The sequence below is a fragment of the Lysinibacillus sp. EB106-09-02-XG168 genome (genome assembly GCF_058791475.1).
The window spans coordinates 3978111-4093453 of sequence record NZ_JBYTDN010000003.1 but is presented as its reverse complement, the minus strand read 5'-3'; the positions used below and the strand labels follow the sequence as shown (position 1 = coordinate 4093453).

The window sequence follows — 115343 nt, the reverse complement described above, 5'->3', positions numbered from 1 at the left end:
GCATGTGAAAATAGTAAGCTCGCTATGAACTTCATCGGAATAGGACTCATCCCTGATGGTGGCGGCCATTTCTTTATGAAGGAACGTGTGGGTACTGTCAAAGCTAAACAAATGATTTGGGAAGGTAAAGTATTAACAGCAGCGGAAGCACATGATGAAGGGTTAATTGACTACGTTGCGCCAGATGGGACTGTTTTTGCGATTACTGACCAACTAGTAGGAAAAATGCTTGCTTCTCCAATTGCATCGATGATTACGACTAAAAAAATTCTACATGCTCAAAATTTACCGCAATTAGAGAGTATTTTATCTATGGAAGCAGCGGGGCAAGAAGCGATGCGTAAAACGACTGATCATTTAGAGGGAATTCATGCGTTTGTAGAGAAAAGAGCACCGGCTTTTGTAGGAAAATAAATCTAACTTATTTCATTGGGTGTCCAAACACCCTTTGAAATAGAGGAACTCAGTCTAAGAACGCCACGTCCTGTGGCAACGACTGAGTGATCAACATCATGCTGCTGACGCTTTGCTTTCGCGCAAAAAACATCTGTTGGCCAAAAAGGCGCGTAGTAAAGTGTACTACGTGCCTTTTACTAGCCGTTTTTAGACATGAAACAAAATTAATTTACCCGAAGAGTTAACAAGACGATGAGTTTTGTTGGCAACACCTTTTTCTTCGATCTGCTGTAAACCGCTGATTTTTGCAGCCTCATCGTTTTCAAAAGTCCAAGTTTCATCAAATAATGTTTCCCCAGTTTTTTCAAAAGCCGTAAAGCGATAATTCTCCATACAAACCCCACCCTTTACTTAAATATATATCTATTATACATAGAAGATTTATAAACATCACGGTAAAACTAGCGAATATTTCGATAAATTATGAAAGTTGTGGAAAGTTTAAGGCAATACTAATAATGAATATTTGTTGAATACATTTCTCATCTAGTGGGAATTATGATAAAATAGAACAAATATTCGGTTTCGGCGTGATTCACGAATGTCTCATTATAAAATGAGATATGTAAAAATTGATAAATTATAAAATCGGCGTTTCCGTTGCACTCAATAATTTACTGCGTTGCGAGTGAAGAAGAATGAAGTTAAGGTATAGATTATTTAATACTTGAGGTGGTTGGATGTCAGCAATTCGTTTTTTCCATATGGCGGATTTACATTTAGATAGTCCATTTAAGGGCTTATTTGGTTTACCCGAACAAAATTTCAAAAAGATTCGAACAAGTACTTTCGAAGCTTTTGATAAAATTATTCAGAAAGCTATTCAGGAGAAACCAGATTTCTTACTGATTGTCGGTGATATATATGATGGTGAAAATCGAAGCTTACAGGCACAAAGACGATTTCAAGAGGCTATGGAAAAACTCTTTCAGCATAATATCCCTGTCATTTTAAGTTATGGGAATCATGATCACTTAAATGGTGCTTGGACGCGTTTTGCTTTGCCAAGCAATGTTTATGAGTTACCAGCTGAAACTAGTGTTGTGCAATTAAACATACGTGGTCAACAAGTCAATATTTATGGCTTCAGCTATAGCGATCGGCATATAACGAAATCCATGATTGATAGTTATCCTGTTGCACAGGACCAGCATGTTATTCATATTGGTATGCTTCACGGTAGTGAGGCTAGCGACACTTCACATGCTGTTTACGCTCCTTTCGCAAAAGATCAACTTCTTGAAAAAAACTATCATTACTGGGCATTAGGGCATATTCATAAACGACAATTTTTACATCAAAATCCACCGATTGTTTATCCAGGCAATATTCAAAGCAGACATCGGAAAGAGCAGGGGATAAAGGGCTTCTATGACGTAACTTTGTCACAAACCTCTACTGATTTTGAATTTGTACCGACATCTGCTGTTGTTTATAACACGGTAGAGGTGGATTGTACGAATGTGTTTCATGCAAATGAGCTACTTAAAAAATGTGAAGAAGCGTTGATGCTTAATCGTCAAGAGTTTGGGGCGTCTGTTGTTGAACTTCATTTGAAAAATATAGATGAACAATCACAATCTTTATTTGAACATGCTACAGTTGACGCATGGCTAGAAACTGTTCGAGAAGCCGAGGATGGAATTGAACCAATGAGCTGGGTGCAAAAGCTCGTGTTACATCAATCGTCCGTATTGTATGAGCATACTGCTGCGACTGAGTCCGTGATGAATTTAATGGAAGAATGGGATATTTCTGAATGGAAAGATATTTTAAAGGAACTATACCAACATGCTGGCGGTGCAAGGCTGATTGAACCTTTAACAGAGCAGGACATTAAAAGTTTAATACACGACGCACAAGAATTATTAGCAGAAGAAATTCAAAGGGCGTGAATAACATGCTAACGATACAAAAAATCCAAATTTATGGCTTTGGCAAGCATGAAAATATCACCATTACTTTACGCGAAGGAGTTACCATTTTTTATGGTATGAATGAAGCGGGGAAAACGACCATTCAACAGTTTATTTTACAAATGTTTTTTGGATTTCCTACGAGGCAGCAGGCACAACGTAAATATGAGCCGAAAGCATCGACTAAATTCGGTGGTCAGCTGACGATTTGGCATCCAACGTATGGGCAATGTACGATTGAGCGTATGAAAGGAAAGGCAGCTGGAGATGTTACGGTTTATTTAGAAGACGGAACAATGGGGCATGAAGAGCTTTTAGCAAAGCTATTATATGGTTATTCAAAAGCCTCCTTTGAGTCTATTTTCTCCTTTTCATTACACGAGCTACAGGGCATTGAAAAAATGTCAGAGGAAGAGCTAACACAATTGTTACTTGCCTCGGGAACAACTGGGATTCAACAACTATCGTCTCTAGAAAAGAAGTTGGACAAAGATGCCAGTGAGCTTTTTAAAAAAGCAGGCAAAGTGCCACTCATTAATCAAAAATTGGAGCATTTAAAAAAGCTAGAACGTACGATTAAGCAAGAGCAAGGTAATATTCAGACCTTTGAGGATAAGTTATTACAATTACAGCAGCTCGATTTAAGGCTAGAGGGCTTATACAGTCAGCAAAAAACACAGCAGCAAAATTGGCAGCAACTCACAATTCTGAAGCAGGCTATGCCACTTCTAAAACAGCAAAAGTCTTTCGAACAGACGCAAAAAAGCTTTGAACATGTGCAGTTTCCTCCAGAAGGGATCCGACGCTATGAGCAATTAAAGGATCGACTTATGCATGAAACACTGCAAATGGAGCAGCTGAAGGAGCAGTATCAGGGACTGCAACTTAAGCTACAATTAACATTGGACGAGCAAGTTATTACTGAGATGTCTCGTCTTGTGAACAAGGAAGCAACATGGAATCAGTTAGTTGTAAAGGAACAGAACTTAATGGATGAACTGTATTTAATCGAGCAAGAAATAGAAGCTCAGTTCCGTTTATTAGGTGTTCAGGAAAAAACAGCGCAGGATATTTTGCTTGAAGAAACCGTATCATTACAGCAAGAGGAACAATTTCAACAACAGTTAAGCCTATTGGAAGAAGCAGAAGGAGAGCTGAAATTTCATTTACGTTCGTTAGAGCAACTACATGCAGAATTAGATACAAATGCTCAACTACAACAACAGCTTCAACAGGAGTCATTAACTACGGAGGAAGAACATATTTTAGCACAGTGGCCACAGCGTAAGAGAAAGCTTGAACAATTGCGTTATGGAAGGTCACAACGCTCGAAACAGCAACAACCAAGTATTTTTATATTTATTGTATTAGCCATAAGTGTACTGTCATGTATCTATGGTGTTATGGAAAAAAATATGGCTGTTATCGTTTTAGGAGCGGTTATGTCACTCATCATTATTGTATATTTAAAATTTGCTAGACAAGCTCATGAAGCGCCGAGTAAACAACAGAGTCAGCAAATGCGTGAGTTAGAGCAGGAGGAAAATATTGCTCAGACTATCCTGCTAAAAAAACAAAAATTTGAGGATCGCTTGTTGCATGCAAATGAGCAACAGCAAGAAAAAGAACGTCAATATGTGAAACTTGAACATAAAATTCAACGGGCTGAGCAGGTAAGTATAGAGGCTACTCAGTTGCTCCACCATTTTTTAGGGCGCTATCGGTTAGAGGGAAATATACCGAAAACACTATTACCAGAACTTTTTATGCGCATTCGTGGTGCTCAAGAGTTGGCAGCAAAAAAGAAGAGTACATTTACGCTTTTGCAAATGGTGCAAGCGGAGAAAGACGAGTTACTAGAACAGATACAGCGAGTTTTAAAGATAGAGTATAGTGAGCAAGAAATTTTTATGCATTTACGTACTACATTCCTTACTTTACAGCAGGAGCAACAAATATCCCAACAAGCAAGAGAGCAGTTGACTAGTCTTCAGACTAAAATGCAAGGAATGCAATCACATATAGACAGCTATGAGTCTGAAATTACTCAGTTATTTAATGCTGCGAATGTGCAAACAGAGAAGGGCTATTATGAAGCACATGAACAATTTGAGCAACAACAACAAATAAAAACAGAACTTCAAGCAATCCAGACTCAGCTAGCCTCGCTAAATGTAGAAAACAAACAATCACTGCTAGAAGAGGAACAGCTAAATGAAAAACTGCTTACTTTAGAAGAAGGGCGAGGAACAATGCAGATAGCGATCGATCATTGCTTAGAACAACGAGCGACACTGCAAATCCAAAAGGAGAATCTTCTAAATGACGAGAAATATGGCCAGTTGCTTCAACAGTTTGAGGAAGAGAAATCAGTGTTGCAACAGCTGATAGGACAATGGGCTTCAAAAAAAGCATTGGCTACTGCTATCCATGAAACATTGTTCAGCCTAAGAGAAGAAAAACTACCTCATGTTTTGACAGAAGTTAATGCAATATTTAATTCGTTTACAGGTGGGCGTTACGATAAGCTATTAATTAACGATGAAGGCTATTTTGTTGCACAGGATGTTTCTGGCTTACGTTATCAAATGGCAGAATTATCACAGGCTACAAAGGAGCAAGCTTATATTTCGTTGCGTATGGCACTAGCAAAAACGCTAATAACCTCTGCTCCATTTCCGTTTATTATGGACGATCCTTTTGTCCATTTTGATCGAAACCGTACAGACAAAATGGTACAATTAATGAAAGAAGTAGGATATGAACGTCAAATTTTATATTTTACTTGCCATGACGCGATGCTCGAACATTGGCAGAAAGACCAAATTGTCGATGTAGGAGCACTAGCAAATGAAAGGGGAGTGGCGTCAACATGAAGGGTATTACGACGCTCCAGGTTGGAGAATCAGTCGATCAATTTTTATTAATTAAACAGGCGACAAAAGGGGTTACCACAGTCGGAAAGCCATTTATGTCACTGTTATTACAAGATAAAAGTGGAGATATTGAAGCAAAGCTATGGGATACAAATGAAGATCATGAAAAAATGTATCACGCTGAAGCGATTGTCCGAGTAGGTGGAGAAATTCATGACTATCGTGGCAAAAATCAATTACGTATCAAGGCAATTCGTGTTGCAAAACCAGAGGAGGGAATTGCTATTAATGATTTAGTTCCTTCCTCGGCAACTCCAAAAGAAGAACTATATGAAGAATTGACGCAATTTTTCTTTGATATTAAAAATCCGAATATATCACGAATTACACGTGCAGCTATTAAAAAACATCAGGATGCTATTTTAGTCTATCCAGCCGCTACGAAAAATCATCATGATTATGCATCTGGTCTATTAGATCATATGGTGTCCATGTTGAGACTAGGAAAAGCAATTGCTGATTTATATCCTACATTAAATCGAGATCTTTTATATGCAGGGATTATTCTACATGATATTGGTAAAGTAGTTGAATTATCAGGACCTGTTGCAACAATGTATACGGTTGAAGGAAATTTACTTGGTCATATTACTATTATGGTTAATGAAATAGCCAAGATTGCTAGTGAACTAGAAATCGAGGGCGAGGAAGTCATGTTATTGCAACATATGGTACTATCTCACCACGGTAAAGAAGAATGGGGTAGCCCGAAAAAACCGATGATTCAAGAAGCGGAAATCTTACATTATATTGATAATATTGATGCGAAGATGAACATGCTAACACGAGCATTAGGCAAAACAGCGCCAGGCGAATTTACAGAAAGACTATTTCCACTTGATAATCGATCGTTTTATAAACCGACTATATAATAAATTCAAAGGTTGGGGATTACATTTTTCTTCATTTAGCAGACATTTTTGTATAAAAAGGGTTACGCCTGTATCGGCGTAACCCTTTTTCATATAGTAAAGTAACAACTAGTAAGATTATTTTTCAGAATCTTTTTCTTTGTCGTCTTTACTTTCTTTTTTAGCTTTTTCTTCAGCTTTTTTAGCTGCTTCTTCAGCAGCTTTAGCTTGCTCCTCACTTGTTGTAGTAAGGGCTTCAATAGCAGATTTTAATTCTTTATCAGATGTTTTTACATCAGCATCTTTTGCCAATTTTGCAACGACATCTTTAAGAATTTGTTTATCTTCACCTGATTGCTGTAATTTATCTAGCATTTGTGTGCGGATGTTTTTTTCTTCATCTTTGAATGAGCCAACACCTTTTACATCACGCTTTTCCGTAACTTCAATAACGTGGAAACCATAGCTTGTTTGAACTGGTTCACTTAATGTTTTTAAAGGGAGGGCATAAGCAGCGTCATTAAATTCTTTTACCATTGCACCAACAGAGAACCAACCTAGCTCTCCACCCTTTTGAGCAGAGCCAGTATCAGTTGAGTATTCTTTAGCTACATCTGCAAATTTAGCGCCGCCTTTAATTTTGGCAATCACTTCTTTAGCTGTTTTCTCATCTGCTACTAAAATATGGCGAGCATTTAACTCGGTTTTCATTTGCTCATAATGTTTTTTTACATCTTCTTCTTTAAACGCTTTATCTTCTAGAGCCTTATCTGAAAGAAGCTCAAGACGTAAAGCTTCTTTATAGCCTTCCTCAGTTAAACCGCTCTGAGCAAGCGCATCGGCAAAGCTATCACCAAATTGTGAAGCAGTTGCGTCATAGGCCTCTTTGATTTCTTTATCTGATACTTTGTATTTATCAGATAATACTTTTTCAGTTATCATCTGTTGAATTATAGAAGAGCCTGCCAAAGTTTTTGATGTTTTGTTAAAGTCAGCAACTGTAATGTCGCCTACTTTCGAAGTTGCAATTGTTTTGTTGTCGTCTCCGCTACAAGCACCAAGTGCTAATACCGAAGCAGCTAATGTTAAAGATAAAACTGTCTTTTTCATAGTGGATATTCTCTCCTTATATGGTTTCGTCCCATTTTTTACTATAACATAAACGTTTTAAAAACAAAATGGTTCCCCCTTGAGTATAGCCTATATTTCAGATTTACAAGCGCATAGGATATAGAAAAGAAAGGGGGTGAAGTTATGGGCAGCGGAGGATACGGTGGCGGCGGTGGCTACGGCTCAGGCTCTGGCTTTGCTTTATTAGTTGTGTTATTTATTTTATTAATTATTGTTGGTGCAGCGTTCCTATACTAATTAATAAAAATGACGAAAAGCTAAGGGTTTAATATCCTTAGCTTTTTTTACAATGTAAAGGCATTCGCGCAGCCCGCTTGAAGTTACGTTCCGTTGATCAGATCGCGTGGTCACATAATGTGTTCAATTTACCTATGAACGTTGACTGGCGCTTCTCACTTTCTTTTTAACTATACTGCATATAAAACTTCAATATAAAATGAGACAAGTAAAATTGTAATAAGTATATTTATAGTTCGGAATACTTTTGGTTGGTTTTCTTCGGGAATTTCACGTCGCATGCACAGCGCATAAGTCATGCGGTTTATTTGAAATAAATAGAATACCGAGAATAGAACTACAATCATTAACAGCAAGTCTATTCCTCCCCTCTTTCAATATTAATAGCATAACAAAAAACGTTCATAAAACACAAGTACAAGCAATTTAGTGAATAGTAGGTGGCACTAAAATTTCATAGCCTTTAGGCGTCTCCTCAATCTGGGAGTCTTTAGGTGAATTCAATAAATATTTTACATATAGAATATCTATTACACATAGACTACAGTGGTAAGCTAAAAGTAATGTACCATAATGGGTATACGCAGGGAATAGTAGTGTACCCAATAAAATGCTTGTATTTAGTACAACAAATGGTGTAAGTAAAGCTAAAATATAACGGTTTTTCGATAAAGGTTCACGTATACGCATGTGAAGAACAGGAATAACATAAAATTGGGTACGCATACGTAATTTTAAATGTTGGCGTAAATCATATAATGCTAGAAAGTGTAAACATTTATGAATTGGGTAGATTGCAAAAATAGCAATAACAAAAAGCCAAAACAAACGATCGGTATAGTGCTCATCATTAAATAAATTAAATGTCACATAGGAAAGCGAAAAGACAGTAAAAAAAACAAGTACAGACATGATCATAATACGCGTTGTTCCGTAATGATGTTCCAGATTTAATATTTTCCAACAATGCATGATTATCAACTCCGTAATATGAATGGTCTATTTAATTTAAATTGATTTATATTAGAATGCAAGAAAAAGGAGGTATCTCAGAAATATTTCTGAAATACCTCTTTAATTATAAGCTTTTACGACCATTAGGTTTAGATTACGAACAACTAACGCTAAAAGCCTAATAGTTTCACTTTCATCCTTTTACAGTTGAACGTTCTTCGATCGTGTCAAAGGATTCACGGAAATGCTGGAAGGAACGCTCAAAAATGTCGATGAAGTCCTCTCCATATATATTGCGAATAACAGCCATAACATCTAAAAATTCTGGGAAGCGACCGTATAAGTCTTTTAAAGCTAATGAACCTTCTAACACAGAATGATACGTATTATGATAATTGCTATTCATTTCAACAATAAGTTCTGTACCTGCTTCTGTTAACTCAACATACGTATTACGCTTGTCGTCATCACGCTTTGAAAACTTAAGGAATCCACGCTCTTCTAATTTTTTTGAAAAATTAAATGCAGTGGAAACGTGCATTACCCCAAATTTCGCCACATCAGAAATTGAAGCCCCTTTTAAATGATACGAAATCCATAAAATATGATGTTCATTAATATTTAAATCGTAGGGTTTAATCCATTGCTGCCAATCTTTTTCAACTGCTTTCCATAAGGCTTTTGATATTTGCGCAATTCTTTGACTATAAAGCATCGCTTCTTTTTGAGTGTACAATTCCTCTGACAAAGCCATCACCTACTGCTTTCTTTAACATTTTAAAAATATTATAGCAATAAAGGAAAAAAGTTTAAAGTTAGAAAAATTAAAAAATTGAAAAGTGGTTTAAAAATAACATTTTACCAATATAAACTAATAAAAATATATAGTTTTTATTAGTTGTAAAGGACTTTAGTCGCTAACTTTTTCTTGCGGTTTTTTCTTTTTTTCTGTAAATTGTGCAACGTTTTTCTCGATTTCGCTTATTGAATTCTGTAATGCTTCTATTTCTTGTTGTAAGTTATTTTTTGAAGGTTCTATTTCTTCGGTGAATGTAGTAATAGTTTGTTTTAAATCATTTATTATTAGTGGTATATTATTTTTTATTTCATTAGTAAGCGAATGAACAGATTGTTTCACTGTGCCTGCTTGCTGTTTTACATCTAAAAGTTTGTCCTTTGTGCTTTCAGCATTTGCTCGCAAATTAGCACGTAATTGTTGCCCTGATTGAGGAGTTGAAAGAAGTACAGCGATTGTACCACCGACGATCCCAGCTCCAAGTCCAAATAAAAATGGTTTTGCTTTCATATCGATTACCTCATTCCTGTAATTATCATGTGTTACCTACTATTAAACCATGAAATGCACATATACAAAAATAAAAAAGAAACTAAACGAGTGATTTTGAATCCCGGTTTAGTTTCTTTGGAAGATAAAGGTGTGTTCTCTAATTGTATGCACCTTTTATTAAATTGAAATAGCTGTTTGGAATTTAGAGCGTTTCACTAATTTTGCAACTATAGGATAAATAATTGCAAAAGCAATGACATTAAATGCTACAGCAGGTAATACAACCCCTACAAACAGTACAGCGAATGTTGCACCAACATTTGCGTTGAATACAAAAAGTGCTACTGCTAAAAAGACAGTTCCAGATAAAATTGTTCCTATGCCAACTAAGCTAGCAGATACTATAAAGTTGCTTGCCAATTTTTTTAGCACAATTAAGATCGCTAAAAAGACAAAACCCGTTACTGCTTTATCGATAATGTTTGGAACAAGACCAGCTGGAAACGTTGTAAATAAACCTGACAGTACACCAGTTGCTAAAGAAAGTAAGAACGTTTCTTTAACAGTAGGGAACAAGAAAATGCCGATAAACATCATTGTTAACATGAAATCAGGCTTCATGCCGTTTACCATACCTGGTGTGACCACATAAAGTGTAGCACCAACACCGACTAAAAGGGCCATTAATACTAAATTCTTTGTATTCATTTCTAATCTCTCCTCGACTATGCTAATCTTTTTTGTCTCCTAACGTGTCCTCATGACCGTTAGCGAAACTTAATTGTGAGTGTACGATATAAATCTTTAAATTGCAATAAGAAATTCTGACAATTCGAGTGAGTCAGAATTTACTTAAGGTTAGCTTTAATGCTTTCCGCAACGTCAGATAATTGCTCTGGGGTATATTTTTGTGTTTGCCAATTTAAGCCCAAGCCTTCTTTTTCATCGTAACGAGGAATAAAATGTAAGTGGTAGTGGAAAACAGTTTGTCCAGCTGCAGCACCATTATTATTAATCGTATTAAGTCCAATTGGGTTAAAAGCAGCTTTTATAGCATTCGCAATTCTGGGTGCAGCTGCATATAAATTACGAGCTACTTCCTCAGGCATCTCAAATAGGTCCTTACAGTGATGCTTTGGAATTAATAGGGTATGCCCCTTCGCTACAGGTGAAATGTCAGTAAATGCATAGACATGTTCATCTTCATAAATTTTAGTACTTGGGATGGATCCATCAATGATTTTGCAAAATAGGCAATCGCTCATTCGAAAATTCCTCCTTATTTTATATGTACATACATTCTATCATACTCATAACTGTATCATTTGCTAATTTTTGATAAAATATAAACGAGAAGAGGAGTGATGGCATGACGGTATTAGAGGTACAACATGTGACAGGTGGTTATACAAGAAAGCCGGTTATTAAAGATTTATCATTTTCGATTGAAAAAGGGGAGCTTGTTGGCTTAATTGGCTTAAATGGAGCTGGTAAAAGTACAACGATTAAGCATATCATCGGAACGATGCTTCCAAAAGAAGGAGACATACGTTTAAATGGTGTGACGTTAAAGGAAAATACGGACAAGTATCGTACAGCATTTTCTTATATCCCTGAAACACCTGTGTTATATGATGAGCTAACATTACGTGAACATTTAGAATTAACGGCTATGGCTTATGGTCTAGATGAAGCAACACTTGCAGCTCGTTCACAATTATTATTAAAGGAATTTCGAATGGAAAAACGATTGAATTGGTTCCCGTCGCATTTCTCAAAGGGGATGCGTCAAAAGGTTATGATTATGTGCGCCTTTTTAGTTAATCCAAGTCTTTACATTATTGATGAACCTTTTGTGGGACTCGATCCGCTGGGGATTCAATCCTTGCTTGATCAGATGGATGAAAAGAAAAAAGAAGGCGCTTCTATCTTAATGTCTACGCACATTTTATCAACCGCTGAAAAACATTGTGACCGTATCATTTTATTGCATGAAGGACGCGTGCGAGCACAAGGATCAATGGAGGATTTACGTAAGGCATTTGCGATGCCACATGCGACATTGGATGATTTATATATTGCAATGACAAAGGAGCGCGACCATGAAGAACTTGCGTGATGTATGGTCCTCTCGCTTTATGCACTATATAGGTGAAGTGCAAAAATATATGCGATTTATTTTTACGGGGCATATAGCGATTGTACTAGTATTTCTTATTGGAGCAGGGGGCTATCAATATAGTGAATGGCTGAAAATTGTACAGCCTGATTTTCCAGCAGAGGTTTTAATTGCAGTGGCAGTGGGGATTTTACTAGCATTTAGTCGTCCAACTTCCCTATTGAGAGAGCCAGACCAAGTGTATTTATTACCTTTAGAATCGAAAATGTCACAGTATTTTAAAAAGGCGTTAGCGTGGACGTTTTGGTCACAGGTTTGGATTGTGGCAATTGTTTATATTGTAAGCATCCCTTTACTAAAGGCTGTTACTGAATTAACAACATCTGAAATTTGGTCAGTATTTCTACTTATTATTATATTGAAGTATTTGAGCGTTCAAGGTGAATTTAGCTATCGTTATAGTGAACGTGGTCAAATGATTTGGGTGGACAGGCTCATTCGAGCTGTTATTTTTGGTGTTACTGTGTACATGGCGCTTCAAATGCTGCTTATTTTAGCAATTGTTGCTGCTGCAGTTGGATGTGTGTATATTGTAATATTTAGAAAAAAATGTGCAGGTGAGCCTATTCCGTACGAGCATTTTGTAAAGCTGGAACAAAATCGCATGATGAGTTTCTATCGCTTTGCTAATTATTTCACGGACGTTCCACATTTACGAGGTAGTATCCGTCGTCGTGGTTGGCTTGATTGGCTTTATAAATTTGTGGCATACAAGAAAGACAATGCCCAAAAGTACTTAGTGTTTCGTACATTCGTCCGAACAGATGATCATTTTTATTTATGGCTCCGATTAACAGTAATTTCAGCTGTTATTGCAGCCTTTGTAGATATCCCAGTTGTTACATGGGTTATCGCAGGTGCATTGAGCTTCGCTACAACTATTCAATTAAAATCAGCTTTATTATCAAGCGGTGAATTTCGTATGGACATGCTTTATCCTTTACCGGATGAAGCACGTAAGGTAGCAGTCAATCAAATTGTTCGTCTTGCAATGATAACGCAAGCAATTCTAGTGGGTCTATGTGGTATCACACAGCCAATGTTTTATGTTACTTTTATAATCATTTTGGTTGTTAGTGAATTGACTTCTAAAGCCTCAAAATCTTGAATTTAGTTAATTTTAGCTTATCGCCAAAGGTTAGAGGCGTTTTGTTAAAACGTATGCCATGGGAATAAGTTGATCTTCATTACGACTAGGGGGGATTAGCGATATAGAGGAACGAAGGCTAAAAGCATCACGTCCTGTGATAACACCTTCGTGACCAACATCGTGTTGTTGTTGCTGCCGCTTCGCTTTCGCACAGTCCAAAACCTTTTGCTGTCGCTGCGCTTTCGCACAAACAAAACCCTCTGCTGACGCTTCGTTAGCACCACGCTTTCGCGCAAAAAACATCTGTTGACCCGAGACCCTGCAGCGAAGCGGCTCATCGGACGCCACCAGGAAAGAGCCTGGCCAGAGCGGAAATCAACCAACGTCATGGTGTTCAGCAAATTATAAAAGCTCATTTTTCCAATAATAGAATTGGAGAAATGAGCTTATTTTGTTAAAGATAGTTGTAAGTGGTGGAGTGCTTACTTTTGCTTCGAGCTCACCAGTGCATTTGTCTACTATTCTACTAATTGATAATCTAGTGCTGCTGATACTAATACCTTTGCAGCAATGAGCATCCCTTTTTCATCTATATCGAATTTAGGATGATGATGTGGTGCATATTTAGCTGGGCGGGCTCCCGTGAAGAAGAATGTACCTGGCTTTTCTTCTAAGTAATAAGCGAAATCTTCAGCCCCCATAGTTGCTTCAATCTCTGTAACATCGCAAATATCTTGAGCGATATTACGCACAAAGAGTGTTTCCTTCTCATGATTTACAACCGCAGGGTAGCCATGACGATAATTCAGTTCTATTGTACAATCATGGGCAATTTCTGTACCTTGGATAACCCGTTTAAATTCACGTTCCATCGTTTCACGAACATCTTTATTAAACGTTCGAATTGTGCCATTTAAGTAGGCTGTATCGGCAATAATATTGTCGGCATTAGATGCCACGAATGAACCAACCGACAAAACAGCCGATTCGGTTGGGGCAACACGACGTGCGACAAGCTGTTGTAAATTTATAACAAGCTGAGAGCCAATAACAATCGCATCCTTTGTTTGGTCCGGATGAGCGCCATGACCGCCTTGACCTTGAATTTTTATTTCAAAACTATCAACAGCGGCCATCGTCGGTCCTACGCGGTAGCCAATTATTCCTGTTGGATGGTTAGAAGATAGATGCGTACCAAAAATAGCATCAACGCCATCCAAGGCCCCAGCCTGTACCATCCCAATTGCTCCACCTGGATCAACCTCTTCTGCATGTTGATGAATTAGTACATATTCTCCTACTAACTCATCGCGCATTTCCCACAATAGCTTACCGATAATTAACAAAGTAGCTGTATGACCATCATGCCCGCAAGCATGCATAACACCAGACACAGTTGATTTGTATGGTACATCTTTTTCATCTTGTATAGGAAGAGCATCAAAGTCTGCCCGTAAGGCAATCGTTTTGCCAGGCTTGCTTCCCTTAATCCGCGCAATTAAACCGTGACCACTGACGTTAGCTTCAACCGGTACACCGAGTTTCTTATAATATTGAATAATATAATTAGCGGTTTCTTGCTCCTGAAAGCTTAATTCCGGGTGCATATGCAGATGACGGCGAATTGCCACCATTTTATCAAAATGAGCATCGATTTTTTCAAGTAGATGTTGGTTCATAGTAAACCTCCTTAAACGGATTATCCTAGATTTTTATTAATAACATAATAGTTTTACAAACTGGATAAATAGGGGTAAACGTTTCTCATAAAGAATATCGAAAAAGTAATGAATACCCGCGCTTCCGGTGGAAATCCCTGTGGAAGAGTAGAGAATACCCGCGCTTCCGGGTGAGATACCCGCGAAGAACAGAAAATACCCGCGCTTCGGGGTGAGATACCCGCGGAAGAACAGAAAATATCCGCGCTTCCAGGGCAAATACCTGCGGAAGAGCAGCAAACACTCGCTCCCCTCAACTAATCTTCGTTGTCTTCTTTTGGAGCGGCACTATAGGTTGTGACATAGGAAGCTGCTGAGAAAATGTTTTGTTGATTCACGCCTGTTGGTTCTTTGCGTTCAGCATGTGCTGATGCAAAGGCCTTTGAGCTTTTCCATGCTTCGAATGAATGAGGACCGTTCCATTGTGACATGACAATGTATGTTTCACTATTTAATGGACGAAGTAGTCGAAATGCTACAAAGCCTGGTTCGTCTTCTATAGCACGTGCTCGATTTAAAAAGCGATGTTCAAAAACTGGTCGACCTTCATCTGTCACAGGAATATTGTTGAAAACAAAGAAGCCTCGTTCTTCTAAAGCGTTTATTGAATCTAGCACTTCAAACTTACGAGGTGTGGCAAATATAGATTTTCTATTGGTTTCATGTATAAGCACAGAGTTTCCCTCTCCGTGTATTAAAATCAACGCCTCGTTTGGATGTTTATTCTTTAACAGCTCTAAAAAATCACCTGTACCAGAAGTTAAATAAATATACATAACTATTGCCCTCCTTATGAATGTTCTTCTTTTAAAAGGAATGAATTGTGCTTGTACACCGCACTACTTAGACCCACTATTATCTACGTGAAAGCAACTAGTACGCTAAGGCGGAAATGATAACATAGCGTGATTATCTCCATTTAAATGGAAGTATATAGCTTTGTCAAAAAAGAAACCCTATAGAAAGAACAATTTTATGACATTTCCCTATGAAAACTATACAATAATAGAGGAAGCGTTTACTATTGAAAACGGATATCAATAATAATGAAATAAATCAGAGAATTTTACTATATGAATTTGATTGAGGGGAAGGAACTATTCATGACAACTTTTAATGATACTCTTCTACGTGCTGCACGGGGAGAAAGAACGGAACATACACCAGTGTGGTATATGCGACAAGCAGGACGCTCTCAGCCAGAATATCGTGCGATTAAAGAAAAGTATTCTTTAGAGGAAATTACACTTCAACCTGAGCTTTGTGCATATGTAACGCGATTACCAGTAGAAAATTACAATGTTGATGCAGCGATTTTATACAAAGACATAGTAACACCACTCCCTGGTATTGGAGTAGATGTAAAAATCAAAGCAGGCGTAGGTCCTGTAATTTCAAATCCTATTCGCTCAATCGCTGATATAGAAAAACTAGGCGAATTTAATGCGAAAGAACATACACCATACGTTTTAGAAACGATCAAAATGTTATCAGAGGAACAACTGAATGTACCTCTTATCGGCTTTGCAGGTGCACCATTTACTCTCGCAAGCTATATGATTGAAGGGGGTCCTTCAAGAAACTATAATAAAACAAAGTCATTTATGGTATCAGAGCCTCAAGCTTGGTTTGCATTAATGGATAAATTAGCTGACATGATTATTTCTGATATTTCAGCCCAAGTAGAAGCGGGAGCAAAAGCTATCCAAATATTTGACTCTTGGGTTGGTGCTTTAAATGTTGAAGACTATCGTGTGTTCATTAAACCAATTATGACACGTATTTTTGCAGAGCTGCAAAAAGAGAATGTGCCACTTATTCAGTTTGGTGTCGGTGCAAGTCATTTAGCGAAAGAATGGAATGATTTACCGATCGATGTTGTTGGCTTAGATTGGCGTTTACCAATTAGAGAAGCTCGTGCAAACGGTATAACTAAGCCAGTACAAGGGAATTTAGATCCATCACTATTACTTGCTGATTGGTCAATTATTGAAAAACGCACGAAAGATATTATCGATCAAGGCTTAGAAATGCCAGGGCACATCTTTAACTTAGGTCATGGTGTATTCCCAGAGGTAGATCCAGAAGTGTTAAAACGTTTAACAGCTCTTATTCATGAGTATAGTGCTCAACAAATTCAAGCACGCTCTTAATATAGATATGAACAAGATATTAACTTTCATATTTCTTTTCTATGAATGATCTCGATTTCATCGTAGAAAGGGTGCTGTCCAACCTAATGAATTGGACAGCTTCTTTTTGTCACATACTGTACGATAAAGATATATTTAACTATTATTTAGAGGTGAAAAGGTAATGAAAGAAGTTAAAGGCTTATTAGTTATGGCATACGGAACACCCTATAAAGAAGAAGACATCGAACCTTACTATACGCATATTCGCCATGGTCGCAAACCATCAGAAGAGCATTTAGAAGATTTACGCGGCCGTTATGAGGCAATCGGTGGTTTATCACCACTTGCTGCTGCTACAAAGGCGCAGGCTGAAGCTTTATGTGCACGTTTAAATAAAGTGCAGAATGATGTGGAATATAAATTATTTATTGGTTTAAAGCATATCCACCCATTCATTGAAGATGCGGTAGAAGGAATGATAGCAGAGGGTATTAAAGAAGCGATTTCTATCGTATTAGCTCCTCACTTCTCAACGTTCTCTATTAAGTCATATAATGGTCGTGCAGCAGAAACAGCTGGAGATCGATTAACAATTACTTCTGTTGAATCTTGGTATGATGAACCTAAATTCATTGAGTATTGGAAAAACAAAGTGAATGAAACATTTAATGCAATGTCTGATGAAGAACGTGAAAAAGCATGTCTAATCGTGTCTGCGCATTCACTTCCAGAGAAAATTAAAGAGTTGGGCGATCCATATGAAGATCAATTAATTGAGACGGCTCGACTAATTAAAGAAGCAACGGGTGTCAATAATGTAGAAGTTGGCTGGCAATCAGCAGGACAAACACCTGAGCCATGGATTGGTCCAGATGTTCAGGACTTAACACGTGAGCTTTACGAGCAAAAGGGCTTCCGTTCATTCGTTTATACGCCGGTTGGCTTTGTAACAGAACATTTAGAAGTTTTATATGACAACGATTATGAATGTAAAGTTGTTTGTGATGAACTTGGCGCGAAATATTATCGTCCAGCCATGCCAAATACACACCCATTATTTATTGATGCAATGGTTGATGCCATTCATAAAAAATTAAGCTAAGCGAAAAGAAAGTGATGATGTTGGTGACTCAGAAAAGACGAAAGGTAGTTGTTGTAGGCGGTGGCATTACTGGCCTCACAGCTGCGTTCTATTTGCAAAAAGAAGCAAGCGCAAAAGATTTGCCGTTAGATATCGTACTTGTCGAGTCGTCATTACGTCTTGGCGGAAAAATACAAACCCTGAGAAAAGATGGCTTTATTATCGAGCGCGGGCCAGAATCTTTTTTTGATCGTGAGAACTATGTATATGCTTTGGCAAAGGATTTAGGCATTGAACAGGAAATGATTACAAGCAATACAGGGCCGACTTACATTGCTGTTGGTAGTCAATTGTATCCAATCCCTAGTAATCTTTTGTCTGGGGCAACACCACATGTTTCGTCATTTATTACATCAGGTTTGTTTTCACTTAGCGGGAAAGTTCGTGCAGCGGGGGATTTTTTCATCCCGCGCTCTGCACAGGATGATGACCAACCATTAGGGCAATTTTTTAGAAGAAGATTCGGTGCTGAAATTGTAGAAAATTTAGTAGAGCCATTACTTGCTGGAACGTTTGCTGGTGATATTGAGCAGTTAAGTATGCGTTCAACATTTCCGCAGCTCTATGGATTAGAGCAAAAACATCGTAGCTTACTTATTGGTATGAAAAAGTCTGGTACAAATTTTTTAAATAACGATCTTACTACGAAAGATAAGGGCATTTTTCAATCATTTAATAATGGTCTTGAGACACTTATCGAAAAACTTGAAGAATCACTACTACCTGGTACAGTTATGAAGGGTGTTAAAGTCGAGGAAATTGAGCATGGTAAGGATGGTACTGTCCAAGTTGTGTTAAACAATTTTACACAATTAAAAGCAGATGCTGTTATTATTGCTACACCTTTTAATGTAGCAAGAAAAATGTTCAGCAAACACCAGTTATTAAATGAATTGAGTACGATGAAGGCGGCAACTATTGCTACTGTGACAATGGCATTTAAAAAAGAACAGTTAGGTGATCTAGATGCGTTATCATTTTATGTTTCTCGAAATAGTGATTTTTCAATAACTTCTTGTACTTGGATTAATCGAAAGTGGCCTGGCACAACACCAGATGATTACGTGCTGTTACGTAGTTATATTGGCCGAGTGGGCGATGAGGCAATTGTAGCGTTATCCGATACTGAAATTGAAAAGACCGTTTTGCAGGATTTAATGAAAACAATTGGCGTAGATGGAGAACCGTTAATGACTGTAGTTTCCCGCTGGAAAAATGCCATGCCACAATATACCGTAGGACATGAAGCGAAGATAGAGCGAGTAAAACAAGAATTACGTGAACATTTTCCCGCTGTAAAGCTCTCGGGGAGTTCCTTCGAAGGAATATCAATACCTGAGTGCGTTGAGCAAGGTAAAAATGTTGCTGATGAAGTACTAACGGAAATGTTTGTGGATTAAATAGTTATTAGAAGTAGTACAAACTTGAACGATGTTTGTACTACTTTTTTATTGCTTTTAAGAGATTCCGCGATACATTATTTGTAAAGTATGAAATATGAGCGTTTAAAAGTAAAAATTGCACAAGTTACATACATCGAAATAGAAAACTGGGAAAGTAAGCTTCTACTTTCCCAGTAAAGATCTTATGAAAATGTTGCTGTTCGATCAGTAAAAATTTTTGTTATAACTATGAAATTCGGTGACATGACCATACAATACCGCCAGAGTTAGCTCCTCCAAGAGTAAGCCCTATCGTTAGACCGCTAGCATTGTAGAATAAATCAATTGTATCACCTGCATTTAACTCTACTTCTCCAGCCAAAGTTACTGTTCCATTACCAAGAACAGCGCGCAAAGTTAACACCACAGGTATTGCTACGTTTAATACAGGGAATAACCCACTTATTAAATTTGTTGATGCGTTTCTGCGAATTGCAAATGACGGATTGACAGTAGGACCTAAACTTAGAGTAAGTGCTGCAGTTGTAGAGTAGTTGATTGTAGCCTCAAAAGCATATCTTCCAGTTGTTGGGACTGTGAAAATACCAGTCGTTGGATTGAATGCTGGTGTTGTGAAATATGGAGATGCAACACTCCAGTTAGTTATTGTAGTAGAAGCACTTACTGTTATAGCATTATTAAATGCTGAGAAACCTTCTGTAAATGCTGGTCCAGTAAAGCCAGTCAAACCAGTAGCCCCAGTAAAGCCAGTAGCGCCAGTAGCGCCAGTAGCCCCGGTAGCCCCGGTAGCTCCAGCAGAACCCGCAGCCCCGGTAGCGCCAGTAGGCCCAGTGTCACCAGTAGAGCCAGTAACGCCAGTAGCGCCAGTCACACCAGTAGCTCCAGCAGAACCCGTAGCCCCGGTAGCCCCAGTAGGTCCAGTGTCACCAGTAGAGCCAGTAACGCCAGTAGAGCCAGTAACCCCGGTAGCGCCAGTAGCTCCAGCAGAACCCGTAGCCCCAGTAGGTCCAGTGTCACCAGTAGGCCCAGTAACGCCAGTCACACCAGTAGAACCGGTAGCGCCAGTAGGCCCGGTAGCGCCAGTAGGCCCAGTGTCACCAGTAGAGCCAGTAACGCCAGTAGAGCCGGTAGCCCCAGTAGCGCCAGTAGCTCCAGCAGAACCCGCAGCCCCGGTAGCGCCAGTAGGTCCAGTGTCACCAGTAGAGCCAGTCACCCCAGTAGAGCCAGTAACCCCAGTAGAGCCAGTAACCCCGGTAGCTCCAGCAGAACCAGTAGCACCAGTAGGCCCAGTGTCACCAGTAGCCCCAGTAACGCCAGTAGAGCCAGTCACCCCAGTAGAGCCGGTAACGCCAGTAGAGCCAGTAGCTCCAGCAGAACCAGTAGCCCCAGTAACGCCAGTAGAGCCAGTAACGCCAGTAGAGCCAGTCACACCAGTAGAGCCGGTAACCCCGGTAGCTCCGGTAGCCCCGGTAGCGCCAGCAGAACCCGCAGCCCCAGTAGAGCCGGTAGCGCCAGTAGAGCCAGTAGCCCCAGTCGTTCCTGTAGAACCAGTAGAGCCAGTAACGCCAGTAGAGCCAGTCACACCAGTAGAGCCGGTAACCCCGGTAGCTCCGGTAGCGCCAGCAGAACCCGCAGCCCCAGTAGAGCCGGTAGCGCCAGTAACGCCAGTAGCCCCAGTAGCCCCAGTAGAACCGGTAACGCCAGTAGAGCCAGTCGTTCCTGTAGAACCAGTAGAGCCAGTCACACCCGCAGCCCCAGTAACGCCAGTAGCGCCAGTAGAGCCAGTAGGCCCAGTGTCACCAGTAGAGCCAGTAACGCCAGTAGCCCCAGTCACACCAGTAGAGCCAGTAACCCCGGTAGCGCCAGTAGAGCCAGTAACGCCAGTAGAGCCAGTCGTTCCTGTAGAACCAGTAGAGCCAGTCACACCCGCAGCCCCAGTGTCACCAGTAGAGCCGGTAGCGCCAGTAGAGCCAGCAGAACCCGCAGCCCCAGTAGAGCCGGTAACCCCAGTAGAGCCGGTAGCCCCAGTAGAGCCAGTAGAGCCAGTAACGCCAGTCACACCAGTAGCCCCGGTAGCCCCGGTAGCGCCAGTAGGCCCAGTAGAACCCGAAGCCCCGGTAGCGCCAGTAGTTCCAGTAACGCCAGTCACACCAGTAGTCCCGGTAGCCCCAGTAGGCCCAGTAGAGCCAGTAACGCCAGTAGCCCCAGTCACACCAGTAGAGCCGGTAACCCCGGTAGCTCCGGTAGCGCCAGCAGAACCCGCAGCCCCAGTAGAGCCGGTAGCGCCAGTAACGCCAGTAACGCCAGTAACGCCAGTAACGCCAGTAACGCCAGTAACGCCAGTAACGCCAGTAGAGCCAGTAACCCCAGTAACCCCAGTCACACCAGTAGCCCCGGTAGTCCCGGTAGCCCCGGTAGCCCCGGTAGCCCCGGTAGCCCCGGTAGCCCCGGTAACCCCAGTAGGCCCAGTGTCACCAGTAGAGCCAGTAACGCCAGTAGAGCCGGTAGCCCCAGTAGCCCCAGTAGCCCCAGTAGCCCCAGTAGCGCCAGTAGCGCCAGTAACGCCAGTAGAGCCAGTAACCCCAGTAACCCCAGTAACGCCAGTAACGCCAGTAACGCCAGTAACGCCAGTCACACCAGTAGCCCCAGTAGAACCCGAAGTCCCGGTAGCGCCAGTAGCGCCAGTAGCGCCAGTAGAGCCAGTAGAGCCAGTAGCGCCAGTAGCGCCAGTAGCGCCAGTAGCGCCAGTAAAGCCGGTAGCGCCAGTAACGCCAGTAGCCCCAGTAGAGCCAGTAACCCCGGTAGCGCCAGTAGTTCCAGTAACGCCAGAAGCCCCGGTAGCGCCAGTAGAGCCAGTAGCGCCAGTAACACCAGTAGTTCCAGTAACGCCAGTAGCCCCGGTAGCCCCGGTAGCGCCAGTGGCTCCCGTAGGACCAGTTATTCCACGTTTAATAGGAATAACAGGACAGCTTGGAGCACAAGGATTACAACAACACGGGAATGTATTACATTTACTGCAAATTCTATTATTAAATTTTCCAAAATGCATTGTTTCACCTCCTCTCTCAAATATCGTATTCATAGAGGGAAAAGATGAAATAGACAGTTAACTACTTGGTTTATCAAAAATATCAATAGCTTTAAAAGTATTTTCTAAACACTGTTCACTAACAACCCATTACTATAATAGATATTTAGGTTGTTTCATTTTCCTTAATTAAAATGCGGTCAAAATATTTTTTATTGTGCAGTATTTTTTCTTCATTTGGTAAGTAGGTTCTTGCTAATTCATTATGTGCGTTGGCGAGTTCATATTGTTGTAACCGATCAAAGAGGACACAAAGTTGTAAGTGGGGTAACCAGGTTGTAAAGGTTTTATTTTGAAAAGGAGTGTTAGGTTTTTGCTTGATGACAAGCGCTTGTTCATACCAAAATATTGCTTCATAATTTTTGGCTTGTTCCATAAAGTGAAAGCCAAGTCTACAACACGCTTCCGGGCGTGGAATATCATATTCAAAGCTTCTTAAAATGGAACTCAAATTATTTTCTTTATCATTTAAATGAGAGTAACAATCTGCTAATTTAAAACAGGCTCGGATATTATCTTCTACCCAGCCCAATTTAGAAGCTAAAAACGTTTCATAGTAAAATAGTGCATCCTCAAATTGTTCATGATCTAGTAATTCATTTGCATAATAAAATGTATCTCGTGGAGAGAGAGGTTCTCCTGATTCAACTAATTGCTTATAGATGTTAATATTCCGATTATGATCATGACTAAGTGGTAAATGGCTGACAGCGATATCACTATCCAAAAGATTCCCGCCGACTTCTAAATATTCATGGACAGCACCTATCCATTGGAACTGTTTATCTCTTCTGACTAAACGATATCTTCTTAATAGAGAACTTACATTTCCTTCAAGATCAAAGCTTAAATGATAATTCATCGAAACGGCATCTATATCAGGGCTTAAGGATTCTTTTAGTGCTTTAAATTTTTCTTGATCTTCCTCTAATAATACGTCGTCTGCATCAAGCCAAAAAATGTACTCCTTTGTTGCTTGCTGAAAGGAAAAATTTCTTGCAGCTGCAAAATGCTGAATCCATTCGAAATCATAAATACGATCTGTGAATTGTTTAACGATTTGCTTTGTATTGTCGGTAGAGCCTGTATCGATGATATTAATCTCGTCGACTAACCCTTTTACAGATGCTAAACATCTACCGATGACATCTTCTTCATTTTTCACTATCATACATAAGCTAATGGACACCATAAAGTGGATTCCTCCTTACCGTAATCTATGTAGTATATGAGCTACAATATTTTTTGGTTAGGATAAATGCTCGTAGATGTAGTATTAATCGTGAAATTGGCTTGTTTTGTTTGTCATAAAATTACCATTCAAGTTTCACTCGAATTTCACAATTGTGAAGTATAGTTAAGAAACAGAGGTGTTGTGATAATGTTGAAAAAATGGGTATTCTTCATTTTTTCTTTAGTACAGCTTATATGGCTAGCAGGGTGTACGGAGAAATCGTTTGCTCCTATAGAACGCGACCAGGATTTTATTGCATCCTTAAATATACAGGAGCCTTCGCTAGATTTTATAGATGGGCAAGGGAATGTGATGGCAACGTGGTTATTTGACAAAGCATACTCGGGGGCAATACTGCTTGAAAATGATCGTGTGTTATTGTACGGTCATCAATTAAATGAAATAGACGTCTATACATTATCAACTGGAAAGAAGCTCTATTCCAAAAAAGTAAAGCTTGGTACAACAAATGTGTATTATGCTGAAAATAAAAAACAGTTTTTTATTGCGAATAGCAAAACAAATACAGTGACAAGCTTTGATGAGAAGGGCAACGAACTGGCAACACAGAAGCTAGGTAACTATCCTATGTCCATGGCAGCCTATAAAGATAAGCTATATGTGATTAATTATAAAGATACGAAATTATCGGTGTTAAATATAGAAAATCTAAAGATTGAGCAAGAGTGGCCGATTCAAAAATCATCACATGGAATAGCTATTCTCGAAGAGAAAAATGAACTATGGATGGGTGGTCATGGAGAAGGAAGCAAACCGAATAGCTCTGTTAAAAAATATGATCTTACGACAGGAATCAAAAAAGGGGAGATAAAAATGCCTTTAATGCCTGTTGGATTAACCAAAACAAAGGATGCTATCCTTGTTGTTAGTCATGGTCATAATGAATTATATGTTGCTGACTTTGATGGAAATGTGAAATGGGAGCAAGTGGTAGGCGCTAATCCATTTGCCGTAAATCAGTTTAAAGATAATATTGTTGTCGCTGGCTATGATGACCATACTTTATATTTCATAAAAGAAGGTCAGGTGGAAAAAACAGTTGATGTGGGGAAAGGTTCATTTCAACTGTTAGTGAGGGAGGAAAAAATGTGACAACGGTGTTAATTGTTGATGATGAGAAAGATATGCGTAATTTAATAGAAATGATGCTCAATAATTCTAAAATTGAGACTTTAACAGCAGCAAGTGGTACAGAAGCCTATGATATTATTGTACGCGAAAAAATTGATTTAGTTCTACTTGATGTGATGATGCCGCATGAAGACGGCTTCGCGGTTTGTCAAAGTATACGTGCGATGTCGAATATACCAATTATTTTCCTGACAGCACGCGATGCAAATGAGGATAAAGTTAAAGGCCTAACAATTGGCGGAGATGATTATATTGTAAAACCGTTTACAAACGATGAGCTAGTTGCACGAATTCATGCTGTGTTAAGAAGAAGCGGTGCTAATATAGAAGAATTACAGCAAAAATATGTGATACTTGGACCTATTAAAATAGATGAGACTGCACGCAAAGTATCTGTGGATGGAAAGAGTGTTCCGCTTACTTTAAAGGAGTTTGAACTATTACATTTATTTATGAACAACCCTGGGAATGCTTATACAAGGGAGCAATTACTAGAACGCATTTGGGATATTGATTATGTAGGGGGTACAAGAACTGTTGACACGCATATAAAAACCTTACGTATAAAGCTTGGAAAGGAAGCAGCGGGACATATTCAGACCGTTTGGGGAGTGGGCTACCGCTTTGATCCTGGCGAATGAAAAAGATTTCAACACGTATTTGGCTATTAATCTTTGCATTTTTAATTATTACCGTTGTCTTCATGTATGTCCTGACTGATTATTTATATGAACGGCTTTATGTAGAAGACACGGAAGAGATGATGGTAGAGGTAGGGTCAAAGCTACAAACGATGTATACCGGTAGTAAAGTAACGGATCAATTTATTGCAGATATTGAACAGTATACTAATTATTCTAATTTGAATATTTTTGCAGTAAGAAATCCGCGTGAACTAAGTGCTTGTGTGCCATTTGATATTGATTTCGAAACATTGATTGGTCCAGAAGAGCGACAGCAATTACTGGCAGGTGAATATGTACAGAAAATTGGGTATGAGCCTCGGTTTGATAGACAGTTAATTTCTGTAGTACTTCCGCTAGTAGACCAAAATAGGCTTGAAGGAATTATATATATTTATTTCCCTTTAGCAAAAATTAGTGAGTTAGCGAATAAAGAAGTCATTTCCTTATTTGTCAGTGCCTTTATATTTTTAATTGTCATCAGCTATTTAATTTATAAAGGAATCCGTCATATTATGCGACCACTAAGTAATTTGCAAAGAGCTGTTGAGCAAATGTCAGACGGAAACTATGGAACACGTGTGACAGTTCATTCCAAAGATGAAATAGGAAGATTATCTAGCACCTTTAATAAAATGGCAGAGTCGATTCAACAAGAGGATGAGGCTCAAAAAACATTTTTAGCTACAGTTTCACATGAGCTAAGGACACCTATTAGCTATGTAAAAGGATATAGTGAGGCGATGCAAAAAGGCATTATTCCAGAAAGTCAAAAAGAGGAAACGATCCAGCTAATTGTACGTGAGGCAAATCGGATGGAACGTTTAACAAATGAATTACTTCTACTTGCTCGTATGGAAAATGAACAGGCGGAAATTACTTTATATCCAATTCCGCTTGCTGAAACATTACGCGAGGTTCAAAAAATATTAACTCATCAAGCAGAGAAGAAGACCATTGCACTCCATTTGGATGCTGATGATGCATTGATTATCAAAGCTGATGAAGTAAAGCTGAAACAAGTTTTTATTAATATTATTGAAAATGCTATTAATTACTCGTATGATCAGTCGAAGGTTGAAATTACTGCTTTTGAGGATAATGGAAGTGCACAAATTACGATAAAGGATTATGGGATTGGGATTCCAAAAGAGGATTTATCACATGTAACGGAGCGCTTTTATCGTGTTAACAAAGCACGGAGTCGAGCAGATGGTGGCAGTGGACTCGGATTGTCGATTGTTGAACAACTGTTGAAGCAGTTACAGGGCAAGATAGAGATTGAAAGTGAAGTTGAAAAGGGCACAATTGTAAAAATTACATTGCCGTTAATGGAGGAATAAAACATGAAAAAATGGTTATTGGCATTAGTTGCAGTACCTGTATTATTAGTTGGATGTGGAGAAAAGAAAGAGCAAACAACTTTGAAAGAGCCAGAAGTGCCTCAAATTCCAGAGGTTCAAATTTTAACACCAAAAGAAGTAGCAATAAATGAAACAGTTGAGCTTGCTGCGCAAGTTGAACAAGGTGGCAAAAATATTGATGATGCAGATGTGAAATTTGAAGTGTGGGAATCTGGTAAACGAGATGAAGGGCAAATGATTGAGGGTAAATTAGAGAAAGACGGCGTTTATAAAGCAGAGACTAAGTTTGACCACGATGGAGTCTATTATATGTATGCCCATACGACGACAGCTAATGGTGTTCATAATATGCCGAAGCAACAAATTACTGCTGGAAGCCCTGATATGACGCAAGTTTTACCAGAGGATGAAAAAGCAAATAACAATAGCATGGATCATAACATGATGGATCATGGTAATGATAAATCAGAGGGTGCTGAGCATAGTGATCAAGAAAAAAGTGAAAAAAATCACAATTAAATGCTTGCATTATTTTTAAAATAGGAATATGATAATGACCAGATGACCGAAATGGTTTTCTGGTCATTGACATTTTCGTGTACAAAGGCATGTACATAATAGAACAGGAAAGGATGTTACTAATGGATCGTAGGCAGGAAATTCTTGAAGCAGCTACAAAATCCTTTACATTGTTTGGATACAAGGCGACAACAATGGAGCAAGTAGCTAAAATTGCGAATGTCGGTAAAGGGACGATTTACACATTCTTTGCAAATAAAGAAATTTTATTTCAAGAGATAGCTATGTCACTTGTACGAGAGATGCAAGCAGAAGCGGATGCAGTGTTGGATGCATCAGCTAGCTTTATGGACAATGCGCACAATGCTTTAATGAAAATGCTACAGTTCCGCGAAAAACATCTTTTATTTGTGAAGTTATTAGAGGAGGAAAAGGAACTACGAACGCCAGCAGTTAAACAAGCTCTAGTTCGCATTGAGACTGAAATTTTATCCTACGTTACTGAATTAATTCAAAGACGTATCGTAAAAGGAGAAATTAGAGACTGTGATGCAGAATTAGTAAGCTTTCTTTTGCTAAAGGCGTATCTAGCATTTGTCGTTGATTGGCATGAGCTACATGGTGAAATTATTCCAGAAGAAAAGATACTACATCTTTTCAAGGAAACAATCTTCCGCGGACTAATTTTAACTTGATTTGGCCGAACTAAAAAGTGAATCAATGACAATCTAGTGGTTTTACCCACCTGAAATTTTGTTTTTTTTGAATAAAAATGACCGACTGACGTTTTCGGTCAATATTATAGGAGTGAAGAAAACGTATGATTAAAGCTGAGTGGCTGAAAATCTTAAAAACAAGAAAAATGCTTGTTTCAATAATCGCTGTATTATTTATTCCAGTGATGTACGCAGGTATGTTTTTATGGGCATTCTGGGATCCATATAAAGGCCTTCCGAATTTGCCAGTAGCTGTTGTCAATGAAGATAAGGGCGCTGAAATGGAAGGAGTTAAATTAGATTTAGGGAACGATTTAGTCGATAAGCTTGTCGATAGTAACGAGTTTAAGTTTATTGACGTTTCCAAAGAAGAAGCTGAAAAAGGCTTACATGGCCGTGATTACTATATGATTCTAGAAATTCCAACAAATTTCTCTGAGCACGCGACTACTTTATTAGATGACAAACCTTCTAAATTAGTCATGAATTATATTCCGAACGAAGGATTGAACTTCCTTGGTGCACAAATTGGTGAAACAGCAATGGATCGTGTACGTGCGGAAGTGAATTCAAAAGTTTCTGCTACTTATGCAGAAAAATTATTTGATTCTATTACAACACTAGGAGATGGCTTTACAGAGGCTGCTGATGGCTCAAGTAAGCTAGATGAAGGTGCTAAAACTTTAGCAAATGGTGCAAAAGATTTAAAAGGTTATCTTGAGAAACTAGCATCAAGTACAGTTGAATTGTCAAATGGTGCAGATAAAATTACTAAAGGTGCCGGAGATGCTGCAAAAGGTGCAAATGACTTATCTACTGGTCTAGTAAAAATACAAGACGGTACAGGACAGTTACAACAAGGTGCACAACAAGCAGCATCTGGAGCAACAACTCTTTCGCAAGGTGTATCACAATATACACAGGGTGTAGCAAAGGTTCAATCAGGTTTAGCTACAATTAATGATAAACAACAACAAATTAGTGCAGGCGCAGCTTCGATTGCTGATAATGCAGGTGCATTAAATGGTGCAGCAGGCCAATTAACAGCGGGTTCTGCAAAAGTAGCAGAAGGCATCACTGCTTTATCTCAACAATTACAAGGCATGATGGCATCATTGCCTGAAGAGCAAGCGGCAGTATTAAAACAAACATTAGCAGAGCTACAAGCAGGAAGTGCAAGCGTGCATAATGGCTTAGGTTCTTTAACTGCTGGTACAGAAAAATTACAAGCTGGTGCTAAACAAGTAAGTTCTGGTGCATCACAAATTGCAGCAGGTCAATCCCAAGTGTTAGCAGGTGCTAATGAGTTAACATCAAAAAGTGGTGCGTTAGTCCAAGGGGCAAAAGGTCTTCAAGCTGGTAATGCAACACTTGCTCAAAAATTAGGTGAATTAAATGCTGGTGTTAAGACAGCTGTAACAGGTTCTAAAACATTGGCTTCAGGTTTAAATGAACTAGCAAGTGGTTCAACAACATTGAATCAAGGTACGTCAACACTTGCATCTAAATCAGGTGAATTAGCAGAAGGTTCTAAAACGCTTGCTGATGGTACTACTGAACTTGTAGATGGTACATCAACTTTATCTAGCAAACTAGGTGAAGCGAGTGAAAAAGCAAAAGAAGTTCATGCAAGCAAAGACACATATGATATGGTAGGTAGCCCAGTTGAGGTTGATAAAGAATCTGTTAACCATGTACCTAACTATGGAACAGGTTTCTCACCATACTTTATTTCTCTTGGCTTATTCGTTGGTGCGTTATTAATCTCTATCGTTTTCCCACTTGTGGAACCAGCGATTCGTCCAAAAAATGGAGCAGCTTGGTTTACAAGTAAAGCTTCAGTTTTAGCAATAGTCGGCTTAATTCAAACTATATTAACAGTGGTTATTGTAAAATGGGGCTTAGGCCTTGAAGTAAACAATTTCGGATACTTCTGTCTAACAGCATTATTAACAAGTTATGTTTTCTTAGCTTTAATTCAAATGTTAGTATCTATTTTCGGTGATCCAGGACGCTTCATGGCGATTGTTGTATTAATTTTACAACTTACAACAAGTGCGGGTACATTCCCACTTGAGTTAATCCCATCACCATTACAAGTATTTAATAAACTGTTGCCAATGACATATACTGTTTCAGCATTTAAAGCAAGTATCTCAACTGGTGATACATCATTCTTAATGCAAAACTACGGAATTCTAGCAGGCTTCCTAGTAGCATTCTTAGCTATTACTTTCGGTTATTTCATGTTACTACACACAAAACGTTACTCAAAAGTAGCCGAAGAAAACTAAAAAGGAATTTTTTACACCCACCGATATTGGTGGGTGTTTTTTTATGGTTGAATGATTGTCTGGCAAAGGAAGAGATACTCGGGTGTTAGGAAAAACTAATCAGCGTCAAAAAAGCTCATTCATATCAGGCGTGTTGATAAGGAAATTATAGGTTTGTTATTGGCTGATAAAAGTTTTTTTGTTGATATTTTGCTAGTGTATATTTTTTTTACTGATTGTAGCGTAGACTCCCGCAAGAAGCGTTGCTCTGCGCGAAAGCGAAGCGGCAGAAAGAAAGCGAGTAGCCCGTAGCGAAATTCAGAGCCTTCTAAACAATTGGGTTGGATAAAAATGGTTAATTGACACGCTTGAAGTCATACAAAAAACAGCAGCTGATATGAGCGTATCGGCTGCCGTTTTTAAGTGTAAGAGATTTAATTAAGGGTTCATCAATTAATATGATGAGAGGTGTCATTTTTAGTACGTGTGGGGCACGTATATGACTATTACAGAATAGGCAAATGCTTATAGGTGGTTACATTTTTCACAAGTGTTGCTGTAGCATTCACTTTGTTCTTCAATCTTTTCACCGCATTCTGTACATTGCTTTGCAGGTAGGTTCTTGAAAAATTCAACTACATTTTCTAACATTGTGGACTCCTCCTTTAAGTTCATCTGTACTATTACTGTTTTGATATTTTATAGTGTATTATAACAGAAGCTTTTCGTCAACACAAAATGCCTAATTTACGTTAAAATAAATATGGATATATTGTGAAGGAGGAAACGTAAATTATGATATTCGTTGATAATAAAGGGATTCATGATCCACGTATTAATCTTGCTATTGAAGAGTATTTATTGAAAAAGATGGATGTTGAAAAGGAGCCAGTGCTACTTTTTTACATAAACCAGCCTTCAATCATCATCGGTAAAAATCAAAATACTATCGAAGAGATTAATACAGATTACGTGGAGGATAATGGCATAATCGTTGTACGACGCCTTTCTGGTGGCGGCGCAGTGTATCATGATTTAGGGAACCTCAACTACAGTTTTATTACTAAAGACGATGGCGATAGCTTTATGAATTATAAAAAATTCACGCAGCCTGTTGTAGATGCACTTGCAAAAATGGGCGTTCATGCGGAGCTTTCAGGACGCAACGACATTTTAGCAGAAGGACGTAAAGTTTCCGGGAACGCGCAGTTTTCTACAAAGGGCCGTATGTTTAGCCACGGCACATTACTGTTTGATACAGAAATTGATGCTGTAGTATCTGCATTAAAGGTGAAGAAAGATAAAATTGAATCAAAGGGTATTAAATCGATTCGTTCAAGAGTAGCTAATATTTCTGAGTTCTTAAAGGATAAGATGACTGTCGAAGAATTCCGCCTAGAAATTTTAAAATCCATTTTCGGTGGGGAAGAAAATATTCGCTATTATGAGCTAACAGAGGAAGACTGGGCAAATATCCATAAGCTATCTGAAGAGCGTTATCAAACGTGGGAATGGAACTATGGGAAATCGCCACGCTTTAATATTCAAAAAACACATCGCTTCCCAACAGGAGGCATTGATATTCGCTTAGAGGTGAATAAAGGAATTATTGAAGAAGCTCATATTTTTGGTGATTTCTTTGGTGTAGGCGACATGACAGATGTTGAACAACGATTAGCTGGGACAAACTATGATCGAACTGCAATTGCTAATGCGTTAGCGGATATTGATATTCCAACATACTTTGGTGGAATTACGACAGAAGAGTTTTTACAATTAATTTATTAAGAGAAGCTTGTGTAGAAATTGGCAAATGTTCTTATTGAGACATATGAGGACACAATTAAAAATCTAATGGAACATCCCACATAACGAGTGGTTGATTTCCATTCCGACTGGGCGCTTTCCTGGGGGCGTCTGATGAGCCGCTTCGCTTCGCTGCAGGGTCTCATCTCCCAAGGAGTCGCCCAGTCTACACTCCAATCAACTAATAAATAACATTGTGTATGTTTAACAAATGCCATCCTCTACTTTTGATGATGAGTCCCCAAAAATCTGTAGCTAACGATACATGTTAACTTTTGCTACAAAAGGTTCGCTGACAGTTATGTCAGTGGGCTTTTTTTTGATACAATACAAGATAGAAAGGAGTGTTGGTATGGAGAAGCATCGAATATTTATTGTCGAAGATGATGTAAAGATTGCTTCATTGCTCGCAGAAACGCTTAGAAAATATCAATACGAAGTTGAAACGATCAAAGAATTTGATCATCTTATTGAAGAATTCACAGCATTTAACCCACATATGGTGTTGCTTGATATAAATCTACCTTCGTACGATGGCTACTATTGGTGTCGCCAACTACGTCAACATACAACTTGTCCAATTATTTTTATTTCCGCCCGTTCTGGGGAAATGGATCAAATTTTTGCACTAGAAAATGGGGGCGACGATTTCATTACGAAGCCATTCAATTATGAGATTGTGCTAGCTAAAATCCGTAGTCACTTGCGTCGTACATATGGCGAATATGCAACAAGACAAGAAGAACGGACAATTAAACAAGGACAGCTCGTTCTTCATTTAGAAAGAATGGAGCTTCATAAAAATGATTTAGAGATCCCGCTTCAGAAAAAAGAATGTATCATTTTAGAACTGTTAATGGGAAATGCTCCAAAAGTAGTGGCGCGTGAGCAACTGTTAGAAGAGCTTTGGGACGATCAGGCATTTGTCGATGAGAATACATTGAATGTCAATATGACACGAGTGCGCAAAAAGCTAGCTGATTATCAAATTATGTCTTCTATAGAAACGGTGCGCGGAGCAGGTTATCGCTTTATTTTAAGTGCAGGTGAGTTATAGTGGGCTGGAAATTATTTTTGCGTGATTACGCATCGTTCATTGTATTCCAGTTCTTACTAGTCGGTTTTATTATGATCTTATATTGGTTGGACGGCTTTCGAAATGTTGATACTGCTATATATTCCTTCTGTATTAGTTTAGTGTTACTAGCTTCGTTTTTAATTATCCGTTATTTAATGCGTCAACGTTATTTGATCAAAATATCGCAGCTACCTAAAACGATGGAGGATGTATTGCAAAAAAATGCTAAAACAGCTGAGGCGATACAAGCTGAAAAATATATGCATGAATTATATCGATTATATAAGCATGAGCTTCAATCGTTATATGCTGGCCAAAAACGACATGATCAGTTTATGAATCAATGGGTGCATCAGATGAAAACACCAATTTCTGTTATTGAGCTCTTATTACAGGATGAGCGTCCTCTTGATAAAAAGAATGTACAGGAGGAAATTGACCGCCTGCGTAGAGGCTTGGATATGGTGTTAGTGAACGCTCGATTAGAAAATTTTGAAGAAGATATGCAAGTAGAACAGATTGCTTTAAAAACGATTGTTACGGCAACTGTAAATGAAAATAAACGTTTATTTATTACGAAGCGTGTCTTCCCAGAAATTCATATTGAGGACGATATTATCGTAGCAAGTGATTCAAAATGGCTTCGCTTTATTATCGGGCAATTCGTCACAAATGCGGTTAAATATACGTTTGAGGCAAATAAAAAAATAGTGATTTCTGCCGTTAAAAAGGATGACCACGTACAATTAGCCATTTGTGATGAAGGTATCGGTATTCCTGCTTCCGATCTTTCTCGTGTCACTAAAGCTTTCTTTACTGGTGAGAATGGGCGTAAAACTGGGGAATCCACAGGGATGGGCTTATATTTAGCGAAAGAGATCTGTGAAAAACTCGGTCACGAATTAAACATTACATCAGAGGTAGAGAAAGGAACAGTTGTTACAGTGACATTTATGAATTAGGGGGATCGGAAATGACAGAGGTATGTTTGGCTGAATGGGTTTTACATGTAGAGACAGAGAAAACAGGAGCATTATACGAATCACTTAACGAAGTTTGTGAGTGTTTATCCTGCAAAAATTTCCGTAAGGCTAGTCTTTTGCTAAATGAAGAAGTCATACATTTTTCGAATAAGCTTGGGCTAGACTTATATAAACCAACTTTACTTAACGCTTTTCCTGTAGAAGGTGAACAAGTGATGTACAGTGGACATTATACGATTTGTGGTGAAGTAATTGAAGGTGAAATAGATGCCTGGGATATAATTGTTGGTTCGCATTGCTTTAGTCTAGTGGAGGAGGATGGTGATACGCCAGCTGGGTGTTTAACAGGGCCGCATTTTCAAATTGGCTTTGAAGTAGTATTGCAGTGGCTTTTACCAGAATCTATGGAATTAATGAAGAAATAAGGTGAAGAAGATATGCCTATTTTACAAATAAAAGACGTGACGAAGGTGTATGAAGGTAAAGTAACCCATCGTGCGCTAAATCAACTAAGCTTTGAGGTGGAGGAAGGCGAGTTTTTAGCAGTCATGGGTCCTTCAGGAAGTGGAAAAACAACATTATTAAATCTCATTTCTACGATAGATGAACCAACGAGCGGAGAAATCATTTTAGATGGCATGAATCCTCATATGCTGAAAGCAACTGAACTAGCCTACTTTAGAAGAAGGCAGCTTGGTTTTGTTTTTCAGGATTTTAATCTTTTGCATATGCTCACAGTGGAAGAGAATATTGTGCTGCCACTGACTTTAGACCAACAACCATTAGAAGTAATGGAGGAGCGTCTTGCAAGTATTGTGGAGAAGCTCGATTTAACTTCATTTTTGCATAAACGCCCAAATGAAATATCAGGTGGACAAGCGCAAAGAACAGCTATTGGTCGGGCACTTATTCATAATCCAAGTCTCATTTTAGCAGATGAGCCGACCGGGAATTTGGATTCGAATTCTTCGCGTGATGTACTAGAGCTTTTAACAAAAATCAATCAGGAAAGACGAACAACGATTGTCATGGTAACACATGATCCAATTGCAGCTAGCTACTGTGACCGCGTGTTATTTATTAAAGATGGGGAATTCTTTAATGAAATTTACAAAGATGATCGTCGACAAATGTTTTTCCAGCGAATATTAAATGTGTTGAGCTTACTAGGAGGAGGACAAGTAGGTGACCTTTCGACAATTCGCTTACCGTAATGTCGTACGGAACAGCCGTATATACGGCGCCTTTTTCATGGCAAGCTTTTTTTCTGTGGCTGTGTTTTTTATCTATTCAATGCTCATGTTTCATCCGGATATTGAAAGTGGGATTTTAGGAGAGGCATCGTTAATTGGGATGGTTGGTGCGGAAGTCGTACTCGTCCTTTTTACATTATTCTTTTTATATTATTCGATGAGTGCTTTTTTAGAGGCAAGATCACATGAATTTGCAATTTTACTACATTTAGGAATGGAAAAACGCCAGATGAATAAGCTTGTCTTTTTGGAGACAATGATTATTGGATCGGGTTCTATTTTTGTTGGGATTGTATTTGGTTTCTCGTTTTCGAAATTCTTTTTCATGATTGTGCGGGAAATTTTACATTTAGATAGTTTGCCCTTATATGTTTCATGGGAGCCTTTTTTACTAACGATTGGTGTTTTTACAAGTGCTTTTGTAGTCATTTCTTTTATTAGTGTATATTTTACACGTGAAAGAAAATTGCGCGATCTCCTTAAGGGAAATGACTATTTAAATAGTGTTTCAACTTATTCAAAAATTCGTGCTGTAATTGGTATTACCCTTATTTTATCATCATACGTATTATCAATTATCGTAGGTAACACATCTTTAATTGATTTAACATTAGTAATTCCGTTTTTAGCAACCTTTGGAACATACTATTTTTTCAGAGATTCTTTACCTTGCTTTTTAGATAAAGCACGGGGGAAACGGAAATTTCATTGGCAACGTTATCGTCTTCTTTCGTTAGCTGAGCAAACACATATTATGATGGACAATGTGAAAATGTTTTTTGTAGTAACGATGGTGTCGACAATGGCCTTTTTATCGGTCGGTGTTTTAGCAACGATGTCATCATATACCATACAATATGATCGTTTAAATCCACTAGGACTTGTCTATAAGGGAGACGTCGACAATCCATATGAGCGAAATCATATCGCCTCTTTACGTATGGAATTAGAGGAAATGGGCTTGTCCTATCATTTATCTCGCTTTGTTGTTATCAAGCAAACCTCTTCCTATACTCAGAATGAGGTTGAGGTGTTTAGGGAATCAGATATGAATGTATTGCTTTCTTCCTATAGTTATCCATTACTTGATATGGCTAAAGGAGAGGCAGTGTTTATTCCATATTCGGAAGAGTCTCTTAACAAACTAAAAAATAAAGTGGTGCATACAGTTTTAGAGGAAAATTCTATCCCGATCACCATTGATAGTGTATATCCTAAAATAGTATTTCCGGGTTCTATTGTTAGTGTTAATTCTATCGTGATTAGCGATGAGGATTTTGTAAAGCTCATAAAGCCGATTGCCGATAAAAACGTTGCGCAGCCAACCTATCATTTATTTACCTTCTATATTCCTCAGTGGATGGAAACAAAAAATATTGGCAAGGACATAAATGAGTTACAAGCGTCTCTATATTTTTATAAGAAAAATAAATTTAGCCCATTTTACTTTGAAAATGCAGGATTAAATTATTCTTATATATTAGCTACTTATTCTTTATTCACATTAGTAGGGGTTTTAGTAGCAACGGTATTTTTATTAGCAGCAGGTAGCTTCGTTTACTTCAAACTGCACACTTCTCTTGAAAGAGAAAAGCGTAAATTCGATGTCTTAAAGCGAATGGGCTTAACAGATACGGAGCTTAAAAAGCTTGTGAATCGTCATTTATTCCCGCAATTTTTCTTACCATGGGGTGTTGCAATGATGCACAGCCTCTTTGCTTTTCTTATGGTTCAAGGTGTTTTGAAGGATATTGCTAATATTTCCATTGTAAAAGAAGTTGTCTTATCATTTAGCTTTTTTGTTTTAATACAAGTAGTCTATTTTTACTTGATTCGTTGGCGATACATCTCGCATATACGTTCGTAGAAAAAACGTAAAAAAGAGAAAAAAATGAGTTATTTGACGTAATTCATGACATGAGATAAAAAGTTTCGTTGTTTTTTTAATATATTTCTTATATAATGTTACTGAATGATGATTCATTTTGTCTTTATTTAGTAGATTTCGGTGATGAGATGGATGGGGTGTGATTCCTTTTCAAGGGAAGTCCAAACATCTACTGAATGGAGATAAGCCTCCGGCGGATGTCACGGATTGTTTATCTACACGAAAGAGAAGCGTCAGCGTCAATGCGCCAAGGCGAAATTGATACGATAAGGGGATGGGGTAATTGAATTTAGTTTCAAGTGTTCGTCAGCAAGCATTAGAGCAACCGGATAAAATTGCGTATCATTTTATGGGGAAAGATACGACGTACGGTGAGTTTGAACACACTGTTGGTCGTTTTGCAAAGGGGTTACAACAATTAGGGGTAGAAAAAGGGGACCATGTGGCGTTTTTACTCGGCAATACACCACATTATTTAATTTCGTTATATGCGACTATGAGTATTGGAGCAACAGCAATTCCGATTAATCCAATCTATACACCGGATGAAATTTCGTATATTTTGCATAATGGGGATGTGAAAGCTGTTATTGCACTTGATGCACTTCTTCCATTAGTAGAAATGGGTGTACATGCTTTTCCAAAAGTAAAAACATTTGTTGTTTGTGAAACAACAGCAGATGTTGCTGAAAAAGTAACTACTTTATCTGATGAGGCAAAAACAAAAATTCATTTATTTTCACAAGTGATTGCTAGTGTATCAGAATCTTGCCAACCAGTAGAAGTAGCTGACGAAGATAATGCAATTATTTTATATACTTCAGGAACGACAGGTACTCCAAAGGGTGCAATGCTGACGCATGGCAATGTCTTTTCAAATGCACGAGATGTTGCGCATTATTTAGGCTATAGAGCAGAGGATCGTATTATTGCAACTTTACCAGTTTTCCATGTCTTTGCGTTAACGGTCGTCGTCAATGCACCTTTATTGAGTGGAGCAACAGTTTTACTTGTACCACGCTTTAGTCCAACTGAAATCTTTAAAATTACGAAGGAACAAAAAGCAACAGTCTTCGCTGGTGTGCCAACTATGTATAATTTCTTGTATCAATTACCTGAAGGCAATCCGGAAGATTTCTCAACAGTTCGCTTAGCAATTTCAGGGGGGTCATCTTTACCTGTAGCACTCTTACATAATTTCGAGAAGAAATTTAATGTGCGTGTTTCAGAAGGGTATGGCTTATCAGAAGCTTCACCGGTAACGTGCTTCAATCCATTGAATCGTGAACGTAAGGCGGGTTCTATTGGGGCATCCATATCCAATGTTGAAAATAAAGTGGTAGATGTTAATGGACAAGAAGTGCCCGTTGGCGAAGTAGGGGAGCTTATTGTACGAGGGCCTAACGTTATGAAGGGCTATTATAAATTACCTGAAGAAACGGCTATGGCTATACGTGATGGCTGGTTATACACAGGGGATTTAGCTAAAGTAGACGAAGAAGGGTACTTCTACATCGTTGACCGTAAAAAAGATATGATTATTGTAGGCGGATTTAACGTATATCCAAGAGAGGTTGAAGAAGTACTCTTTGCACATAATAATATCGTTGAAGCGGCAGTTGTAGGTTTCCCAGATCCTAACTTAGGTGAGGCAGTTCATGCATATGTTGTCTTAAAAGATGAAGATGCAACTTCAACAGAAGATCTTTTCGCATACTGTGCAAAACATATGGTGAAATACAAGGTTCCTAAAGTAATTGAGATTATAGATGAATTACCGAAAAATACGACAGGCAAAATTTTACGCCGTTCATTAAAAGAAAAAGTGTAAGATAAAAATACGCATCATCATAACGTGTGGTTGATTTCCGTTCCGACTGGGCGCTTTGTTGCTGCCGCTACGCTTTCGCACAGTTAAAACAATTTGTTGCTGTCGCTACGCTTTCGCACAGAGCTTCCTGGGGGGCGTCCGATGATCCGCTTTGTTGTTGCTGTCGCTATGCTTTCGAAAACATGCGCTTCGCTGCAGGGTCTCGGGCCAACACGATGTTGGTCACGAAGGCGTTATCATAGGATGTGATGCTTTTAGCCTTCGTTCCTATATTGCTAATCCCCAAAGAGTCGCCCAATCTCCATGCCAATCAACTTTTATACAAGTAATGCATTTTAACAAATGTTATCTCAAACTTTTGGTGATGAATCTAATTAAGAAGCTACTATTTGGTAGCTTTTTTTATTGAAAAAAATTATGTGGAGCTAAGATAATTCCTTCAGGCATGTTGATTAGGGGAAATAGGTTTATTATTAAGCGATAAACCTATTTTTTTGTGCTGTTTTGCTAATATATCTTCATTTTAATTATTGTAGCCCGTAGTGGAAATCATCCTCTTCGAATTATTTAGAATGTAAAAATTGAAAATTAATACACCCTAATTCTTTATTATTACATTATTACAGCAATGTAAAAAAAGTATGGCCACTTATTTAAATAGTTGAGTGTATATATCTGTAAGTGATAAAATCAAACTTATGAAATCTACATACTTTTTAAAGGCTTGTCATATAGTGTTGAAGAAGTAACACCACAGCCCGTCAAGAAGAATGGAACCCTTTGGTGTCTAGCTGCGTCAAAGCCTTTAGAAAATTAAATTGAAAGAGAGCATATGGAAAAATGATAGAACTCATCAAAGAGTTAATTAGCTTTATTATGCATATTGATGTGCATTTAGAAGAGATCATTCGTGAGTTTGGTAATTTGAGTTATTTCGTTTTATTTGCAATTGTTTTTGTTGAAACTGGTGTCGTTATTTTCCCATTCCTGCCAGGTGATTCATTACTTTTTGCAAGTGGTACATTAGCAGCAGCAATGGGCGCATTTGACATGTGGATATTAATCCCTGTGTTTTTAGCAGCTGCAATTTTAGGGGATACGATGAATTATCATATTGGTCATAAAGTGGGAACATCTATACCACCAAATAGCTTCCTTGGAAGAGTCGTAAAAAAAGAACGTATGGAAGCAGCAGAAAAGTTCTTTAATACACACGGTGGAAAAACGATTGTCATCGCACGTTTTATGCCCTTCATCCGTACATTCATACCTTTTGTTGCAGGGGCTAGTAAAATGAAGTATAGCTACTTCATCATGTATAATATTGTAGGTGCAGTGTTATGGGTATTCAGCTGTACATTACTAGGTTATTACTTTGGTAATATTCCTATTATTAAAGACAACTTCTCAACGGTTTTAATATTAATTATCTTAATTTCAGTAATACCAGCCGTAATTGGTGTTATTAAATCAAAAGTAAGTGGAAAATAAAAAAGAGACAGTCTAAATGTGATCAAAAAACACATAGGACTGTCTTATTTTTTGCTCTCATCTATAGATGATGAGCCGTTTTTTCTATTCTATATATTGCATAAGGCCTTGGGAATCTTTTAGGTCTGTACTTCTTGGTATGTCGATAACTAAGACATTTGAATAGGAATAGTCCATATTGAATCGTTCTCGTTCTTCCTCTCGGTTAAAATCTAAGATCCCTAATGTTGCTTTTATACGATAATAATTTACTTGTTGTTTAGAAAGAGATTCAATGAATAGCTGGTTCTGTGTCACGAAAACGCTAGGTAAAGGTACTTCATCTGAAAGATTGATACCATTTATTATGATAGGAAATTGATAATACGTAATAAGAGCTTTCCCAGCTTCAATATTGTCATTATAACGGTGTCGAATTTGCAAGCTTAAATTATTGTCATCATTTATAACAACAGGTAATGTATCTCCTTCAAAGTTAATTGCCCATGTTTTCTTTTTATAATCCTCAGTTAAATACGAAGAATCGTATTCTTGATCATACTTTCGGATCTGATCCATTTCTTTCTCAAGTTGTTTCATTTCTGAAGGAGAAAGCACTGGTATGTTTGATTCTGAAAATAAGCTAATATAAATGAAGGCAGTGAGTCCAAGTGCGATATAGCAGGTAATGCAAATCATAATTCGCTTTGGTGTCCAAAATTTCTTAGTTTTTTTACCTAATTTACTTAGTAGAAAAAATGCCACTACGAGCAGTAGTGGAATAAAAACCAAGGAAAATGTTGCTATCATTTACGAGACACCTCCGATTTATTAGCAATCCAAATAGTGAGGCTAAAGCACAATGTAGCCACAAGCAAATAAAGAACACTAATCATAATATTTGGTAACATTATTAGCGAACCAAGGTTAATAGAATTGGGTGCCATAAAAATGTATATAAAGCTAAACAAAATAAAAGTTGATAGAAATAACTTTATAACTAAGGGCCCCTTGAGGCTGGTGCCAAATAGTAAGCCGATTGCGCCAAATAAACAGATGCTACTGAAACATAATATGAATACTGATGGTGAAATAAATAGATGGTCTATTACAAAAGATTTCTTTTCTACTAGCAAAATCCCTAATACTTGTAAATAGTAAGTCGAAATCATAAGGATAACTGCGATAAAACTGTATATAATCATGACTAATATATTTGCAATAGTGCTAGATGTCCGACTAGAAACAACGGATAAATCATCAATACGATATGCTTTTGCTGTAAAAAGAAGCGCTACAATAAATGCCCATATTGCTGAAATAATAAGAAATATATCGAGTGAATAAATAGAGAAATGAACATCTAAATTTCCAGACCCAGAACCATAAGATCCACTTCCAAAGCTAGATGTTAAAACGGCAAAAATGATTTGTACAATAACTAAGGAGCTAAGGGCAGAAATATTTAATTTTGCTTTCCATTTCACCTGTTTTTTGACGAGTGTTTTAAGTGAAATATTAGTCAAAGATTGCATCAATATCACGTCCTTTTTTATTTGTTAAATACATGCAAACTTCACTTGCAGTAAGGGCTGATACTTTGATGCCTTTTGTTCGAAGTATTTCTTCTGAGATGAATAGTTTACTAGCATCTACTACAGCTGAGGCCACCCCTGTCACAATCTTTTGAGCGTAAACTTCCGTCTCAGAGAGCAGATCCGCAAGTTCATCACTTGGTCCGTGAAGTGATATGAGCTGTTCCTTAAATTCATCCAGTGGCGCGTGGGCAATGACGGAGCCTTCATCTATTAATAAAATTTCTTCTAAGATAGATTCCATCTCTTGTAAATGGTGACTAGTAATTAAAAATGTCCGTGGAAATGCTAGGTATTCCTTTAAAATTGCTCTGTAAAAATCTGTACGAATTGCTTCGTCCATACCATTCATCGGCTCATCTAAAATGGTTAGTGCACAGCGACTTACTAATCCGTAAACAAGATTAAAGGTTGCCAATTGACCTTTAGATAGTTGCTGATGCTTTGCCGTAAGATCGATACCCGCATAATCGAGCATGCGATAAGCTAATTCATTTTGCCAATTAGGATAAAAATCAGCTCCCATCTTAAGAATTTCTTCGAGCGACAAGTAATCTGAGAAGCTTAATCGGTCATCGATAAAAATCATATTGGCAGCTGTTTGAATATTATTAAAGGGATTTTCATTAAACACTTTACATGAACCAGTCGTAGGCTTTAGGTAGCCTGCAAAAATATTCAGCAATGTCGACTTACCTGCACCGTTGCGACCAATAATGCCGATAATTTTTTCTGCATCAATAGCGCAGGTTACACGTTGCAGTGCATGACGACGTCCAAAGCTTTTAGATAACTCCTCACATTGAATAATATTCATTCCAACCCCTCCTGTGTTTTTCGAATAAGCACTAGCAATTCTTCATCAGATACAAGTAAACGTTTTGCCTCTAATACAATCTCTTGTGCCATTTTTGTCAATATTTCGTTTCGTCGTTTCAATAAAATTCGTTCCTTTGCATCCATAGTGACAAACATTCCTAACCCCCGTTTTTTATATAAAAGTTGCTCTTCTAGTAAAATTGTCAATCCTTTACCAGCTGTGGCGGGATTTATATTGAATAACTCAGCTAGTTGGTATTGTGAATAGACTTTCTGGTCTGCCTGTAATCGATCGGCAATGATTTCGTGCTGTAGCCATTCAGCAATTTGCATATAAATCGGTGTTGTACCATCTAGATGAACGTGCATCGAAAAACCCCCTTTCGTTGCTACAAAATATAGTGCATTAGTGTTGTAATGTACTATACATCTAAATTTGGTAAATGTCTATATGAAAAGATAATATTTTACAAATATATATAAGGAAGGTTTAAGTGAAGTTAAAAAAGGTAGATCGGAAAAAGGAATAATATTTTATTATGAGTTAATTGGAGTTTTGGGTAACCTATGAAACTCATCGCTGAAAGTTCGGGATGACATATAATGAGGATAAGGCGGCGACGCCTTGGGAATAGCGTCAAGTGGATTATCAGTATGCCTTCAATAGGAACGAAAATCACCACGCTATGTTGTGATTTATTTTATTGTATATAATGTTAATTATTGTGAGTCGATTTTTAGACAGTTACTTGAATGATAAGCAGATAGTGCTGAAAAATGCTATAATAATGTTACTAATAACTAGAGAAATGGGGGGCGACGAAATGGAAGTATTTATCGGCAGACAGCCAATTTTTAACCTTCAGGAACAAATCGTTGCATATGAATTATTATATCGCAGCAAAAACGTGAATGCTTTTCCAATGGTCGATTCAGATGCTGCCACAATTGATGTATTAGTAAACTCATTTCTTTTAATTGGCATTGAAGAGGTAACAAAAGGAAAACCTAGTTTTGTTAATTTTACAGAAAACTTGCTTATGAGTCCTTTAAATGAATACATAGATCCATCGCAAGTTGTTATTGAGATTTTAGAGGATGTCCCTATTACAGATCAGTTAGTCGAGAGAGTTATTGAGCTCAAATCATATGGGTTTAAAGTAGCATTAGATGATTTTATTTTAGATGATCAAGTACAAGTTTATGATGAGTTATTCACTTATATCGATTATATAAAAGTTGACTTTTTATCGTCACCATTATTAGAGCGAATGGAAATTGAAAATAAAGTGAAAGAAAATTTCCCTCACATAAAATTGCTCGCTGAGAAAGTAGAGACACGTAAGCAATTTGAAGTGGCGAAGCATTCTGGCTATGAATTGTTTCAAGGCTATTTTTTTGAACAACCTCAAATAATTACAGCAACTGATATACCTGCTAATACGATTCAATATTTATATATTATTACGCTATTAAAAGATGAGGAACCTAATATACAGTTATTGGCGGAAAGTATTGAGCGTGACATTTCATTAACATATAAATTATTGCATATGGTTAATAATTCAGAGTTGCGTTCTAAATCCAAGGTTCGTTCGATAAAACAAGCGATTATTTTACTTGGAGTTCCAAATTTACGAAAGTGGATTTATTTATTGGCGATGCGAGAAATTGACAGGAATACTGATAATGATCTGTTTAAAGAAGTCATGCGTACATCTTTATTTAGAGCAAAAGTATGTGAGAAATTAGCCAAGCTTTCCTATAAGAAAAATTTCTCTGAATACTTTTTAGTTGGGATGTTTTCATTAATAGACACTATGTTGCAAAGACCGCTGAATGTTATTTTACAGCAGTTACCTTTTTCAGAAGACATTACAGCAACGCTTTTAGGTAATCAAACTGAAATGACTCCGTATTTGGAATTCAGTAGTGCGTTGGGCAAGTTAGATTGGTCTACATTAGAAAGATTAGCTCCTCAGCTTACTATTGATTTTTCAACTATTGATCTTTTATACAATGAAGCCATGGAATGGGCAGAAAAGTCTTTATAAAGATAAAAATCAATTATCTGTTTTTGTTTAGTGGAATAAGCCGTTAAGTATATATTTTAATGAAAAGTCAAAAATAAGCTATCTTAAATTGTTTTTAAGGTAGCTTATTTTTTTATGTATTTAATAAGCTTGCTATTAGTTGATCTTCGTTACGACTGGCCGCCCCCAGGAAGTTCTGCTCTGCGCGAAAGCGAAGCGGCAGATACAAAACGCCCAGTCGGAACGGAAACCAACCACACGTTATGATGATGAATCTATTAGTATAATACATAATGCAAAAAATACATGTTCCTTCATCAAGACGAAGTTCTCAATACGAAAACTATTTGCTATAATCATCTCGTCTTTAAAAAATTCTGAAAGTTGAAGTGGGCGTGGGGGAAGTGAATCAAATTCATGATGTAAGGGAAAGCATTGTGGAGTATGTTTACGTCGTAGTAGGAGCTGCAATTATTGCCATCGGTTTTAATGTATTTTTACTACCAAATCAAGTAGCCTCTGGCGGAGTAAGCGGGATTAGTACAATTTTAAACGGTTTATTTGGCTGGAATCCTGGCTTAGTACAATATGCATTTAATATTCCATTATTTATAGCAGGTATATTATTACTTGGAAAGAAGTTTGGGATAAAATCGTTTATTGGAACAGTGACATTACCGTTCATTGTATTACTAACGAACAGTTGGAGTCCTTGGACAGATAATCCTTTACTCGGTGCACTATTTGGGGGGATTGTAGTCGGTATAGGAATAGGACTTGTTTTTAAGGGGAATGCTTCTACTGGTGGCACTGATCTATTAGCGCAAATTATTACAAAGTATACTGGAATAACGCTTGGTACAAGTGTACTTTTAATTGATGGGATTATCGCAATTAGTGCAGCAATTGTTTTTGACTTAGAGAAAGGTTTGTATGCCCTGATTGGACTTTATGTCACGACAAAAACGATTGATATTATTCAGCTCGGCTTTAGTCAGTCTAAAATGATTTACATTATTACGATGAAACAAGATGAGGTACGTGATGCCATATATGCCGAGATCAATCGAGGAGTGACAAAGTTGCCTGCAATAGGTGGCTATACAGGGGAAGCGCGACCAGTTTTGATGGTTGTGGTTTACCAAACAGAATTCACAAAGCTGAAACAACTCATTAAAAACGTTGACCCATCAGCGTTTGTGATCGTTTCTAATGCTTATGAGGTGTTGGGAGAAGGTTTCAAACGTGCATAACTTTGGTATAATGTCGGGGAAAGAAACTTATTTACTTTGAGGAGGGTCCCTAATGAAAAAGGCAATGTTAACTTTAGCGATTGGTTCAGCAATCTTCTTAGCTGCTTGTGGTGGAGGTAAAACGGTAAATGAAGGTTCAAAAACTGCTGCTCCGGATGGCGAAACAATTGCAATGAAATCTTGTATTACTTGCCATGGTGGTGAACTACAAGGCCAAGGAAATGCACCAAAAATTAATGATGCTGGCTCTCGTTTTTCGGAAGCTGAACTTTTAGATGTTATAGAAAATGGTAAAGGTTCAATGCCTCCTGGTGTTGTTAAAGGCGAAGATGCAAAAGCAGTTGCTAAATGGTTGGCAACTCAAAAATAAGATGATCATCAAACTAGCGGGGCTGGAGAACCGCTAGTTTTTTTATGTGCAGAAGTTATTAGTGATGTAGACAGAGTGTAAATATAGTTCTTTTAAACTTAGACATGCTAAAATAAAGTGAAGCTGGAATCAGTAAGCTGATTGCTAGTTAAACCAATCGGGTGAATATAGTTAGTTAATTGTCACGAACAGTGGAAATTTTACTGACTGTTAACACAGACAAAACATATTCAATTCCTTTGAATGGAGGCTACAAAACATTGGTCGTAGTATTAACAAGAGACGTTATGGAGAAATTTAAGTTAGAATTGTTAGCTGGTGAGGAAGGAATAGGAAGAACGATTGTTACGAGTGATATTTCAAGACCGGGGCTTGAAATGGCGGGATATTTTACGCATTATCCTGCAAATCGAGTGCAATTGCTTGGAAAAACAGAACTTTCATTTTTTGAAATGTTACCTGCAAATGTGAAACTCGAACGCATGCGTCTACTATGTTCGCAGGATACGCCAGCTATAATTATTTCTAGGGATTTAGAGGTACCGAAGGAACTTATACAGGCGTCTAATGAAAAACATGTACCTGTATTTAAAACACATATGACAACAACGAAATTTTCGAGTAGACTAACAAACTATTTAGAAGGTCGCTTAGCACCAATGACTGCTGCTCATGGAGTTTTAGTTGATATATACGGCATCGGTGTACTCATTATCGGAAAAAGTGGTGTTGGGAAAAGTGAAACGGCACTTGAGCTTGTTAAGAAGGGGCACCGTTTAGTGGCTGATGATTGTGTAGAGATCCGTCAAGAGTCAGAGAACTTTTTAATTGGTAGCCCACCACCTCTTTTAGAACATTTACTCGAAATTCGAGGCATTGGTATTATCGATATTATGACCCTTTTTGGAGCAAGTGCGGTACGTCCGTACAAGCGAATTACATTAGTGATCGAATTAGAAATATGGGATCCAGAAAAAGTATATGATCGTCTAGGTTTAGAGGAAGAGAAAATGAAAATCATTGATACAGAATTAACGAAGTTAACGATTCCTGTAAGACCTGGACGAAATGTGTCTGTTATTATTGAAGTAGCAGCAATGAATTATCGTTTGAAAAAAATGGGTGTTAATGCAGCCGAAGAGTTTTCTAGAAGATTAGATGAAGTGATTTCATCAGCGGATGAATTAGATGATTAATTGTTCGTTAATAGGATACAATAGCCTATATGATAGATGAGAGGAGTTTATGATGGATTTATTATTATTAGATATTAATCCGATTGCTTTCCATTTAGGACCTATCCCTGTTCGTTGGTATGGATTACTAATTGTATCGGGTATTATTTTAGCTTATATTGTTGGACAAAGAGAGGCTGTTAAGAGGGGCCTACCGGAGGATTTTCTTGCGGATTTATTACTATGGGCTGTTCCTATATCCATAATATGCGCACGTATTTATTATGTAGCGATGCGTTGGGATTATTATAGTGAAAACCCGGGGAAAATTATTGAAATTTGGAATGGTGGTATCGCTATTCACGGTGCACTTATTGGGGCATTTTTGACAGGTTACATATTCACTCGAAGAAGAAATATAAGCTTTTTACGAGTAGCAGATATTGCGGCACCGAGTATTTTAATTGGACAGATAATTGGACGTTGGGGAAATTTTATGAACCAGGAAGCTTATGGTGGTCCAGTATCACGTGAATTTTTAGAACAATTAATGTTGCCAGATTGGATTATTAATCAAATGTACATTGAAGAATTAGGAACTTACGCACATCCTACTTTTTTATATGAATCCATTTGGAACTTCATTGGGCTAATTATTTTACTAGTATTACGCAAAGTAAATTTAAATCGTGGGGAAATATTCTTCAGTTATTTAATTTGGTATTCAATCGGTCGATTCTTTATAGAAGGTTTGCGTACAGATAGCCTGTATTTAGTAGGGGATTTACGTTCAGCTCAGGTTGTTTCGATAATAGGCATTGTAGTGGGTCTTGGTGCGATTATTTACCGTCGTATAAAAGTAAAACCCGCAGTGAAATATTTAGATAATAAATAGGGGGTTCGAAAAGTGACTGTAAAAGCATTACTATTTGATTTTGATGGTACATTACTCAATACAAATGATTTAATCATTCAAACATTTATGCATGTTTTAAACGAGCGATTTCCCGGGCAATATTCGCCAAAAGATTGCCTAAAGTTCCTTGGACCATCCCTAAAACAGACATTTAGTGACATTGCTCCTGGTGAAGAGGAAGCAATGATTACAAAGTATCGTGAATATAATGAAGCGCATCACGATGAGCTTGTCACTCAATATCCTGATGTGGTCTCAACTTTAGAGCAATTAAAGGATATGGGCATCAAATTAGCGATTGTGTCTACAAAGCGTAATGGGATGATTGACCGTGGATTATCTGTACTAGGAGCAAGTCATTTATTTGATATCCGTATTGGCACGGATGATGTTAAAAATGTAAAGCCTAATCCAGAGCCTGTTTTGCTTGCGCTTGAACGCCTTGGAGTAAACAAGGAAGAGGCCATTATGATTGGTGACAATTCCCATGATATTGAGGCAGGACATAACGCTGGAGTTAGAACAGCTGGTGTCGCATGGGCATTTAAAGGTGAGGAATACTTACAGCAATTCAAACCGGAATATATGTTGCATCATATGACGGATTTATTTGAAATTGTGAAAGCGGGGTAAGTAAATGGCACGTAAAACAGAACGCTATCGTGTCGAAGGAGCAAACTCGCTTTGGAATATTTATGACACGGTGTCCTTTTGGAAGGTGATGAAGTGTTTCATTGTCATTCAAATTGGACGCTTCACACCATTTTTACGTGTGAAAAACTGGTTGTATAGAACTTTTTTAAAAATGGACATTGGTGAACAAACTTCCATAGCTTTAATGGTTATGCCAGATACAATGTTTCCGGAACGTATTCACATTGGTGACAATACCGTTATAGGCTTCAATACGACAATTTTGGCGCATGAATATTTAATAGAGGAATATCGTCTAGGGGATGTTCGTATTGGCAATGAAGTAATGGTTGGTGCTAATTCAACGATACTACCAGGTGTAACGATAGGTGACGGTGCGATCGTGTCTGCTGCAACCCTTGTACATAAGGATGTGCCAGCAGGCTGTCTAGCAGGTGGCAATCCTATGCAAATTATTTATTCAGCTGAACAGATGGCGGAACGAAAACGCAATGAAGTAGTAGAATGGTGCACGCCAAAAAAATAAAAACATCGAAACTGTGCAAGCTTTGCTGTGCACAGTTTTTTTTGAAAAGGTATTGTGAAATGAAGGGATCATATTAAATTCGGCAAAACGTCCACTACTAAGTTTGTATCTTTTGAAATGTCACTCTGATGTATAGTGATAAAACGAAACTTTTGCAACAAGTGTTTCCTATGCAAAGTGAAGTCTATTCTGTTCGATTAAGGGAGTAGTCATGGTGTTCATTTTTTAATAAAACTTATAAAGGTTCTACACTATCGCTGATTGGAGTGGAAGGCTACTCGACTCCCGTGGGAAGGCGAGACAGGCGAGACCCTGAGGCCAACATGATGTTGGTCACGAAGGCATTGTCACAGGACGTGACGCATTTAGCCTTTGTTCCTTTAGCGGAGGAAGCGGCTCGACGCTCGCCCACTGGAAAGCGAGTAACCTGGAACGGAAATCACTCGCCATAAAATTCATATAGATTTCCTTGACGATTTTATTTTTCAATACCTTAAACTGTGCTAGCCCTCACTACGCACAGTTTTTTTGTCTAAAGATTTATTAGTTTAAGAAGGAAAAAGCTTACTCTGTTGATTAAAGTTTAAATTTTTTTATTTTTAAGTATAATTAACAGAATAATCAGTATTGAAATTATTCGATAATTTCACGGAGTTGCATTGACGGAAAAGAAGAAATAAGTTAGAATTCTTTCATAATCTAATTCTCTAGCACTCTAGTGAGTTAAAGTGAATCGTAAGGAAGTGTCAAAATGTCGTCGATTAAAATGTTTGAAAAACCACTTGGAATGCGCGATACATTTCCGCAAATATTCGAAAAGGTAGAGACTGTTAGAAATACTGGACGAGACTTTTTATGCCGAAGAGGCTATGAATTTATTAAAACACCTGCAGTAGAGTATTTCGATACAGTCGGTAAAGCATCTGCAATAGCCGATGCGCATTTATTCAAATTAGTAGATAGTCAAGGCAACACTTTAGTATTACGACCTGATATGACAACACCGATTGCACGCGTGGTAACCTCAAAACTATTAAAAGAGATGATCCCAGTACGTCTCGCTTATTTTGCTAGCGTCTTTCGCGCACAGGAAGCGGAAGGTGGGCGTCCGGCAGAATTTGAACAAATGGGGATCGAGTTAATTGGAGACAATTCTGTATTTGCTGATGCTGAAGTTATTGTGACAGCTATGGAGTTATTAAAGCATTTTGGATTAGTGAATTTTAAAATGACGATCGGTCATGCAGGTATATTAAATTGTATTTTACAAGATTATACAGAAAGCGTAGAACAACAAAATATACTGCGAGCACTCCTTGTGTCACGTAATTATGTAGGATTTGAAGAAGCGGTGGAATCATTTGATTTACCTAAAACAAAATCCGATGCATTACTGCAATTTATTGAGGAAGCTATGCATGTTAAAGAAATTCAAGATATTGAAAAATACGTACGGAAAAATGACGCATTAGAATATATGCAGCAGCTCGCTAAACTACTTGAAATTGCAGACTTAGCTGATTATGTAGCCTTTGATTTTACACTTTCTAGTCATATGAGCTATTACACAGGCATGTTATTCGAAGTGTTTGCTACCGGCAGTGGTTTTCCATTAGGCAATGGGGGACGCTATGACGGATTACTGGAGGTATTTGGGTCAAAAGTAGGTGCTACAGGATTTAGTATTCGCGTTGATCGCTTATTAGAAACACTGGATGGGCAGTCTGTTGAACGACAAGAAGCTACTGTCGTGTTATTTGAGGAAGAACAATTTGAAGAGGCAATTGTAAAAGTAAAAACGCTACGAGCAGCTGGTAAACAGGCAACCTTGCAGTTAAGGAGTAGCCTTGTTGAAGAAGAAGCATTTTTAGCACACTTCACAGAAGTAGTGATTGTGGGACAGGGGGACGTTGACGGTGAATGAATTAACGATTGCTATGCCGAAGGGACGCATTTTTGACGAAGCATACGAGATGCTTTTAGAAGCCGGCTTTAATTTACCAGAAGAAGTCGAAATGTCCCGTAAATTAATGCTTGAAATTCCAGAAGAGAAAATTCGTTTCATATTAGCAAAGCCAATGGATGTGCCTGTGTATGTTGAACATGGTGTAGCGGACATTGGTATTGCTGGGAAGGATGTTTTGTTAGAACAGCAACGCGAAGTGCATGAGTTACTGGATTTGAAAATAAGTACTTGTTATATAGCTTCAGCAGGCTTACCTAATACGACAATGAATGAAATTGCACCAAGAATAGCGACAAAATATCCTAATATTGCAATGAAATATTATAAGGGTATTGGCGAGCAGGTTGAAATTATTGAGCTAAATGGTTCGATTGAATTGGCACCCATGATTAGCTTAGCAGATCGAATTGTCGATATTGTTTCAACCGGTCGTACGCTGAAAGAAAATGGCTTAGTGGAATATGAATTTATTACCGACGTATCATCACGATTAATTGCCAACCCTGTAAGCTATCGCATGAAGAGTGACCGTATTATCGATCTCGTGAAACGTTTAAAGAAATGTGTTAAATAAATTAAGCCTCCTTTGGAAGGGGCACCTATATGAATACCTAGATTTAAAGGAGATTAATCCTATGAAAATAGTAAAGCTAGAAAAAGGTATTTCCTTAAAACGACCACTGGAAGGTGGAAATGAAGAACAGTTAAAGGTTGTACGCCAAGTATTGAAAGATGTTCGTGCACAAGGTGACGCAGCCATACGTTCTTATACTGAAAAATGGGATGGTTTTGCCCCTAATCATTTACGCGTAACGAAGGAAGAATTAGAAGAGGGCGCTAAAACAATTGATCAACAGCTTTATGCTGATTTAACAGAAGCCGCTCAAAATATTCGCCTTTATCACGAGCAGCAAAAGCGTTCAGGTTATCGCATGGAGCTTGCAGATGGTTCATGGCTTGGACAACGAATTACTGCTCTCGATGCAGTAGGTCTTTATGTTCCAGGCGGTACAGCAGCATATCCGTCTTCGGTCTTGATGAATGTGATTCCTGCACAAGTTGCTGGTGTCAATCGTATTGTGATGACATCTCCAGCAGGTCGCGATGGAAAATTACCTCCAGGTGTACTTGCGGCAGCGCATATTTTAGGGGTAGAAGAAATATATAAAATCGGTGGTGCTCAGGCGATTGCGGCTCTTGCATATGGTACAGAGACAATTTCTCCCGTTGATAAAATTACAGGCCCAGGAAATATTTTTGTAGCATTAGCAAAACGTGAAGTATTTGGTGAGGTAGCAATTGATATGATTGCAGGCCCAAGTGAAATTGCAGTGCTAGCGGATGATACAGCATTTGCTGATGAAATCGCGGCCGATCTTTTATCACAGGCGGAGCACGATAAATTGGCTTGTGCCATTTTAGTAACGACTTCTGAACAATTGGCTAAAAAAGTAGCCGATGAGGTGGAGAAGCAATTAACGATTTTACCGCGTGAAGAGGTAGCTCGAGCATCGATAGAAAACTTTGGTGCCATTTATGTGGCCGATACGTTGGCAGATGCCATAGATGCGATTAATTCGCTAGCACCTGAGCATCTAGAAATTGTCACAAAAAATGCTGAGGCTGTAGCGGAGCAAGTACGACATGCAGGTGGTATTTTCATCGGTCGTTATAGCTCAGAACCAGTGGGTGATTACTTTGCAGGGACAAATCATGTTCTACCAACGAATAGCACGGCACGCTTTGCAAGTGGTTTAAACGTTGATGATTTTGTGAAAAAATCGAGCATCGTCTTTTATAGTGAAAAAACTTGGGCAGAAAATGCACCGAAAATTGCACGTCTGGCACGTATGGAAGGCTTAGAGGGTCATGCCCGTGCAGTCGAATCGCGAGGATGGGAAAAGGAGTAGTACTATGACTGAAAAGAAACGATATGCAAAAGTTGAACGTACAACCAATGAAACACAAATTTCGGTTGCCATCAATTTAGATGGTGAAGGAAAGGCGGATATTGAAACGGGTGTTGGCTTTATGGATCACATGCTTGATTTATTTATCAAACATGGGCTTTTTGATGGGACGATACAAGCGAAAGGTGATACCTATATAGATAATCACCATACAACAGAAGACCTCGGAATTGTATTAGGCCAAGCTATTCGTGAAGCGCTCGGTGATAAAAAAGGAATAAAGCGTTACGGGACAGCATTTGTGCCAATGGATGATGCGCTTGCACAGGTCGTTGTGGATTGCTCGAATCGTCCGCACTTAGAATATCGTGTGCCACCATTGAAGGAAAAGGTCGGTAGTTTTGATACTGAATTAGTACATGAATTTTTGTGGAAGTTTGCACTTGAGGTAAGGATGAATGTTCATGTCATCGTACCTTACGGACAAAATACTCATCATATTATCGAAGCTATTTTTAAAGCATTAGCACGTGCCATTGACGCAGCGGTAGAAATTGATCCACGTGTGAAAGGTGTACCATCGACTAAGGGGCTGTTAACGTGAAAATAGGTGTTCTTGATTATGGAATGGGGAATTTATTTAGTGTTGAACAAGCCTTAAAACGTCTTGGCTGTGAGGTCATTGTCACATCTGACGAGACTGAGCTAGATGCAACAGATGCGCTGTTGCTTCCTGGTGTTGGGGCATTTCCAGATGCCATCAAACGTTTAGCTGAAACGAATTTAGATCGATATTTACAGAAGGTGAAAGCTGAAAATCGACCACTTCTCGGAATTTGCTTAGGCATGCAATTATTATTCGAGCAAAGTGAAGAAGTGACCACTACGCAGGGTTTAGGCTTTTTTAAAGGAAGCATTAAACGATTTAGTGGTGACAATGCAGGGCAGAAGTACCGAGTACCGCATATGGGATGGAATGAGCTCGTAGTAACAGAGCGACCTTCATGGTTAAAGGGTGAAGGGACGGCAAGACATGTTTATTTTGTGCATTCATTTTACGCGACAGATATTGATGAAACGGAGCTCGTCGCTTATGCGAATTACCATGGTATTAAAGTTCCTGGCATTGTTTCGAATCGCTCGATTACGGGCATGCAGTTCCATCCCGAAAAGTCAGGTGAACTAGGTATGTATTTATTAAAGGAGTGGTTGGAGGGGGTGGCCTCATGTTAACAAAGCGCATTATTCCATGTCTTGACGTGAAAGAGGGACGTGTTGTAAAAGGTGTACAGTTTGTGTCATTACGTGATGCGGGTGACCCAGTAGAGCTTGCGAAGTTTTATGATGGGCAAGGGGCAGATGAGCTTGTGTTTCTAGATATCTCGGCATCACATGAAGGTCGTGAAACAATGGTGGATGTCGTCCGACAAACTGCAGCTACATTAGCCATTCCATTCACAGTAGGTGGTGGAATCCGGACATTAGATGATATGAAACGCATTTTACGTGTAGGTGCTGATAAAGTATCCGTGAATACTTCTGCATTAGAGCGACCGGAGCTGATTAAAGAAGGTTCTGATTTTTTTGGCGCACAATGTATTGTTGTCGCTATTGATGCCCGCTTTAGTAAGGAAGATGCTACATGGATGGTGTATACGCATGGAGGCCGAAACAAAACAACATGGAAGGCAACTGAGTGGGCAAAGGAAGCGGTTCGCTTAGGTGCTGGTGAAATTTTATTAACGAGTATGAACCAGGACGGCGAGAAATCAGGTTTTGATTTAGCCTTAACAAAAGCTGTGAGAGAAGCTGTGACAGTTCCTGTTATTGCAAGTGGCGGTGCAGGGAATGCTGACCATTTTTACGAGGTGTTAGCTGAAGATGTCGATGCAGATGCCGCACTTGCCGCATCTATCTTCCATTACAAAGAAACGAGCGTAGCACAAGTAAAAGAGTACTTACGTGAAAAAGGAGTGGCAGTAAGATGATGGACAGCATTAAATTTGATGAAAAAGGTCTTGTCACTGCAGTTGTACAAGATGCGAATACAAAAGAAGTACTAACTGTAGCGTATATGAATAAAGAATCGCTAGAAAAAACACTTGAATCGGGAGAAACATGGTTCTACTCACGTTCACGTCAAGAGCTCTGGCACAAAGGGGCAACTAGTGGTCATACACAAAAAGTTGTATCAATTAAAGCTGACTGTGACGGTGATGCATTAGTCGTGGAAGTAATTCCTGCTGGCCCAGCTTGTCATAATGGAACAACTTCTTGCTTTACAGAAATTATTCAGCAAAATGCCAAGGTCGGATCTGTTGAGATTATTTCTAAACTTGCCAATGTTATTGCGAAGCGTGAGCAAGAGATGCCAGAAGGGGCGTATACTACATATTTATTCGATAAAGGGATCGATAAAATCTGTAAAAAAGTTGGAGAAGAAGCAACTGAGGTTGTTATAGGTGCTAAAAATCGCGATACAGAAGAAGTAAAATGGGAGGCTGCCGATTTAATTTACCATCTACTCGTGTTACTACAAGAGCAAAAAGTAAGCGTTTATGACGTGTTACATGTGTTAGAAAAACGTCATGAGGAGAAATAACGGCATATTGCTTATTGTATGTTATAATAGAAGTTACTGTGTAAAGGAACGTATGATACGTTCCTTATTTCTTGTTTCGGAGGAAATGTATTGGAAAAGAAACGTCAAAAAGAGAATCAAACGAATATAGTGTCGTTCATTCCAACAGGCGACTATTATTATAAAAAATCAATTCAAGCAATGAATAGCGGACAAATGAATAAAGCCTATAAATATTTACAGCGAGCAGTTGATTTAAGTCCTGATGATCCAATGATTTTATTGCAGTTAGCGATAGTAGAGTTAGAGGGTCAACGTTTCGAGGAAGCGTATGATCTTCTTCGTCGTGCCTATCAGATAGATAAAGAAAATCCGGAAATTATTTTTTACATGGCAGAGGTTTCAGGATGTATCGGTATTATACAGGATGCTAAACGCTTTGCAGAGCAATATTTAGAAATAGAGCCAGAGGGTGCTTATGCTGATGAAGCTGCTGAGATATTAGACTTTGTTGATATTGAGCAGGATGACTTTGAAGAGCTTGAAGGTTCTGCTGAAGATTTATATCGGCAGGAGCAAGCAAGACGTTGTATGGAAAAGGGAGATTTCCCTGAAGCTATTAATATGCTAGAAGAGTTAATTGAAGATAGACCAGATTTTTGGTCAGCTTATAACAACTTAGCCCTTGCCTATTTTTATGTTGGTGAAGCAGAACAGGCGAAGGTGCTTCTAAACAATGTATTACGTGAAAATAAAGGGAATTTACATGCACTATGTAATTTAACGGTTATCGCGTACTATGAAAAAAATGAAGAAGATTTAAAAGATCTTTTAGAAGTACTTGTGAAAATTCAGCCATACTTATGGGAACATCGCTATAAGTTGGGTGCAACATTAGCGCTCGTTGGACAATATGAATTAGCATTTAAATGGTTGCGTAGCATGCAAAAAAGAGGCTATGTAGGCGATGCTGGCTTTTACTTTTGGTTATCTCATGCAGCTTATTTCTCAGGACATGAAGAAATATCAAAGAGTGCATGGGAGAAATTACTTGAGCTAGATCCTGAAAAAGAAGGCTTTGAACCTTGGCGCCAAGAAGAAAACACATATTCACTGGATGCATTAGAACACGACCGTGATTATATTGTGGAGAAGCTGGAGAGCGATTATACAAGTGAACGCATATTTGGGTTATTTTTACTAAGTTGTACAGCGCATAAACAGGAAATTATCGCACATCCCAAATGGATAGATGTTGACCAATGTAATGCGTATGAAAAGCTGTTCCTAGCTTATGCACTAGGACATCAATTTGATATGAAAAACAAAGTAGAGGCTAGCTTTATACGAGCAGTAAGTGTGTCAGAAATTTTACTTGAACAGTATGGTAAGCTGACGACATTAATTGCACCGATGTTCCAAATGTGGTTTGTACTTTGTGAGCAAGCATTGATAAACAATTATCGTTTCACAAATCCAGCGGCTATTGCAGGAGCAAATGACTATTTATTCCGCTCTTCTCGTAATCTCAAGGTGACAAAAAAAGAGATAGCTCAGCAATACGGAGTATCCGTGTCAACTTTATCGAAGTATATTGATGAAATTTTAATGTTTTTACCAAGTACGAATAATTAGACTTTGAGCAACATAGTTGAATAACTTTTTACTTTCACATACGATGAACATACTGAAGTTATTATCAATGGAGTCTTGGCTGCGTCCGAGGCATTATCTACATTCAGTAGGTGTTTGTGCATCTACTGAATGAAGGTAAAAAAGTATTTGTTTAGGGGGAAGTATTTATGTCAGAAGAAAAAATTTATGATGTTGTAATTATTGGTGCAGGTCCGGCTGGTATGACTGCGGCTGTTTATACATCACGTGCCAACCTTTCAACTTTAATGATTGAACGTGGGATCCCTGGCGGACAAATGGCAAATACAGAAGAAGTAGAAAACTATCCTGGATTTGATACAATTTTAGGGCCTGAGCTATCAACAAAAATGTTCGACCATGCTAAGAAATTTGGGGCAGAATATGCGTATGGCGATGTAACTGAAATTATTGATGGTGAGGAATATAAAACAATAAAATCAGGTGCTAAAGAATATAAAACACGAGCAATTATTATTTCTACAGGTGCGGAATATAAAAAAATGGGTGTGCCTGGCGAAAAAGAACTTGGTGGTCGTGGTGTCAGCTATTGTGCAGTATGTGATGGTGCATTCTTCAAGCAAAAAAATCTTGTTGTCGTAGGTGGCGGGGATTCAGCTGTTGAAGAAGGCGTTTATTTAACTCGCTTTGCTGATAAAGTAACTATTGTGCACCGTCGTGATAAATTACGTGCACAAAAAATTCTTCAAGATCGTGCCTTTGCTAACGAAAAAATTGATTTCATTTGGAATGCAACAGTCAAAGAAATTAATGAGGCTAACGGTAAAGTTGGAAGTGTAACATTACAATCAACTGTAGATGGTGCAGAGTCTGATTTTGCTGCTGATGGCGTATTCGTATACATTGGTATGCTTCCATTAACAAAACCATTTGAGTCTCTAGGTATTTTAAATGATGCTGGTTATATTTTGACAAATAATAATATGGAAACGACAGTACCAGGTATCTTCGCAGCTGGTGATGTACGTGAAAAATCACTTCGTCAAATCGTTACAGCAACAGGTGACGGAAGTATTGCAGCACAAGCGGTACAGCATTATGTGGAAGAATTATTAGAAAAAATTAATGCTTAAAATGGAGCACTCCTAAAGTTTTTTCGAATGGATCATCACCCACGTTATGGGTATGATCCTCTTGATTAGTTTTTAAGGAAAAATATACAAATTTAATACGGTCTTAATATAGTTGTAACTTGAATGACATATAAAAGGTGTAAGATAAAAAGTGTAATTAGCAATCCCCCTTTTATTTTGTTGAGTAGGTTGTTTCCGCCAAATAAGGTGGAGCAACCTATTTTTGTTGTAAGCGGAAATTTTGAATTTTTTTGTGGCAAAGTTTCATATGCTTGAATAGAGGTTAAAAAATAGGTTTCCACACATGTATCGGTGAAGTAAAATTGCAATGCGCCTAAAGTTTAGAATTGAGGACAAACCTTGTTTAGTCTTGCTATAATAAAAGGAAGAACGTAAAAGTGATTAGAGGTGTGCCTATGCAAAGAATTGCAAATTTAATAGCCATAAAAGACGATCAAGTATTATTACTTCAGAAGCCGAGACGTGGCTGGTATGTAGCTCCTGGCGGTAAAATGGAGAGTGGTGAGTCGATTTATGAGGCTGCTGTCCGTGAATTTAAAGAAGAAACAAATGTCACACCTATAAATGCTCATTTAAAGGGTGTTTATACGATGATTATTAAAGAAAACAATGTGGTAGTGGACGAATGGATGCTTTATACGTTTGTTGCAAAGGATATAGAAGGCATACCGTTTAAAGAAACTAGAGAAGGCAAACTCGCATGGCACCCAGTAGAGGACTTGAAACATTTGCCAATGGCTGAAGGTGATCGAACAAACTTACAATTTGCTATCTCACAATCAGGCATTCAGTACGGTACATTTGAATATACGACTGATTTTGAATTACTTCATGAGAAAATACAAATATCAATAGAACAATAAAGGAGCTGCATGACAGTGGTGGTTGAAGACCTAAAAGGTAAACATGAATTAGTTATTATTACAGGAATGTCTGGAGCTGGGAAAACAGTAGCTATTCAAAGCTTTGAAGATTTAGGGTATTACTGTATTGATAATTTACCACCAGCGTTACTCACAACATTTTTAACCCTACTAAGGGATTCGGGTAAAAATATTACACGTATAGCAGCTGTCATGGATATGCGTGGCGGCGACTTTTTTGATTCTCTTATTGGCGCCCTCGACCATATGCTTAAAGAAGGCGATATAGTTGCACGAATTTTATTTTTAGATGCAGATGATGCAACGCTAGTTAGACGTTATAAGGAAACAAGACGTGCACATCCTTTGGCTGCAAATGGATTGCTATTAAATGGCATTAAACGAGAACGTAATCTTTTATCGGAAGTAAAGGGACGCGCTAAATTTGTTTATAATACATCTAATATGAAGCCAAAAGAGCTACGTGAAAAAATCGCAAAAGAATTTGCAAATGATGCCAATAATATATTCTCAGTAAATATTATGTCTTTTGGATTTAAACATGGTATGCCGATCGATGCCGACTTAGTGTTTGATGTCCGTTTTTTAAAAAATCCATATTATGTAGAGGAGTTACGTCATAAAACAGGATTACAAACCGAGGTATCTTCTTATGTGCTAGCACTTGAGGATACGCAAACACTCATTCAAAAACTGACGGATTTGTTTGAATTTATGATTCCACTTTATAGACAAGAGGGCAAATCACAACTTGTCATTGCTTTTGGATGTACTGGAGGACAGCATCGCTCAGTAACATTAGCGGAATATTTCGGGGCATATTTAGCTGGGAAGGAAAATACCGTTATTGCGCATCGTGACATCAATCGTAGAAAGGATTGAGTAAATGGGAAAGAAGCGAACAAAGCTTGTTGTAATAGGTGGTGGCACAGGGCTTTCTACCCTGCTACGAGGCCTCAAGCATCACCCATTTGATATTACTGCAATTGTTACAGTAGCAGATGATGGTGGTTCTTCAGGACGCTTACGAGATGACTATGATATTCCACCACCCGGTGATGTCCGTAATGTTATCGCAGCGTTATCGGATGTTGAGCCGCTTGTAGAGCAAATGTTTCAATATCGATTTTTAGCATCGGAAGATTTACGTGGTCATTCATTAGGTAATTTAATGCTGACAGCTTTAACAGATATTACTGGTGACTTTAACCATGCTATTAGTGAAATGGGGAAGGTTTTAAAGGTGCATGGCCGCGTCATACCAGCAGCTAATAAAAAGATAAATTTACATGCCGAACTTGAGGACGGTTCTATCATTGAAGGTGAATCTAAAATTCCCTTGGCTAAAAAACGAATTAATCGAGTTTTTTTAGTGCCTGATAACGTGCAACCGCTACCAGAGGCTATTCGAGCAATCAATCGTGCCGATTATATTTTAATTGGTCCGGGAAGTTTATATACGAGTATCATTCCAAACCTTCTTGTAAAAGAAATTGGAGAAGCTGTTATAAAGGCAAAAGGAAGAAAAATTTACGTTTGTAATTTAATGACTCAAAAAGGTGAAACCATTTCCTATACAGCCGGTGATCATGTTAAAGCTATATATGACCATGTTGGAGATGCCTTCATTGATTCAATTTTAGTAAATGATGTAAAGCTTCCTCATCCTGTAAAAGAGCTTTATAAGGAAGAGTGTGCTGAGCCAGTAATGTTCGACGTTGCCAAGCTCGAAAGTATGCGATTAGAGGTAATTCAACGAGATATTGCCACGATTCGTCCTGATGGAATGGTTCGTCATAATGCGGCAAATGTTGCGGAATGGCTTGTAGATTACGTAAAAATCTATGAGGCAAAAAGTTAGTGAATTATAAAGCGCTTATTGTATATGATAAGATGGCATATACATAGAACAAAAGGTTGAAAGGAGGGCGTGATATGTCTTTTGCTTCTGAAACGAAAAAGGAATTAACTCAAATAGAAGCGGACAATCATTGTATGAAAGCAGAAGTATCTGCCCTAATTCGTATGAATGGTTCATTATCTTTCGCTAATAAGCAGTTAAGCTTAGACGTACAAACTGAAAATGCTGCAATCGCAAGAAGACTTTATACGATTATGAAAAAGCTGTATCCATATAATGTAGAGTTACTTGTTAGAAAAAAAATGCGTTTGAAAAAAAATAACGTATACATTTGCCGTGTTAGAGAAGGTGCGCGTGAGCTACTAATTGATTTAGAAATCATCTCAGACGACTTTCAATTTAATCATACTATTTCTCGCGAGCTCATTAAAAAGGGTGGCCAAAAAAGAGCATATTTACGAGGAGCATTTTTAGCTGGAGGCTCTGTCAACAACCCAGAAACATCAGCCTACCATTTAGAAATTTATTCATTATATAAAGAACATGGCGAGGCTTTAATGGATTTGATGAATGAATTTGAGCTAAATGCAAAAACAATTGAACGAAAAAAAGGCTTTGTAACTTATTTAAAAGAAGCTGAAAAAATTTCTGATTTCCTTAATATCGTTGGAGCTCATCAAGCAATGATGAAGTTCGAAGACGTCCGCATATTACGAGATATGAGAAATAGTGTTAATCGCATTGTTAATTGTGAAACAGCGAACTTAAATAAAACAATAGGTGCCGCATTACGTCAAGTAGAGAATATCCGATTTATTGAAAATTCAATAGGTCTCGATCAATTACCAGAAAAACTTCGTGAAATAGCGCGATTACGAGTAGAATATCAAGATGTAACACTGAAAGAACTTGGTGAAATGGTATCAAGTGGAACGGTTAGTAAATCAGGTGTCAATCATCGTTTACGGAAAATTGATGAGATTGCCGATGCATTAAGAAGTGGCGAAAAAATTGGTGGCTAAATTTTCATACTTTTCAGGTACGTGTTGTTCTTTTGCTAGTAAGTAAGGTAAGATAAAAATAATAAGATGAACGGTAGTAAAGGGGAGTTTTAAGAATGACCGAGAGAAGAGTCCATGTAAAATTAAAATTAGGACTACAAGCTAGACAAGCTGCGCTATTTGTACAAGAAGCAAATCGCTTTAGCGCAGATATCTTTCTTGAGAAAGACGAGAAAAAAGTAAATGCTAAATCCATTATGGGTGTTATGAGCTTAGCTATTGCAAAAGGAACGGAAGTTGTCCTTAGCGGTGATGGTAACGATGCTGAGCAAGCGGTTACAGCATTAGCAGCCCTAATCGAAAAAGAAGATTAATAAAACACATAATGCATATTGTAGAAACTGTCCAAAAGGTAAAACTTACATATTGGGCAGTTTTTTTGCGCTTTCGCATTGAATAAGCAGGTCCTATTTTTTGTTGGATATTTGTACAACTTAAAATGAAGGACTATGTTATCCTGTACAAGATTAAGGGGATGGGTAGTAGAGTTGGAGCGATGGGAGGAAAGGGTGAAGTGGCAGAAAGAAAAGATAAAGCGACGGATAGAAATACTGAAGTCGTGGATAGAAACGCCAAAGTCGTGGATAGAAACGCCAAAGTGGCGGATAGAAGAGTCAAAATCGTGGATAGAAACACCAAAATCGTGGATAGAAGAGCCGAGTCAAGGGGGACCCGTCAAAGTAAATAAAAAAGACATTCAGGAATAAACCTGAGATGCCTTTCGTTTTTTATTTACGGTCGTTGCGATCCATAATTTGGTCGATTAAGCCGTACTCTTTTGCGCGCTCAGCAGTCATGAAGTTATCGCGGTCTGTATCTCTAGCAATGACTTCAAGTGGTTGACCTGTGCGTTCTGATAAAATACCGTTTAATTTTTCACGTAAGAATAAAATACGTTTTGCAGCGATTTCGATTTCAGTTGCCTGACCTTGTGCACCGCCTAGTGGTTGGTGAATCATTACTTCAGCATTCGGTAATGCGAAACGTTTACCTGGTTCACCAGCTGCAAGTAAGAAAGCACCCATAGATGCTGCCATACCGATACAAATTGTTTGAACTTGTGGCTTGATAATTTGCATTGTGTCATAAATTGCCATACCAGCAGTGATTGATCCACCTGGTGAGTTAATATAAAGAAAGATATCTTTATCTGGATCTTCTGCTTGTAGGAATAGAAGTTGAGCAACAATTGAGTTAGCAACGTTGTCGTCAATTGCACTTCCTAATAGGATAATACGGTCTTTTAGTAGTCGTGAATAGATGTCGTACGCACGTTCACCACGACTTGTTTGTTCAATAACTGTAGGAATTAAATTCATGTTAAATCCTCCTTGGAAAACTAAATTCGAATACTTTTGCTGAAAACTTCCATCGTATTCAGCTGTATCCTTATCATACACATTATAGTCAGGGAAGGTCAAATATTAACCCTGTTAAAGTGAAATAAATTAAAATAATTTCGCCTTGCGTTAATTGTAGCAAACGCTACGCTTTTACGTAGATAAATAATGCGTCTGAAGTCCATGCATTAAATTCCTTTCTAATGCGTGACATACACTGGTGGCTACATTTTATTTACTAGGTATTTTGACACTTACTGAATAAAGATAAAAAAAAGTTTAAATGTTTTACATTCTATAGTTGAATTATGAGCAATACGTTTGTATAATGAATAAGGTCATAAGTTAAAGTACAGTACACTATTTTGTCAGGTATGCTTCAAATGAGGATTATCTACATCATGCTTTTTGTAAAGCCTAGTGGGTACTTTTTTTTTGTGCTCAATTGCCCTCGTGGTGTAATGGATAACACGTAAGATTCCGGTTCTTGCACTGGGGGTTCGATTCCCTCCGAGGGCGCCATTTTACTGATTATTTGATATATTTTTATAACTCGAATTCTCCTAATAAGTAGTTTAGCAGCCTGCTTAGTGGAGAAAGAGAGGGAAATTAATGGGAATATTACCTAGTAGGCATTATTCCCGTATCTGTTCCTTTCAAACCTTCAAAAAAGCAACAACTCCAAATTATTTTTTAGTGAACATACTGTACGTGAAGACTAGTTATACTAGTCGAAAAAAAGAATCCTTTCTGAGGGGATTCTTTTTTTTGCAAAAAAAGTAACATATGCAATGGGTTTTGACTGTGGAGCTAGAGATCGTGTTTGGCTATTGGTTGAAGAGAGAAGCTTTTTGTAATGGGCAAAACGAGCAAGAAAAATTTATAGTTGATTAAATAAGAGCAGCCCCTTGTGATGATACATCACATATGGGGCTGCTCTTGTTTTTTATTATTAATGTAGGGGATTTGTTGTAGTGTCGAACGAATTAAGCATCGTATGCATATCTTGTTGAGAATATTGTGGTACTTGGTAGTAGCCATGCATATTTTGGTAAATAGATAATTCGTATGCCATTTCAATGCAGTTGGGAATACTATCAGCAACAACGCGTCGAACTACAGGGTTTGTAGTTTCAGTTGCGGCAGCAGTCATACATTTTGCTGCCCCTTTTTGAGCACCTAATAGGAAGCCAGAAATTGCTTCGTCGTTGAGCTCGCTTGCATTTTGCATAGGCTTTTTAGGTTGGCCAGGATTTAATCCATATTTAAAATTATTTCCTGTCTCCATTTGATAGCGTCCTGTAGGTACAGAAGGATCATGCCCTGTTTTAAATGATTCCACAATTGTATTATACATACCTAATGTGAAATTATATTGGCGATCCAAAATGCTAAGTAACTCCGGATCCTTAACATGTTGACGTAAAAAGATGGATTGATTCATTCCAGCAATAATTTCGCCAATTGTTTCATGCATGTCCATTACTTCATGTCCACCATGATTTAGGCTTTGTTGCTGGTTGAATGATGTTTGGTTTGATGATTCATTTTGAAACGATTGTGTCAAAAAAAGCGCCTCCTATATATCATAGTTTTGTTACATAATAAGTATGGCACGTTAGACAAATTTCATACGGTATTAATGCGTTTGCATATATGTAGAATAGAGATGCTTTTTTGTTGCACATTAGTGGTAAGGAAAAGAAAGGCTCATCACCAAAACAATATAGTGTTTCTGATTTTGAGTGATAGCTAAAAGAAAGCGAAGGTGGTTTTAAAGTTGAAAAAAATATTTGGACCTATCGGAATTATCGTTATTATTTTAGTTGTATTGTCTTTACTATTTATACCGAAATACAATAGCCTTGTAACGGCTGAGGAAGGCGTCGATTCGAAATGGGCTCAGGTTGAAAATCAGCTCCAACGTCGCTACGATTTGATCCCGAACTTAGTAGAATCTGTAAAAGGATATGCCAACCATGAAAAAGAAGTTATCGCTAGTATTACAGACGCACGTGCACAAATGGGAAGTGCACAAAGTCCGAATGAGCAAGCGGTTGCCAATGATGCATTGAATGGAGCACTTAGTCGATTGCTAGTAGTTATAGAAAATTATCCGAATTTAAAGGCAGATGCAAACTTCCGTCAATTAATGGATGAATTAGCGGGGACAGAAAACCGATTAGCTGTTGCCCGAGAAGACTATAACAATGAAGTGCAGGTTTTTAATAAAACAGTCAAACGTTTCCCAGGCAATTTAATCGCGGGTATGTTTGGTTTTGAACAGAAGGAATACTTTAAAGCGGCTACCGGTGCTGAAAAGGCACCATCTATAGATTTTAGCGGTTCAGGTAAACAATAATGAAACGGTTGATGACCCAACTTGCCATTGTTGGCTTCATACTTATTTTATCTATTAGCACGGTAGATGCCGCAATGCCAACACCAATGAAAAATACGTATATTCATGATTTTGCTAATGTTTTATCTGCCTCTCTGGAGGAAGAACTCAATCGTTACTCAGAGCAGCTAGATAAAGGTACAGGTGCTGAAATTATGGTCGTAACAGTAGATAATATTAATGGTCAAGAACCAAAAATGTATGCTACAAAAATGATCCGCTCTTGGGGTATTGGTGATGCCAAAAAAAATAATGGTGTGTTAATTTTAGCAACGTTTGGGCAGGGGAAAGGCAATAATGATGTTGTTATTGCTGTTGGTCAAGGTCTTGAAGGGGCATTACCTGATGGCAAACTGGGGCGCATTTTAGATGATGCGTTTTATCCAAATGCAGGTGCTGAAAATATGGATAAGGCATTTAAAGCAACGTACGCGGAAGTATTTCAAAATGTCGCGCAAGAGTACGATTGGGATGGAGAAGTGCCTGGAAATACAACTGACAATGAAGGAATGCCAACATGGATAATTATTTTAATTGTTATCATAGTAATTGTTGTATCAAATGGTAGAGGCGGAGGGCCTCGTTCAGGTCGACGTGGCGGTTATCCAGGTGGTTTTGGTGGGGGCTTTGGCAGTGGCCGCTCTGGAGGAAGTAGCTTTGGCGGATTCGGAGGAGGCTCATCTGCTGGTGGAGGAGCGAATAGGAAATTTTAGTAAAAAGTGAACTCATAGCAGTTCACTTTTTTACTGGTTTAAAAGACAATATTATTTAATTATTATCAATAATTGACAAAAATGATGGAATTGTTATAATTTCTCTATATCGGTAAACGATATACATGAACTGATATTTAGGAGGAATCATTTTGAAGAGAAGATTTTTATCAGCATCATTAGCGGTTATTTTAACATCTTCTGCTGTCATTCCTGTATCTATGCAGGAAGTTCGTGCTGCCAATGAAACTAGCAGTCAAGTAGAAGTCAAAGAAGAACGTCTATCTGCTAAGGAGTTTCTTAATTTAACTGTAACAGCTCTAACATTCCAACATGGATCAGAGACAATGCGTCAGCAGATTATTAATACGTGGGTAAAAGGTGAAGAATTAAAAGATTTAAGTGTCCATATTAAACGTGATGAAGCGGCACGTATTTTAGTAAGAGCCTTAAATAAAGAAGAAAAAGAAGCAACACTTGCTGAATATCAAGAAAAAGCGAATAAACTTGGTTTATTTAACGGTCTTTCGAATAGTGAAACACTTTCTAAACAAGATGCGGTCAAAATTTTAAACAATGCTAAAAATGTGAAAAATGGTGTCAGCAATGAAGGTGTGAGAGAAATTTCCGTGGAAGATTTCATGAAAAATCCAGGGAATGTTGGTTATGAACTTTCACCAGATGGCAATTACATAACTTATGCTTCTGCATGGGAAAATCGTTCAAACGTTTTCGTGAAAAAAATGAATGACGATAGTGAGCCAGTACGTGTATCCAATTCAACGGATCGTGATATTGGTGGATTCTTCTGGAAAGATGATAATTTACTATATGTAAAGGATAAAGGTGGCGATGAAAACTACCACATTTATTCAACAACATTTAATGGCAATGAGGAAAAGGATTTAACACCTTACCCGAATGTAACAGTTGGGTTATTAAGTAGCTTAAAAGGCGTTAAAGACGAAATCCTTATTATGATGAATAAAGAAGATGCAAAAGTCTTTGATGTTTACAAGCTTAACCTAAAGACTGGTAAAACTACACATGTTGCGAAAAACCCAGGTAACATTACTAGCTGGATAGCAGATCGTGATGGAAATGTACGTATGGCAGTTGCTTCAGATGGTGTGGAAGGAACAATTCTTTACCGTGATTCAGAGAAAGATGAATTCAAGCCATTTATTGAAATGAAAGAAGGGGAACAAGTAACGCCACTTGCTTTCTCTAAAGATAATAAACATATTTTCGCAACTTCTAATAAAGGAAGAGACAAAGTCGAAGTAGTTAAATATGATTTAGAAGGTAAAGAAGAAGTAATCATGTCAAACCCAGAAGTAGATTTAAATGGTGTGTTATATAGCTCTGAAAAAGATAAATTATTATACGGGGCATATATAACAGATAAGACACATTATCAATTCTTTGACGAGGACTTTGAAAAACTATTCCGTAAAATTCAAAACAAATTAGGTGTTCAAGAAAGTGAACTAGGCATTAATGATTACAATAAAGAAATGACAAAATTCATTGTTTCCGTTGGTAGTGATACTGTTTACGGAAAATATTATTACTACGATTCAACAACAGATGAATTAAAAGAATTGGCAACGTTAAGCCCTTGGTTAAAGTCAGAGGAGCTTGCAGAGATGCATCCAATCTCATATAAGAGTCGAGATGGTTTAACAATTAACGGTTACTTAACTTTACCGAAAAACAAAGAGGCTAAAAATCTGCCACTTATCGTCAATCCACATGGTGGACCATGGGCACGAGATTACTGGGGCTTTAACCCAGAGGTACAGTTACTAGCAAACCGTGGTTATGCAGTATTACAAGTGAATTTCCGTTCTTCAACTGGCTATGGAAAAGAATTTTTAGAAGCTGGTAATAAACAATGGGGTCTCAAAATCCAAGATGATATTACAGATGGCGTACAATGGGCAATCGATCAAGGTATTGCAGACCCTAAACGCATAGGAATTTACGGTGCATCATTTGGAGGTTATGCAACTTTAGCTGGAATTACGTATACCCCAGATTTATATGCTGCAGCGGTTGACTATGTAGGTGTATCTAACCTCTTTACATTTTTAAATACAATCCCTCCATATTGGGATACATTACGTAACCAACTTTATAAGCGCGTTGGAAATCCAGAAGAAGATAAAGAGCTACTAACAGCAGCTTCACCTGTCTTCCATGTAGATAAAATTAAAACACCATTATTTGTTGCTCAAGGTGCAAATGATCCGCGTGTAAATAAAGCTGAATCTGATCAAATCGTTGAAGCATTACGTGCAAGAGGCGTTGATGTGGAATATATGGTGAAGGATAATGAGGGTCATGGTTTCCAAAATGAGGAAAACAAAATCGAATTCTACAATGCAATGCTAAAATTCTTAGATAGCCATCTAAAAAAATAATGCGAAAAAACTGTGCAGGAAGTATCTTGCACAGTTTTTTTATCATTTAAGGTAAGGTCCTATCAAAGGATGTATCTTTTTATCATGTGAACCAATAATTGACAAAATTGATAAAGTTGGTATAATTTCATTGTGTTTACAAGTTTTAAAATGTGTACCTATATAAGGAGGAATCATTTTGAAGAGAAGATTTTTATCAGCATCATTAGCGGTTATTTTAACAACTTCTGCTGTCATTCCTGTATCTATGCAGGAAGTTCGTGCTGCCAATGAAACTAGTAGTCAAGTAGAAGTCAAAGAAGAACGTCTATCTGCTAAGGAATTCCTAAATTTAACTGTAACAGCTCTAACATTCCAACATGGATCAGAGTCAATGCGTCAGCAGATGATTGATCAATGGGTAAAAGGTGAAGAATTAAAAGATCTAAGTGTCCATATTAAACGTGATGAAGCGGCACGTATTTTAGTAAGAGCTTTAAATAAAGAAGAAAAAGAAACAACACTTGCTGAGTATCAAGAAAAAGCAAATAAGCTCGGTTTATTTAACGGTCTTCCGAATAGTGAAACGGTTACTAAACAAGATGCGGTCAAAATTTTAAACAATGCTAAAAATGTGAAAAATGGTGTTAGTAATGAAGGCGTGAAAGAAATTTCCGTCGAAGATTTTATGAAAAACCCAGGAAGCGTCGGTTATCATCTTTCACCAGACGGAAATTACATTACTTATAAATCTGCATGGGAAAATCGTTCAAATGTGTTCGTAAAGAAAATGAATGATGATAGTGAACCAGTACGTGTATCTAGCTCAACGGATCGTGATATTGCCGGGTCATTCTGGAAAGATGATAATTTACTATATTTAAAGGATAAAGGTGGCGATGAAAACTTCCACATTTATTCAACAACATTTAATGGTAATGAGGAGAAGGATTTAACGCCATATCCGAATGTAACAGTTTCGCTATTAAGTGATTTACAGGGCGTTAAAGACGAGATCCTTATTACGATGAATAAAGAAGATGCTAAAGTCTTTGATGTGTACAAGCTTAATGTGAAGACTGGAGCAACTGTACATGTTGCGAAAAACCCAGGTAATATTTCAAGCTGGTTAGCAGATCATGATGGAAATGTGCGTATGGCAGTTACTTCTGATGGTGTAGAAGGAACTATCCTTTACCGTGATTCAGAGAAAGATGAATTTAAGCCGTTTATTGAAATGAAAGCAGGAGATGAAGTAATGCCACTTGCTTTCTCCAAAGACAATAAACATATTTTCGCGACTTCTAATAAAGGAAGAGATAAAGTAGAAGTAGTTAAATATGATTTAGAGGGTAAAGAAGAAGTAATTATGTCCAACTCAGAAGTGGATGTAATGGGTGTATTATATAATTCAGAGAAAGATAAAGTATTGTATGGTGGTTATGTAACAGATAAGATACATTATCAATTCTTTGACGAGGACTTTGAAAAACTATTCCGTAAAATTCAAAACAAATTAGGTGTTCCTGAAAGTGAACTAGTTATTAATGATTACAACAAGGAAATGACAAAATTCATTGTTAATGTTTCTAGTGACACTGTTTACGGTAAATATTATTACTATGATTCAACAACAGACGAATTGAAAGAATTGGCAACATTAAGCTCTTGGTTAAACCCAACGGAGCTTGCAGAAATGCATCCAATTTCATATAAAAGTCGAGATGGTCTTACAATTAACGGCTATTTAACTTTACCGAAAAACAAAGAGGCTAAAAATCTGCCACTTATCGTCAATCCACATGGTGGACCATGGGGGCGCGATATATGGGGCTTTAATCCTGAGGTGCAACTACTAGCAAACCGTGGTTATGCGGTACTACAAATGAATTTCCGTTCTTCGGCTGGATACGGTAAAAAGTTCCTTGAGGCTGGTAATAAGCAGTGGGGTCTCAAAATCCAAGATGATATTACAGATGGTGTACAATGGGCAATCGACCAAGGTATTGCAGATCCGAAACGTATCGGAATTTACGGTGCCTCATTTGGAGGTTATGCAACTTTAGCAGGTATCACTTTCACACCGGATCTATATGCTGCAGCAGTTGATTATGTAGGTGTATCGAATATCTTTACTCTATTAGATACAATCCCTCCATACTGGGAATCAATGCGAGAAATGCTCTATGAGCGTGTAGGGCATCCAGAGAAGGATAAGGAGCTATTAACAGCAGCTTCACCTGTCTTCCATGTAGATAAAATTAAAACACCATTATTTGTCGCTCAAGGTGCAAATGATCCGCGTGTAAATAAAGCTGAATCTGATCAAATCGTTGAAGCATTACGTGCAAGAGGCGTTGATGTGGAATACATGCTGAAAGATAATGAAGGCCACGGTTTCCATAACGAAGAGAACAGAGTCGAATTCTACAATGCAATGTTAAAATTCCTAGATAGCCATCTGAAAAAATAATATGAAAAGAAGACTGTGCAGGAAATATCTTGCACAGTCTTTTATAGTTAGAACCCAATGGAATAATCCATATATCCAATAATTTTGCTGTTTTAGGGATAGAAAAAGTCAGAACCATTTAATAATTGGCGCTATTGCTCGATAAATTGTTATAGATTGCTGTTTCGTTTTATAATAGCTCATAAGGGTGGTGCTGTAATTGAACGTGAAATATTTTAGTCGAGCTAATTGTGGGCTATGTGTCGAGGGACTGCATACATTAAAGCTTGTACAAGAAGATATAGATTTTGATATAGAAATTATTGATATTGAAGAAGATGAGAGCATACATGAAAAGTATATGCTTATGATTCCAGTAGTAGAAAAGGATGGGCAAGTAATACAATACGGCAATTTGGATTACGCAACACTTATGGAACATTTATGTAGCTAATAACAAAGCGAGATAATGTACATATCGATAACTTTTAAAATGAAGGATAAAAACCTTTCCTAAAAAATTCACTTTTCTCCTTGCTATGTTTGTAGCAGAATTCATACGAGGAACTTTGTATAAATCAACATACACAGAGCGTGGAAACGAATACGGTTAAAAAAGTTCGTTTCCGTCTAGGAGGCTAATTATTTATATGATGTGTTCCTTTATTGAGAGGGTTGATTCTCTTTGATATTATAATTTAGCTGTCGTTAAATCTACTGTATTGAAAAATTGTTTAAACGTGTTGACAAATGAAAAGTAATCGTGATATATTGTTATTCCTGTCACATCGACAGAAAAAATATTTCAAAATTGGTTTGACAAACATATTGATATTTTGATAGAATAAAGTCCTGTCACATTGACAGTGAAAAAACATTTCAAAATAGTTGTTGACAAACATATTGATATTTTGATATAATGAATTACTGTCGCTGGTCGACAGTAAAAAATGAACCTTGAAAACTGAACAAGCAAAACGTAATCAATAAAGTTTTTAGTAGCTAACCTTGAGTTGGTGAACGAAACAAAATTTTGGACATCAAACATGATGCCAGCAAAACAATTTGAGCTAATCAAATTTCTTTTATGGAGAGTTTGATCCTGGCTCAGGACGAACGCTGGCGGCGTGCCTAATACATGCAAGTCGAGCGAACAGAAAAGGAGCTTGCTCCTTTGACGTTAGCGGCGGACGGGTGAGTAACACGTGGGCAACCTACCTTATAGTTTGGGATAACTCCGGGAAACCGGGGCTAATACCGAATAATCTATTTTACTTCATGGTGAAATACTGAAAGACGGTCTCGGCTGTCGCTATAAGATGGGCCCGCGGCGCATTAGCTAGTTGGTGAGGTAACGGCTCACCAAGGCGACGATGCGTAGCCGACCTGAGAGGGTGATCGGCCACACTGGGACTGAGACACGGCCCAGACTCCTACGGGAGGCAGCAGTAGGGAATCTTCCACAATGGGCGAAAGCCTGATGGAGCAACGCCGCGTGAGTGAAGAAGGTTTTCGGATCGTAAAACTCTGTTGTAAGGGAAGAACAAGTACAGTAGTAACTGGCTGTACCTTGACGGTACCTTATTAGAAAGCCACGGCTAACTACGTGCCAGCAGCCGCGGTAATACGTAGGTGGCAAGCGTTGTCCGGAATTATTGGGCGTAAAGCGCGCGCAGGCGGTCCTTTAAGTCTGATGTGAAAGCCCACGGCTCAACCGTGGAGGGTCATTGGAAACTGGGGGACTTGAGTGCAGAAGAGGAAAGTGGAATTCCAAGTGTAGCGGTGAAATGCGTAGAGATTTGGAGGAACACCAGTGGCGAAGGCGACTTTCTGGTCTGTAACTGACGCTGAGGCGCGAAAGCGTGGGGAGCAAACAGGATTAGATACCCTGGTAGTCCACGCCGTAAACGATGAGTGCTAAGTGTTAGGGGGTTTCCGCCCCTTAGTGCTGCAGCTAACGCATTAAGCACTCCGCCTGGGGAGTACGGTCGCAAGACTGAAACTCAAAGGAATTGACGGGGGCCCGCACAAGCGGTGGAGCATGTGGTTTAATTCGAAGCAACGCGAAGAACCTTACCAGGTCTTGACATCCCGTTGACCACTGTAGAGATATGGTTTTCCCTTCGGGGACAACGGTGACAGGTGGTGCATGGTTGTCGTCAGCTCGTGTCGTGAGATGTTGGGTTAAGTCCCGCAACGAGCGCAACCCTTGATCTTAGTTGCCATCATTTAGTTGGGCACTCTAAGGTGACTGCCGGTGACAAACCGGAGGAAGGTGGGGATGACGTCAAATCATCATGCCCCTTATGACCTGGGCTACACACGTGCTACAATGGACGATACAAACGGTTGCCAACTCGCGAGAGGGAGCTAATCCGATAAAGTCGTTCTCAGTTCGGATTGTAGGCTGCAACTCGCCTACATGAAGCCGGAATCGCTAGTAATCGCGGATCAGCATGCCGCGGTGAATACGTTCCCGGGCCTTGTACACACCGCCCGTCACACCACGAGAGTTTGTAACACCCGAAGTCGGTGGGGTAACCTTTTGGAGCCAGCCGCCGAAGGTGGGATAGATGATTGGGGTGAAGTCGTAACAAGGTAGCCGTATCGGAAGGTGCGGCTGGATCACCTCCTTTCTAAGGATATTTTCGGAATACAAACCTAGGGTTTGTAAGATTACGTTTTGCGTTCAGTTTTGAAGGTTCATTCTTCTGAATGAAACACTTCAAAACTTGTTCTTTGAAAACTGGATAAAACGACATTGAAATTGTAACAAACACATTTATTTTTTAAGTTTTTTTATAGGCTTAATAACGAATAAGGTTTCAAGACACGAGCAGTTCTAGGAAGCAATCGAGAGAAGGAACGAACGTACCTCTGTACGTGACTGACTGAACGAGTGAAGCTGACAACGAAATGCGATGTGTATTGAAAGCTATAGGTTAAGTTATTAAGGGCGCACGGCGAATGCCTTGGCACTAGGAGCCGAAGAAGGACGGCACTAACACCGATATGCTTCGGGGAGCTGTAAGTGAGCTTTGATCCGGAGATTTCCGAATGGGGGAACCCACTACGTTTAATCGCGTAGTATCTTGACGTGAATACATAGCGTCTTGAAGGCAGACCCAGGGAACTGAAACATCTAAGTACCTGGAGGAAGAGAAAGAAAAATCGATTCCCTGAGTAGCGGCGAGCGAAACGGGAAGAGCCCAAACCAAGAGGCTTGCCTCTTGGGGTTGTAGGACACTCTATACGGAGTTACAAAAGAGCGAGTTAGATGAAGCGACTTGGAAAGGTCCGCCAGAGCAGGTAAAAGCCCTGTAGTCGAAAGTTCGTTCTCTCCTGAGTGGATCCTGAGTACGGCGGAACACGTGAAATTCCGTCGGAATCCGGGAGGACCATCTCCCAAGGCTAAATACTACCTAGTGACCGATAGTGAACCAGTACCGTGAGGGAAAGGTGAAAAGCACCCCGGAAGGGGAGTGAAAGAGATCCTGAAACCGTGTGCCTACAAGTAGTTAGAGCCCGTTAATGGGTGATAGCGTGCCTTTTGTAGAATGAACCGGCGAGTTACGATTACGTGCGAGGTTAAGCTTTAGAAGGCGGAGCCGCAGCGAAAGCGAGTCTGAATAGGGCGAAATAGTACGTGGTCGTAGACCCGAAACCAGGTGATCTACCCATGTCCAGGGTGAAGGTGAGGTAACACTTACTGGAGGCCCGAACCCACGCACGTTGAAAAGTGCGGGGATGAGGTGTGGGTAGCGGAGAAATTCCAATCGAACTTGGAGATAGCTGGTTCTCTCCGAAATAGCTTTAGGGCTAGCCTCGTGATGAGAATACTGGAGGTAGAGCACTGTTTGGACTAGGGGGCCATCCCGGTTTACCGAATTCAGACAAACTCCGAATGCCAGATATTTATACACGGGAGTCAGACTGCGAGTGATAAGATCCGTAGTCAAAAGGGAAACAGCCCAGACCACCAGCTAAGGTCCCAAAGTAATCGTTAAGTGGAAAAGGATGTGGCGTTGCACAGACAACCAGGATGTTGGCTTAGAAGCAGCCATCATTTAAAGAGTGCGTAATAGCTCACTGGTCGAGTGACGCTGCGCCGAAAATGTATCGGGGCTAAACGATTCACCGAAGCTGTGGATTGACATCTACGATGTCAGTGGTAGGAGAGCGTTCTAAGTGCGTTGAAGTCAGATCGGAAGGACTGGTGGAGCGCTTAGAAGTGAGAATGCCGGTATGAGTAGCGAAAGACGGGTGAGAATCCCGTCCACCGTATGACTAAGGTTTCCTGAGGAAGGCTCGTCCGCTCAGGGTTAGTCGGGACCTAAGCCGAGGCCGATAGGCGTAGGCGATGGACAACAGGTTGATATTCCTGTACCACCTCCTCACCGTTTGAGAAATGGGGGGACGCAGTAGGATAGGGTAAGCGCGCTGTTGGATATGCGCGTCCAAGCAGTAAGGCGTGTGTGTAGGCAAATCCGCACACTGTAACGTTGAGCTGTGATGGCGAGTCCGTATGGACGAAGTTCCTGATTTCACACTGCCAAGAAAAGCCTCTATCGAGGTGAGAGGTGCCCGTACCGCAAACCGACACAGGTAGTCGAGGAGAGAATCCTAAGGTGTGCGAGAGAACTCTCGTTAAGGAACTCGGCAAAATGACCCCGTAACTTCGGGAGAAGGGGTGCTCTTGAGCGTGCAAGCGCATGAGAGCCGCAGTGAATAGGCCCAGGCGACTGTTTAGCAAAAACACAGGTCTCTGCAAAACCGTAAGGTGACGTATAGGGGCTGACGCCTGCCCGGTGCTGGAAGGTTAAGAGGAGTGGTTAGCGCAAGCGAAGCTGCGAATTGAAGCCCCAGTAAACGGCGGCCGTAACTATAACGGTCCTAAGGTAGCGAAATTCCTTGTCGGGTAAGTTCCGACCCGCACGAAAGGCGTAACGATCTGGGCACTGTCTCAACGAGAGACTCGGTGAAATTATAGTACCTGTGAAGATGCAGGTTACCCGCGACAGGACGGAAAGACCCCGTGGAGCTTTACTGTAGCCTGATATTGAATTTTGGTACAACTTGTACAGGATAGGTAGGAGCCAGAGATCTCGGAGCGCCAGCTTCGAAGGAGGCGTCGGTGGGATACTACCCTGGTTGTATTGAAATTCTAACCCATGCCCCTTAGCGGGGCAGGAGACAGTGTCAGGCGGACAGTTTGACTGGGGCGGTCGCCTCCTAAAAGGTAACGGAGGCGCCCAAAGGTTCCCTCAGAATGGTTGGAAATCATTCGTAGAGTGTAAAGGCACAAGGGAGCTTGACTGCGAGACCTACAAGTCGAGCAGGGTCGAAAGACGGGCTTAGTGATCCGGTGGTTCCGCATGGAAGGGCCATCGCTCAACGGATAAAAGCTACCCCGGGGATAACAGGCTTATCTCCCCCAAGAGTCCACATCGACGGGGAGGTTTGGCACCTCGATGTCGGCTCATCGCATCCTGGGGCTGTAGTCGGTCCCAAGGGTTGGGCTGTTCGCCCATTAAAGCGGTACGCGAGCTGGGTTCAGAACGTCGTGAGACAGTTCGGTCCCTATCCGTCGTGGGCGTAGGAAATTTGAGAGGAGCTGTCCTTAGTACGAGAGGACCGGGATGGACACACCGCTGGTGTACCAGTTGTCTTGCCAAAGGCATCGCTGGGTAGCTATGTGTGGACGGGATAAGTGCTGAAAGCATCTAAGCATGAAGCCCCCCTCAAGATGAGATTTCCCATTACGCAAGTAAGTAAGATCCCTCAAAGACGATGAGGTAGATAGGTTCGAGGTGGAAGTGTGGTGACACATGGAGCTGACGAATACTAATCGATCGAGGACTTAACCAAAATGTTTGAAACATTCAATGAACAGTTTATCCAGTTTTGAAAGAATAATTTCTTTCATATAGGGTTTCAAGATACGAGTAGTTCGAGGAAGCGATGGAGAGAGGGAAGAAGCGTACTCAAGTACGTGACTGACTGAACGACTGAAGCTGACGAAGAAATGCGACGTATATTGAAAGCCGAAAATAGTCTAGTGATGATGGCAAAGAGGTCACACCCGTTCCCATACCGAACACGGAAGTTAAGCTCTTTAGCGCCGATGGTAGTTGGGGGCTTCCCCCTGTGAGAGTAGGACGTCGCTAGGCAACTTAAAAAGTCGAGGATTTATTCCTCGGCTTTTTTTATTTGCAGTTTTTTAGTGAATGTTAATCCAAACGATATAATTATAGCTCCTGCCAATTATATAGTCTTCAGGCGATGAAAGTGGGGTCGTAACACGTAGGGAGTAGATGAATTTTTACTTTACCCAAATTTTTAGTGGTAATAACCACAATTCACAATTTGTTCAATGAAAACGTTTAGAATTTGAACAGTTTGTGAAGACCTTCACATTAGGCTTTATTTTTTAAAAAAAAGGAGTAGAATAGGAATCAGTAAGAAGTTGTTATAAAACAGTTTATCAAAAGCATCACATTTTCAGTGGTTGTTATAATACAAAACGTATATTTGAAAGGAGATTTTACAATGTGGGTTATTACAGTATTTGAGAAAAAGGACGTTCGTATTTTTGAATACACAAATAAAAATGAAGCAACAAAAGCTTTAGGCGGATTTAAGAAAAACGCAATTTTATCTTTCACAAAATAAGCTAACAAAAACTCGTAACCATGACAATTTGGTTACGGGTTTTTATTATGTTGAAAAAAATGGTTAAGGGATCTATGTGCGGCTCTTTAAATGAGGGTGATTTCCGTTCCAGGCTACTCGCTTTGTAGCTGCCACTTTGCTTTCGCTACAGAAAACATTTGTTGTTGCTGTCGCTACGCTTTCGCACAGATAAAACATTTTGCTGTCGCTACGTTAGCACTACGCTTTCGCACATAAAACATCCGCTACCGCCCGTTCAGGGTCTCGCCTGTCTCGCTTTCCTACGGGAGCCGAGTAGCCTTTCACTTCAATCAGCAATAGTGCAGAAACCTTATAAATTTATCCGCATAACAGTGTGTAAGAAGCCTACATTCCAATGAAACCCAACACAGGCGTAATTAGGCCACTATGCTTAAAATATTTTTTAATGCCAATACATAGCATTTACTTGCTCTTTATTTTAAAGCGTATTATAATAAAGTTGTAAGTGGGACATAATTTTATATAATGGGACAAAAAATAACCCACAACTATTAAAAGGGAGTAGGTTAATATGTTATCTGTACCTGAGGCACAGCAAAGGCTACTTCCAGAAATGTATCCGCTTCTACAATCGAGATATCGTATTTTGCAAACAGTTCAGCTTATGCAGCCAATTGGGCGTCGAACACTTGCAGATTCACTTAAAATGACCGAACGAGAAATTCGTAAAGAAACGGATATTTTACGTGAGCAAGGGTTATTAGATTCTCAAAAGTCGGGTATGGTATGTACAGACGAAGGTGAAGCAGTTATTGATAAGCTACGAGCACTAGTTTATGAATGGTCTGGTCTGACACAGCTAGCTAAATTACTGGAAAACCATTTTGGCTTACAGCATGTAATTGTTGTTCCAGGTGATTACAACGAAGACGATACGATATTAACATTGCTTGGAAAAGAAGCAGCACAACAATTTATGGCAACTAGCTTTGATGGTCAAACAGTAGCTGTTACAGGTGGAAAGTCGGTTGCATCACTTGCGCAATTTTTACATCCAGCTGATACACACAACATCACATTTGTTGCTGCTCGTGGTGGTATTGGACATGAAATGCAAATGCAAGCTAATACACTTGTCTCAACATTTGCCATGCAAATGAATGCACAGTATCGCACTTTGTTTTTACCAGAGCATTTAAGTGAGCAGGCCTATCAAGCAATGTTAACAGAGCCAATGGTAACTGAAATGATGAATTATTATGATCATGCAGATTGTGTAATCCATGGTATTGGCTCTGCAGAGGAAATGGCTGTTCGTCGCAATTCATCGCCTGAAGATTTACGGATACTCGAAGAAAAGGGTGCAGTTAGTGAAGCATTTGGCTATTATTTCAACGCAGAAGGCGAAATTGTACATCGAATTCGAACAATCGGTATTCAGTTTGAGCAAGTTCAAAGAAGTAAGCAAGTCATAGCAGTTGCTGCTGGTAAACAAAAAGTGAAGGCAATGCTATCGTACTTTAAGGTAGCTCCAAAGCAAACCATTTTTATAACGGATGAGGTAGCCGCTAAAGCAATCGCTGAAGGTTTACCTTCTTTATAAATGACTAAGGAACTCATATTTAAGCGGGTGTTAAAAACCCTTGAATGAGAATAAAGCCAATTGCGGATATTATAAATGTCCGAGCAAAAATAAATTATTTAAACAATATTGGAGGAATTGACAATGGCATTAAAATTAGCGATTAACGGATTTGGACGTATTGGACGATTAGTATTTCGTGAAGCTATGAAACACGATGAAATCGAAGTGGTTGCAGTAAATGATCTAACAGATGCAGGTCAACTTGCACACTTATTAACTTATGATTCAGTACACGGTATCTACGATGCTGATGTTTATGCAGAAGGCGATTCTTTCGTAGTAAATGGAAAGAAAATTAACGTGTATGCAGAAAAAGATCCTGCTAATTTACCTTGGGGTGAACTAGGCGTTGATGTAGTACTTGAATGTACAGGTAGATTCCGTTCGATGGAAGAAGTAGGGAAACATGTTCAAGCGGGTGCAAAAAAAGCTATCCTTTCAGCTCCAGCGAAGGGTGAAATGCCAACGTTTGTAATGGGTGTTAACCATGAGGATTATAACCCTAAAACAGATGATGTTATTTCGAATGCTTCTTGTACAACAAACTGTCTAGCGCCAGTTGCAAAAATACTTGATGAAAAATTTGGTATTGAACGTGGTATGATGACGACAATTCACTCATATACAAACGATCAACGTATCCTTGACTTCCCGCACTCTGATCCACGTCGCGCACGTGCTGGTGCAGTGTCAATGATTCCAACAACAACAGGGGCAGCAGTAGCAGTTTCAAAAGTATTACCTCAATTAAAAGGTAAATTAGACGGCTTCTCTATGCGTGTACCAACACCAAACGTGTCATGTGTGGACTTAGTAGTAGAGCTAAAATCAGAAGTAACAAAAGAATCCATTAATGCTGCATTAAAAGAAGCTTCAGAAAAAGAGCTTAAAGGTATTTTAGGATACAACGAGCTTCCATTAGTGTCAATTGACTACAATGGTAACCATAACTCTTCAACTGTAGATGGTCTTTCTACAATGGTATTAGAAAATAGTATGGTAAAGGTTCTAGCATGGTATGATAACGAAATTGGTTACTCTACTCGTTTAATGGACTTAGCTTTATATATCGCAGAAAAAGGATTTAACAATAAATAAGTGTCATAATTCGATAGCTAAAGTAAAAAGTGTGACATAATACTGCTTTTTGCGCACAAAAAGTATAGCCTTTATAATATCTAACGGATATAATATACAAGGGTAATGGAGTAAGGGAAATTTACCCTTACTCCTTTTTTATACGTAATATAAATTCGACGTGCAGGTTATGCAATTGCAAGACATAGAACGTGACTTTTGCTACTATAAAGGCATATAAAGGGTACTCTCCATAATGTGGGTTGATGTCCGTTCCGTCTGGGCGACTCCTTGAGTACATCTTTTAACAAACGCCATGTGAAACTTTGGTGATAGGTCAGATAAAGAGTATTTCATTAAAGGTTTGGATGATACTAGCTGAAAAGGCTTGTTATAACTCTTTGTGTTGATGGAACAATAAAACAGTTACGTGAAAGATGTGAGGAGCCAAGATGGGTGAATCCAGGAACTTCACGACTAAAACTTTGAAGGGGGTTTCTTCATGTTAAATAAGAAGACGATGAAAGATATTGATGTAAAAGGAAAGCGCGTATTTGTACGTGTTGATTTTAATGTACCGATGGCAGATGGTGCGATTACTGACGAAACACGTATCCGAGCAGCAATCCCTACAATTGAATATTTAGTGGAGCAAGGTGCCAAAGTCATTTTAGCCTCTCATTTAGGACGTCCAAAGGGTGAGGTAAAAGAGGGTATGCGCTTAACTGCAGTAGGTGTACGTTTAGCGGAATTGATGGATAAACCTGTGACAAAATTAAATGAATCGATTGGTCAAGAGGTAGAAGACGCCGTTGCAAACATGCAAAATGGTGACATCATGCTACTTGAAAATGTGCGCTTCCACGCTGGTGAAGAGAAAAATGATGCTGCATTAGCAGAGCAATTTGCAAAATTAGCGGACGTTTATGTTAATGATGCATTCGGCGCAGCTCACCGTGCACACGCGTCAACTGAAGGAATTGCTAAGCATATACCGGCAGTATCTGGTTTCCTTATGCAAAAGGAATTAGACGTACTAGGGAAAGCATTATCTAAGCCTGAGCATCCATTTACAGCCATTATCGGTGGTGCCAAAGTAAAAGATAAAATCGGTGTAATTGAAAGCTTATTAGAAAAAGTAGATCACTTAATTATCGGTGGCGGTTTATCATTCACATTCATTAAAGCGCAAGGCTATGATATCGGTAAATCTTTATTAGAGGAAGATAAAATCGGCTTAGCAAAATCCTTTATTGAAAAGGCAAATGCAAAAGGCGTGCAATTACATATGCCAATCGATGCAGTTGTCGCAAATGAATTTTCAAAAGATGCTGAAACACAAATTGTTGATATAGACACTATTCCAGCAGATTGGATGGGCTTAGATATTGGTCCGAAAACGGCTGCTAAATATGCAGAGGTTATTAAAGATTCTAAATTAATTATTTGGAATGGACCAATGGGTGTCTTTGAAATGGACAAATTTGCGAATGGTACAAAAACTGTAGCGGAAGCTATGGCAACAACAACTGGTTATACCGTTATCGGTGGTGGGGATTCTGCAGCAGCAGTAGAGAAATTTGAAGTTGCTGATAAAATGGACCATATTTCTACAGGTGGCGGAGCATCACTTGAATTGATGGAAGGGAAAGAACTTCCGGGGATTGTGGCATTAAACGATAAGTAAAATGGAATAAACGAATATAGGAGGCAAAAACAATGCGTAAACCGATTATTGCAGGTAACTGGAAAATGTATAAAACATTTGAAGAAGCTATTCAGTTTGTCGATGCGGTACAGGACAAAATTCCTTCAAATGATAAAGTAGACGCTGTTGTATGTGCACCAGCACTTTACCTACCTACGCTTGTGCAAGTTGCGAGTGAATCTGAGTTAGCTATTGGTGCACAAACGATGCACTATGAAAACGAAGGTGCATTTACTGGAGAAGTTAGTCCAGCTCAGTTAGCAAGTGTGGAAGTAGACTATGTTATTTTAGGACATTCTGAACGACGTGAATATTATAACGAAACAGATGAAGCCATCAATAAAAAGGTTGCTGCAGCACTTGCACATAATATCGTACCAATTATTTGCTGTGGAGAAACGCTTGAGGAACGTGAAGCGGGAACTACTGAGCAAAAAGTTGCTCATCAAATTACAGCTGCACTTGCTGGATTTGGGGCACAAGAAGTAGAGCATATGGTAATCGCCTACGAGCCTATTTGGGCAATTGGTACAGGTAAAACAGCTACAGCAGAAGATGCTAATCAAGTATGCGGTGCAATTCGTGCAGTAATTAAAGAATTATATAATGCTGAAACGGCCGCTACAGTACGTATTCAATATGGCGGTAGCGTAAAACCTGAAAACATTCAGGAATTATTATCAAAAGAGCATATCGATGGCGCTTTAGTTGGCGGTGCAAGCTTACAACCAGATTCATATTTAAAATTATTGGAGGCGGCAGCAAATGCCTAAAAAGCCAGTAGCATTAATTATTTTAGACGGCTTTGCATTCCGCGATGAAACGTTCGGAAATGCAGTAGCACAGGCAAACAAACCTAATTTCGATCGTTTTTGGAATGAGTTTCCGCACTCAACATTAACGGCAGCAGGTGAAGCGGTGGGGTTACCCGATGGTCAAATGGGGAACTCTGAAGTTGGACACCTGAATATCGGTGCTGGACGTATTGTCTATCAAAGCTTAACACGCTTAAACAAATCTATTCGTGAAGGAGATTTCTTTACGAATCAAGCATTTTTGGATGCAATGGCACATGTGAAAGCACATCAATCGAAGCTTCATATTATGGGCTTACTGTCAGATGGTGGCGTACATAGTCATTATGAGCATATGTTTGCACTATTAAAGCTTGCAAAGCAACAAGGCTTAGACAAAGTCTTTGTACATGGTTTCTTAGATGGTCGTGATGTTGGACCGACAACAGCTTTAGACTATATTAAAGAAACTGAAAAACAAATGGAGGAAATTGGCGTAGGTCAATTCGCTTCTATTCATGGTCGTTATTATGCGATGGATCGTGATAAACGATGGGATCGTGTAGCCCTTACGTACAATGTACTAGTTGATGGTGTTGGCCAAACAGCCGATAGTGCAGCAAGTGGTGTAGCTGAATCATATGAACGTGATGTAACAGATGAGTTTGTTATTCCATTTAGCGTTCAAGAGCATGGTGAAGCAGTGGCAACGATTGACGATAATGACGCAGTTATTTTCTTCAATTTCCGCCCTGACCGTGCGATTCAACTATCTAAAGTGTTTACAAATGATGAATTTGATGGCTTTGCAATATCAGCTAAACATCCAAGGAATTTAAAATTTGTATCTTTCACACATTATAGCGATGAAGTAAATGCACAAGTTGCGTATGAAAACGACAACTTGAAAAATACGATTGGTGAAGTGTTAGCTTCGAATGGTAAAACACAGCTTCGTATTGCAGAAACAGAAAAGTATCCGCACGTTACATTCTTTATGAGTGGTGGTCGTGAGGCTGAATTTGACGGGGAAGAACGTATTTTAATTGCATCTCCAAAGGTTGCAACATACGATTTAAAACCTGAAATGAGTGCCTATGAGGTAACAGAAGCATTGCTTGCAGAGATTGAGGCCGATAAATTTGATGGCATTATTCTTAATTTCGCTAACCCTGACATGGTTGGGCATAGCGGAATGTTAGAGCCAACAATCAAGGCCATTGAAACAGTCGATGAATGTCTTGGGAAGGTAGTAGATGCACTCCTTGCAAAAGGTGGCGCAGCTATTATTACAGCTGACCATGGGAACTCTGATGAAGTACTTACTTTAGAAGGGGCTCCAATGACAGCTCATACAACAAATCCTGTTCCAGTAATTGTGACAAAACCAAATTTAATGTTAAGAAATGGTGGCATTTTAGCCGATTTGGCGCCAACCATGTTAGAATTATTAGAGGTGTCACAACCTTCTGAAATGACAGGTCAATCATTAATTGAAAAAGAGGAGAATTAATTATGCCATTTATTACACAGATTTATGCGCGCGAAGTTTTAGACTCACGTGGGAACCCAACAGTAGAAGTTGAAGTATTTACAGAATCAGGCGCTTTTGGACGCTCTATCGTACCATCAGGTGCATCTACAGGTGAATATGAGGCAGTAGAATTACGCGACGGTGACAAATCACGTTACCTTGGCAAAGGTGTATTAAAAGCAGTTGAAAATGTAAACACAATTATTGCTCAAGAGCTAGAAGGTAACTACTCAGTTCTTGATCAAGTAGTCATCGACAAAGCTTTAATCGAGCTAGATGGCACAGAAAACAAAGGTAAGCTAGGTGCCAACGCTATTCTAGGTGTATCAATGGCAGTTGCACATGCTGCGGCAGATTATTTAGATGTACCTCTTTATCAATATCTTGGTGGATTTAATGCAAAACAACTACCAGTACCAATGATGAACATCATAAATGGTGGCGCTCACGCTGATAACAACGTAGACATTCAAGAATTCATGGTAATGCCTGTAGGCGCAGAATCATTCCGTCATGCATTACGTATGGGTGCTGAAATCTTCCACAGCTTAAAAGCAGTACTTAAAGCGAAAGGCTATAATACAGCTGTAGGTGATGAAGGTGGTTTTGCACCAAACCTTGGTTCTAACGAAGAAGCAATTACTATAATTTTAGAAGCAATCGAAAAAGCTGGCTATAAACCAGGTGAAGAAGTGAAACTTGCAATGGACGTTGCTTCATCTGAATTATTCAATAAAGAAGATGGCAAATATCACTTAGAGGGTGAAGGTGTTGTCAAAACTTCTGAAGAAATGGTTGACTGGTACGAAGAGTTAACTGCTAAATATCCAATCATCTCAATTGAAGATGGCTTAGACGAAAACGACTGGGCAGGACACAAATTATTAACAGATCGCATTGGCGCTCGTGTACAATTAGTAGGCGACGATCTATTCGTAACGAATACGAAAAAATTAGCGGCTGGTATTGAGCAAGGTGTTGGTAATGCAATCCTTATCAAAGTAAACCAAATCGGTACGTTAACAGAAACATTTGAAGCGATCGAAATGGCAAAACGCGCTGGTTACACAGCAGTTATCTCACACCGTTCTGGTGAATCTGAGGATGCAACAATTGCTGATATCGCAGTTGCTACAAACGCTGGCCAAATTAAAACAGGTGCTCCATCACGTACAGACCGCGTAGCTAAATACAACCAACTTCTTCGCATCGAAGATCAACTTGGTTCAACAGCTGAGTATCTTGGTTTAAACTCATTTTATAACTTAAAATAATTTAAGCGGCTATTACTCAATAGCTACTCTAACATCGCCTCAAAGGTATGCAAATACTTTTGAGGCGATTTTTTTGTTGTTGGTCGGGGTTTTTGGCAAAGATCGGGTATCGTAGGGAACTGCTCGGGATTGTTATCGGCAAATTTCCTGATAAAGAAGGTTATAAGATCTACCTAATAGCAATGAATAATACGCTGGCCAACTATGGATCTATAGGTACTTATTACTAGTTGAGAATGACGTGAAAGAGTGATAGAATCTTGAATGGAAATGTAGTAAATTATTACTACATGTAAGAAAGGTGATTGATAAAAATGCAACAACAAACTTCTGAAAAAAACTATATAGTAATGATTTTACTATGTTTCTTTTTAGGTGGCCTAGGAATACATCGTTTCTACGTAGGTAAAATTGGTACTGGTATTTTAATGATTATAACTTTAGGTGGACTAGGTATCTGGGCATTGATCGATTTTATTATGATTATTATCGGCAAATTCAAAGATAAAGAAGGAAAAGAAATAAAACCTTCTTAACCATAGTGGAAAAGGCGTCAGTTAACTGCAGTTAGCTGGCGCCTTTTTGAATGGAAAAATGTTGTTTACTATGAACTTGAAATTAAGTTTTAAATGAATCATTCCCATTTAACATAGGAACAGTTACTTATTATGAATTTTTAATTTTAATAAATATACAAGATGGTCATCAGTTATCATTTTCTTCACGTCATTCTCGTCCTGCAAGCTATATGTTCGTAAAGAGTTTCCTTTTGATTCTCTGTATACGCCCAATACATAAGTTTCATTTAATTTTAATTTTACTGTTTCATCTTCAAATGCATAGTACCATCCACTAATACTACTTTCACTAGATTGAATTTTGTCGATTTTTTGAGGGTTGGATTTAACACTTGATCCATAACGTGAGATTGGATTTACTCTTTTCTCATATGCAAGTGCAGTTGTTAGTCCATTATTGTATATTAAATTCATAAGTAAAGCATACGTTACAAAAAAAGCTTAGGAAATGTGGGGAATACAATCCTGAAAGGAGAGGGAATTACGATGACAATTATTGAAACAGAACGACTTACCCTTCGCTTACAAACAACAGATGATGTGAGTTTTATACTTGAGCTAATGAATGAACCTTCATGGCTAGAGTTCATTGGTGATCGTGGTGTGAGAACAGTAGGTGATGCGCGTGAATATATAGTGAATGGAGCAATTCGTACGTATGAACAATTTGGCTTTTGTTTTTATTTAGTTGAAAGAAAAGAAGATCAAAGCCCGATAGGAATTTGTGGTTTTGTTAAAAGAGAGTCGCTAGAAGATGTGGATATTGGCTTCGCTTTTCTTCCGAAGTATTGGGGAAAAGGATACGCCTATGAAGCAGCATCAGCGACATTGGCATACGGTCTAGGTACACTAGGGCTGAATCGTATAGTGGCTATCACAACGCAAGAAAATCACGCTTCAGCCAAACTACTCGAAAAAATAGGTTTGAAGTTTGAAAGAGTAGTCCATTTTTTAAATGATGCTGAAGAACTTAGACTGTTTTCACTTGATAAATGAACAGAGTAGGGAGCGGGGGAAATTAATTTTAATATGAAGGTAGCTATCGCGATATAAAGCTGAAGTAGGACCATAGAGTGAATACCTAGGCATATAAAAAAGACAGTCTATAGCGATTAACACTGTAGACTGTCTCTATGTTCTATTGCTTCGCCCAGTATTTATCTAGCTCTTGGTCTAGATATACCCAGCCCTTCCATGCGATATGAATCGTATCCATAATGAAATAAGGATCATAGTCATGGTCTGTGAAATCAACAAATGGAACATCATTATCAGTCAAGATCTGCTCCATTTTTTCGTAATACTTTTGTCGACGTTCCTCAGGATATTCCGTGTAGTCATACCAATGACCATTTACTGGAATAGAAACAAATAATGGCTTTGCACCAGCGTCCTTTAAAACATCGATGACTAGCTGTAAATCCTCATATTCAGGTGAGGTTGTATAGTCTTCGTTTTTGCGCATACCTTGAAACTTTTTAATATTCGCATTTACAAGTCGTTTATAAAACTTGTTTTCAATCATTAAATCGTTGGATACACGTTTTTCGCCGTATTTCTCGGCGCTTTCCAGTTGTTGCTCAAATGTTTGGTCAACAACTAGCTTGTCATTATTTTTTAATTTATGCGGCTCTCGAGGGAATAAAGAGTAATACAAATCTTTTTTCTCTAAAAGTGCCTTTTGGACATGGCCTGCTATCAATGCAAGTCGTCCAATGATTGGTTTTTCTTTACCGCCAGATATTTTATATTCGTAAATTGTTTTTAACAAATCATCGCGATTAACTGTATCGAAGTCAAGAAGGCGTTCCATTCCTCGATTTCGAAGATCCTCGTCAATGTCTTTATTGTATGCTAAATCATAAGCATGCAACATCGAATAGTTAGGAGAAAAATGTAATTCATTCATTCCCTTTTTCGTAAACCATTGAGGAGAAATGATGAAAACAATTTTCTTATCCTTTAAATTTCCTTCCTGTGCAGCAAAATTTAAAAAGTGTGTAATAGACTGCATTCCACCACGCCCGACCATAAATGTCGTATACGGAGCATTTGTAGCGCGAGCATAATTATAAGGGTGGAAAGGGTCAAAACGATTTAATTCAGAAGAGCCATATAAAGGCATAGTACTAGGCTCCTGTAACATCCGCTCTTGGAAATACATTCCCTGGAATACTAACGGAGACATACTTGTCTTTGCCTGTTCTACATCTTCATCTGAAATCCAAGCTTCTATCCATGAATTAGGGAAGAATATAACGCCAGCAAAAAGAACAAAAGCAATTAATAATGATAGAAAGCCTTTCTTAATCATTGTCTTTCAGCTAATTCCGCTACAATACGATTTGGCGTGTTCCATTCCTCACGGTTGAAATCAGTAATTGGTACTGAGATATTAAAGCGGTTTTCAATTTCCACTAATAAATTAATTGTACCGAATGAATCAAGAAGACCTTCTTCAAATAAATCGATATCTGGATTTTCTAAAACGATTTCATCCTCACATAACTCTACTAGCATTTCTAAAACTTGTTGTTTATCCATTGTATAAATCTCCTTTATTGTTTAGGCTGCATTATTCATAAAAACATGAATAGAGCCATTAATTAAAATAATGTTCCTGAGAAAATATAGAAACCAAAGCAAACGGCATTAAAAGTAATAAATACGCCAATTGCATGAGTCCATTTATTTTTCGGCCAAAGCTTACGCTTTTTATTCCAACGTTCAAATTTATCGAAGCTGATAATTAACAGGGCATGGTAGAGACCATAGACAACAAAGTGCAATTCTAATCCGTGCCAGATCCCCATTAAAAAGAACAGTAAAAAGAAGCCGATGTAAGAAATTGTATATTTGTTTTTAATCCATTTTTTCTTTGTCATCCAAAGCACGAAACGCATATAAACATAATCCCTGAACCAGAAGGAAAGACTCATATGCCAACGGTTCCAGAAGTCTTTAATATTGCGACTCGAGAATGGACGGTTAAAGTTAATAGGCGTTTGAACACCCATAATGCGACTGACACCAACGGCAAACGCACTATAACCCGCAAAATCGAAAAATAAATAAAAACTATACATATACATATACGCTATTTGCCCTTGGAAAGGTGTCAAATAGTTATACGTTTGACTTGGTAAATAAATAAGTGTGTAATTGTAGATTAAATAAGCCAAAATAAACTTATATAAAAAGCCTACAAATATATAATTGATCCCGCTTAACAGCAGCTTTTGATAATCTTGCCCAGACGGCGCTGTGTGCATATCTTTATAGAATCGTCTCCAACGATCAATAGGTCCCGATGATACTGTTGGGAAGAACAGTAAGAAATAGGCAAGCTCAACTAGTGAAATTTTATCCTTAATTAAGCCATCTCGCGTTTCTAAAATCATCTGTACTGATTTAAAGGTAATATAGGATACCCCTAAGAATCCAAATAAATTCTGAAGGCCAAGCATTGGCAGAACCTTCACAAGCACAAGTGGCAAAATGGACAGTAGTACAGCAATGACGAATACAGAAGTGTTATTCTTCTGGAAACGATATTTTTGGTAACCGATAATTAATAATAACTGAAATACTGTAAACAGTATAAGAGAAATGGAACCGTTAAGGGAGCTACCAAAAATAAGAGCTAAAACGACGATCGAAATAACGATATTATAGCCTTTAGCTGACTTCCCGCTTAGTCCTAAAATAATTGTTGGCAGCAACAAAATACCAATGATGATGAAAAAAACTATATTTCCGTAAGGCGTCATACTGTTTCCATAACCGCCAATCCTTTACGATCAACTTTACCGTTTGTATTTAAAGGTAAAGTGTCAATGTATTTGAATGTTTTCGGAATCATATAGGATGGTAAATACTCCGATAATAATGCTTTAAGCTGCTTCGTCATTTTGAAGGCAGAGTCCGTCAATGGCTCGCGAAGCACAATATACGCACTTAATGATACAATCTCACTATTTTTTGAAACAGGTATAATAATACAGCTAGATACAGGTGGAAGATTGCCCATTTGTTTTTCAATTTCCTCAATCTCTAAACGATAACCGTGTAGCTTCACCTGGAAATCTTTTCGTCCAGAGAAGAACAGATAGCCATCTTTTTCATAACCAACGTCTCCAGTTTTATAAATACGTTGATCCCCTATTGTAGGAAACGCTTTAAGTGTTAAATCAGGCGCACCAAGATAACCTGCACTTACAGTCGGTCCAGAAATAATAATCTCGCTATCTTCTAACAAGGATAGATTAGGCTCAGATATAGGGGCGATTGGTAATTGGTCAAATTGCTCCAAAAGCTCCTTTGTTACTTCCACATAAGAAACGGCAACAGTTGTTTCTGTAGGACCGTATAAATTAAAAATAGAAGCTTGAGGGAATCGCTGCATTAATTCCTTAGCTACAGATACTGGTAACACTTCTCCGCAGAATAAAAATGTATCTAAAGAAGGCATTAAAGCTTGATCCCATTCCTTGTTCATCAAACAGATCTTCGCGAAGCTAGGTGTAGAAGTCCAAACGCGAACATTAGATGAAGCTAATGACTCAAATAACGCTTTTGGATTAGCAATTTGCTCTTGCTTAATCGCGTAAAGTGTTTGCCCGCTTACTAGTGCAGGATATAAATCCATTACAGATAAGTCGAAGGAATAAGGTGCTTGATTTAGAAATACTCCAGATTCCTGTAAAGGGAAATGTTCATGCATCCAAGCAACAAAATGCGCTAAATTATCAGCTGTAATTTGAACACCTTTTGGTTTACCAGTAGAACCAGATGTGTAAATAATATAATAAATTTCTTGATCCTTAACCCAAGTTGAAGGCTCAGTCGAAATGCTAGTAGGTTGAGCTACTAAATCACTTACTTCTACTACAGGGACATGTAAGTTTAAGCTTAACGTTTCAGTTTTTAGTAGCAAGCAAGCTTGAGAAGCTTCTATAATAATCTGTAACCTTTCAGATGGTGTAGAAGAGTCAACAGGCACGTACGGATGACCCGCCTTTACAGCACCTAAAAAGGCAACGATTTGTAAAGGTGACATATGCCCGTAGACGATGATAGGTTGTTGTCTTTTTAAATCAAGAGCCATTATATATTGTGCTACACAATCAGACAGATGCCAAAGCTCATCAAACGTTAAGGAATCACTGTCGGTTTGATAGGCAGTGCGATTTGGATGCTGTTGTGCCACTTTTTGAATAGCCTCTAAAATACTTAACATAGTTTATATCTCCTTTTCTTAAAATTCCGTATATATAAATGGTCCTGCGTTCATATCATGGAAGCCATGAATTAGAAACAAGAGCATTAAAATCATGAAATAAAATAACGTAAAGCCTATAAAACGAAAAAGCTCATTATTTTTAATGGATTGCATTAGTCCACCTCCAATTAAAAATGAAAAAAGATTATAACTTTGTAAATATACTAAATAAATTGATATTTTTTCAAGTTATTTCTAAATTATTTTTATCTAATTAAATTTTTAACACTGTTTTGACGGAATGTAGAGAAAAATGTTGCTCATTTTCTGTTTATTCATAAAATCATAAGATTAATTTAAGGTAATTTTAAGATTTTGAAAAACATGACCATTATTATGGTAAGAAAGTGAATTTTTTTAATTCACCGCAACTTGAATTTTTCTAAACGTGATCCTTATCCATTATCGCTGTTTTTCCGCTTCATTTGTACTTAAGAAATCCTTAAATTTCGTGACAGAACATTCGAAAATATTTTCATCAATTTCCGACAGTAGACTCCCAACTAATGAATAAGCCGGAGATGAATGTCGGAGTTGTTCAATTCGTTACATTAAGCATAATCAATGAAAGTAAAATCAAAGTAAATTTGATGAAAAATATCGGTATAAAATATGAAGAGGTACAAAGGGATTAACGAAAAACGAAGCCACAAACAAACATATGAAGGATCAAGAATCTTACGAAGACTGTTGTAAAGGCATGAGCAATAAGAAAAGCGCCATCATCAGTTGATCATCTCAACTATGATAGCACCTTTGTTGTCCCGCTTTAACGGGCAGTAATTTATTTACCAAAAGCGAAGAGAATCCCCGCTGATTAAAGTTTCACTTTATCCCGCTTAAACGGGCAGTAAATTTATCTGTTTCAAAGTGAAGGAAGATACAAAGGGTTTCACCTCAAAATAAATAGAGAAACTGACCCGTAGAAGCCCGATTGGTGAAGACTAATAATCAGCAAGGATGAAGAGACTCCCTGCTGATTAAAGTTTCACTTTATCCCGCTTTAACGGGCAGTAAATTTATCTTTGTCAAAGTGAAGCAAGATACAAAGGGTTTCATCTCAAAATAAATAGAGAAACTGCCCGTAAAAGCCCGATTGGTGAAGACTAATAATCAGCGGTGGATAAGAACCCACCACTGATTAAAGTTTCACTTTATCCCGCTTTAACGGGCAGTAAATTTATCTTTCAAAGTGAAGTAAGATACAAAGGGTTTCACCTCAAAATAAATAGAGAAACTGCCCGTAGAAGCCTGATTGGTGAAGACTAATAATCAGCAAGGATGAAGAGACTCCCCGCTGATTAAAGTTTCACTTTATCCCGCTTTAAAGGGCAGTAAATGTATCTGTGTCAAAACGAAGCAAGATACAAAGGGTTTCATCTCAAAATAAATAGAGAAACTGCCCGTAAAAGCCCGATTGGTGAAGACTAATAATCAGCGGTGGATAAGAACCCACCACTGATTAAAGTTTCACTTTATCCCGCTTAAACGGGCAGTAAATTTATCTGTGTCAAAGTGAAGCAAGATACAAAGGGTTTCACCTCAAAATAAATAGAGAAACTGACCCGTAGAAGCCCGATTGGTGAAGACTAATAATCAGCAAGGATGAAGAGACTCCCTGCTGATTAAAGTTTCACTTTATCCCGCTTTAACGGGCAGTAAATTTATCTGTGTCAAAACGAAGCAAGATACAAAGGGTTTCACCTCAAAATAAATAGAGAAACTGCCCGTAAAAGCCCGATTGGTGAAGACTAATAATCAGCGGTGGATAAGAACCCACCGCTGATTAAAGTTTCACTTTATTTGAGAAGCTTTAATACTTCTTTTGAAACGTAAAAGTCAGTGCCGTTGTAGACATTGATTGTGTCAAACGTATGCGTCTTTGCGGTTTTGTCTTGTTCGTATGTTACTGTGTTCTTATTAACTGGGATTGTAATTGTTACATCCTTCTTTTGTGCAATAAACTTAGGGTTTTCTTTATCACTTAAGTCAATTTTAGAAGTGTAGCCTTTTTCTGTGAACGCTTTTGTTGCTGGTATATATAAATCATCTGAAAGCTTATTTAAATCGAAGCCCATAAACTTTGCCATCGTATGTGCTAAATCCGTATTTTCGACAAGGCCTGTAATTTTAGATGGTCCGAATGAGTATAAGAATACATCTTCACCCGTGTGCCCACCAGTTGTATAACCAATATTGGCGCGATTCGCAAGCATTTTCACCATTTCTTTGCCCAGATCTTTAGTCGATTTTAAAGTTGCAAGCTCATTCTCAGATAGATTATCTAAGCCATAAAGTGCAGCCACTTCTACAATGTTTGATTTGTCTTCTTTTAATTGGCTTAATGCACCTTCAATTGTCATTTTAGCCTTCTTCAGAGGATCAATATAAGCAGATACAGGTGTGTAAGAATAAGTACTTGTCGTGTTAACATTACCCATTGTAATTCCACTATTGCCGTGGTCTGTAACAGCAATGACCATTGTATTGCCATCTTTTTTTGCAAAATCAACGGCTTCTTTGACTGCAGCATCAAACGATAAAATATCGCTAATTATGCCGATCGTGTCATTTGCGTGTGCCGCCCAGTCCACCTTACTGCCTTCTACAAATAAGAAGAAACCATCTTCATCCTTGTTAAGCGTATTAATAGCTTTATTTGTCATCTCAGCAAGTGTAGGCTCAGATGCTCTTGTTGTAGCACGATCTAAATCGTAGGCAAGATCACTTGGAGCAAAGCTTCCCCAAATTTTTGGCGATTTACTATTGAGGAGCTCATCACGAGTCTTAACAATGTCATAATTTTTTTCCTTTAAGACATCCACTAAATGTTCGCCATCTTTACGAGCATTTTTAGTAGTGCCCGGTGCCAGAGACTCTAAGCCACCACCTAACACGACATCTATGTTTTGATAAACTTGCTGCTCCGCAATGTCATCGTATTGGCTTCTATTTTTCACATGTGCAGAAAAGCCAGCTGGAGTAGCATGCTGAATTTCGGAAGTAGAAATCAATCCTGTTGCCTTGCCTTGTTGCTTAGCTCCTTCTAACACATTAGCTACAGGTTTATAAGCATCTTCTTTAGCAATTGGCTCTAACCCTGGCGAATTAATAACGGCTGGTAGCACACCTACAAATTTATCGTTTGATTTATGACCAGTTGCTAACGCAGTAGCGGCAGGGGCTGAGTCAGTAATAGCTGAATCGGCAGAGTATGTACGTACTGCCCCTGATAAAATTTCATCCATAGCCAAGCTTTCCCCTTTGTACCAACGAGAAAGGGTAACAGCATTATTACTACTACCATCCATCACGAGCATAATTACATTTGTTGGTTTCTTCACTTGGGCTGCTTGTACTTCCGGTTGAGCGATACTAATCGACGATAAAGCAATAGCACTTGCTAAAAATAATGAACTCCATTTTTTTGAGTATTTCATGATTTTCCTCCTTTTGGTCAATTCACAAGTAAGTGTAAAGGAAGTTTGTAAAGCTGGGATGAATTTATTGTTATGAATTGTGGGGGGATTGTTAAATATATGATGATGAGCCCTAAAGTGGAAAATAGAATCTGCTTACTATCCATTGGTTGAAGGGAGCTTGCAGATTCTAGAATTCGCTATAAAGTTTGTGAATGTTTTTCACCGTCAATAGTTTCGTAAAATAATACCCCTTTATCATCAACGAACAAGTTTAAAACCTCTTCCTCTAATAACACTTCTTCTGAACCATCGTTAATAAATATTTTCGTTAAAAAGCCGGCATTATCATAATCACTGCAATAAATAGCATTTTCAAAAGCCGCCAAGTAGTAGCAGGCTGTTTCTGTAACTTGTCTATTTTGCTTTGTTGCTAAGTCATAGGCGTATACCATGTTATCGTCCAAGCTATTATAATAAATAACATTTCCAATAGTATCTGCGTACCACATATCATGCATGAAATCATACGCATTGCTTGTAGCAGCAAAATAGTTTTCATTTTTCCATATATGGTCTTCACTTAGTTTCTCGTCATTCACTAAAAAATATGCGTAGGAAATAGCATAAGGTTCAATAGGAGTGATATCATTCCAAGTCGTATCAATATGATACCAATCACCATTAACACTGACTAAATTCCATGCGTGAAGCTGATTATCGCTATAACCGTATACATATTTAGCATCAAGACCTGCCGCTAAAAATAAACGATAGGCTAATAATGCATAAGCTTGACAAACACCAGTTTCTTCACTAATTAATTCATAAACCGCTTGCCCTTGTGAATCACCTTTATCAGTATAAGTGGCTAGTTGTACGACAAAGTCATTAACGGCTTTAGCACGATGAAAATCATCCATATCATTTGTAATAAACTTCTTAGCAAAGTCCTGAACATAAGCATCAACTTTCTTTTCCTTCTTCGCATCTGTTATATATGTAAAGTCAAACTCTACCTCGTAACCATTATCGACTTCCCATGCTTCCCAGCCGTAATCTCCGATATAGCCTGTTGTATAAGGATTAACAAAATTAAGTATGTTATAAAGATCATTTAGTTGTTCTTCAAAAGTATCCCAATCTAATTTTCCTCTATACATGACCGTAAAGTTTGTGTCGAACGTTGAAATATGTTTTTCAATTTTTTTTGAAAACTGCAGCATAGCAGGATCTTCCTTGAATAATGTTGTTGAAAAAAGGTCTTCCGCAGAAAAATCGGCTGATGGGGCTTTATTAGCAAGCTCCTTTGGGTCTATAGAGATTTCTTCTTCTTCTGATTCAAGTTCGTCTTGTAATAGTACTTCGGCGGCCTTGATAGCAGCTGAGCAAGCACTAAGCGTGCTTAATATAATAAGTAAACAAATCAGTAATATACTCTTTTTCATAATTCCTCCCATTATAATTGTATTTTTAACTATTATAGGATAATGAGTCGGGTGGGAGGTATACTATTTTTGCACAGTACTAGATTAGACCTGAAATTTAATGATTTTTTTTGGAAAGATATATATATAAATAGGTTGATTGTAGTGGAGACAGGGCGACTCCTTGGGGATCAGCAATAGAGGAACGAAGGCTAAGAGAATCACATCCTGTTGATAACGCCTTCGTGACCAACATCGTGTTGTCCCAAGCGGCTCATCGGACGCCCCCAGGAAGCTTTGCTCTGTGCGAAAGCGAAGCGACAGCAACAAATGTTTTAACTGTGCGAAAGCGAAGCGTCAGCAACAAAGCGCCCAGTCGGAACGGAAATCCACCTCACGCTTTTGGTAAAGACCCCTAAAATTAATTGATATGGAAGAAATGAGGGCAATTATTAATCTCAGTTTGTCAAGAGAACCTTTTTTTGTTATAATAAGATATGTTGTGATGTTCGAAGTTCGGGAGGTGCAGTGAATGCATACAGTAGTATTAGTTTCATTAGTTATCGTTTCAATAGCGTTGATCGTTGCAGTATTACTTCAATCTAGTAAAAGTGCAGGCTTGTCAGGTGCCATCTCGGGTGGAGCTGAACAACTATTCGGAAAGCAAAAAGCACGCGGTATGGATCTAATCCTTCATCGTACAACAATTGTGTTAGCAATATTATTCTTTGTTCTAGCAATTGCTATTACAAAAATCTAATAGTTGAAGATATTTCGCCTAACCTTACTGGTTGGGCGTTTTCTTTTATAGTTCTGACTATTTGAACGTCGGTACATACATTGTTAGGACAGTAAAGTGAATACCCGCGCGGAGTAGGGAAATACCCGCGGAAGCAAAGAAAAGTCCCCGCTATTCACGAAATCCTTCGCACGTTTGCCGAGGATTCCCATATAGCAACAGAAGAAACCGATCCCCAAGCTTTTGAGGAAGCTTCAGTATGGCTATAATAAGAATAAGTATGTATTTGGATGAAGGAGAGCTCGCCATGAAAAAATCATTATCACAGCCTTTTTTCTTTCAAGCAGGACCTCGAGCAGTTTTATTATTGCATGGGTTTACGGGAAGCTCGGCGGATGTGCGCATGCTTGGTAGATTTTTAGAGAAAAAAGGGTATACTACATTAGCACCTCATTATAAAGGTCACGGTGTGGAACCTGAGGAACTTATTACAACAGGTCCTGCTGATTGGTGGCAGGATGCCGTAGCCGCGTACAAACAGTTACAGGAAGCGGGCTATGAGGAAATTGCGGTTGCTGGCTTGTCATTGGGTGGTGTCATGGCTTTAAACGTTGCGTTAAATAACCCAGTTAAAGGTATTGTGACAATGTGTTCTCCAATGACGATGCGTACAACAGATGTTATGTTTCAAGGTGTACTGAAATATGCAAGGGACTACAAAAAGTTCCAAGGTAAAGATGAAGAGCAAATTGAAGCTGAAGTTGCCTTAATTGCTGAGAAGGGCATGCCATCTTTACAAGAATTGCGAGAGTTTATTGCTCAGACACGTCAGGAAATTGACATGATTTATGCACCAATTTTTGTCGTGCAAGCGACAAATGACGAGGTAATTGAGACAGAATCTGCCAACATTATATATAATCAAACTGAGTCACTTGAAAAACAGATCAAGTGGTATGAAAACTCAAAACATGTTATTACGTTAGATCAAGAAAAAGATCAGTTACATGAAGATATTTATTGCTTTTTAGAAAGCCTAAATTGGGCACAATAAAACATATAAGGATTTTCTCATGAAGGAGGGAAATTATGAAAGACCAAAAAGATACACTACAAAGTCGTTTACTCGATTTTTTCGGTGGAGAAGATTATAAGCCATTAACAGTTGGCGAAATTGAGGACTTATTCGGCTTTGAGGATGCTGACGAATTTAAAGAATTAGTGAAAACGTTAGTACGTATGGAGGGGCAAGGTTTAGTTGTACGTTCTCGCTCCAATCGTTATGGCCTGCCGGAGCGTATGAATTTACTTCGAGGTAAATTTATTGGACACGCGAAAGGCTTTGGCTTTGTGACGCCTGATATTGAGGGAATGGACGATGTTTTCATTCCACCACATGAAATAAATGGTGCGATTAATGGCGATACGGTGTTAATCCGTGTGTTAAAGGAATCATTCGGTGATCGCCGCGAAGGAACTGTGACAAAGGTAGTGGAACGTGGGCAAACGAGCTTTGTTGGAACGTTCCAAGCAAATCGAGGCTTCGGCTTTGTTGTGTTAGATGATAAAAAACTACCGATGGACATTTTCATTGCTAAAGGCGATACGTTAGGAGCTGTCGACGGACACAAAGTTGTCGTGGAGGTAGCTACTTGGCCAGAGGATTTAAAATCAGCAACAGGCTATATTACGAAAATTTTAGGCCACAAAAATGATCCAGGTGTGGATATTCTATCTATTTTATATAAGCACGACATTCCACCTGAATTCCCAGATGAAGTAGTTGCTGCTGCGCAACGCGTGCCAGATGAAATTACAGAGGCAGATTTAGAAGGTCGCCGTGATTTACGCCACGAAACGATTGTGACAATCGATGGAGCGGATGCGAAGGACTTGGATGATGCTGTAACCGTAACGAAAAATGTAGACGGCACTTATAAACTTGGCGTACATATTGCAGATGTTAGTTATTATGTAACACAAGGCTCTGTAATAGATGTTGAAGCTTATGATCGTGCGACGAGTGTATATTTAACAGACCGCGTTATCCCAATGATTCCGCATCGATTATCGAATGGGATCTGTTCATTAAATCCACAGGTTGACCGTCTAGTACTATCCTGTGAAATGATTATTGATGGAAATGGTAATGTAGTGTCACATGAAATATTCCAAAGTGTCATTAAAACTACTGAGCGTATGACGTATAAGGACGTTTACAAAATTTTAGAGGAGCAAGACGCAGAGCTAATTGCCCGCTATGAGCCACTAGTGCCAATGTTTAAACATATGGCTGAGCTATCTAATATTTTACGTACTAAACGTCAAATGCGTGGTGCTATTGACTTTGACTTTAAAGAATCTAAAGTGATCGTGGACGAAGATGGCTGGCCAGTAGATATTGAATTACGTGAACGTACAGTCGCTGAAAAATTAATTGAAGATTTCATGCTAGCAGCCAATGAAACGGTAGCCGAGCATTTCCATTGGATGAATATACCATTCCTTTACCGTATTCACGAAGATCCAAAGCCAGAAAAGCTACAACGCTTCTTTGAATTTGTTACGAACTTCGGTATTTTAATCAAAGGTACAGGAAACACAGTCCATCCAAAAGCTTTACAGGATGTATTAAAAGCCATCGAAGGCATGCCAGAGGAGCCTGTTATTTCTACGATGCTTCTACGCTCGATGCAACAGGCAAAATATTATCCAGAAAGCTTAGGACACTTTGGTTTATCAACTGATTTCTATACACACTTTACGTCACCGATTCGACGTTATCCGGACTTAATCGTCCACCGTTTAATTCGAACGTATTTAATTAATAAAGATACTTCGAAAGAAACAGTTGCACAGTGGAGTATGGCGATGGATGAAATTGCGGATCATACGTCAGAACGTGAGCGCCGTGCCGTTGATGCAGAACGTGATACAGACGCGCTGAAAAAAGCACAATACATGTCCGATAAAATTGGGGAAGAGTTTGAAGGAATTGTTTCGTCGATTACAAACTTCGGGATTTTCGTAGAGCTTCCAAACACAATCGAAGGACTTGTCCATATTAGCAATATGACAGATGACTACTATCGTTTTGACGACCGTCAAATGATTATGATCGGTGAGCGTACAAATCGTCAATTCCGTATTGGTGATGAAGTTACAGTCCGTGTAGCAAATGTTATTATTGAGGAGTCATCCGTTGACTTTGAAATCGTCGGAATGGTAACGTCGTATGGACGAACACGAAAAGCAGCACCTACTGTCATTCATGCACGTAAAAACTATAGCGACAACAAAGGTGGCCGTAATAGCCGCAAAGGTGGTCGCGAAGAAGAAAGAAGCGGACGTAGCAGCCGCAATGGTCGCAACGAAGCAGAACGTGGTGGAAGTGTCAGTCGCAGAGGTCGCAACGAAGAAGAAAGAGGCGGACGTGACAGTCGCAGAGGCCGCAATGAAGAAGGACGAAGCGGACAAGGAGAACGACGTGAAAACGATCGTGATCCACGAGGACGCCGCAAAGATGGCTCAAGCCCAGGCCCTAAAAAAGGCGTGAAGCAAAAGCAAAAGTTCTACGAGGGCGTTGCCAAGAAAAACAAAAAGAAAAAATCAAAACGTAAATAAAAGTAATGGCGAAAGCACCAACTAGCGCTTTAAAACAATTGAAGCGGGGTGCTTTCACTTTATCAATAAAAGCAGGTTAACCCTGCTCAACCTTTAAGTAGAGGGTGAATAATATGGCAAAAGGTACTGGGAAAGTATTAGCACAAAACAAAAAAGCTGGGCACGACTACTTCATTGAAGAGACAATCGAAGCTGGTATGGTGCTTACAGGCACAGAAATTAAATCCATCCGTGCAGGAAGGGTTCAACTAAAAGAATCTTATGTACAAGTCCGCAACGGTGAAGCATGGATCAACAATATGCATGTCAGCTCATTCGAACAAGGCAACCGCTTTAACCATGACCCACTGCGCGCCCGCAAATTGCTGCTCCATAAAAAGCAAATCGGCGAGCTAGTCGGTGCTGTAAAACGTGACGGCTACACAATTGTTCCGTTAAAAATGTACATTAAAGACGGCTATGCCAAACTATTAATCGGCGTCGGCAAAGGTAAAAAAGATTACGACAAACGTAACGACATGCGCAAAAAAGAAGCGAAACGCGATATGGAACGCGCCTTCAAATCTAAAAATCAATAGTCATAGATTGTTAGAGAGCTCACTATATTTACATAGTGAGCTTTTTGTATTTGGGCAGATAGAATTTTAAGAGTAGGTTCTAAGAGATGTCGAGTTAAAAATATAATAAAGAACTACCGCATATAAATAGGAGGGAATCCGCATTCTTACGATAGGACGGAAATTTATGTTTATGAACATAGAGCACATATATTTTGCTGAGGAACGTCACAATGCCAGTGAAAGAAAAAAGCTAGTTTGCTACCACCAAACAAAGCGACCTGCACAATCACTCCAAACCCAAAAAACATTGCAAATCATGTTACAGCAAGATGAAGAAATCCTATTAGCGAATCTCTCAAAAATGAATCGCTATATGCTTCGCCGCGCCAAAAAAGAGCCCTACGAAGTCATCGTAAAAGAAAATCCATCTGATCAAGAGCTAGTAGAATTCCAGCAATTTTACAACGCCTTCGCCAAAATAAAAAACACTGCTCGCGTTCGAAAATTTCACATGCAAACGTTAAAACTACTGCGCGAGAAAGGCGCACTCGTTTATACAAAGCTTCAAAACGACAAAGGTGAAGCACTATGCTATCGACTGTACATTGCCGACGAAGATATCGTTTTTAATTTATATACAGGAACGGCCGTCTGGATCAAAGATAGACCAGATTTAAAGCAACAAATCCGCTTCGCCAATCGCTATTTACTGTGGGGAAATATGATGATGTTCCGTAGCAAAGGCTATGCACACTATGATTTCGGCGCAGTAACGAACAAGGAGGAAATTAATGAATTCAAGCTCGGCTTTGGTGCACAAGAGGTAGAGGTCTATTACGGCTATCTTACAGAAACAATACTAGGGAAGCTAATATTAAGATTACGAGAGTTAAAATTTAAGGTAATGAAATAAGAAATAAATGACTCATCACCATGGCGTGGGGTTGATTTCCGTTCCGACTGGGCGCTTTCCTGGGGGCGTCCGATGAGCCGCTTTTGTTGCTGCCGCTACGTTGGCACTACGCTCTCGAACAGAAAACATCCGCTTCGCTGCAGGGTCTCATCTGTGACGCTGATCCCCGAGGAGTCGCCCAGTCTCCGCTACAATCAACTTATATAAATGGCATATATTTAAACAAATATCATTCCTAACTTTTGTTGATGAGCCAAACAAATTTTGAGGGAGCTAATTTTTTCCACTGTAGCGGGACACTTGAACTATAGTAAGATTTGTTTTATAATAAGTTTACTGAATGCCAGATTACATGGAAGCGTACTTTTAGCTCCCACCGTACTAGAAGAAATTCTAGCTCCTTTGCTTGAACGAAGCTGCGTGCTTCGATTCATATTCAAGGGGACGTTACGGATTCGACAGGGATGGTTCAAGCTTTGGTCGCGCGTCGGAGGTCTCGGCTCCGTCATCAACGGAAGTTATATAATAACTGGCAAACAACAAAACTTAGCTTTCGCAGCGTAAGCTCTTAAGCGCTCTGCCTCTCTATCGCCCATGTAGAGAACGTAGGGCCCAACTTTAGTGGGATACGGTCGATGGTGCCACCTGAGTCACCGACAAGAGATTTCCAGGTTAGCGTACAGGACGCCTGTTTGTCGGCATAATGCTACGTGAATCGTAAATAGGCAAACTACACGCGTAGAAGCTGAAGTATTGGAGTTTCTGGACGCGGGTTCGACTCCCGCCGTCTCCATAATACGATTTCATTGGATTTCAATGAACGTCAAAACCCTTGTATATCAAGGGTTTTTTATTTTGTCTATGTCATATAGTTTCATTGAGTATCAAACGAACGTAGTCAAAAACGTAGTCAAAGCGTAGTCGCTCAACTACATTTCAATGTAGCTGGCGAACTTCTGTATAGCTTCTTCTTTCGCTTTCTTTGTAACGTGTGCATAGATGTTCATTGTCGTTTGTACATCACTATGCCCTAAACGATCCTGCACTTCCTTTATACTAGCACCCGCTTCAAATAACAATGAACAATGTGTATGTCGTAAACCATGCGTTGTAATAGCACCTAGATTGTACTTCTGTTGTACATGTAATATCCACTTACGAGTTTTAGTTGGCTGTAAATATTCATTTTGTTCATTACTAAACACAAGCTGCTTAGGTTGCATTGTATTGAAGCCTAGTATTAAATAATCCTGCTTCTGCTTTTTCTTCCACTCTTTTAATATTGCCATTGTTTTATCGTCCATTTTAATAGTACGAGCAACACCTGTTTTTGTAGATTTTACATATAGCTGATTATCTTTTCCTCTTGAAAGGGCCTTATTAATTCGTAGCTCGTTTGTTGTGAAGTTTAAGTCATTCCACGTCAGTGCCAATGCTTCACCTTTACGCATTCCGCTAAATGCTAGTAAACGGAATAGGGCAAACGCTTTGTAGTTACTCTCTTGTTCTAAGCATGTAAGGAATTGAATAAGCTGCTCACGTGTGTAGAAGTTTTCATCTTCATCATCATTGGTAACGCTAGTTTTCTTGGTTAGATTAGTAGGCATTTCTACAAGTGCAAAAGGGTTTGTTTGAATGAATCCACGCTTCATAGCAAAGTCTAATACTTTAGCTGCATATGATTTTACTGTACGGGAATTCTTTAATTTTCTCGCCCATTCATTAATATGCTTTTGACAAATATCAACTGTCAGTTTTTCAATTTTGTATTTCCCCATTGCAGGCAAAATATGATTTTTAAAAATGCCAGTCGTTTTTACGAATGTACTTTCCTCAACCGTATTTTCATACTGAACAACCCATAAGTCGTAAACCTCTTGATATGTTTCAGCACGCTCTTTTTTGTACGTACCATTTGCTACATCAAGCTTTAAACGTGCAAGTGCTAATTCAGCTTCTTTACGTGTTTTAAAGCCACGTTTCATTGTGCGCTTCTGTTTCCCCGTTAATGGATCAATCCCTAAATAGGCTGGGAACTCATATCGTGTTTCACCGTTTTTCAGCTTATAGCTTTTGATGGGTGATACTTTCTTTTTCGTCATAGTATTTCCTCCTGAATCAGTTGCGGGGGCAAATGATTAAAAAGAGGATTTACCTCATGATTATTATAACGAATCACAAGATAAATCCCACTATTAATTAAAAGCTATGTTCTTGAAAGAAGCGATCAATTTCTTTACGTGATATACGCTTAATCCCTTCAATCTCACATACTTGTAAGCCGTACTGACGATACTTTAATAGCGTGTTATACGATACACCAGCGTATTTAGCTCCTTCCTTTAATGAAAGCCACCCACTATCAACAAATTCATGCTGTGCGGCTTGTAATCCCTTTTGTACGGCTTTTATAACTATTTCTTCAATCTCAGTAGTTGTTAAATTTACATTCATTTTTACATACTCCTCTTTAAAATTTAATCCCCGCAATTTAATTGCTGTTATGGATTTATACGAGGCAAAAAGGGCATTGTTAAATACAATTTGAAGCTGGTTTTCTAGCGCCTATAAAAATATCCAGTTTTGTTCTTTTAATTAAGTAAGCTTTTAAAAATAGAGGCTGGAATATGTTAAAATTATCTAAACGCCACACACTTGAAATTAGACAAGAAGTGCTCGTGTATTTCAACCTACATAAAAGAGTATTTTCGATGAAAGATGTAAAGACAGTATTTTTGCTATCTAGGAGGTTTTTAATTTGCATACTCACGGTGAAGTACAAAATGAAGTAGTACATGAACATATCGTAATGAATTCAGATTACGACAAATCAGGAAAAGTTATTGAATTTTCAAGACTAGAAAAATATGTTGTAAAAAAAGTTTACTGTGGTAAATGTGAAGAATGGATGGAAACAGATAGTCGTGACATTATAACTGATTATTTATGTCCTAATTGTTGTACAAATTGGAAATGATATTAACCCGCCACTTTAAATCAAAAAGCACTCAAAATGATAATACATTTACACGCAATTATAAAATGACAACAGCTAAAAGCAGTTACTAGAACACTTATATGTTTTAGTAGCTGCTTTTAGTTTTGTCCTGATGAATTGAAAAAACTTATAAAAATGATTTAACTCTGCTAAACAGTCCTCGTATAAGGCATATGTGAGCGAATATAACGACTTTATATAGTGAACTTACAAAACGATTTAACTATGTAATTTAGCTTGCGTATAAGGAAATGAAGGAGATGAAGCAGCATGAAAATTTACAACTAGTAAGTATCATTCAAATATGCTGTAAACTTCATTTAAATTATGTTTGATAAAAACTTTAAAAATAATTTAACTCTGCTAAATATACCTCGTATAAGTCATTAACGGAGGTGAAGCAGCATGGAAGTTTACAACTAGAAAAGTATTATCGACTAAGCGTAACCTTTCAATGGAAATGAATTGTTATAGCTTGTCAAATCAAATTCAATCACTGAACGAATAAAAAGTAACGTTTTAATAGGAATCTTCTAAATACCCCCCCAGTGCCTACTAAATCAAGTATTAGAGTGGGATTGGGCGGGAGCTAAGTGATACCTATGAGAAATTTTTCGTGAAAATTGATGCGGATTTGAAAAAAATTTTTAACTTTGCAAAATAAATTGCGTATATGTCCTATGTAAGCATAAAAAGTATTTTTAAATATGATACAAGTTAATAACTAAAAAAATTAAAAAATAATTTAACTCTGTAAAATAGCTTGCGTATATGTCCTATGTAAGCATAAAAAGTATTTTTAAATACGATACAAGTTAAAAACAAAAAAAATTAAAAAGTGATTTAACTCTGTAAAACAACTTGCGTAAATGTACTGTGTAAGCATAAAAAGTATTTTTAAATACGAACAAGTTAAAAACAAAAAATTAAAAAGTGATTTAACTCTGTAAAAAAGCTTGCGTATTAATCAAATGAGGGGGCGAAAGCTTAGTAAAAATAAATATGCTACATGTTAAGCAGTAAATCCTATCTATGCTGCTATTCACTGTATAACCTTTCAGCATGAAAGTATTCGTTATAGAGTGTCAATCTTACATCACGAACATTACAAATAAAAATCAATGGTTTATCACAAATGATTTAATTCACCCCCCCGGTGCCTACATAATCAACTATTAAAGTGTTATAGCATGGGGACTACGTGATACCTACGAGAAACTTTTGCGGAAAAGTGATGCGGATTAGAAAAAATATTTAACTATGCAAAATGCATAGCGTATATGTCAAATGAAGGCGATAAGCCGAATAAAATTAAAGAATGGAGTAATAACATGAACAAACAAAAACAAAACATCCTTAAAGATTGGTTTAGCCAAACGGAAGGATATGTAGAATTTCGTTTAATCGGACAACAAGGTTTAGTAGAGCGTCGTTTTATTGAAGTAGAAGATTTAACAGAAGCGGTACTTGATAATTTAAATGAAGAAGGTAAGCAAAAAAATCTAAATGTTTACTTTAGTGTTTCAACACGAAAGTGCAAATCTGGAAAAGAGGAAGACGTGTTACATGTACCAGGCTTATGGTTAGATATCGATCCAAAGCATGCAACATATGAAGAGGCGATGCAAGTAGTAAAATCACTACCTACACCGCCAACTGCCACCGTTTCTAGTGGAAATGGTATCCACGCATATTTTAAATTTAATGAACCATTTGAAGTGGTAGATGATCATTCATTCAAGTTCATTAAAGAATTGAGTATAAAGCTGCATACATTTGCTAAGGCAGATAATACAGCAGATTTAGCCCGTTTATTACGAGTGCCAAATAGTATGAATGTGAAAAACTTAATGGACGTTAAGCTTTGCTCGCTAGTGGAATTCACAGGTGCTACTTATAGTTTAGACAGTTTTACATATTTAGATGATGTAGAAATTAAAACAGTAAGTAAAACATTAGAAAATATTGAAATCGAAGAGTTATCCCCTGTTGAAATCGATGCATTACAAGTGCCGTTTACTATTAAAAGTTTAATAGTAAATGGCCCTGAAGAGGGGGAAGATCGTTCAAAGAAAATCTTCCATGTTGTAATTGAGTTATTAAAAGCTCAACATACACCCGAAGAAATCGCATTTGTATTGTTAAATGATGAGTGGGCGATCGGAGAAAAAATTAGTGATCGACATCATGCTGCTAAGTTACAGTACATTGAAAGAGTCGTTATAAATGCATCGCAAGTTTTAAATGAGGAACAGGATAATTTGGAGGTTGAGCAACTATTAAATAAGATAGATACAAATGAATGTTTAGTTTATGAGTATAATAATTGCTACTATGAAAAACAAAGAAGATTATCAAATTTCATCTTTGTACCTGAGGAAAGAGTACATGCAAATATAGACGAATATCTAAAAGGCCATATCGTTTTAAATAATGGCGAAATTTTTAAAAATATTGTATTAACAGCTAAAGCATTTAGTAGTAAGAAAGGCTTCATTGAGGAAATAAACAGTACTAAAATTAGTTGGTTAGGTGACGAAAAACATTTGCAATATTTAAAGGAACTATTTATGACAAAACAAGTTGTAGACAAATATGCTGTAAGTAAAATTGGTCTACACAATAACTTATTTATTACTCCGAATAAAGTCATTGATAGTGAAGGTATTGTTGAAAACAGTAAGTATATTTACATGCCAAAGCTCGCTGAAGGGCAAATGGATCTTGAATTATCAATGGATATGCTGTCATCTGATTACTGGAAGGATCTCGTAAAAGAAGTATTGCCGTTATTAGCACAAGTTAATGAAGAGGGGGTTATTAATACGATTATTGGTTGGCACTTTGTTACACCTATAGTTCCTTTATTACGTAAATATACAGATAATGCATTTCCACAGTTAATGATTTGGGGTACACAAAGTGCTGGTAAAACAAGTACAGCACAGTTATTCGGCAAATTATTTGGTAATCCAGAGGTTCGTTCTTGTACCCGACCCGCCTTCTCAATTACAAGGGAGGTCGATTTATTAAACGGTGTTCCGCTATATTTAGATGAATTTAGACCATATAATATGTCAGCTTCTAACTGGAAAGGTTTAAAGAACTTGGCCTTAAATGCGTATAAAGCAGCATTAGATAGTAGAGGTAATAAAAATCAAGGTACTGTAACTTATAGACTAACGGCACCAATTGTATGGTTGGGGGAGACAAGTTTTGAGGAATCGAACATGTTAGAACGTTTGATTATTGCTCAACTTACACCAAATACATTATGCCAAAATGACGGCTATAAAAAGGCATATAAAAAGATTAACGCATCAAAATTGTCAGGGTTTATGCCTGGTTATGTACAGTGGTTACTAAATAAGATTGAAAGTGAAGATATTTTACTAGGTACGTTATATGAACATTATAAAGAAATGGTGGATTGTAAATATGATTTACATGAACGTCCGTTAGCGAATCTAGCTATGGTATTAGTTGGAGTGCATTTGTTTAATGAATTGGCTAATGAATTGCAAATTGATTGTACTATCGATCAATATGGCGTGATAGAAGAACAAGTGAAGCATTTTAGAGGTAACAAGATTCATAATGCCTTACAAAATTTATTCAAGCATACAGCAGCAATTGTACAAAGCGATAATAACGAATTTAAGAAAGGAACACATTATGAATATAATGCTGCGCAAAATAAGCTAACTATTGCTAGAGAAATGTGGCTCCCAGCAGTAAGAAAGTACATGAAGGAACATGATTATGTAGATGAGCGCTTTTCTGATAAGCAAATTGAAAATTTATTAAAAGAAAATCAGTCACAATCAGGCTTTGTATTGCATACATCGTCTCCGAGAACTGTGGGCGGGAAATCCACTCGAAGCTATGTTATTGATACACAAAGACTAGAGGAAGAATTAGATATTCAGAAGGAGGTCTGGGAAGTACGTTTACATTTCTAGAAACACATAATTAGAATAGAAATAGCTGTAGTTCACAATAGATGTGGCTACAGCTTTTTAGTTACCACTACACAAGAAATAAGAGCTGAAATTACATTCGTATCAGGGAGTTTAAAGTACCAACTACAATAACTACACAATATATTGATATATGTAGTATGAATAGTTGTACACAAAGAATTTATTACTGTACATACTTCAGGATAATAAGTAGTAATTGTAGTTCTATTTCATATTTATTACCGTAGAAATCCAATAGAAATCTACTGTAAATCTACTATATTTACCGTAGAAATCTACGATAACTTTAGTAACTTATACGTCAAATCCAATAGAAATGTATTTTATTGACTTAGTGTTTTTCTCTTGATAGCAAAAAATGCAGAGGTGTGGTGCGTTTTCAAAAGTTGTAGATGCACCGATACGCAATAAATTGTTCTCATAAAGTTATTGTGCAACAGTTACTCATTATCTTTCCAAGCGATTAAAGTCTCAATAAACATTAAAACAGCTTTTTGATCTTTCTTAGAACGACCTTCTAACAGACGTACAATTTCCTCTAACTCAAAGCTAAGCATTTTTGGATGGGTTTCTTCTTTATCATCAAATAGCTCTTCTAATGTAATTTCTAACGCAGTACATACTTTTGCAACGCTCTCAATTGTAGCGTTCTTTTCTCCACGTTCAAGTTGACCAATATATGTGTTATGCAAGGAAGCACGATATGCTAGTTCTTCTTGGCTTAGTCCACGTTCTTTACGTAAGAAGCGGATTCTCTCCCCAACCACTTTTGTTAAATCCGTCATGTAATCACCTCATCATTAGGATTGACGAGAAATGATTCAATAACCATATACTATAGATATAATTTTTCGTTAAAATAAAATATACTATTGATATTATTTTTGAGTGGGGGTAGTATAAGTACAGCCAGAAAAATATTAGAGGAGTGATAGAATAATGGATCATGAACAATTTGATGCTTGGACAATATGGGAACATGAACAAACGCTAGAAAATTTACAACAAAGTTATAAATGTAAAGAATTTAGAAAAGATTTGAAGCGAGGGTGGGGCTTTAAGTGTAGCAATTGTGATGAAAAGGTATCTAGTAAGACTCATCATGAATACTGGGGTTTTACAATATCGTTTTCACAGCAACCTGTACCGGATTTATACCGCTTCTGTTCAAAAGAATGTGGAGATGTTATTTATAATGGTTTATATCAAAAGCACTTAAATGAAATAGAACTAATTAAACAAAAGTATCGTTAATTCCATTTTTATAAGTTTGGTAAGCACAGTCCTTAGAGTCTGTGCTTTTTAATTTTGTCAAAAGCGATATACTGCTAGGAGAACTAGTGAAATAAAAATGGCGTTTGGGAATTTGCCCCATTAAAGAGGGTAATTTATATGTTGCATATGTTATGATAGATGAAATTGCTTTTATAATATATTTTTTAAAGAAGCTAATTTTATTGATAGTAAGTTTTAGGAGGAGAAACTTCTTTAACGATTATTGTTATATTGCCTATAATTGGTGTTATGGGCAGTTTAGAGAAAAATGCAAATAGTTAAACAAGAACTAATGCAAAAAAATGATTTAATTAAGAGTCTAAAGTATGTTCCAAGGAAAGAACATGCAAAAACCGTGCAGTCATCTTTTTGGGGAATTAGTTAAATGTAAGTAATGGTTATTGAAATCAATAGCAGAAGCACTAGAATCAATTTTTAATCAAATTCGATTAGTAGTTTGAGGAGAACATAGATATTAATATAAAGAAAAACAGCTACCAACGGCTAGTTCTAGTTAATAGTAGCTGTTTTTCTATACCATTTTTGTAATTTGAAATAATATAGATACACGTTAACGGTGTGCTGTAGGATATTACATCTAAGTCACCTGTGATTATAGAGTCAGAAAACAAAAATGAAGTGTTTACGCTAATTTGAAAACATTATGAATGTTGTAGATGGGATAAAAAACTCAATACTAAATGGTACCCCACCAAAAGCTTTCACGGTGGGGTAATTCGATGCTTGGAAAAATAAAAATAATGTATAGGTTGGTAGTAATTTTGTCCCTATCCTAAGAGTACATTATGAATTGAATTTGCTATAATAGATACAACTGGTTTTCAGGAGGGTTACAGGATAAGGCTAGGAGTGCGATTAGCAAGAGAAACAAAAAGCGGAATAAATGAGTTAAAGGACATTTTGCAAAATGAACCAATGTACAATGGATTAAATTTAACAAATGGCTTAGTAGTGAATCTAGCATATCGAGAAACGAAGAATAGTGATTGGAAAGAGGTCATCAAAAATCCTTTTACCCTAAAAGATAATATTGACAAGAAAAATTTGGAGTTAAAACAAATTTAGACCTAAGTCAAGAAACAATAGATGGTATTCATGACTTGAAGAAAGAACTGCCATTTTATTTACCGAATGTATCATATGTTACCGTATCTTTTGTTATTCGTCTTATTGTCAAAAGTGCTTTATTAAGTAGGAAAATGGAGATATAAGAGGATAAAAAAATGGAGAAAACTAATTTAATTCTTAAGGAAAGTATGAACCAATGCATTTTATAATAAATAAAGAGTGAAAAAGAGGGAAAATGATGGCGGAATCGCAAGTAGATATTAAAGTTATGAGTAAATTAAGAAGTATTGGTTATTCGGATGATGAAATGAACTATCAGTATAGTATTAACAGTAATGGTACTAAGATTATAAAACCTAATACAGGTGAAAACTATTTATCAAAAGCTGGTAAAAAATCTGTTATGCAACCAGAATTTGTTATTTTTTCGGAAGGAAAACAGAATAGGCAAAAAGTTCGTCGATTATTATTGATTGAAGACAAAGATGAAGAAAAAAATCTTGGAAGCTTTAACGCAATGAGTGATACTAACGGACTGTATAAATATGCTATGACTGATGTTTATCATTACGCTAAGGAGTTAATATTAAAAACCGATGATATTAAAGAAGTTCTAGCTATCGGAGTTGCAGGAGAAAGTTTAAAATCCAAAGGAATATATTTATATAAAAAGGACAGCGTTATAGATAAATATGCAAAAAAAACATATCAGGTGACTGATGAAGTAGGTATGATCTACTTAGACCATTTTATGGATTGGGAAGAGTTATCTAAGGACAAAATTGCAAAGTTCATCAATTCAAAGTTGCTGCGTTTAAATTCTCCAGATAGTGTAGAAAATGTGACTCATATAAAAAGTGTAGGTGGAAAATTATCGAAGCAGATTGACGTTGCTCTGAAATTAGACCCATATAAGAGGTTACTTTTAGTTTGTGGTTTATTGATTGGAATAAATCATAATCCTAGAATTGTTTCAATGTTTGATGATGATACTGGTGCGGATTTATTATTCAACACGATAAAGAATGCATTGCCTAGCACTAAATTTAATGAAGAAAAAAAAGAACAGCTACTTACTAGTTTCAGTTTTATTAAAGATGCACCAGAGATGAAGAAACCTGTAAAAGATAAAAAGGGCATTGAACTTGGAATGCCTTTAAATATAGTTGCAAAAGAGTTACAGACTAAATCGGCGGTAGGATATTCAGTTGTCGATTTGATGAAGGAAAGTACTCATATAGATTTGTTGGGTAATTTATTTGATGTATTCACAAAATATATGCAAATCGGTGGGAGTGCAGGGGATATTGTCTTAACTCCGAGTCACTTGACTAAATTTATGTCTAGAATTATTGATGTAAATGAAGACGATTATGTTTTAGATATAACGGTTGGGTCAGGTGGATTTTTGATTTCTGCCATGCACGAAATGGAAAACAGAATTGAAAAAAGAAAAGACTTATCTTCTAAGGAAAAGCAGGATGCTATTCAAAAAGTTAAAGAGGAACAACTTTGGGGTGTTGAATATGATGCTAATATGTTCGCAACTTGTGTTTCGAATATGATGTTACATGGTGACGGGAAATCCCATATTTTCCGAGGAGACTCCTTATTAAAAGAGGATCTATCTTCTGGAAAGAGTTATGATGAAATTTTTGCAGGAGTTAAATTTACTAAAATGTTATTTAATCCACCATATACGCATCAAGTAGAGTATATTCGAAATGGATTAAGCTATATAGAAAAGGGCGGAATGGCTTCAATTATTGTTCCAAAACAGACTTTTACAGTTGGAAACGTAAATGTTGTAAATGAGATTTTTGCAAACAATAGATTAAAAGTGGTTATTGACCTTCCACTGGGACAGTTTAAAACAAAGAATAAAACTGTAGGAACTGATGTGGCTATTTTTGTTTTTGAAGCAGGATATCCTCAAAAATTTGGAGAAGATGTTATCACCTTTATTAAGTTATTAAAAGACGAAGTTTTTACAATGGGTGCACAAAAAGGAATGCCAAGTAAGAAAACTGATTTACTTTTTGAGTTGATGACGCAATATATTAAAGATGGTTGTCGTATGGATTCTACAATTACAGGTTCAAAATATCACAACTATTTTGATGAAATTTTACATGTGAAGATAGAAGAAAAAAAATACATGTATAAAGATTATAAAGATAAACCAGATATTACACCAACTGAAGTTGATTTTGTTGAAAGTATTGGTAGTTATTTGGAATTTCTTCTAAGGGAAAAGAGTGGTGATTTTGATGAAGTGGAAGACATTTAGCATTCCTAAGTTATTTGAAATTAAA

At 38.2% G+C, this 115343-nt stretch carries 102 protein-coding genes, 1 tRNA gene, 3 rRNA genes and 1 other RNA gene (2 of these 107 cut by a window edge); 76 read left to right on the top strand and 31 right to left on the bottom strand.

The genetic code is table 11. From position 1 onward, the window contains the following. Positions 1-414: the 3' portion of an enoyl-CoA hydratase gene (locus AC3WSO_RS20750; RefSeq protein ID WP_492533351.1), read on the top strand. Its footprint begins 369 nt before the window's first position; only the last 414 of its 783 coding nucleotides appear in the window; its start codon lies beyond the left edge, outside the window; it ends in the stop codon at positions 412-414. 189 nt (positions 415-603) lie between these two features. Here the strand turns inward: AC3WSO_RS20750 and AC3WSO_RS20745 are convergent, their stop codons facing one another. Further along, complete coding sequence (locus AC3WSO_RS20745; RefSeq protein WP_079563325.1) at positions 604-789, bottom strand: YhzD family protein; 186 nt, start codon at positions 787-789, stop codon at positions 604-606. 347 nt (positions 790-1136) lie between these two features. On the opposite strand from AC3WSO_RS20745, the gene AC3WSO_RS20740 reads away from it, so the two are divergent. From AC3WSO_RS20740 to yhaM, 3 genes are read left to right on the top strand one after another with little or no spacing between them, the layout of a single operon-like run. After that, positions 1137-2351, top strand: a complete 1215-nt coding sequence (locus AC3WSO_RS20740; protein WP_492533350.1) for a metallophosphoesterase family protein — start codon at positions 1137-1139, stop codon at positions 2349-2351. A 5-nt stretch (positions 2352-2356) separates the two neighbouring features. Next, on the top strand, positions 2357-5248 hold the full coding sequence (locus tag AC3WSO_RS20735; protein WP_492533349.1) for an ATP-binding protein: 2892 nt from the start codon (positions 2357-2359) through the stop codon (positions 5246-5248). Continuing rightward, positions 5245-6180: a 3'-5' exoribonuclease YhaM gene (gene yhaM, locus AC3WSO_RS20730; RefSeq protein WP_492533348.1), complete on the top strand. Its 936-nt coding sequence runs from the start codon at positions 5245-5247 to the stop codon at positions 6178-6180. The genes AC3WSO_RS20735 and yhaM overlap by 4 nt, the downstream gene beginning before the upstream one ends. Before the next feature lie 117 nt (positions 6181-6297). On the opposite strand, the gene AC3WSO_RS20725 is transcribed toward yhaM, so the two are convergent. Further along, the gene (locus AC3WSO_RS20725) at positions 6298-7269 is read right to left on the bottom strand and encodes a peptidylprolyl isomerase (RefSeq protein WP_492533347.1); all 972 of its coding nucleotides are present in this window, start codon (positions 7267-7269) and stop codon (positions 6298-6300) included. Positions 7270-7413: 144 nt separating this feature from the next. Here AC3WSO_RS20725 and AC3WSO_RS20720 point away from each other — a divergent pair, with 144 nt between their 5' ends. Continuing rightward, entirely contained in the window at positions 7414-7527 is a 114-nt protein-coding gene (locus AC3WSO_RS20720) for a YjcZ family sporulation protein (protein WP_079563330.1), read from the top strand. Positions 7528-7697: 170 nt separating this feature from the next. Here the strand turns inward: AC3WSO_RS20720 and AC3WSO_RS20715 are convergent, their stop codons facing one another. The 6 genes from AC3WSO_RS20715 to AC3WSO_RS20690 form a co-directional block, all read right to left on the bottom strand. Next, entirely contained in the window at positions 7698-7883 is a 186-nt protein-coding gene (locus AC3WSO_RS20715) for a hypothetical protein (RefSeq protein ID WP_079563331.1), read from the bottom strand. 70 nt (positions 7884-7953) lie between these two features. Next, the gene (locus tag AC3WSO_RS20710) at positions 7954-8499 is read right to left on the bottom strand and encodes a DUF3267 domain-containing protein (RefSeq protein WP_492533346.1); all 546 of its coding nucleotides are present in this window, start codon (positions 8497-8499) and stop codon (positions 7954-7956) included. Positions 8500-8674: 175 nt separating this feature from the next. Next, entirely contained in the window at positions 8675-9235 is a 561-nt protein-coding gene (locus tag AC3WSO_RS20705; protein ID WP_079563333.1) for an HTH-type transcriptional regulator Hpr, read from the bottom strand. A 156-nt stretch (positions 9236-9391) separates the two neighbouring features. Continuing rightward, positions 9392-9787, bottom strand: coding sequence for a YtxH domain-containing protein (locus AC3WSO_RS20700; protein ID WP_476427380.1), 396 nt, complete (start codon positions 9785-9787; stop codon positions 9392-9394). Positions 9788-9946: 159 nt separating this feature from the next. Further along, entirely contained in the window at positions 9947-10477 is a 531-nt protein-coding gene (locus AC3WSO_RS20695; protein WP_492533345.1) for a tryptophan transporter, read from the bottom strand. Positions 10478-10617: 140 nt separating this feature from the next. Further along, positions 10618-11034: an HIT family protein gene (locus AC3WSO_RS20690; protein ID WP_492533343.1), complete on the bottom strand. Its 417-nt coding sequence runs from the start codon at positions 11032-11034 to the stop codon at positions 10618-10620. A gap of 104 nt (positions 11035-11138) precedes the next feature. Here AC3WSO_RS20690 and AC3WSO_RS20685 point away from each other — a divergent pair, with 104 nt between their 5' ends. Beyond that, a complete protein-coding gene (locus AC3WSO_RS20685) occupies positions 11139-11888 on the top strand; it encodes an ABC transporter ATP-binding protein (protein ID WP_427492773.1) in 750 nt (249 codons plus the stop codon). Further along, on the top strand, positions 11872-13056 hold the full coding sequence (locus AC3WSO_RS20680; protein WP_492533342.1) for an ABC transporter permease: 1185 nt from the start codon (positions 11872-11874) through the stop codon (positions 13054-13056). Before AC3WSO_RS20685 ends, AC3WSO_RS20680 begins: the two co-directional genes overlap by 17 nt. Positions 13057-13086: 30 nt before the next feature. Here the strand turns inward: AC3WSO_RS20680 and AC3WSO_RS20675 are convergent, their stop codons facing one another. From AC3WSO_RS20675 to AC3WSO_RS20665, 3 genes are all read right to left on the bottom strand, one after another. After that, complete coding sequence (locus AC3WSO_RS20675) at positions 13087-13341, bottom strand: hypothetical protein (RefSeq protein ID WP_492533341.1); 255 nt, start codon at positions 13339-13341, stop codon at positions 13087-13089. A 215-nt stretch (positions 13342-13556) separates the two neighbouring features. Next, positions 13557-14717: an amidohydrolase gene (locus tag AC3WSO_RS20670; RefSeq protein WP_492533340.1), complete on the bottom strand. Its 1161-nt coding sequence runs from the start codon at positions 14715-14717 to the stop codon at positions 13557-13559. 296 nt (positions 14718-15013) lie between these two features. After that, a complete protein-coding gene (locus AC3WSO_RS20665) occupies positions 15014-15532 on the bottom strand; it encodes an antibiotic biosynthesis monooxygenase family protein (protein ID WP_492533338.1) in 519 nt (172 codons plus the stop codon). A gap of 327 nt (positions 15533-15859) precedes the next feature. On the opposite strand from AC3WSO_RS20665, the gene hemE reads away from it, so the two are divergent. The 3 genes from hemE (at position 15860) to hemY (ending at position 19432) form a co-directional block, all read left to right on the top strand. Next, complete coding sequence (gene hemE / locus AC3WSO_RS20660) at positions 15860-16909, top strand: uroporphyrinogen decarboxylase (RefSeq protein WP_197140451.1); 1050 nt, start codon at positions 15860-15862, stop codon at positions 16907-16909. Positions 16910-17072: 163 nt separating this feature from the next. Beyond that, positions 17073-17993, top strand: a complete 921-nt coding sequence (gene hemH, locus AC3WSO_RS20655; protein ID WP_492533337.1) for a ferrochelatase — start codon at positions 17073-17075, stop codon at positions 17991-17993. 14 nt (positions 17994-18007) lie between these two features. Then, positions 18008-19432, top strand: coding sequence for a protoporphyrinogen oxidase (gene hemY / locus AC3WSO_RS20650; protein ID WP_492533336.1), 1425 nt, complete (start codon positions 18008-18010; stop codon positions 19430-19432). Between the two features lie 229 nt (positions 19433-19661). On the opposite strand, the gene AC3WSO_RS20645 is transcribed toward hemY, so the two are convergent. Next, a complete protein-coding gene (locus AC3WSO_RS20645) occupies positions 19662-22484 on the bottom strand; it encodes a beta strand repeat-containing protein (RefSeq protein ID WP_492533335.1) in 2823 nt (940 codons plus the stop codon). Between the two features lie 145 nt (positions 22485-22629). Continuing rightward, entirely contained in the window at positions 22630-23715 is a 1086-nt protein-coding gene (locus AC3WSO_RS20640; RefSeq protein ID WP_492533334.1) for a glycosyltransferase family 2 protein, read from the bottom strand. Positions 23716-23904: 189 nt separating this feature from the next. On the opposite strand from AC3WSO_RS20640, the gene AC3WSO_RS20635 reads away from it, so the two are divergent. The 6 genes from AC3WSO_RS20635 to AC3WSO_RS20610 all read left to right on the top strand — a co-directional run bounded on the left by AC3WSO_RS20635 (position 23905) and on the right by AC3WSO_RS20610 (position 30485). Further along, positions 23905-24870 carry a YncE family protein gene (locus AC3WSO_RS20635; RefSeq protein WP_492533332.1) on the top strand — a complete coding sequence of 322 codons (966 nt, stop codon included), beginning with the start codon at positions 23905-23907 and terminating at the stop codon, positions 24868-24870. Then, positions 24867-25550, top strand: a complete 684-nt coding sequence (locus AC3WSO_RS20630; RefSeq protein WP_197144247.1) for a response regulator — start codon at positions 24867-24869, stop codon at positions 25548-25550. Before AC3WSO_RS20635 ends, AC3WSO_RS20630 begins: the two co-directional genes overlap by 4 nt. Next, the gene (locus AC3WSO_RS20625) at positions 25547-26935 is read left to right on the top strand and encodes a sensor histidine kinase (RefSeq protein WP_492533331.1); all 1389 of its coding nucleotides are present in this window, start codon (positions 25547-25549) and stop codon (positions 26933-26935) included. Before AC3WSO_RS20630 ends, AC3WSO_RS20625 begins: the two co-directional genes overlap by 4 nt. Positions 26936-26938: 3 nt before the next feature. Further along, positions 26939-27475, top strand: coding sequence for a FixH family protein (locus AC3WSO_RS20620; protein WP_492533329.1), 537 nt, complete (start codon positions 26939-26941; stop codon positions 27473-27475). A gap of 122 nt (positions 27476-27597) precedes the next feature. Then, a complete protein-coding gene (locus tag AC3WSO_RS20615; protein ID WP_492533327.1) occupies positions 27598-28170 on the top strand; it encodes a TetR/AcrR family transcriptional regulator in 573 nt (190 codons plus the stop codon). Between the two features lie 125 nt (positions 28171-28295). Further along, positions 28296-30485 (top strand): YhgE/Pip family protein, encoded by a 2190-nt coding sequence (locus tag AC3WSO_RS20610; protein WP_492533326.1) that lies wholly within the window; start codon positions 28296-28298, stop codon positions 30483-30485. A gap of 504 nt (positions 30486-30989) precedes the next feature. On the opposite strand, the gene yhfH is transcribed toward AC3WSO_RS20610, so the two are convergent. After that, positions 30990-31115, bottom strand: a complete 126-nt coding sequence (yhfH, locus tag AC3WSO_RS20605) for a protein YhfH (protein ID WP_012292204.1) — start codon at positions 31113-31115, stop codon at positions 30990-30992. A gap of 144 nt (positions 31116-31259) precedes the next feature. Here yhfH and lplA point away from each other — a divergent pair, with 144 nt between their 5' ends. From lplA to AC3WSO_RS20565, 8 genes are all read left to right on the top strand, one after another. Beyond that, the gene (lplA, locus tag AC3WSO_RS20600) at positions 31260-32252 is read left to right on the top strand and encodes a lipoate--protein ligase (protein WP_492533324.1); all 993 of its coding nucleotides are present in this window, start codon (positions 31260-31262) and stop codon (positions 32250-32252) included. Positions 32253-32622: 370 nt separating this feature from the next. Further along, positions 32623-33327, top strand: coding sequence for a response regulator transcription factor (locus AC3WSO_RS20595; RefSeq protein ID WP_492533322.1), 705 nt, complete (start codon positions 32623-32625; stop codon positions 33325-33327). After that, positions 33327-34310: a sensor histidine kinase gene (locus AC3WSO_RS20590; protein ID WP_492533320.1), complete on the top strand. Its 984-nt coding sequence runs from the start codon at positions 33327-33329 to the stop codon at positions 34308-34310. The genes AC3WSO_RS20595 and AC3WSO_RS20590 overlap by 1 nt, the downstream gene beginning before the upstream one ends. Before the next feature lie 11 nt (positions 34311-34321). Next, the gene (locus AC3WSO_RS20585) at positions 34322-34756 is read left to right on the top strand and encodes a hypothetical protein (protein WP_492533319.1); all 435 of its coding nucleotides are present in this window, start codon (positions 34322-34324) and stop codon (positions 34754-34756) included. Positions 34757-34768: 12 nt separating this feature from the next. Beyond that, on the top strand, positions 34769-35545 hold the full coding sequence (locus tag AC3WSO_RS20580) for an ABC transporter ATP-binding protein (protein WP_386830502.1): 777 nt from the start codon (positions 34769-34771) through the stop codon (positions 35543-35545). Then, positions 35517-37451, top strand: coding sequence for an FtsX-like permease family protein (locus AC3WSO_RS20575; protein ID WP_492533316.1), 1935 nt, complete (start codon positions 35517-35519; stop codon positions 37449-37451). Before AC3WSO_RS20580 ends, AC3WSO_RS20575 begins: the two co-directional genes overlap by 29 nt. Positions 37452-37755: 304 nt before the next feature. Next, entirely contained in the window at positions 37756-39303 is a 1548-nt protein-coding gene (locus tag AC3WSO_RS20570; RefSeq protein WP_492533315.1) for a fatty acid--CoA ligase family protein, read from the top strand. Between the two features lie 843 nt (positions 39304-40146). Beyond that, positions 40147-40794, top strand: coding sequence for a VTT domain-containing protein (locus AC3WSO_RS20565; RefSeq protein WP_492534435.1), 648 nt, complete (start codon positions 40147-40149; stop codon positions 40792-40794). Between the two features lie 84 nt (positions 40795-40878). On the opposite strand, the gene AC3WSO_RS20560 is transcribed toward AC3WSO_RS20565, so the two are convergent. From AC3WSO_RS20560 to AC3WSO_RS20545, 4 genes are read right to left on the bottom strand one after another with little or no spacing between them, the layout of a single operon-like run. Continuing rightward, complete coding sequence (locus AC3WSO_RS20560; RefSeq protein ID WP_492533314.1) at positions 40879-41583, bottom strand: hypothetical protein; 705 nt, start codon at positions 41581-41583, stop codon at positions 40879-40881. Beyond that, positions 41580-42308, bottom strand: coding sequence for a hypothetical protein (locus tag AC3WSO_RS20555; RefSeq protein WP_492533312.1), 729 nt, complete (start codon positions 42306-42308; stop codon positions 41580-41582). Before AC3WSO_RS20555 ends, AC3WSO_RS20560 begins: the two co-directional genes overlap by 4 nt. Next, a complete protein-coding gene (locus tag AC3WSO_RS20550; RefSeq protein ID WP_492533310.1) occupies positions 42292-43185 on the bottom strand; it encodes an ATP-binding cassette domain-containing protein in 894 nt (297 codons plus the stop codon). The genes AC3WSO_RS20555 and AC3WSO_RS20550 overlap by 17 nt, the downstream gene beginning before the upstream one ends. After that, positions 43182-43556, bottom strand: coding sequence for a GntR family transcriptional regulator (locus tag AC3WSO_RS20545; RefSeq protein WP_492533308.1), 375 nt, complete (start codon positions 43554-43556; stop codon positions 43182-43184). The genes AC3WSO_RS20550 and AC3WSO_RS20545 overlap by 4 nt, the downstream gene beginning before the upstream one ends. 455 nt (positions 43557-44011) lie before the next feature. Between AC3WSO_RS20545 and AC3WSO_RS20540 the strand changes: the two genes are divergently transcribed. From AC3WSO_RS20540 to AC3WSO_RS20435, 22 genes are all read left to right on the top strand, one after another. Continuing rightward, positions 44012-45241: an EAL and HDOD domain-containing protein gene (locus AC3WSO_RS20540; protein ID WP_492533307.1), complete on the top strand. Its 1230-nt coding sequence runs from the start codon at positions 44012-44014 to the stop codon at positions 45239-45241. Positions 45242-45633: 392 nt separating this feature from the next. Then, complete coding sequence (locus AC3WSO_RS20535) at positions 45634-46473, top strand: YitT family protein (protein ID WP_492534433.1); 840 nt, start codon at positions 45634-45636, stop codon at positions 46471-46473. A gap of 52 nt (positions 46474-46525) precedes the next feature. Then, on the top strand, positions 46526-46843 hold the full coding sequence (gene cccB / locus AC3WSO_RS20530) for a cytochrome c551 (protein ID WP_492533305.1): 318 nt from the start codon (positions 46526-46528) through the stop codon (positions 46841-46843). Between the two features lie 260 nt (positions 46844-47103). Beyond that, on the top strand, positions 47104-48039 hold the full coding sequence (gene hprK / locus AC3WSO_RS20525; RefSeq protein ID WP_349661884.1) for an HPr(Ser) kinase/phosphatase: 936 nt from the start codon (positions 47104-47106) through the stop codon (positions 48037-48039). A 52-nt stretch (positions 48040-48091) separates the two neighbouring features. Continuing rightward, positions 48092-48913 carry a prolipoprotein diacylglyceryl transferase gene (lgt, locus tag AC3WSO_RS20520; RefSeq protein ID WP_492533303.1) on the top strand — a complete coding sequence of 274 codons (822 nt, stop codon included), beginning with the start codon at positions 48092-48094 and terminating at the stop codon, positions 48911-48913. Positions 48914-48925: 12 nt separating this feature from the next. After that, positions 48926-49567: a pyrophosphatase PpaX gene (gene ppaX, locus AC3WSO_RS20515; RefSeq protein ID WP_492533301.1), complete on the top strand. Its 642-nt coding sequence runs from the start codon at positions 48926-48928 to the stop codon at positions 49565-49567. Between the two features lie 4 nt (positions 49568-49571). Then, positions 49572-50114: an acyltransferase gene (locus AC3WSO_RS20510; protein WP_492533299.1), complete on the top strand. Its 543-nt coding sequence runs from the start codon at positions 49572-49574 to the stop codon at positions 50112-50114. Positions 50115-50865: 751 nt separating this feature from the next. Continuing rightward, complete coding sequence (locus AC3WSO_RS20505; RefSeq protein ID WP_492533297.1) at positions 50866-52038, top strand: ATP phosphoribosyltransferase regulatory subunit; 1173 nt, start codon at positions 50866-50868, stop codon at positions 52036-52038. Then, on the top strand, positions 52031-52654 hold the full coding sequence (gene hisG / locus AC3WSO_RS20500; RefSeq protein ID WP_386831538.1) for an ATP phosphoribosyltransferase: 624 nt from the start codon (positions 52031-52033) through the stop codon (positions 52652-52654). Before AC3WSO_RS20505 ends, hisG begins: the two co-directional genes overlap by 8 nt. Before the next feature lie 61 nt (positions 52655-52715). After that, positions 52716-53990, top strand: coding sequence for a histidinol dehydrogenase (hisD, locus tag AC3WSO_RS20495; RefSeq protein WP_492533295.1), 1275 nt, complete (start codon positions 52716-52718; stop codon positions 53988-53990). A 4-nt stretch (positions 53991-53994) separates the two neighbouring features. Beyond that, positions 53995-54594 (top strand): imidazoleglycerol-phosphate dehydratase HisB, encoded by a 600-nt coding sequence (gene hisB, locus AC3WSO_RS20490; RefSeq protein ID WP_492533293.1) that lies wholly within the window; start codon positions 53995-53997, stop codon positions 54592-54594. Next, positions 54591-55223, top strand: a complete 633-nt coding sequence (hisH, locus tag AC3WSO_RS20485) for an imidazole glycerol phosphate synthase subunit HisH (RefSeq protein ID WP_492533291.1) — start codon at positions 54591-54593, stop codon at positions 55221-55223. Before hisB ends, hisH begins: the two co-directional genes overlap by 4 nt. After that, positions 55217-55978, top strand: a complete 762-nt coding sequence (gene hisF, locus AC3WSO_RS20480; protein WP_492533290.1) for an imidazole glycerol phosphate synthase subunit HisF — start codon at positions 55217-55219, stop codon at positions 55976-55978. Before hisH ends, hisF begins: the two co-directional genes overlap by 7 nt. Then, positions 55975-56592, top strand: a complete 618-nt coding sequence (gene hisIE / locus AC3WSO_RS20475) for a bifunctional phosphoribosyl-AMP cyclohydrolase/phosphoribosyl-ATP diphosphatase HisIE (RefSeq protein WP_492533288.1) — start codon at positions 55975-55977, stop codon at positions 56590-56592. Before hisF ends, hisIE begins: the two co-directional genes overlap by 4 nt. Before the next feature lie 90 nt (positions 56593-56682). Then, positions 56683-58206: a tetratricopeptide repeat protein gene (locus tag AC3WSO_RS20470; protein ID WP_492533286.1), complete on the top strand. Its 1524-nt coding sequence runs from the start codon at positions 56683-56685 to the stop codon at positions 58204-58206. A 167-nt stretch (positions 58207-58373) separates the two neighbouring features. Further along, a complete protein-coding gene (trxB, locus tag AC3WSO_RS20465) occupies positions 58374-59318 on the top strand; it encodes a thioredoxin-disulfide reductase (protein WP_492533284.1) in 945 nt (314 codons plus the stop codon). A 416-nt stretch (positions 59319-59734) separates the two neighbouring features. Beyond that, entirely contained in the window at positions 59735-60202 is a 468-nt protein-coding gene (locus AC3WSO_RS20460) for an 8-oxo-dGTP diphosphatase (RefSeq protein WP_492533282.1), read from the top strand. 9 nt (positions 60203-60211) lie between these two features. Then, a complete protein-coding gene (gene rapZ / locus AC3WSO_RS20455) occupies positions 60212-61105 on the top strand; it encodes an RNase adapter RapZ (protein WP_079563768.1) in 894 nt (297 codons plus the stop codon). Positions 61106-61109: 4 nt separating this feature from the next. Further along, positions 61110-62084: a gluconeogenesis factor YvcK family protein gene (locus AC3WSO_RS20450; RefSeq protein WP_492533280.1), complete on the top strand. Its 975-nt coding sequence runs from the start codon at positions 61110-61112 to the stop codon at positions 62082-62084. 74 nt (positions 62085-62158) lie between these two features. Continuing rightward, on the top strand, positions 62159-63106 hold the full coding sequence (gene whiA / locus AC3WSO_RS20445) for a DNA-binding protein WhiA (protein ID WP_079563766.1): 948 nt from the start codon (positions 62159-62161) through the stop codon (positions 63104-63106). Between the two features lie 95 nt (positions 63107-63201). Then, complete coding sequence (locus tag AC3WSO_RS20440) at positions 63202-63459, top strand: HPr family phosphocarrier protein (protein WP_053485816.1); 258 nt, start codon at positions 63202-63204, stop codon at positions 63457-63459. Positions 63460-63654: 195 nt separating this feature from the next. Beyond that, complete coding sequence (locus tag AC3WSO_RS20435) at positions 63655-63852, top strand: hypothetical protein (RefSeq protein WP_492533278.1); 198 nt, start codon at positions 63655-63657, stop codon at positions 63850-63852. A gap of 21 nt (positions 63853-63873) precedes the next feature. Here the strand turns inward: AC3WSO_RS20435 and clpP are convergent, their stop codons facing one another. Beyond that, positions 63874-64464, bottom strand: coding sequence for an ATP-dependent Clp endopeptidase proteolytic subunit ClpP (gene clpP, locus AC3WSO_RS20430; RefSeq protein WP_079563765.1), 591 nt, complete (start codon positions 64462-64464; stop codon positions 63874-63876). A 468-nt stretch (positions 64465-64932) separates the two neighbouring features. Between clpP and AC3WSO_RS20425 the strand changes: the two genes are divergently transcribed. Further along, positions 64933-65007 (top strand) — tRNA-Arg (locus tag AC3WSO_RS20425). 430 nt (positions 65008-65437) lie between these two features. Here the strand turns inward: AC3WSO_RS20425 and AC3WSO_RS20420 are convergent. Then, positions 65438-66052, bottom strand: coding sequence for a spore coat protein (locus AC3WSO_RS20420; protein ID WP_197141590.1), 615 nt, complete (start codon positions 66050-66052; stop codon positions 65438-65440). A gap of 213 nt (positions 66053-66265) precedes the next feature. On the opposite strand from AC3WSO_RS20420, the gene AC3WSO_RS20415 reads away from it, so the two are divergent. The 16 genes from AC3WSO_RS20415 (at position 66266) to AC3WSO_RS20340 (ending at position 87678) form a co-directional block, all read left to right on the top strand. After that, complete coding sequence (locus tag AC3WSO_RS20415; RefSeq protein WP_492533277.1) at positions 66266-66847, top strand: LemA family protein; 582 nt, start codon at positions 66266-66268, stop codon at positions 66845-66847. After that, positions 66847-67599, top strand: a complete 753-nt coding sequence (locus AC3WSO_RS20410; RefSeq protein ID WP_492533275.1) for a TPM domain-containing protein — start codon at positions 66847-66849, stop codon at positions 67597-67599. The genes AC3WSO_RS20415 and AC3WSO_RS20410 overlap by 1 nt, the downstream gene beginning before the upstream one ends. Positions 67600-67751: 152 nt before the next feature. Beyond that, positions 67752-70025 (top strand): S9 family peptidase, encoded by a 2274-nt coding sequence (locus AC3WSO_RS20405; RefSeq protein ID WP_492533273.1) that lies wholly within the window; start codon positions 67752-67754, stop codon positions 70023-70025. Between the two features lie 178 nt (positions 70026-70203). Then, positions 70204-72477 carry a S9 family peptidase gene (locus AC3WSO_RS20400; protein WP_492533271.1) on the top strand — a complete coding sequence of 758 codons (2274 nt, stop codon included), beginning with the start codon at positions 70204-70206 and terminating at the stop codon, positions 72475-72477. Between the two features lie 199 nt (positions 72478-72676). Then, positions 72677-72910 (top strand): glutaredoxin family protein, encoded by a 234-nt coding sequence (locus AC3WSO_RS20395; RefSeq protein ID WP_492533269.1) that lies wholly within the window; start codon positions 72677-72679, stop codon positions 72908-72910. A 630-nt stretch (positions 72911-73540) separates the two neighbouring features. Continuing rightward, positions 73541-75092, top strand: a 16S ribosomal RNA gene (locus AC3WSO_RS20390). 304 nt (positions 75093-75396) lie between these two features. Next, positions 75397-78324 (top strand): 23S ribosomal RNA (locus AC3WSO_RS20385). A gap of 186 nt (positions 78325-78510) precedes the next feature. Continuing rightward, positions 78511-78626: ribosomal RNA gene (gene rrf, locus AC3WSO_RS20380) — 5S ribosomal RNA — on the top strand. Together the 16S, 23S and 5S rRNA genes form the textbook arrangement of a ribosomal RNA operon. A gap of 379 nt (positions 78627-79005) precedes the next feature. Beyond that, the gene (locus tag AC3WSO_RS20375; RefSeq protein WP_263297453.1) at positions 79006-79128 is read left to right on the top strand and encodes a hypothetical protein; all 123 of its coding nucleotides are present in this window, start codon (positions 79006-79008) and stop codon (positions 79126-79128) included. Between the two features lie 553 nt (positions 79129-79681). Next, on the top strand, positions 79682-80713 hold the full coding sequence (locus AC3WSO_RS20370; RefSeq protein WP_492533268.1) for a sugar-binding transcriptional regulator: 1032 nt from the start codon (positions 79682-79684) through the stop codon (positions 80711-80713). 123 nt (positions 80714-80836) lie between these two features. Further along, entirely contained in the window at positions 80837-81853 is a 1017-nt protein-coding gene (gene gap / locus AC3WSO_RS20365; protein ID WP_492533266.1) for a type I glyceraldehyde-3-phosphate dehydrogenase, read from the top strand. 481 nt (positions 81854-82334) lie between these two features. Beyond that, on the top strand, positions 82335-83519 hold the full coding sequence (locus AC3WSO_RS20360) for a phosphoglycerate kinase (RefSeq protein WP_492533265.1): 1185 nt from the start codon (positions 82335-82337) through the stop codon (positions 83517-83519). A gap of 32 nt (positions 83520-83551) precedes the next feature. Next, positions 83552-84313: a triose-phosphate isomerase gene (gene tpiA, locus AC3WSO_RS20355; protein WP_492533264.1), complete on the top strand. Its 762-nt coding sequence runs from the start codon at positions 83552-83554 to the stop codon at positions 84311-84313. After that, positions 84306-85847, top strand: a complete 1542-nt coding sequence (gpmI, locus tag AC3WSO_RS20350; RefSeq protein WP_492533263.1) for a 2,3-bisphosphoglycerate-independent phosphoglycerate mutase — start codon at positions 84306-84308, stop codon at positions 85845-85847. The genes tpiA and gpmI overlap by 8 nt, the downstream gene beginning before the upstream one ends. Before the next feature lie 2 nt (positions 85848-85849). Beyond that, positions 85850-87142 carry a phosphopyruvate hydratase gene (eno, locus tag AC3WSO_RS20345; protein ID WP_492533262.1) on the top strand — a complete coding sequence of 431 codons (1293 nt, stop codon included), beginning with the start codon at positions 85850-85852 and terminating at the stop codon, positions 87140-87142. A 314-nt stretch (positions 87143-87456) separates the two neighbouring features. Further along, a complete protein-coding gene (locus AC3WSO_RS20340) occupies positions 87457-87678 on the top strand; it encodes a TM2 domain-containing protein (RefSeq protein ID WP_492533261.1) in 222 nt (73 codons plus the stop codon). 123 nt (positions 87679-87801) lie between these two features. Here the strand turns inward: AC3WSO_RS20340 and AC3WSO_RS20335 are convergent, their stop codons facing one another. Next, a complete protein-coding gene (locus AC3WSO_RS20335) occupies positions 87802-88134 on the bottom strand; it encodes a hypothetical protein (protein ID WP_492533260.1) in 333 nt (110 codons plus the stop codon). Positions 88135-88206: 72 nt separating this feature from the next. Between AC3WSO_RS20335 and AC3WSO_RS20330 the strand changes: the two genes are divergently transcribed. Continuing rightward, entirely contained in the window at positions 88207-88716 is a 510-nt protein-coding gene (locus AC3WSO_RS20330) for a GNAT family N-acetyltransferase (RefSeq protein ID WP_492533258.1), read from the top strand. 142 nt (positions 88717-88858) lie between these two features. Here the strand turns inward: AC3WSO_RS20330 and dltD are convergent, their stop codons facing one another. The 7 genes from dltD to AC3WSO_RS20295 all read right to left on the bottom strand — a co-directional run bounded on the left by dltD (position 88859) and on the right by AC3WSO_RS20295 (position 97868). Further along, the gene (gene dltD, locus AC3WSO_RS20325) at positions 88859-90034 is read right to left on the bottom strand and encodes a D-alanyl-lipoteichoic acid biosynthesis protein DltD (RefSeq protein ID WP_492533257.1); all 1176 of its coding nucleotides are present in this window, start codon (positions 90032-90034) and stop codon (positions 88859-88861) included. Further along, positions 90031-90264, bottom strand: a complete 234-nt coding sequence (gene dltC / locus AC3WSO_RS20320) for a D-alanine--poly(phosphoribitol) ligase subunit 2 (RefSeq protein WP_079561390.1) — start codon at positions 90262-90264, stop codon at positions 90031-90033. Before dltC ends, dltD begins: the two co-directional genes overlap by 4 nt. Positions 90265-90326: 62 nt before the next feature. Further along, the gene (dltB, locus tag AC3WSO_RS20315; protein ID WP_492533255.1) at positions 90327-91490 is read right to left on the bottom strand and encodes a D-alanyl-lipoteichoic acid biosynthesis protein DltB; all 1164 of its coding nucleotides are present in this window, start codon (positions 91488-91490) and stop codon (positions 90327-90329) included. Beyond that, entirely contained in the window at positions 91487-92959 is a 1473-nt protein-coding gene (dltA, locus tag AC3WSO_RS20310) for a D-alanine--poly(phosphoribitol) ligase subunit DltA (protein ID WP_492533254.1), read from the bottom strand. The genes dltB and dltA overlap by 4 nt, the downstream gene beginning before the upstream one ends. Before the next feature lie 18 nt (positions 92960-92977). Beyond that, on the bottom strand, positions 92978-93115 hold the full coding sequence (locus tag AC3WSO_RS20305) for a teichoic acid D-Ala incorporation-associated protein DltX (protein ID WP_492533253.1): 138 nt from the start codon (positions 93113-93115) through the stop codon (positions 92978-92980). A gap of 1685 nt (positions 93116-94800) precedes the next feature. Further along, positions 94801-96441, bottom strand: coding sequence for an alkaline phosphatase (locus AC3WSO_RS20300; protein WP_492533251.1), 1641 nt, complete (start codon positions 96439-96441; stop codon positions 94801-94803). A 179-nt stretch (positions 96442-96620) separates the two neighbouring features. Then, entirely contained in the window at positions 96621-97868 is a 1248-nt protein-coding gene (locus AC3WSO_RS20295; protein ID WP_492533249.1) for a transglutaminase domain-containing protein, read from the bottom strand. Between the two features lie 511 nt (positions 97869-98379). On the opposite strand from AC3WSO_RS20295, the gene secG reads away from it, so the two are divergent. From secG to ssrA, 6 genes are all read left to right on the top strand, one after another. Further along, positions 98380-98607, top strand: a complete 228-nt coding sequence (secG, locus tag AC3WSO_RS20290) for a preprotein translocase subunit SecG (protein ID WP_197143206.1) — start codon at positions 98380-98382, stop codon at positions 98605-98607. Positions 98608-98893: 286 nt separating this feature from the next. Continuing rightward, positions 98894-99640, top strand: coding sequence for an alpha/beta hydrolase (locus AC3WSO_RS20285; protein WP_492534432.1), 747 nt, complete (start codon positions 98894-98896; stop codon positions 99638-99640). Positions 99641-99675: 35 nt separating this feature from the next. Next, positions 99676-102210 carry a ribonuclease R gene (gene rnr / locus AC3WSO_RS20280; protein WP_492533248.1) on the top strand — a complete coding sequence of 845 codons (2535 nt, stop codon included), beginning with the start codon at positions 99676-99678 and terminating at the stop codon, positions 102208-102210. Positions 102211-102323: 113 nt separating this feature from the next. Continuing rightward, positions 102324-102788 carry an SsrA-binding protein SmpB gene (gene smpB, locus AC3WSO_RS20275; RefSeq protein ID WP_349662121.1) on the top strand — a complete coding sequence of 155 codons (465 nt, stop codon included), beginning with the start codon at positions 102324-102326 and terminating at the stop codon, positions 102786-102788. A 166-nt stretch (positions 102789-102954) separates the two neighbouring features. Next, positions 102955-103683, top strand: coding sequence for a GNAT family N-acetyltransferase (locus AC3WSO_RS20270; protein WP_492533246.1), 729 nt, complete (start codon positions 102955-102957; stop codon positions 103681-103683). A gap of 440 nt (positions 103684-104123) precedes the next feature. Further along, positions 104124-104479, top strand: a transfer-messenger RNA (tmRNA) gene (ssrA, locus tag AC3WSO_RS20265). Positions 104480-104612: 133 nt separating this feature from the next. On the opposite strand, the gene AC3WSO_RS20260 is transcribed toward ssrA, so the two are convergent. Both AC3WSO_RS20260 and AC3WSO_RS20255 read right to left on the bottom strand, forming a co-directional pair. Continuing rightward, a complete protein-coding gene (locus AC3WSO_RS20260) occupies positions 104613-105785 on the bottom strand; it encodes a site-specific integrase (RefSeq protein ID WP_492533244.1) in 1173 nt (390 codons plus the stop codon). 97 nt (positions 105786-105882) lie between these two features. Then, a complete protein-coding gene (locus AC3WSO_RS20255) occupies positions 105883-106137 on the bottom strand; it encodes a helix-turn-helix domain-containing protein (RefSeq protein WP_492533242.1) in 255 nt (84 codons plus the stop codon). Between the two features lie 304 nt (positions 106138-106441). Between AC3WSO_RS20255 and AC3WSO_RS20250 the strand changes: the two genes are divergently transcribed. Together AC3WSO_RS20250 and AC3WSO_RS20245 are read left to right on the top strand one after the other, a co-directional pair. Continuing rightward, a complete protein-coding gene (locus AC3WSO_RS20250; protein ID WP_488381816.1) occupies positions 106442-106660 on the top strand; it encodes a hypothetical protein in 219 nt (72 codons plus the stop codon). A gap of 1352 nt (positions 106661-108012) precedes the next feature. Next, a complete protein-coding gene (locus AC3WSO_RS20245; protein WP_492533241.1) occupies positions 108013-110643 on the top strand; it encodes a DUF927 domain-containing protein in 2631 nt (876 codons plus the stop codon). A 461-nt stretch (positions 110644-111104) separates the two neighbouring features. Here AC3WSO_RS20245 and AC3WSO_RS20240 read toward each other — a convergent pair whose 3' ends face one another. Further along, positions 111105-111449: a helix-turn-helix domain-containing protein gene (locus tag AC3WSO_RS20240; protein ID WP_492533239.1), complete on the bottom strand. Its 345-nt coding sequence runs from the start codon at positions 111447-111449 to the stop codon at positions 111105-111107. A 154-nt stretch (positions 111450-111603) separates the two neighbouring features. Between AC3WSO_RS20240 and AC3WSO_RS20235 the strand changes: the two genes are divergently transcribed. The 4 genes from AC3WSO_RS20235 to AC3WSO_RS20220 form a co-directional block, all read left to right on the top strand. Continuing rightward, positions 111604-111918, top strand: a complete 315-nt coding sequence (locus AC3WSO_RS20235) for a hypothetical protein (protein WP_421049921.1) — start codon at positions 111604-111606, stop codon at positions 111916-111918. A gap of 891 nt (positions 111919-112809) precedes the next feature. Next, on the top strand, positions 112810-113025 hold the full coding sequence (locus tag AC3WSO_RS20230) for a hypothetical protein (protein WP_492533237.1): 216 nt from the start codon (positions 112810-112812) through the stop codon (positions 113023-113025). A 241-nt stretch (positions 113026-113266) separates the two neighbouring features. Next, positions 113267-115318: an HsdM family class I SAM-dependent methyltransferase gene (locus AC3WSO_RS20225; protein WP_492533235.1), complete on the top strand. Its 2052-nt coding sequence runs from the start codon at positions 113267-113269 to the stop codon at positions 115316-115318. Continuing rightward, positions 115299-115343 carry the start of a restriction endonuclease subunit S gene (locus AC3WSO_RS20220; protein ID WP_492533233.1) on the top strand. 1155 nt of this gene lie beyond the right edge of the window, so the window shows 45 of its 1200 coding nt (coding positions 1-45); it begins with the start codon at positions 115299-115301; its stop codon lies beyond the right edge, outside the window. The genes AC3WSO_RS20225 and AC3WSO_RS20220 overlap by 20 nt, the downstream gene beginning before the upstream one ends.

Coding starts and splice junctions, on each gene's coding strand:
- AC3WSO_RS20255 (WP_492533242.1), bottom strand. CDS start 106,137: ATGAATGTAAATTTAACAACTACTGAGATTGAAGAAATAGTTATAAAA.
- AC3WSO_RS20695 (WP_492533345.1), bottom strand. CDS start 10,477: ATGAATACAAAGAATTTAGTATTAATGGCCCTTTTAGTCGGTGTTGGT.
- smpB (WP_349662121.1), top strand. CDS start 102,324: ATGGCAAAAGGTACTGGGAAAGTATTAGCACAAAACAAAAAAGCTGGG.
- AC3WSO_RS20725 (WP_492533347.1), bottom strand. CDS start 7,269: ATGAAAAAGACAGTTTTATCTTTAACATTAGCTGCTTCGGTATTAGCA.
- AC3WSO_RS20225 (WP_492533235.1), top strand. CDS start 113,267: ATGGCGGAATCGCAAGTAGATATTAAAGTTATGAGTAAATTAAGAAGT.
- AC3WSO_RS20295 (WP_492533249.1), bottom strand. CDS start 97,868: ATGAAAAAGAGTATATTACTGATTTGTTTACTTATTATATTAAGCACG.
- AC3WSO_RS20710 (WP_492533346.1), bottom strand. CDS start 8,499: ATGCATTGTTGGAAAATATTAAATCTGGAACATCATTACGGAACAACG.
- AC3WSO_RS20375 (WP_263297453.1), top strand. CDS start 79,006: ATGTGGGTTATTACAGTATTTGAGAAAAAGGACGTTCGTATTTTTGAA.
- AC3WSO_RS20550 (WP_492533310.1), bottom strand. CDS start 43,185: ATGAATATTATTCAATGTGAGGAGTTATCTAAAAGCTTTGGACGTCGT.
- rapZ (WP_079563768.1), top strand. CDS start 60,212: ATGACAGTGGTGGTTGAAGACCTAAAAGGTAAACATGAATTAGTTATT.
- AC3WSO_RS20735 (WP_492533349.1), top strand. CDS start 2,357: ATGCTAACGATACAAAAAATCCAAATTTATGGCTTTGGCAAGCATGAA.
- AC3WSO_RS20260 (WP_492533244.1), bottom strand. CDS start 105,785: ATGACGAAAAAGAAAGTATCACCCATCAAAAGCTATAAGCTGAAAAAC.
- AC3WSO_RS20330 (WP_492533258.1), top strand. CDS start 88,207: ATGACAATTATTGAAACAGAACGACTTACCCTTCGCTTACAAACAACA.
- AC3WSO_RS20720 (WP_079563330.1), top strand. CDS start 7,414: ATGGGCAGCGGAGGATACGGTGGCGGCGGTGGCTACGGCTCAGGCTCT.
- AC3WSO_RS20545 (WP_492533308.1), bottom strand. CDS start 43,556: ATGCACGTTCATCTAGATGGTACAACACCGATTTATATGCAAATTGCT.
- lplA (WP_492533324.1), top strand. CDS start 31,260: ATGATATTCGTTGATAATAAAGGGATTCATGATCCACGTATTAATCTT.
- hemH (WP_492533337.1), top strand. CDS start 17,073: ATGAAAGAAGTTAAAGGCTTATTAGTTATGGCATACGGAACACCCTAT.
- AC3WSO_RS20240 (WP_492533239.1), bottom strand. CDS start 111,449: ATGACGGATTTAACAAAAGTGGTTGGGGAGAGAATCCGCTTCTTACGT.
- AC3WSO_RS20410 (WP_492533275.1), top strand. CDS start 66,847: ATGAAACGGTTGATGACCCAACTTGCCATTGTTGGCTTCATACTTATT.
- hisB (WP_492533293.1), top strand. CDS start 53,995: ATGACTGAAAAGAAACGATATGCAAAAGTTGAACGTACAACCAATGAA.
- yhaM (WP_492533348.1), top strand. CDS start 5,245: ATGAAGGGTATTACGACGCTCCAGGTTGGAGAATCAGTCGATCAATTT.
- AC3WSO_RS20305 (WP_492533253.1), bottom strand. CDS start 93,115: ATGCAATCCATTAAAAATAATGAGCTTTTTCGTTTTATAGGCTTTACG.
- AC3WSO_RS20450 (WP_492533280.1), top strand. CDS start 61,110: ATGGGAAAGAAGCGAACAAAGCTTGTTGTAATAGGTGGTGGCACAGGG.
- AC3WSO_RS20235 (WP_421049921.1), top strand. CDS start 111,604: ATGGATCATGAACAATTTGATGCTTGGACAATATGGGAACATGAACAA.
- AC3WSO_RS20555 (WP_492533312.1), bottom strand. CDS start 42,308: ATGCAATCTTTGACTAATATTTCACTTAAAACACTCGTCAAAAAACAG.
- AC3WSO_RS20615 (WP_492533327.1), top strand. CDS start 27,598: ATGGATCGTAGGCAGGAAATTCTTGAAGCAGCTACAAAATCCTTTACA.
- hemY (WP_492533336.1), top strand. CDS start 18,008: ATGATGTTGGTGACTCAGAAAAGACGAAAGGTAGTTGTTGTAGGCGGT.
- AC3WSO_RS20685 (WP_427492773.1), top strand. CDS start 11,139: ATGACGGTATTAGAGGTACAACATGTGACAGGTGGTTATACAAGAAAG.
- dltC (WP_079561390.1), bottom strand. CDS start 90,264: ATGGATAAACAACAAGTTTTAGAAATGCTAGTAGAGTTATGTGAGGAT.
- tpiA (WP_492533264.1), top strand. CDS start 83,552: ATGCGTAAACCGATTATTGCAGGTAACTGGAAAATGTATAAAACATTT.
- AC3WSO_RS20610 (WP_492533326.1), top strand. CDS start 28,296: ATGATTAAAGCTGAGTGGCTGAAAATCTTAAAAACAAGAAAAATGCTT.
- AC3WSO_RS20745 (WP_079563325.1), bottom strand. CDS start 789: ATGGAGAATTATCGCTTTACGGCTTTTGAAAAAACTGGGGAAACATTA.
- AC3WSO_RS20245 (WP_492533241.1), top strand. CDS start 108,013: ATGAACAAACAAAAACAAAACATCCTTAAAGATTGGTTTAGCCAAACG.
- AC3WSO_RS20505 (WP_492533297.1), top strand. CDS start 50,866: ATGTCGTCGATTAAAATGTTTGAAAAACCACTTGGAATGCGCGATACA.
- dltA (WP_492533254.1), bottom strand. CDS start 92,959: ATGTTAAGTATTTTAGAGGCTATTCAAAAAGTGGCACAACAGCATCCA.
- AC3WSO_RS20595 (WP_492533322.1), top strand. CDS start 32,623: ATGGAGAAGCATCGAATATTTATTGTCGAAGATGATGTAAAGATTGCT.
- clpP (WP_079563765.1), bottom strand. CDS start 64,464: ATGAATTTAATTCCTACAGTTATTGAACAAACAAGTCGTGGTGAACGT.
- AC3WSO_RS20580 (WP_386830502.1), top strand. CDS start 34,769: ATGCCTATTTTACAAATAAAAGACGTGACGAAGGTGTATGAAGGTAAA.
- whiA (WP_079563766.1), top strand. CDS start 62,159: ATGTCTTTTGCTTCTGAAACGAAAAAGGAATTAACTCAAATAGAAGCG.
- AC3WSO_RS20690 (WP_492533343.1), bottom strand. CDS start 11,034: ATGAGCGATTGCCTATTTTGCAAAATCATTGATGGATCCATCCCAAGT.
- hemE (WP_197140451.1), top strand. CDS start 15,860: ATGACAACTTTTAATGATACTCTTCTACGTGCTGCACGGGGAGAAAGA.
- dltD (WP_492533257.1), bottom strand. CDS start 90,034: ATGATTAAGAAAGGCTTTCTATCATTATTAATTGCTTTTGTTCTTTTT.
- AC3WSO_RS20645 (WP_492533335.1), bottom strand. CDS start 22,484: ATGCATTTTGGAAAATTTAATAATAGAATTTGCAGTAAATGTAATACA.
- AC3WSO_RS20335 (WP_492533260.1), bottom strand. CDS start 88,134: ATGAATTTAATATACAATAATGGACTAACAACTGCACTTGCATATGAG.
- AC3WSO_RS20285 (WP_492534432.1), top strand. CDS start 98,894: ATGAAAAAATCATTATCACAGCCTTTTTTCTTTCAAGCAGGACCTCGA.
- dltB (WP_492533255.1), bottom strand. CDS start 91,490: ATGACGCCTTACGGAAATATAGTTTTTTTCATCATCATTGGTATTTTG.
- AC3WSO_RS20510 (WP_492533299.1), top strand. CDS start 49,572: ATGGCACGTAAAACAGAACGCTATCGTGTCGAAGGAGCAAACTCGCTT.
- AC3WSO_RS20625 (WP_492533331.1), top strand. CDS start 25,547: ATGAAAAAGATTTCAACACGTATTTGGCTATTAATCTTTGCATTTTTA.
- gpmI (WP_492533263.1), top strand. CDS start 84,306: ATGCCTAAAAAGCCAGTAGCATTAATTATTTTAGACGGCTTTGCATTC.
- AC3WSO_RS20300 (WP_492533251.1), bottom strand. CDS start 96,441: ATGAAATACTCAAAAAAATGGAGTTCATTATTTTTAGCAAGTGCTATT.
- AC3WSO_RS20460 (WP_492533282.1), top strand. CDS start 59,735: ATGCAAAGAATTGCAAATTTAATAGCCATAAAAGACGATCAAGTATTA.
- hisIE (WP_492533288.1), top strand. CDS start 55,975: ATGATGGACAGCATTAAATTTGATGAAAAAGGTCTTGTCACTGCAGTT.
- hisD (WP_492533295.1), top strand. CDS start 52,716: ATGAAAATAGTAAAGCTAGAAAAAGGTATTTCCTTAAAACGACCACTG.
- trxB (WP_492533284.1), top strand. CDS start 58,374: ATGTCAGAAGAAAAAATTTATGATGTTGTAATTATTGGTGCAGGTCCG.
- hisF (WP_492533290.1), top strand. CDS start 55,217: ATGTTAACAAAGCGCATTATTCCATGTCTTGACGTGAAAGAGGGACGT.
- rnr (WP_492533248.1), top strand. CDS start 99,676: ATGAAAGACCAAAAAGATACACTACAAAGTCGTTTACTCGATTTTTTC.
- AC3WSO_RS20700 (WP_476427380.1), bottom strand. CDS start 9,787: ATGAAAGCAAAACCATTTTTATTTGGACTTGGAGCTGGGATCGTCGGT.
- AC3WSO_RS20635 (WP_492533332.1), top strand. CDS start 23,905: ATGTTGAAAAAATGGGTATTCTTCATTTTTTCTTTAGTACAGCTTATA.
- cccB (WP_492533305.1), top strand. CDS start 46,526: ATGAAAAAGGCAATGTTAACTTTAGCGATTGGTTCAGCAATCTTCTTA.
- lgt (WP_492533303.1), top strand. CDS start 48,092: ATGGATTTATTATTATTAGATATTAATCCGATTGCTTTCCATTTAGGA.
- AC3WSO_RS20360 (WP_492533265.1), top strand. CDS start 82,335: ATGTTAAATAAGAAGACGATGAAAGATATTGATGTAAAAGGAAAGCGC.
- AC3WSO_RS20640 (WP_492533334.1), bottom strand. CDS start 23,715: ATGGTGTCCATTAGCTTATGTATGATAGTGAAAAATGAAGAAGATGTC.
- AC3WSO_RS20540 (WP_492533307.1), top strand. CDS start 44,012: ATGGAAGTATTTATCGGCAGACAGCCAATTTTTAACCTTCAGGAACAA.
- AC3WSO_RS20665 (WP_492533338.1), bottom strand. CDS start 15,532: ATGTATATTTATTTAACTTCTGGTACAGGTGATTTTTTAGAGCTGTTA.
- AC3WSO_RS20340 (WP_492533261.1), top strand. CDS start 87,457: ATGCAACAACAAACTTCTGAAAAAAACTATATAGTAATGATTTTACTA.
- AC3WSO_RS20560 (WP_492533314.1), bottom strand. CDS start 41,583: ATGATAGCAACATTTTCCTTGGTTTTTATTCCACTACTGCTCGTAGTG.
- AC3WSO_RS20585 (WP_492533319.1), top strand. CDS start 34,322: ATGACAGAGGTATGTTTGGCTGAATGGGTTTTACATGTAGAGACAGAG.
- AC3WSO_RS20440 (WP_053485816.1), top strand. CDS start 63,202: ATGACCGAGAGAAGAGTCCATGTAAAATTAAAATTAGGACTACAAGCT.
- eno (WP_492533262.1), top strand. CDS start 85,850: ATGCCATTTATTACACAGATTTATGCGCGCGAAGTTTTAGACTCACGT.
- yhfH (WP_012292204.1), bottom strand. CDS start 31,115: ATGTTAGAAAATGTAGTTGAATTTTTCAAGAACCTACCTGCAAAGCAA.
- gap (WP_492533266.1), top strand. CDS start 80,837: ATGGCATTAAAATTAGCGATTAACGGATTTGGACGTATTGGACGATTA.
- AC3WSO_RS20270 (WP_492533246.1), top strand. CDS start 102,955: ATGTTTATGAACATAGAGCACATATATTTTGCTGAGGAACGTCACAAT.
- AC3WSO_RS20740 (WP_492533350.1), top strand. CDS start 1,137: ATGTCAGCAATTCGTTTTTTCCATATGGCGGATTTACATTTAGATAGT.
- secG (WP_197143206.1), top strand. CDS start 98,380: ATGCATACAGTAGTATTAGTTTCATTAGTTATCGTTTCAATAGCGTTG.
- AC3WSO_RS20670 (WP_492533340.1), bottom strand. CDS start 14,717: ATGAACCAACATCTACTTGAAAAAATCGATGCTCATTTTGATAAAATG.
- AC3WSO_RS20680 (WP_492533342.1), top strand. CDS start 11,872: ATGAAGAACTTGCGTGATGTATGGTCCTCTCGCTTTATGCACTATATA.
- AC3WSO_RS20370 (WP_492533268.1), top strand. CDS start 79,682: ATGTTATCTGTACCTGAGGCACAGCAAAGGCTACTTCCAGAAATGTAT.
- AC3WSO_RS20620 (WP_492533329.1), top strand. CDS start 26,939: ATGAAAAAATGGTTATTGGCATTAGTTGCAGTACCTGTATTATTAGTT.
- AC3WSO_RS20675 (WP_492533341.1), bottom strand. CDS start 13,341: ATGTTTTTTGCGCGAAAGCGTGGTGCTAACGAAGCGTCAGCAGAGGGT.
- AC3WSO_RS20705 (WP_079563333.1), bottom strand. CDS start 9,235: ATGGCTTTGTCAGAGGAATTGTACACTCAAAAAGAAGCGATGCTTTAT.